Raw genomic sequence first — 112,384 nt, 5'->3', positions numbered from 1 at the left:
CGCGGCAGACGGCTGCCGACGTTCGTCGGTGTGCCGGCGGAGGGAGCCGGCGGTTCGCCGTGCATGCCGCTGCCGCGGCGGGTGACGTCACGGACCTCGTCACGTTCCCACGGGGGCGGTGTCAGGCTGTCGGCTGCCCCGAATCCGCCCCCGGGCGTACGTACCGATTCCCGCCCCCCGCGATGCCGCGCGCGGCGCGCGGCGCCTGGACCGCGCCGGCCCCGCGCCCCTGAGGGGAAAGAGGGGTCAGGCGCTCTGGTCGCCGGTGGCGGAGGTCGCCGCCTTGCCGAGGCCGGCCAGGGCGTCCTTGGCCGCGGTGAGCGCGCCGTCGCGCACCTCGGAGACGCCGGGCGCCTTCTTGGACTCGAAGTCGCTGCCGTTGTAGGTGACGGTGACCACGGCGTTCCCCTTGCGGAAGACCACGACGGCCTCGCGCGTCTGCTGTCCGTCCTCGGTGGTCACCTGGACCCCCACGGACGCCTCGTCGCCGATCCCCGCCGCGGTGTTCGTCTTCTTGGCCCGGTCGTACGAGGCCTGCGCCGCCTTCTCCGCGCTTTGCCCGTTGCCGCCCGCGGCGACCTCGAAGGTCACGTCCAGCCAGCGGTAGTCGAAGCCCTTGAGCGCGTTCCAGGAGCAGCCCGTGCGGTGCGAGGGGTCGGTGAGGGAGAGCGGCTTGCCCGCCGTCTTGGCCTCCGGCACCAGCTTCTTGATCGTGGCCGTCTTCATCGCCGTGCAGGGCGCGGGCGGTTTGGTGTACGTGACCGACGGGGCGTCCGAGCTGCCGGGCGCGTCCGGTTTGCTCGAGGAGCCGGAGCCGCCGGACGGCGCCGTTGCCCCCGCAGGAGAGCCGCCGGCCGACGGGGCCGCGGCGTCGTCGTGCTGGGACGAGGAGGCCATCGTCCAGCCGACGATGGCGAGTACGGCGGTGGGCAGCAGACGAGCCGCGAGAGTGAGGGGCAGGGGCGCCACAGCGGTCTTCTCTTCGTCGGTCCTGTGAAACAGCGGGAAACCAGCGGGGAGGGAACGGAGGGAGTGGGGCGGAAAGGGGCGTACGGGGCCCGTGCGGCCTGAGCGTACGACGTGTAGATGAGATTGCCATACGAAAGTAGTCCGGGAACAGAGCAAGTGCGTAGGGCTTGTGCCACCCGGCGTGACGGGTGTAGCCGCGCGCCCCCGTGGGTGGGCGCCTCCCGGCACGGTTCGGAACGGTTCCGCACGATTCCGCCGCGCCCGCGGGCACGCCACCTCAACTCCCCCGCGGGAAAGGCCTCGACGCCGCGCGCGCCCTACTCCGCCGCCTGCACCACGTGCCGCAGCAGGAGGGCGGTGGTGACCGGGCCGACGCCGCCGGGCACCGGCGTGAGGGCGCCGGCGTGCGGGGTGACCGAGGCGGCGTCCACGTCGCCGACGAGGCCGCCCTCGGGAGTCGGATTGGTGCCGACGTCGACCACGACGGCGCCGGGACGCACGTGTCCGGCCGCGATCAGCCCGGGACGGCCGGCCGCGGCGACGACGACGTCCGCGCCGGCGGTGACGGCGGGCAGGTCGGGGGTGCGCGAATGGCAGACGGTCACCGTGGCGTCGCGGTCGAGCAGCAGGAGCGCCGCCGGCTTGCCGACCACCGTGGAGCGGCCGACGACGGCGACGTGCCGGCCGGCGAGCTCGATCCCGTGGTGCTCCAGGAGCGCGACGACCGCCTCCGCCGTGGCCGGGGCGAACGCCGGCAGCCGCGCGGCGAGCCGGCCGAGGCTCACCGGGTTGGCGCCGTCGACGTCCTTGCCGGGCGCGATGGCCGACGCCAGGTCCTCCAGCGCGGCGCCCGCCGGCAGCGGGGTCTGCAGGATGACGCCGTGGACGGCCTCGTCCTCGCTGAGCCGCGCGAGTTCGGCGCGCAGGGCGGCGGCGGACGCGTCGGGGCCGAGGTCGCGGATGTCGCACGCGATGCCGGACTTGGCGGCGGCGCGCGCGATGGAGCGCACGTACCAGGCGCTGGACTCGTCGGCGGTCGCGACGACGACCGCGAGCCGGGGCGGCCGGCCCGCCTCCGTCAGCGCGGTGGCGCGCGCGGTGGTCTCCTCCCGGAGCGCGGCGGCGAGTTCCCTGCCGGACAGGACACGTGCGGGGCTCACTTGGCGATCTCCTGGCGTACGGCATCGGTGACGCGGTCGGCACGCTCCATCAGCGCGCCGACGGCGTCGGCGGTCGCGGAGAACCCGGCGCGGGCGGCCTCGTCCTTGATGCCGCCGAGGTTGATCTCGATGTTGACGCGCGCGGTGCCGGCCGCGGCGCGGGCCGCCTCGGTGGCGGCGGCGACGTCGGAGAGGACGTTGCGGTTGCCGATCGGCAGCAGTTCCCCGGCGAGCGCGATCACGCCCTCGGCGATGCCGACGACCTCGGCCGGCGGACGCGCCGCGCCTTGCAGGGCGGCGGCGATGGCGGCCGAACGCGCCGCCTTCTCCTCGTCGGTGTCCTTGGGCAGCCGGTAGGCGTCGGTGACGGCGGTGAAGGCGGCGGCGTCCTCGGCGGCCAGGCGCAGGGCGGTCTCGCGCAGTGCGTCGGCGGCCGCGGTGATCCGCTCGACGGCGGCGGCGTGTCCGGCGTACCGCTCACCCGTGGTGTAGCGGGCGACCATCGCCACGAGGGCGGCGCCCTGGGCCGCGTGCAGCGCCGCCGAGGCGCCTCCGCCCGGCGCCGGCACCCGCGCGGACAACTGCTCCAGGAATTCACCGATCGTCTGGTCGCGCATGCCCGCGATCCTTTCACGGTGCCGGACCCGGGACAGGTGTGGGAGCGCTCTCATACGATGCGGGTCATGCGGAGCCTCACCAAGCGCGCCCTGACCCCCGATCAGCTCTCCTCCCTGCTGCGCGCGTCGGCGGGGTTCGGCTGCCGCGTCGAGGCCGAGCTGACGGACGGCTGGTTCAACGCCGCGTACCGCGTGCTGCTCGATGACGGACGCCCCGCCGTGCTGAAGATCGCGCCACCGCCGGAGGCCGTCGTGCTGCGCTACGAGCGCGGCATCATGGCGACGGAGATCATGGTGCACCGCCGCGCCGCCGCCCTCGACGGCGTTCCGCTGCCGGAACTGCTCCACGCGGCACCGGAGTTCATGGCCCTGTCCGTCCTGCCCGGCACGCCGTGGGACAAGGCCGCCGACCGCCTCCCACCCGAACGGCAGGCCGCGCTGCGCCGCGAACTCGGCCGGATCGTGGCACGGCTGCACACCCTGACCTCGCAGGACGGCCGCTACGGCTACCCCGCCCCCGAGGCAGGGCTGTCGGCGGCGGACTGGCCGGCCGCCTTCGGCGCGATGGTCGAGGCGATGCTGGAGGAGGCCGAACGGTGGCACTCCCCCCTCGGGGTGTCACCGGAGGAGATACGGGAGTTGGTCGCGGCCGGCCGGTCCGTGCTCGCGCGGGTCGACCGGCCGCGCCTGGTCCACTTCGACCTGTGGCCCGGCAATGTCTTCGTCTCCGACGACGGCACCGCCGTCACCGGCCTCATCGACCACGAACGCGCCTTCTTCGGAGACCCGGCCGCCGAACTGGTCTCCCTCGGCTTCGGCGGCGACACCGGCCCGGACAGCGACCTGGTCACCGGCTACCGCGAGGCCGGAGGGCAGCTGGACTTCGGGCCCGCCATGCGGCACCGGCTGGCGCTCTACCGCCTCTACCTCGGCCTGATCCTCGTCGTCGAGTGCGGCCCGCGCGGCTACGGCGGCGACCACATCGAGACCTGCCGCGCTGCCCTCGGGCGCTGGACGGACGAGGCCAGGGCCGCCGCGTCCGGCGGCTGAGGCCGCCGCCCGTGCTCTCCGGTCAGCCGGCGGTGGTGCCCGGCTGCACGACCATGTTCCGGCCGCCCAGCGGGCCGACCCGTCCGGCGTGGTCCGTCTGGTGCGGCTGGTGCGGCTGGTGTGCCGCCGGCGCCGCGCCGGTGCTCGTTCCCGTGCCCGTGCCCGTCACGACGGGCGGCGCCGCGTGAGCCCCCGACGAGTGCTGCGCCGTGCCCGGGGTGATCGCCATCGGCGCCGCGCCGGACGGCACGGCGGCGGCCGGTGCCGCGACGGCGCGGGTGGCGTCGGCCTTGGGCTGCTCGTCCTTCTCCGGCGCGTGCGTCACCCCGAACCGGGTCCGCAGATGGTGCCCGGCCGCCTCGTCCAGACTCACCGGACGCTGCAGCCGCACCGCCAGCCGGCTCGCCTCGCGGCCCAGTGCCGCCAGGTCCTCCCAGCGGAGGTGGACGACCAGGGGCAGCTCCGCCTCGCCGTCGGGAAGCGCCTGAAGTGCCTGGAAGGAGACGTTGCTCTGACTGTTCATCGGCCGTTCCTCACCCTCGTGACGGTCTCGGGCAGCAGTTCGTGCGGCACCCGCTACGCGAGGGGATACGCAGACCGCGCCCGCGGCGTTCACCCGGCCCGCCCCCGCCGGTCGGGGCGGGGGCGGGCGCGAGGGGGGCGGCCGGGTCAGCCCGCGTTCATGAACTCGCGCGGCTCCAGGGCGCGTTCGTTGATGCGGACGTCGCCGATCCAGCCGTGCAGGAGCTGGTCGAGCTTGCCCCCGTACTCATAGCCGCCGAGCATCCAGGGCAGGCCCAGGGCGGTGAGGCCGGAGTTGCGGGTGGAGGGGTTGCGGGCGACGGGGCAGCCGTCGACGTACATGGTGGTGTGCCGTCCGTCGTTGACGACGGCGACGTGCCACCAGGTGTCCAGCGGCAGTTCGTGGCCCCAGTTGGTGACCGAGCCTTCCGTGTTCAGCGGGTAGACGCACCACTGGAGTTCGCGCCCGCCGGAGAGGCTGAGGGTCGCGATGGGCTCGTCGGGGTCGCCTGCGGTCTTGCCGGCCTCGCCGCTGAGGCCCCAGCGGCTGAGCAGGGCGGCCCAGCCGTTGCGGCCCTCGTCCCAGTTCGCGGGGAGCTTGAAGAACGCCTCGAAGGTGTAACCGGACTTGAAGGTCGCCGAGTTGAGCGGGGCGTGGTCGCCGGTGGTGAGGTGGGCGCCGCGCAGCGGGCTCTTGTCGCCGGCGAAGTACAGGCTGGCGTGGCCCGGCTGGTCGGGGTGGTGCTCGGCGGACCAGGTGAGCGCGGTCGCCGGGTCGGACCCGGGGGCGACGGCCTTGGTGAGGTCGTTGCCGCGGCCGGTCAGGTCGCGGACCCGGTCGGTGTCGTGGGAGGCGTCGAAGCGCCAGTACGCGACGGTGCCGGGGATCAGCATCCGGGCGGCCGGGCGGGACGGGCGCGCCGGGACCGGGGCGAAGCCCGCGAAGCGCTCGGCGAAGTCGATGTCGACGGCGAAGCGGTCCTGCGGGCCGGTCAGCTCGACCTCCTCGCGCTCCAGCGTGTTCAGGCCCTCGCCGGCGCGGCCGAGGATCCAGGGGGAGACCGTCTCGACGTCGATGGTGTTGCGGGCCAGGTCGAAGCGGTAGAGCCGGATCATCGCGGCGCCGCCGTAGTAGCGGTTCTGGTAGTTCGTGATGTGCAGGTGGGTGGCGTTTCCGGCCGCGTTGGTGCGGGTGGTGCGGGCGGGCGGCCAGTAGTGCCCGTTCAGGGTGAGGAAGATCTGGTCGTTGCCGTCGATCAGCTCGTCCCACAGCTCCTGGCCGTGGCCGGAGAGCTGGGCCTCGTCGCCGTAGGCGTTCGCGTACACGATCTCGTGGGTGGTGAGGATCACCGGTGTGCCGGGGTGCCGGGCGATGGTGTCCTTGGCCCAGGCGATGCCGCCCGGTGAGGGCCGCCAGTCCAGGGAGAGCACCATCCACTCGCGGCCGGCCGCGCGGAACAGGTGGTAGTGGTTGTAGCCGTCCGGGCTGGAGCCGCCGAAGGTGGGCGCGTGGCGATAGCGGTCCGGGCCGAAGACGTCCAGGTAGGGGGTGTCGCCCCGCTGGTCGTCGGTGGAGGAGTTGATGTCGTGGTTGCCCGCGACGACGCTGTAGGGCACGCCCTTGCGGTCCAGGATGCGGAACGCGTCGTCGACCGCGGCGAATTCCCCGGCCTGACCGTTCTGCGTGACGTCACCCAGATGCGCCATGAAGACGATGTTCTCGCCCTTGCCGTGGTCCAGTAGGTACCGGAACGACGCCTCGACGGGGGCCGGGTGGATGCTCGCGCCGTCGAAGAGGTACTGCGTGTCCGGCATCACGACCAGCGTGAACCGCGAGTCGTCGGTGTCGGGGCGCCAGGAGCCGCCGTGGCTCGCGGTCTCGGCGGCCGACGCCGCCGGTGCGGCCGCGGCCAGCCCCGCGACGGCGGCGCCCGCCAGCCCCGCGCCGACCAGCACGGAACGGCGGCTCGCGCCGAGCTGAGGTCCATCCGGTCTGTGGTGTGTGTCGCACATGGTGATCCCGCTTCTCGGCCGATAGGGCAGCGTCGGTCGGACGCTACGGGCGGCGTGCGGGCCCCGGCCCAACCGCCGGAGAAGGAAGGGTGAACGGCGTCAGGACCGTCGTGTCACCTGCGGAAAGGAGGCGTCGACGGCCTTCGGCCGCCCCGCCGGGCCCCCGCCCGGTGCGGGGGAACGGCTGTGAGACCAGCCACTCGGCCCCCTTTTCGGCGGGCCGCGTGGATGAACCACGGGTAAACTCCTTGTTCGCTCTTTGTGACGCCAGGTGAAAGGGCCCGTCGTCGTCCAGATCGGACGCCAGGTGAACGGGGATGTGCCGGGCGTACGTCGGCCGCGGGAAGAAGCCCGCGGCGCCGGGACAGTGTCGTCCCCGGCCGGCCGGGACGCCGATCACGGGTCCCCCGGCACCGCAGTGGCCTCAAGCTTTTGGAGGATTTGACATGCGTCCGTCTCTGGCCGTGAGCGACCGGCACCAGGTGTTCCGCGCGTCCGAAGGCGCGCCACCGTCGGCCGGGTCGCCCGAGCCGGGGAGCCCCGCGTGACGCTCGTCGACTCGCCGCTCCCCTTGCTGGACGCCGCCCTCGCCGGAGTCGCCACGGCTCCGGACGAACCCGTCCCGGCGCTCTTCCACGCCGGTGACGCCGCTCCGGAGCGCACCCTGCTCGACATCCTGGCCGCCACGGCCCGCGCGTACCCCGCCGCGGCCGCCGTCGACGACGGCACCACCGCGCTGAGCTACCGCGCGCTGGCCGCCGAGACCGAGCGGCTGCGCCGCCGCCTGGCCGACGCCGGGATCGGCGCCGGCGACCGGGTGGGCGTGCGCGTCCCCTCGGGCACCGTCGACCTGTACGTGTCGATCCTCGCCGTCCTGGCCGCCGGCGCCGCCTATGTGCCGGTCGACGCGGAGGACCCCGACGAGCGCGCCGAGCTGGTCTTCTCCGAGGCCGGCGTCTGCGCCGTGATCGGCGAGCACCGCGCGATCACCCCGCACGCCGCGCCCCGCGGCGAGCCGGGGCGCCGCCCCGGGCCGGGCGACGACGCGTGGATCATCTTCACCTCCGGTTCCACCGGCAAGCCCAAGGGCGTCGCCGTCACGCACCGCTCCGCCGCCGCCTTCGTCGACGCCGAGGCCCGGCTCTTCCTCACGGAGGAGCCCCTGGGGCCCGGCGACCGCGTGCTGGCCGGCCTGTCGGTGGCCTTCGACGCCTCTTGCGAGGAGATGTGGCTGGCCTGGCGGCACGGCGCCTGCCTGGTGCCCGCGCCGCGCTCCCTGGTCCGCACCGGGCTGGACCTCGGCCCGTGGCTGGTCGAGCAGGGCATCACCGTGGTCTCCACCGTCCCGACGCTGGCCGCCCTGTGGCCCATCGAGGCCCTGGACGACGTACGTCTGCTGATCTTCGGCGGCGAGGCCTGCCCGCCCGAGCTCGCCGAGCGCATGGCGGTCGAGGGCCGCGAGGTGTGGAACACGTACGGCCCCACCGAGGCCACCGTCGTCGCCTGCGCCGCCCAGCTCACCGGCGAGGGACCGGTCCGCATCGGGCTTCCCCTGGACGGCTGGGAACTGGCCGTCGTGGACACGGCCGGCGTGCCGCTGCCCATGGGCGCCACCGGCGAGCTGGTCATCGGCGGCGTCGGCCTGGCCCGTTACCTGGACGCGGCCAAGGACGCGGAGAAATACGCACCGCTGCCCTCGCTCGGCTGGGAGCGCGCCTACCGCAGCGGCGACCTGGTCCGTGCCGAGCCCGAGGGCCTGTTGTTCATGGGCCGCGCCGACGAGCAGATCAAGCTCGGCGGCCGCCGCATCGAGCTCGGCGAGATCGACGCCGCGCTGCAGGCGCTGCCCGAGGTCGCGGGCGCCGCGGCCGCCGTCCGCACCACCAGGGCCGGCAACCAGATCCTCGTCGGCTACGTCGCCGGCACCGACGCCTTCGACCAGGCCGACGCGCTCAGCCGGCTGCGCGAGGCGCTGCCCGCCGCCCTCGTCCCGCTGATCGCCGTCGTCGACACGCTGCCCACCCGCACCTCCGGCAAGGTCGACCGCGACGCGCTGCCCTGGCCGCTGCCCGCACTCGACGCCGCGGGGGCGCTGCCCGGCGACCTGACGGAGACCGAGACCTGGCTCGCCGAACAGTGGGGCGAGATCCTCGGCGCGCCCGCCACCTCCGCCGACGCCGACTTCTTCGCGCTCGGCGGCGGCAGTCTGACCGCCGCCCGCCTGGTCTCGCAGCTGCGCACCCGCTTCCCCAGCGCCTCGGTCAGCGAGATCTACCAGCACCCCACGCTCGCGGGCCTCGCCGCGCGGCTGGACGAGGCCGACGCCCGCCGCACCGCCGCCCGCACCATCGCGCCGGTCCCGCGGCGCGCGGCCGCCGCGCAGCTCGCGCTGATGCTGCCGCTGCTCACCCTGGCCGGGCTGCGCTGGGGCGTGGTGGCCGCCGCCCTCGGCAATGTGCTGGTCCTGCTCGGCGCCTCCACCGGCGCGCCCGCCGTGTCGTGGTGGTGGATCGCGGCCGGCTGGGCGCTGCTCATCAGCCCGGCGGGCCGCCTGGCGATCTCCGCGGGCGGCGCCCGGCTGCTGCTGCGCGGGGTGCGCCCGGGGACGTACCCCCGCGGCGGCGGTGTGCACCTGCGGCTGTGGGCCGCGGAACGCCTCGCCCACTTCAGCGGCGCCACCCAGCTCACCGGCGCCTGGCTGACCCACTACGCGCGGGCCCTGGGCGCGCGCGTCGGCGACGGCGCCGACCTGCACTCCCTGCCGCCGCTGACCGGCATGCTCAAGCTCGGCCGCGGCAGCGCCGTCGAGCCCGAGGTGGACCTCGCAGGCCACTGGCTGGACGGCGACCTGCTGCGCGTCGGCAAGATCCGGATCGGCGCCGGGGCCACCGTCGGCTCGCGCACCACGCTCTTCCCCGGGGCCCGCGTCGGCAAGCGCGCCGAGATCGCGCCGGGCTCCGGAGTGAAGGGCGCCGTTCCCGCCGGGGAGCGCTGGGCGGGCGTGCCCGCCGCCCGTACCGGCAAGGCGTCCCACCGCTGGCCCGACACCCGGCCGCCGCGCAAGCGGCGCTGGGCGCTCGCCTACGAGATGGCGTCCTTCGCGCTCGGCCTGCTGCCGACGGTGGCCTCGGTCCCCGCGGTGCTCGTCCTCGCCGCCTTCCTGCGCGGCGCCGGGCACGCCTCGCTGGGCGCCGCGCTCGCCGCCGTCCCGCTCGCCACGCTCGCCTGGCTGCTGACGTACGCGCTGCTGGTGCTGGCAGGCGTGCGGCTGCTCGGCCGCGGGCTGCGCGAGGGGCACCACCCCGTGCACGGCCGCGTCGCCTGGCAGGCATGGGCGACGGAACGCCTCATGGACATGGCCCGCGCACACCTGTTCCCGTTCTACGCGAGCCTGTTCACGCCCGTGTGGCTGCGGGCGCTCGGTATGAAGATCGGCCGACGCGTCGAGGCCTCGACCGTGCTCGCGCTGCCCTCGATGACCACGGTCGGCGACGGCGCCTTCCTTGCCGACGACACCATGGTCGGCGCTTACGAGCTGGGCGGCGGCTGGATGCGCATCGCCGGGGCCCGGATCGGCAAGCGGGCCTTCCTCGGCAACTCCGGCATGACCGCCCCCGGCCGCTCGGTGCCCAAGAACGGGCTGGTCGGCGTGCTCTCGTCGACCCCCAAGGGCTTCAAGGCGGGCAGCTCCTACCTCGGCATGCCGCCGATGAAGCTGCCGCGCACCCCCGAGGCCGCCGACCAGAGCCGCACCTTCGCGCCGCCCCGGCACCTGGTGCTGGCCCGCGGGGTCGTCGAGCTGTGCCGGATCGTCCCGATGATGTGCGCGGCCGCGCTGGCGGTGCTGCTGCTGGCCGGGTACGCGGCGCTGGCGAGCCGGTTCGGTGCCGTGGTGGCGCTGCTCTGCGGAGGGCTGCTGCTCGCCGCCGCCGGCGCCGTGGCCTGCGTGGTGGCCATCGAGGCGAAGTGGCTGCTGGTCGGGCGCTTCCGGGCGGTCGAGCGGCCGCTGTGGAGCTCCTTCGTCTGGCGCAACGAACTGGCCGACACCTTCGTCGAGGTGCTGGCCGTGCCGTGGGCGGTCGGCGCGCTCGGCGGCACCCCGCTGATGAGCCTGTGGCTGAGGACGATGGGGGCCAGGATCGGGCGGGGCGTATGGTGCGAGACGTACTGGCTGCCGGAAGCCGACCTGGTCAGGGTCGGGGACGGCGCCACCGTCAACCGCGGCTGTGTCGTGCAGACGCACCTGTTCCACGATCGGATCATGCGCATGGACGAGGTCGTCCTGGAGCCGGGCGCCACGCTCGGCCCGCACGGCATCGTGCTCCCCGGGGCGACCGTCGGCGCGCGGACCACGATCGGCCCGGCCTCGCTGGTCATGCGCGGGGAGAGCGTTCCCGAAGGCACCCGGTGGCTGGGCAACCCGATCTCCGCCTGGCACACAGAGGGGGCCCGCAGAGGGTGAGCACCGGCAAGCGCGTACGTGGCGGGGAGGGCATCCCCGCCACGCCGGGGGCGGACGTGTCCGCCGACTCCTACTTTCCCGAGCACGGCAACGGCGGTTACCAGGTCGCCCACTACGACCTGGAGCTCGACTACCGCCCGGCGGCCAACCGGCTGACGGGCCGCGCGCGCATCTCGGCGGTCGCCACCCGCGCGCTGTCCGGGCTGAGCCTCGACCTCGGCCCGTTCCGGCTTGACCGGGTCCTCGTCGACGGCCGCCCGTGCCGCTACACCCACCGCGCGGGCAAGCTGCGGATCAAGCCGCTCAAGACGCTGCCCGCCGGGCCGTTCGAGATCGAGGTCCGCTACGTCGGCAACCCCAAGCCGGTGCGCACCCGCGACTGGGGCGACCTCGGCTGGGAGCAGCTGGAGGACGGCGCCCTCGTCGCCAGCCAGCCGATCGGCGCGCCCTCCTGGTTCCCCTGCAACGACCATCTCGGCGACAAGGCCAGCTACCGGATCACCGTGGCGGCGCCGTCGGCGTACGCGGTCGTGGCCAACGGCAGCCTGGAGTCGTACCGGGTCGGCGCCTCGACCACGACCTGGGTGTACGAGCAGGCCGAGCCGATGCCGACGTACCTCGCGACCGTCCAGATCGGCGCGTACGAGCTGATCGACCACATCGGCGGCGACATACCCCAGCCCGCCGCCGTCCCCGCCGCGCTCGTGGCGGACTTCGGCCACGACTTCGGCCGGCAGCCGGAGATGATGAGGGCCTTCACCGGGCTGTTCGGCCCCTACCCGTTCGCCGAGTACGCGGTCGTGGTGGTCGACGAGGAACTCGACGTCCCCGTCGAGGCGCAGGCGCTGTCCATCTTCGGCCGCAACCACGTCGACGGCCGGCGCGGCTACGAGCGCCTGGTCGCCCACGAGCTCGCCCACCAGTGGTTCGGCAACAGCGTCAGCATCGCCGACTGGCGGCACATCTGGCTCAACGAGGGCTTCGCCGCCTATGCCGAATGGCTCTGGTCGGAGGTCTCCGGCGGCATGCCCGCCGGCCGCCACGCCGACCGCGCGCACGCCCGGCTGGCCTCCCTGGCACAGGATCTGCGGCTCTCCGACCCCGGCGTACGGCGCATGTTCGACGACCGCGTCTACAAGCGCGGCGCGCTCACCCTGCACGCGCTGCGCACCACCATGGGCGACGCCGCCTTCTTCGCGCTGGCACAGGCCTGGACCCGGACGCACCGTCATGGCAGCGTGACCACAGACCAGTTCATCGCACTGGCCCACCGGCACAGCGACCAGCCCCTGGACGCGCTGGTGTTCCAACCGTGGCTGCACGGTACGCGGCTGCCACGCCTGCCGAGCGGGGAAGCATGACCGAAGCGGAAGGGCACGACAACGGTGTCGTCCTCTACTGGCGGCCCGGCTGCCCCTACTGCATGAGGCTGCGGCTCTACTTGTTCGTGACGCGGCTGCGCCACACCAAGGTCAACATCTGGCGGGACCCGGACGGCGCGGCCTTCGTCCGCTCCGTCGCCGACGGCAACGAGACCGTGCCCACCGTGACCGTCGCCGGCCGTGCCATGGTCAATCCCTCCCGGCGCCAACTGCGCGACGCCGTACGGACGCACGCCCCGCACCTGCCGTGGAGCGGCTGACCCCGCGGCTGTGTCTGCGGGCGTCCGCGGCACGTGCGAACTCGCGGGCTGGGCGGCGCTGACGATGCCGGCCTTCCTGCCCGAGATCCTGCCCGCGTGGAGTTCGGCCGAAGTCTCGGACGGGCTCACTGGGGCCGCTGCTACGCGACCGAAGCCGCCCGCTCGGCAGTGGAGTTCGCCTTCACCGAGGCCGGGCTCGACCGGCTCGTGAGCATCTGCCACGTCGACCACCACGCCTCCGCCCGCGTGATGGCCAAGGGCGGCTGCGCATCGGCCGGGGAACTGCCATAGGGTTCGGCGCGGACCGGCTCGTTCGGTCAGTTGCCGTACAGCGCAGTTCAGTTCGGGTCAGTTCAGTTCATGTCATGTCAGATCAGGTCACAGTCAGGCAGCCGTCCGACAGGCACGTGCAGGGGAGCACAGCGTGAGTCTCATCAAGAAGGCATTCGAAGTCATCGAGAAGGGCTTTGACGCGGGCGGTGACGCCATCCACGACTTCACCGTCAACCGCCGCACGGCCGAGCTCTTCCTGAAGCTGGGCGTCGCGGTCTACGCCGAGCAGCGCCTTGGCGGCTCGCACGAGCCGGTGGAGCGGATGTTCGAGGCCCTGGAGGGCCACGTCGCCGAGAACGGAGAGGTGGAGCTCGACCACCTCAAGGAGGCCCACGAGGTCCTGGGCGACGCGTTCGTGGCCAAGCACACCGCGGAGATCGAGGCGGAGGAGGCCGCCGAGGCCAAGGCCGTCGAGGAGGCCGCGGCTGCTGCCGCTGCCGCCGCTGCCGCCGCTGCGGCCGCCGCCGCGCCCGTGGTGGCTCCCGCGGCCCCCGTCGCGGCCCCCGCGGTTCCGGCCGAGGCCCCCGCAGCCGTCGCCGCTCCTGCCGCCCCCGCGGCCCCCGTCGAGGAGCCCGCGCCGGTCGCCGCGGCCCCTGCCGCTCCCGCGGTTCCGGCCGAGGCGCCCGCTCCGGCCCCGGCCGCCCCGGCTGAGTCCACCCCCGCAGGCTGACCCACGCGCGAAGGCCCGGCGAACGTCGTAGTGACGCGCCGGGCCTTTCGCGTGTGCGGGCCGGATCAGGGCCAGACGAGGCAGTACAGCTGGTGCCCGCTCTCGTGGCAGCGCTGGGCGAAGTCCTGCCACTCGTGGAGCATCTTGTAGATCATGAAGGCGTCCCGCGGACCGCGCCGGTCGGGGACGGTGGACCAGATGAACGCGGCGGCGCCGAGCGCCTCCTCGTCGGCCTTGCGGAGCGGCTCGACGACGGAGATGGGCAGCTTGACGACGGCGTAGTCGGGGTGCAGGACGACCAGTTCCAGCGGCGGGACCTTGGCCGGGGGTATGCCCTCGATACCAGTGAGCACCATGGCGGCCATGGTCTCCGGCTTGACCTTGGTGTACATGCCCTGGCCCAGTTCGTCGCCGCCGAGCTCCTCCGGACGCATGGAGATGGGGACCCGCGCGGCCGTGGCACCGTCGGGTGCGCCGAAGTACTTGTAGGTCACCCCCACTCGGCCACCCCTGCTCCCGCGTTTCTCAACGGCCTTGTCGCGCTCTGTTGACGGCCGGCGTCGCCGGCCGGTGGTACGGGCGTGCTCGGGATCGGGGTCGTCGCCCCCGCCGTCCAGATCGCCACCGCGTTCGCCACCGCGCTGCATTCCACTACCCGACCATCCGCAGACCCAACCGCGCAACCCGATCATCGTGTCAGATGCACGGTCGATACCTCATCGCGCAACGCCCGGCATTTGAGAACATGTGCTTGTGAGCTATCCGTACGCCTACGACGCGCCAGTTTCTCAGACCTTGTTCGATCGAGCAGCCGCCGTGACCCCAGGTGGGGTGAACAGCCCGGTTCGCGCGTTTCGCGCCGTGGGCGGTACGCCCCGTTTCATGGTGTCCGGTACCGGTCCGTATCTCACGGACGCGGATGGCCGCGAATATGTGGACCTCGTGTGCTCGTGGGGACCGATGATTCTCGGCCACGCGCACCCCGAGGTGATCGCCGCCGTGCAGGCCGCGGTCGCCCGTGGCACCTCCTTCGGCACCCCCGGTGAGGGCGAGGTGGTGCTCGCAGAGGAGATCGTGGCGCGGGTGGCGCCCGTCGAGCAGGTGCGGCTGGTGTCGTCCGGCACCGAGGCCACCATGTCGGCGATCCGGCTGGCGCGCGGTTTCACCGGCCGGGCCAAGGTGATCAAGTTCGCGGGCTGTTACCACGGTCATGTGGACGCGCTGCTGGCCGCGGCGGGTTCCGGCGTTGCCACTTTCGGGTTGCCGGACACCCCGGGGGTGACGGGCGCCCAGGCCGGCGACACGCTGGTGCTGCCCTACAACGACCTCGGTCAGGTGCGGGCCGCGTTCGCCGCGCACCCCGGTGAGATCGCCTGCGTGATCACGGAGGCCTCGCCCGGCAACATGGGCGTCGTGCCCCCGGCGGAGGGCTTCAACCAGGGCCTCGCCGACCTGTGCCGGGAGAACGGCGCGCTCTACATCTCCGACGAGGTCATGACCGGATTCCGGGTCTCCAAGGCCGGCTGGTTCGGCATCGACGGCGTCCGTCCCGACCTGATGACCTTCGGCAAGGTCATGGGCGGCGGCTTCCCCGCCGCGGCCTTCGGCGGCCGCGCCGACGTCATGGCGCACCTGGCCCCGGCCGGCCCGGTGTACCAGGCGGGCACGCTGTCCGGGAACCCGGTGGCCACGGCCGCGGGCCTGGCGCAGCTGCGGCTGCTGGACGACGCCGCGTACGCGACGGTGGACCGGGTCGCCGGCGAGGTGTCCGGCCTGGTGAGCGAGGCGCTGGCCAAGGAGGGCGTGGCGCACAGCCTGCAGACCGCGGGAAACATGTTCTCCGTGTTCTTCACGGAGGAGCGCGTGACCGATTACGACGGCGCGAAGCGGCAGGAGTCGTTCCGCTTCACCGCCTTCTTCCACTCGATGCTGGCGCAGGGCGTCTATCTGCCGCCCTCGGCCTTCGAGTCCTGGTTTGTGTCGGCGGCGCACGACGCCGCCGCGATCGAGCGGATCGCCGCGGCCCTGCCGGCCGCCGCCCGCGCCGCCGCGGAGGCCGCAGCATGAGCGAGATCACGGTCGTCCACCTGATGCGGCACGGCGAGGTGGAGAACCCCAGCGGCGTCCTCTACGGGCGCCTGCCCGGCTACCACCTGTCCGACCTCGGCCGGAAGATGGCCGACCGGGTCGCGGAGCACCTGTCGGGTCGCGACATCACCTATGTGGTGGCCTCCCCGCTGGAGCGCGCCCAGGAGACGGCCGCGCCCATCGCCTCCGTGCTCGGCCTGGACGTCGCGCGTGACGAACGCCTCATCGAGGCGGACAACGTCTTCCAGGGCAAGACCTTCGGCGTCGGCGACGGCGCCCTGCGGCGCCCGGAGAACTGGAAGCACCTGGTGAACCCGTTCCGGCCGAGCTGGGGTGAGCCCTATGCCGACCAGGTCGTGCGGATGACGGGCGCGCTGGAGGCGGCCCGTGACGCGGCGCGCGGCCACGAGGCGGTCTGCGTCAGCCACCAGCTGCCGATCTGGACCGTGCGCAGTTTCGTGGAGCGGCGCCGGCTGTGGCACGACCCGCGCAAGCGGCAGTGCACCCTGGCCAGCCTGACCACGTTCACCTACGAGGACGACAAGATCGTCTCCGTGGGGTACAGCGAGCCCGCCCGCGATCTCGTCCCGGCCCATCTGCTGGCCGGCGCGAAGCCGGTCAAGGGCGGCAGCAAGGGCTTCGGGGCCTAGCCCCGTAGGCGGGCGGCCGGCGCCCCCCCCGGGGCCCCGGCCGCCCGCCCCCACCCCCCTTCGACGGGCCGCGCCGGCCCGTTCACCCTTCGCTCCGGTCCGCAACCGGAGCGCCGCCACCGTGGCCGAATCACTGCGCTTTCCCGGTGAATCCGTCGTGCGACGCAGGACGCCGCCCCTCCGCCATGGCACCCAGTGCGATGAGGCCGACGCACGCACGGGATTGGGGCCGGAATGCGGGAGATCAGCCGGCGCGGAGTGCTGGGTCTGGCGGCCGGGGCCGCCGTGGCGGGCCTGGCCGGATGTGGCAGAGATCACGCCGAGGGCGGTCGCCTGCCGGGCCCGCGGCCCACGGACGCCGCGCGCACGGCCCGCCCGATCGGGGACGGCTCGACCTCCGACACCGGCCCGCAGCCGCACCAGCCGGCCCCGGAGCGGCTGGAGCCGGGGCGGCGCCCCCCGCAGTTCGTGGTGTTCTCCTGGGACGGCGCCGGCGAACTCGACGACGGCCTCTTCTCCCGCTTCCGCAGGGTCGCCGCCGACCACGGCGCGAAGATGACCTTCTTCCTCTCCGGGATCTACCTGCTCCCCGAGTCCAAGAAGCACCTGTACCGGCCCCCGAACAACCCCGTCGGCGCCTCCGCCATCGGCTACCTCTCCGACGCCCATGTGCGCGCCACCCTGGAACAGGTGCGGCTGGCCTGGCTGGAGGGCCATGAGATCGGCACACACTTCAACGGCCACTTCTGCGCCGGCCCCGGCTCCGTGGGGCGCTGGACCCCGGCGGACTGGCGCAGCGAGATCGAGCAGGCGGTCTCGTTCGTGGAGACCTGGCGCACCAACACCGGCTTCGACGACCTGCCCGCCCTGCCCTTCGACTACCGCAGGGAGCTGACCGGCGGCCGCACCCCCTGCCTGCTCGGCCGGGACGGCCTGCTGCCCACCGCCGCGCGGCTCGGCTGGCGGTACGACGCGAGCGCGCCGGGCGGGCTGCAGATGTGGCCGGGCACCTTGCAGGGGATGTGGAACCTGCCGCTGCAGTCGGTGCCCTTCCCGGGGCACTCCTTCGAGGTCCTGTCGATGGACTACAACATGCTCGCCAACCAGTCGGCGAACTCCACCCGCGGCAACCCCGCCAACTACCCGGTGTGGGAGCGGCAGGCGCGGGACGCCTACCTCTCCGGCTTCCTGCGGGCGTACGAGACCAACCGGGCGCCGCTGTTCATCGGCAACCACTTCGAGCGGTGGAACGGCGGCATCTACATGGACGCCGTCGAGGACGCGCTTCGGCGGATCGCCGCGCACGACGACGTACGCCTGGTGTCCTTCCGGCAGTTCGTGGACTGGCTGGACGTCCAGGACCCGGCGGTGCTGGCGAAGCTGCGCACGCTCGGGCCGGGCCGGCCGCCGCCCGGCGGTTGGCGGCGGTTCCTGGCGCAGGAACGTTCCTCCGCACGGGACGGGGGGTCCGTTTCGTCCGATCCGGTCGGGGAAGGCGACCCGCGGGACGGGACGCAGCCGTCTCCGGGGGCCGCCCCGGCCCTCCCCTGAACCACCCGCGAACGGTTCCCGATTGACGACCGGACACCGAAGACCGAAAGGCATCCCATGAGCGCACCGCTGCAGGGCAGGAAGATCGCCTTCCTCGTCGCCGCCGAGGGCGTCGAGCAGATCGAACTGACCAGCCCGTGGCGGGCCGTGCGGGAGGCCGGCGGCACCCCGCGGCTCGTCTCCGGCGTGCACGGCACCGTCCAGGCCTTCGACCACCTGGACAAGGCCGGCACCTTCCCCGTGGACGACACGCTCGAAGAGGTGGCCTCGGTGGACTTCGACGGCCTCGTGCTCCCCGGCGGGGTCGCCAACCCCGACTCCCTGCGCCTGGACCCCGACGCCGTCCGCTTCGCCAAGGACTTCTTCGACGAGGGGCGTCCGGTCGCCGCGATCTGCCACGCGCCCTGGCTGCTGATCGAGGCGGGCGCGGTCCGCGGACGCACCCTCACCTCCTGGCCCAGCCTGTGCACCGACATCACCAACGCGGGCGGCACCTGGCTCGACCAGGAGGTCGTGGTGGACGCCGCCGGCTCCAACGTCCTGGTGACCAGCCGCAGGCCCGACGACCTCAAGGCCTTCGAGGCGGCGTTCGTCGCGGCGTTCGCCGAACACACGCCGGGCCGTGATTAGGCGCCGTTTATACGGGGCATTCGCCGCTTTCGGCAAAGGTGTCGGGGGTGCGTAAGATCGCTCGGGACCACATGCGAAACTTTTCACATGAGTCCTACGCGCGCCTCCCGTCGCCGCTTGCTCCGCGGCGCCGCGGCACTGGCCGGCGCGGCCGCGTTCGCGCTGGCCGCCACGGCCTGCTCGACCTCCACGGCCCCGCAGGGCGGTGGCGGCAAGAACTACGTCGGCGGCACCGGTGAGATCTCCACGATCGAGCAGGGCCACCGCACGGCCGCTCCCGAGCTGAGCGGCAAGACCGTCGACGGCGCGCAGCTCAGCCTCGCCGACTACAAGGGCAAGGTCGTCGTCGTCAACATCTGGGGCTCGTGGTGCCCGCCCTGCCGGGCGGAGGCGCCGCACCTGGCCGAGGTGGCGCGGCAGACGAAGTCGCAGGGCGTGGAGTTCGTCGGGATCAACACCCGTGATCTGCAGACCGCGCAGGCCAAGGCCTTCGAGAAGGAGTTCGACATCCCCTTCCCGAGCCTGTACGACCCGGCCGGCGACCTCCTGCTGCGGTTCCCCAAGGGCAGTGTCAACCCGCAGGCCATCCCCTCCACCCTGATCCTGGACCGGCAGGGGAAGATCGCGGTGCGCGCCCTGAAGGAGCTGAGCGCCGGGGAGTTGCACAAGGCGCTCGACCCGGTGGTCGCGGAGAAGTGACGTGAGCGCACTCGCCGCAGGCGACGTCAACCAGACCGTGCTCAACGGCGCCTTGCTCGCCGCCGTACCGGTCGCGCTGCTCGGGGGCCTGGTCTCCTTCTTCTCGCCCTGTGTGCTGCCGCTCGTCCCCGGCTACCTGTCGTACGTGACCGGTGTCACCGGCAGCGACCTCGCCGAAGCGCGGCGCGGGCGGATGCTCGCCGGGGCCTCGCTGTTCGTCATCGGCTTCACCGCCGTCTTCGTCTCCGGCGGCGCGCTGTTCGGCAACTTCGGCTGGACGCTGCAGGAGCACAAGGCCGTCATCACCAAGGTGCTCGGCGCGCTCACCATCGTCCTCGGACTGGCCTTCATGGGCCTGGTCGGCGGCATCACCCAGCGCGAGTTCCGCTTCCACCGCAGACCGACGATGGGGCTGGCGGGCGCGCCGCTGCTCGGCGTGCTCTTCGGTATCGGCTGGACCCCCTGCATCGGCCCGACGCTGGCCGCCGTCAACGCGCTCGCCTTCAACGAGGCCAGCGCCGGGCGCGGGGCCCTGCTCACCGCCGCCTACTGCGTCGGCCTCGGGCTGCCGTTCATAGTGGCGGCCGTCGCCTTCCGCCGCGCCCTCGGTGCCTTCGGCTGGGTCAAGCGCCACTATGTGTGGGTCATGCGGGCCGGCGGCGCGATGCTTGTCGCGGTCGGCGTCCTGCTCGTCACCGGCGTGTGGGACCACATCGTCTACCAGATGCAGATCTGGTCGACCGGCTTCACCCCAGGGATCTGATCCATGAGCTCCAAAGACACCACCGACGCGGGCACCGACCTCGCGGCCGCCGGCGCCCAGCTGTCCACCGCGCCCGTCGAGGAACTCGGCGAGATCGTGCCGGGCTCCTTCGGCGGCGTGCGCGGGCCGGGCTTCGCCGGCGGCCTGGGCTGGACCCTCCGCGAGGTGTGGGGCTGGCTGCGCTGGACGTGGCGGCAGCTGACCTCGATGCGGGTCGCGCTGGTGCTGCTCTTCCTGCTGTCGCTGGCCGCGATCCCCGGCTCCCTGGTCCCGCAGACCAGCGTCGACGAGGTCAAGGCCCAGGACTTCAAGGACGCGCACACCACGGTGACGCCGCTGTACGAGAAGCTCGGGCTGTTCCATGTCTACAGCTCGGTGTGGTTCTCGGCGATCTACATCCTGCTCTTCGTCTCGCTCGCCGGCTGCATCGTGCCGCGCAGCTGGCAGTTCGTCGGCCAGCTGCGGGCCAAGCCCCCGCTCGCGCCGCGCAACCTCACCCGGCTCCCGGCGTACGCGACCTGGCGCACCGAGACCGGGCCGGACGAGGTGCTCGCGGCAGCTCGGCGGGTCCTGCGCGGCCGGCGGTTCCGGACCCGGGTGACGGACTCCGCGGTCGCCTCGGAGAAGGGCTATCTGCGCGAGGCCGGCAACCTGCTCTTCCACATCGCCCTGTTCGGGCTGCTGATCGCCTTCGCGGTGGGCGGGCTGTTCAAGGCCGAGGGCGGCAAACTGATCGTCGAGGGTGACGGCTTCAACAACACCCTCACCCAGTACGACGACTTCAAGCCCGGCACCTTCTACAACGCCGACGACCTGGCGACCTTCGGCTTCAAGCTGGACGGCTTCGACGCCTCGTACGCCCGCACCGGCCCCGAGAAGGGCACCCCGCGCACCTTCCGCGCCAACATCCACTACTGGACGAGTGTGGACGGCAAGCGGACCCCGTCGGCGATCGAGGTCAACAAGCCGCTGGAGATCGGCGGTTCGAAGGTCTACCTGATCGGCCACGGCTACGCGCCCTCCGTCACCGTCAAGGACGGCAAGGGCAACGTGGTCTTCCAGGGCCCGGTGCCCTTCCTGCCGCAGGACGGCAACCTCACCTCGTCCGGCGTGATCAAGGTGATGGACGCCCGCAACCACGCGGACAAGCGGATCCAGTACGGCTTCAGCGGCCTGTTCACCCCGACCTTCGGGCTGAACGCCACCCAGGGCCCGCACTCCACGTTCCCCGCCCTGGACTACCCGGCGCTCGTCCTCACCGCCTACTACGGGGACCTGGGCGTGGACGCCGGCCTGCCGCAGAACGTGTACCAGCTCGACACGACCAACATGAAGCAGTTCAAGGACGGCAACGGGGAGATCGTCCGCAAGGCCATGAAGGCGGGCGAGACCCTGACCCTGCCGAACGGCGACGGCACGCTCACCTTCGACGGCGTCAAGACCTGGGCCAGCTTCCAGGTCTCCCATCAGGTCGGCAACGGCTGGGCGCTGGTCAGCGCCGTCTCCGCCATCCTCGGCCTGGCCGGATCGCTGTTCATCCAGCGCCGCCGCGTGTGGGTACGGGCGGTGCGCGGCGCGGACGGCGTGACCGTCGTCGAACTCGCCGGGCTCGGCCGCAGCGAGTCGGTGCGGATCGCCGACGAACTCGGCGACCTGGCCGCCGACCTCACGTCCACGGCACCGCTGCTGCCCGCGGCGGACCCGGAATCCTCAGAAGAACCCCTGCCCGATGACGAAGGAGCGCGCGCGTGACCATCGCTGCCGCGGTCAACGAGAACGTCGCCCATATCAGCAACTACCTGATCTACTCGGCGATGGCGGTCTACACGCTGGCCTTCCTCGCCTACATCGCGGAGTGGGTCTTCGGCAGCCGCAGCAAGGTCGCCAGGACCTCCGCCGCGCTCGCCGCCGAACCCGCCGCGGCCCGGCCCGCGGTCACCGTGACCGTCAAGGGCGGCGGCACCACCACCCTCCAGCGGCCCACGGTCGTCACCCGCGCCTCCACCAGCGACCGCGGCTTCGCCGACGGCCCCGGTGCCGCCGGCGGTGACCGGCAGGGGGACACCTACGGCCGGATGGCGATCTCCCTCACCGCCTTGGCCTGGGCGCTGCACGTGGGCGGTGTCGTCGCCCGCGCGGTGTCGGTGCAGCGCGCCCCCTGGGGCAACATGTACGAGTTCTCGACGACCTTCGGCGCCGTCGCGGTCACCGCGTACCTCGTGCTGCTCGCCCTGGGCAAGAAGGTCCGCTGGATCGGGCTCATCCTGACCACCTCGGTCCTCCTCGACCTGGGCCTCGCCGTCTCCGTCCTCTACACCGACAGCGACCAGCTGGTTCCCGCCCTGCACTCCTACTGGCTGTGGATCCACGTCTCCTGCGCGATCATCTCCGGAGCGGTGTTCTACCTGGGCGCGGTCGCCACGCTGCTCTACCTCTTCCGGGACCACTACGAGACCGCGCTCGCGGCCTCGGGCAAGGCCGAGGGCACCTGGGCGGGCATCATGTACCGCCTGCCCACCGCCGCGAGCCTGGACAAGTTCGCGTACCGGGTCAACGCCATGGTCTTCCCGCTGTGGACCTTCACGATCATCGCGGGCGCGATCTGGGCCGAGGCCGCCTGGGGCCGCTACTGGGGCTGGGACCCCAAGGAGACCTGGTCCTTCATCACCTGGGTCGTCTACGCGTGCTACCTGCACGCCCGCGCCACCGCGGGGTGGAAGGGCCGCAAGGCCGCCTACCTGGCGCTGCTCGCCTTCGCGTGCTTCCTGTTCAACTACTACGGCGTGAACATCTTCATCACCGGCAAGCACTCCTACGCCGGCGTCTGAGCCCCCTTCGGGGCTCACTCAGTCCAGGCCGATCGCGTCCAGCTTGGCCCTCAGGTACGTGTGCGAGTCCACCGGCTCGTACGCGACCCGGCCGACGGGCGCGGGCAGCGACGCGACCCGGGTGCCCGGGTCGCACTCGTAGAACCACACCAGCGACATCAGCTCCTCCGCCGGCGCGTCGGCCGGCGGAGGGAGCACGCGGTGCCGCCCGGAACGCCAGCGGTCGCCGGTCCAGCGGGCCATCAGATCGCCGATGTTGACGGTGAACGCGTCCGGGTGCCACGGGGCGTCCTGCCAGCCGCCGGCGTCGGTGTGGACCTGCAGACCGCCCCTGCCCTGCTGGCGGTCGAGCACGGTGACCGTGCCGAAGTCGGTGTGCGGGCCGATCCGGAACTGACCGGGCGCCGGCTCCCCGACGACCTCCCTGCCGGGGTACCAGTTGAGGTTCAGGCCCCAGGTGGGATGTCCGGTGTGCCGGGTGAAGAAGTCCGGCGACGCGTCCAGCGCGGCGGCCAGCAGTTCCAGCAGCCGGTCCGACAGCTCGCGCATCCGCGCCATGTACTCCGTCACCAGCGGCCGCAGCCCGGGGACCTGGGACGGCCAGACGTTGGGCAGGAACCATTCGGCGTCCACGGCCGGGTCTCCGGTGGGTTCCTCGGCCGCGAAGGACCACGACTCCTTGAGGTCCGGCGGGGTCGCGGTGCCCTCCGCGTAGCCGTTGGCCTCCGCGCCCGGTCCCAGCCAGCCGCGGCCGCCGACCCTCACCGCGTACGGCTGCTTGGCGGCGGCGGGCAGCACGAAGAAGCCGCGCGCCGACTCCCGGATGGCGGCGCGCAGCCCCGGATCCACGCCGTGCCCGGTGACCAGCAGGAAGCCCGCGGTGCACAGGGCCTCGTCGACGGTGTGGGCGACGCGGGCGCGGGCGGCGGCGTCGCCGGTGAGCCAGGGGCCGAGGTCGATGGTGGGGATCACGCGCCGATGTCCTCGTTCCACAGCTCGGGGCGGCCCGCGATGAACTCCGTCATCAGGGCGGCGCATTCGGGGTCGTCCAGCAGGACGATCTCCACACCGTGCCCGGCCAGCCAGTCGTGGCCGCCGTGGAAGGTGCGGGCCTCGCCGATGACCACCCGGGAGATCCCGAACTGCCGCACCAGGCCGCTGCAGTACCAGCAGGGCGACAGCGTGGTCACCATGGTCGTGCCGCGGTAGGTGCGCTGCCGCCCGGCCGCGCGGAAGGCCGCCGTCTCGCCGTGCGCCGACGGGTCGCCGTCCTGCACGCGGCGGTTGTGGCCGCGGCCCAGGACCGTGCGGCCGTCCGCCGCGTACAGGGCGGCGCCGATGGGGATGCCGCCCTCCGCGAGGCCGGCGCGGGCCTCGGCGACGGCCGTCGCGAGCATCGCCTGTGCGGTGTCCATGACGGCCAGTGTCCCGCAGGGATCAGCCGCGGGGCGGGGTTTCGTCCTGCGTGCCGCCGGAGCCGTTCTCACGGCGCCGCAGTTCCTCCTCGCGGCGGCGCAGGTCGGCCTCCCAGCTCTTCAGCAACTGCTCGTCCCGCTTGTTCTCCTCGCGGAGCGAGTGGAGGAACTGCGGGTTGTCGTCGGGGGCGACCCACTGCGTGCGGTGGTTGCGGTGCCACTCCGCGGGCGTGCTGCCGCCGTCCGGCGCGGTGCGGTGCTTGCCCGCGACCAGCCAGACGACCGGGCCGACCAGGATCTCGCCGAAGAGCAGGATGATGATGATCCACACGACCTTGGGGAGGCCGCGGACCTGCTCCTCGGGAGTGTTGAGGCAGTCGATGAAGGCGTAGATCATCAACGCCAGCACCAGCAGGAACGGGAGAAGCCGGATCATCGCGGGAATGCCCCCCAGGCAGCGACGGCGGGGCGTGACGGGGCCCCGGTGACGGGTCAAGAGTAGTGCGTACCGGATACTGGACCGCATGGCTTACGACGATCTTCGCTCGCTGCTGAGGGCCCTGGAGAAGGACGGCGACCTCAGACGCGTCACCGCCGAGGTCGACCCGTACCTGGAGGTCGGGGAGATCGTCGACCGGGTGAACAAGGCGGGCGGCCCGGCGCTGCTGTTCGAGAACGTCAAGGGCTCCTCGATGCCCCTGGCGATGAACGTGTACGGCACCGACCGCCGGCTGCTGAAGTCGCTCGGCCTGACGTCCTACGCGGACATCAGCGACCGCATCGGCGGGCTGCTCAAGCCGGAGCTGCCGCACGGCTTCGTCGGGGTGCGCGAGGCGTTCGGCAAGCTCGCCGGGATGACCCACGTCCCGCCGAAGAAGGTGAAGGACGCGCCCGTCCAGGAGGTCGTGCTCACCGGCGACGACGTCGACCTCGACGCGCTGCCCGCGCTGTTCACCTGGCCCGAGGACGGCGGCTCCTTCTTCAACCTCGGCCTGACGCACACCAAGGACCCCGAGAGCGGCGTCCGCAACCTCGGCCTGTACCGGCTGCAGCGGCACGACCGCCGCACCATCGGCATGCACTGGCAGATCCACAAGGACAGCCGCAACCACTACCAGGTGGCCCAGCGGCGCGGCGAGCGGCTGCCGGTCGCCATCGCCTTCGGCTGCCCGCCCGCCGTGACGTACGCCTCGACCGCCCCGCTCCCCGGCGACATCGACGAGTACCTTTTCGCGGGCTTCGTCGGGGGTAAGCGTGTCGAGATGGTCGACTGCAAGACGGTCCCGCTCCAGGTTCCCGCCCATGCCGAGGTGGTCCTGGAGGGCTGGCTGGAGCCCGGGAAGACGCTGCCCGAGGGGCCGTTCGGCGACCACACCGGCTTCTACACCCCGCAGGAGCCCTTCCCCGCGCTGACCATCGACTGCGTGACGATGCGCAAGCGGCCGCTGCTGCAGTCCATCGTGGTCGGCCGGCCGCCGACCGAGGACGGCCCGCTGGGCCGGGCCACCGAGCGCTTCTTCCTGCCGCTGCTGAAGATCATCGTGCCGGACATCGTGGACTACCACCTGCCCGAGGCGGGCGGCTTCCACAACTGCGCGATCATCTCCATCGACAAGAAGTACCCCAAGCACGCCCAGAAGGTGATGCACGCCGTCTGGGGCGCGCACATGATGTCGCTGACCAAGCTGATCGTCGTGGTCGACGCCGACTGCGATGTGCACGACCTGCACGAGGTCGCCTGGCGGGCGCTGGGCAACACCGACTACGCCCGCGACCTGTCGGTCGTCGAAGGTCCCGTGGACCATCTCGACCACGCCTCCTACCAGCAGTTCTGGGGCGGCAAGGCGGGCATCGACGCGACCCGGAAGCTGCCCGAGGAGGGCTACACCCGCGACGGCGGCTGGCCCGAGATGGTGCTCTCCGACCCGGAGACCGCCGCGAAGGTCGACCGCCGGTGGAAGGAGTACGGCCTGTGAGCGCGGAATCCGCGACCCCGGACCTTTTCGGCCCCTCGCCCCGGCCCGACGGCAAAGTCCGCGCGTTCCTGCGGCTGGTGATGATCGAGCACTCGGTCTTCGCGCTGCCCTTCGCCTACATCGCCGCGCTCAGCGCGATGTTCGCGCAGGACCGCACCGTGCACTGGTGGCAGCTCTTCCTGATCACGGTCGCCATGGTGGGTCTGCGCACCTTCGCGATGGCCTGCAACCGGATCATCGACCGCGAGATCGACGCCCGCAATCCGCGCACCGCGGGACGCGAACTGGTCACCGGCACCGTCTCCGTGCGCTCCGCGTGGACCGGCGCGCTGATCGCCGTGGTGTTCTTCCTCGGCGCGGCCGCGCTGCTCAACCCGCTCTGTCTGGCGCTCGCGCCGATCGCGGTGATCCCGATGGTGGTCTACCCGTACGGCAAGCGGTTCACGGACTACCCGCACGCGATCCTCGGACTCGCCCAGGCCATGGGCCCGGTGGGCGCCTGGCTCGCGGTCTCCGGCTCGTGGTCGTGGGACGCGGTCATCCTCGGCCTGGCGGTCGGCGTCTGGATCGGCGGCTTCGACCTGATCTTCGCCTGCCAGGACGTCGCCGCCGACCGCGCCCACGGAGTGCGCTCGGTGCCGGCCCGGTTCGGCATCGACGGCGCGCTGTACGGCGCGCGCGTCAGCCACGTGGTGACCACCGTGCTGCTGGTCTGGTACGGACTGGCCGTCGGCGCCGGCGCCTTCTGGTGGGTCGGCATGCTGATCGTCGGCGGCGCCTTCGTCTACGAGCACAGCATCGTCAAGCCCGGCGACCTCAGCCGGCTCAACCGGGCCTTCTTCACGGTCAACGGCTTCATCGGCATGGCGCTGTTCGTGTGCGCGCTGCTGGACCTGCTGGTCCGGGGGCTCGGCGTCTGAGCGCCGGACCCCCGGGACCCCGGGACTGTCAGACCTGCTCGCCCTGCTCAGACTTGAGGAAGGGCAGCGCGACGAATCGCGGATAGCGCCACCACTGGCCGCTGTTGGCCTTGCCGGCGCCGATGGCGCAGAAGATGATTCCTATCAGCATGTGGATCGCGCACAGCCCGAGCAGACCGAAGCCGGCGATGGGCACGGCGATCGGGCCGCCGTCCTCGCCGTGCCAGATCATCCCACCGATGCCGCCGGCGTAGCCGATGCCGCCCAGCAGGACGGTCACGGCGGCGGTGATGCCGAAGTTCATCGCCTGCGCGGCGTGGTGGCGGATGAACGGGTCGTACTTGTTCTGCTCGTTGCCGCGGATGATCAGCGGCGGGACCCAGCTCAGCGCCCAGCCGAGGCAGCAGACGCTGGAGCCCACGACGATCGTGATCAGGGCGCTCAGGTGCGTCCACATCGCCGGCCCGGTCGGCGGCCGCATCGGCGGCGGGAACGGGAACGGGGGCGGGTAGCCCGGGGCGCCCGCCCAGCCGGGCCCGGGGCCGGGGTGGCCGTACGGCGGGGGCGGCGGGGGGAACGGTCCCGCGCCGGGTCCGGGCGGGGGCGGGCCCTGCGGGGGCCCTTGAGGCGGCCCCTGAGGTGCCGCGTCCTGCGGCGGTATGCCTTCGTGCTTGCTGAAATCGGTCATGCGTGACCGCCCCCCAGTGATCGAGTTTCCCGGGATCCTACGGCCTCATCTGATCAAGCCGTCGGCAGGGCGGTCCCGGAACAGGAACGCGGCCGCCACCCCGCCCGCCAGGCCGAAGAGATGGCCCTGCCAGGACACGCCCTGCGCGGTGGGCAGCACGCCCCACAGGATCGAGCCGTAGACCACCGCGACGACCAGGCCGACCGCGATGTCGATCAGCCGCCGGTCCACGAAGCCGCGCACCAGCAGGTAGCCGAAGAGACCGAAGACCAGCCCGGACGCGCCCGCGGTGTTGGTGTGCGGCGGCGCGACCAGCCAGACGCCCAGGCCGCTGCTCAGGATGATGACGAAGGCCACGCTCAGGAAGCGGCGGGTGCCGCGCAGCGCCGCCAGGAACCCCAGCACCAGCAACGGGACGCTGTTGGCGGCGACATGGTCGAAGCCGAAGTGGATGAAGGCCGCCGGGACGATGTCCCGCAACTCCGCGGGCTCGCGCGGCACGATGCCGAAGGTGTCCAGCGCGTGGCCGGTCATGACGTCGACCGACTCGATCAGCCAGAGCAGCCCCACCCACGTGAGCATGATCGCCCCCGCGGTGCGGGCCCGGACACCCGGGCCCGGCACGGCGCCGCTGCGGGCGCCGTGCCGGGCGTCACCGGCGTCGTGGCCGGCGATGGGTTCGTACGCCACAGGATCCCCCCTCGTGGTTCTCCACCGTCCGTCTGTCCAGCCAGACTTCCCTCACGGTAGACAACGACTCCGGCGTCCGTGGCGGTTCCGCGCCTTACGCGTCCATTCCGCCCATCATGAGCTGCATCACGGCGCCCATGACGTCCTGCGGGTTGAGCGGGGTGGCCCCCGCCGGGGCGGCGACGGTTCCGGCGTCGGAGGCGAAGCCGACGGTCAGCGGCAGCGCGCCGTGGATCTCGTCACCCGTGTCGAACTGGTCGAGGTCGAGGGTGATCCCGGACAGCGCGCCGTCCTTGACGGCGACGTCCAAGGTGACGTCCTTGTCGGGCACCTTCTCCAGGTCGGCGGGCGAGAACCCGTCCGGCAGCTGGTCCGCCACGGGCTCCAGGGCCTTGGCGAGCGCGTCCGCCGTCTTCCCGGCGGGCACGGTGACCTTGACGTGGTCGGCGCCGTCCTTGCTCCCGGCGTCGGCGAACTTCGCGTTGTTCTCCAGCGCCTCGCGCAGTGCCTTGGTGATCCGCGCCTGCGTCTTGGCGTCCAGCGCCGAGGTGTCCGGGAGGGGCGAGCCCGCCGGGCTGTCCTTGGCCATGCTCTTGGAGAACTCCTCGAAGGCCTTGAGGTCCACGGAGACCCACTTGCCGCCGAGCGCGTCCTTCACCGACTTGTACGAGGAGGGCAGGCCGTCGGCCGCGTCGAGGAACTGCTGGAACTCCTTCATGTCGGACTTGTCCTGCTTGGTGCCGAGGTCTTCGGCGATCGACATGAACTGCCGCAGATCCACCCGCAGGTAGGTCTTCTTGCCGGCGAGGCTGCGGACCTCCACCAGGTCCTTGCCCTGGCCGAGCGAGACCCGCAGCGCCACCGAGGCGGCGTCGTTCCCCTTGATGTCCTTCAGCGGCTTGGTGGCGCTCATGGAGAGCGAGACGTCGAGGCCGGCGAGCAGCTTCGCGTCCTCCTGAGTGAAGCCGTCCTCGCCCTTCAGCGCGGACCAGATCTGCTGCTCGCCGCCGTCGAAGCCGACGGACAGCGCGGCGGCCTTCTGCTCGCCGAGCCGGTCCAGCGCCTGCTGGACCTTGGCACCGGCGCTCAGGTTCCCGGCGGTGCCGCACGCGGCGGCGGTGGTGGCGATGAAGGCGGCGCAGCCGGCGGCGGCGATGCCCTTGCGCATGGCGTTGATGGTGTTCTCCCCAACCCCTTGGTCGTTACATGAACACCTCACTGACGCGTGAGCCGGCCGGAAGGTTGTACGAGGGGCCGGATAGGCTCGCCGTATGGACGACAGCGGGCGCGGGACGCCCTGGGTGGTCGGGGTCTCCGGTGCCTCCGGGACGCCGTACGCGGCCGCTGTGATCCGCGCGCTGCTGCAGGCCGGCGAGGCCGTCGACCTGGTGGTCAGCCGGGCCGCGCGGCTCACGGTGCTGGACGAGACCGGGGCGCCGTTCCGCGACGGCCACTGGCGCGAGGACCTGTCGCGCTGGCTGGCCCGCGGCGCCGACGGCACCCCGGACCGCTTCGAGGCCGACCTCACCCGAGTGCGCCATTGGGCCGCCGGGGATCTGGCCGCCGGACCGAGCTCGGGTTCCTACCCCGTCAAGGGCATGCTGATCGTCCCGGCGAGCACCGCCTGCGTGGCCGGGGTGGCGCTGGGGCTCTCCAAGGACCTGCTGCAGCGTGCGGCGAGTGTCACCCTGAAGGAGCGGCGGCGGCTGGTCGTCGCCGTGCGGGAGACCCCGCTCGGCGGGCAGACCCTCCGGCACCTGGTCGCCCTCGACGAGGCGGGCGCCGTGGTGCTGCCCGCGTCACCGGCGTTCTACGCGGGCGCCCGCCACATCCAGGACCTGGTCGACTTCGTCGCCGGGCGGGTGCTGGACGCCGCCGGGGTGCCGCACAAGCTCTACCGCCGCTGGGAGGGGGAGCTGGGAGCCGCGCGGGCTGCCGGGATCGCCGGGACCCTGGAGGCGGATGACGGCGGATGAGGTTCCCGTGGATTGATGCGCAAGGCACATGCCCGCCGATGCCTTAGATTCTTGTCCTGACAGCGCAATCACGGCATGAATGAAGGGGTCCAGTCTGATGGACGCGGTGGACAGGCAGCTCATCCAGGCCCTCCGTGAGAACGGCCGGGCCTCGTACGCCGAGCTGGGCCGGCTGGTGGGCCTGTCAGGCCCCAGCGTCACCGACCGGATCAACCGCCTGGAGCAGGCCGGTGTGATCACCGGCTACCGGGCCACCATCCATCCCGCCGCTCTCGGCCTCGGCGTCACCGCCCTGGTCGGCCTGCAGCTGAGCGACGCCGCGGACCACGAGGACGTGGCCACCCGGCTGCGCGATCTCGACGAGATCGAGGACTGCTGGTTCATCGCCGGAGACGACTCCTACATGCTCAAGGTCCGCGTCCCCGACGTGGACGGCCTGGAGCACACCATCCGCCGTCTGTCCGGCACCAAGGGCGTCGCGCGCACCCGCACCACCATCGTGCTGTCCACGAAGTGGGAGAACCGGGTCGGGGAACTGCCCGAGACCATGTAGGCGTAAGGTCGAGCGGGTTGTCTGCCGGCCGAGGCCGGTCGAGGAAGTGTGGAGGCGAGGCGAGGCATGGACGCTGGGCTCAAGCGGGAGCTGGAGGAGAAGGTCCACGCGGGTGAGCGGCTGACCCGTGAGGACGGCATCGCCCTCTACGAGTCCGACGACCTCGCCTGGCTGGGCGGTCTCGCCCACCACGTGCGGACGCGGAAGAACGGCGACGTCGTCCACTTCAACGTCAACCGCCACCTCAACATGACCAACGTGTGCACGGCCTCCTGCGCCTACTGCTCCTTCCAGCGCAAGCCGGGGGAGAAGGACGCGTACACGATGCGCATCGAGGAGGCCGTGCGGCTCGCCAAGGAGATGGAGGGGGACAACCTCACCGAGCTCCACATCGTCAACGGCCTGCACCCCACCCTTCCGTGGCGCTACTACCCGCGCTCGCTGAAGGCGCTCAAGGAGGCGCTGCCGAACGTCTCCCTGAAGGCGTTCACCGCCACCGAGATCCACCACTTCGAGACGATCTCCGGGCTGAGCGCGAGCGAGATCCTGGACGAGCTGATCGAGGCCGGCCTGGAGTCGCTGACCGGCGGCGGCGCCGAGATCTTCGACTGGGAGGTCCGGCAGCACATCGTCGACCACCGCACCCACTGGGAGGACTGGTCGCGCATCCACCGCCTGGCGCACGAGAAGGGCCTCAAGACCCCGTGCACCATGCTGTACGGGCACATCGAGGAGCCCCGGCACCGGGTGGACCACGTGCTGCGCCTGCGCGAGCTCCAGGACGAGACCGGCGGCTTCCAGGTCTTCATCCCGCTGCGCTACCAGCACGACTTCGTCGACCTGAAGGACGGCAAGATCCGCAACACCCTTCAGGCGCGCACCACCATGGCCTCCGGCGCCGACGCGCTGAAGACCTTCGCGGTCTCCCGGCTGCTCTTCGACAACGTGCCGCACGTGAAGGTGTTCTGGGTCATGCACGGCGTGCAGACCGCGCAGCTGGCGCTGCAGCACGGCGCGGACGACATGGACGGCTCGGTCGTCGAGTACAAGATTACTCACGACGCCGACAACTACGGCACGCCGAACAAGCTCACCCGCGACGACCTGCTGGAGCTCATCACAGACGCGGGCTTCCGCCCGGTCGAGCGCAACACCCGCTACGAGATCATCCGCGAGTACCCGGGCCCGGACGCCGCGCGCCGGGAGTCGCCGCAGCCGATGCGCTTCTGACCCGTACGGCGCTCCGCCCTCCGCGCACCGCGTGGAGGGCAGCGGGTCCCGGGGAGACCGGGGCCCGCGCTTCATATGGATGTCGCCCGGAGTCCGGACCGCCTTCAGACCCCGTCAGTGCGGGTCCCTACAGTTTTCGCCATGGCACTGCGCTTCGCCCTCGACCCCGAGCTCACGACCGATCTGCGGAACCAGCTCGTCACCCTCTGGACGGACGTCACCAACGCCGGTGGCGCCGTCGGCTTCGTGGCCCCCGTCACCGCCGGTGACGTGGCCCCGCAGGCGCAGGCGCGCTGCGAGGCGATATCCGAGGGCCGGGCGCATCTGATCGCCGGATTCGAGGACGGACGCCTGGCCGCGACGGCCTTCCTGACCCTCAACACCCACCGTCTGATGCGGCATTGGGCCTGGCTCTACACCGTCATGGTCGACCCCGCCCAGCAGGGCCGGGGCCAGGGCGCGGAGTTGCTGCGCGAGGCCGAGCGCGCGGCGCGCGACCTCGGCCTGGAGGGGCTGCGGCTCACCTGCCGCAGCGGCATGGGCCTGGACCGCTTCTACGCCTCCGTCGGCTACAAGGAGGTCGGCCGGACGCCCGGGGCGATCCGCGTCGCCGCAGGTGACGACAGGGACGAGCTGACGATGTGGCTCCCGCTGCTCTGAGCGCGGAAGGCGCGTGCTTCACTGGTGGGCGAGTACGTCCGGTACGTCCCGAGGGCCGGACCGCCGAACACACCGAAGGAAGTGGCATCGCCGTGAGCTGGAAGCCGAGTCCCATGCTGCGCTACACCCTGATGCGCCTCGGCCTCTTCGCGGCCTGTTTCCTCGCCATCTGGGGCCTGGTCTACGTCCACGTCCTGCCGGCCGGCCTCGGTGACTCCAACCTGCTGTGGGTCATGCTGCTGGCGCTCGTGATCAGCGCGCCGCTCAGCTTCGTCGTGCTGCGCGGACTGCGCGAGCAGGCCTCCGTGCAGGTCTCCGCCCGGGTGGAGCGCACGCGGGCCAATCTCGCCGCCAGCGCCGCCGTGGAGGACGAGGCGGACGACGCCTCGCGCGCGGCGACCCGCGGCTGACACCGCGGCCGCCGGCCCGGCTCCGCGGAGCGCTTCTCGCGCACGCCTGACCCCTGCCCGCATTCTGTCGGGCGGCGGGCACCGCCGGAAAAGGCAGGAGCCCCGCACACCGCGCGGGGCTCCTTGGGTACTGCTAATCGGGTACTACACGTCTCTCCGCAATTAGGCGGGGACGACGTTCTCCGCCTGCGGGCCCTTCGGGCCCTGGGTGACGTCGAAGGTCACCGCCTGGTTCTCCTCCAGCGAGCGGAAGCCGCTGGCGTTGATCGCGGAGTAGTGGACGAAGACATCGGGGCCGCCGCCGTCCTGGGCGATGAAGCCGAAGCCCTTCTCGGCGTTGAACCACTTGACGGTTCCGGTAGCCATAAGCCCTCCTTGGGCCAAAGGGTTGCCCTGCTCCAGAACCTGCCCTGCTAACCGCAAGAAGTCTGAAAACTACAAAAGCCCGCGGTCACATGCTCCGCAGGCTTTGTACTGCAAGGGAAACCAAACTGCAACTTGCGACGACAGTAGCACGGGGGATCCTCGGCGGGGAAGAGCAACAAGATCCCCATTCACCCGGACCGCCTAAAGATCGAACGCGGGGTGAACCCGTGGCCCCCGGGCGGTGTCCGCGGCGACACCCCGGTGGGCCCCGGCGAAAGATCGCCGGGGCGGGGGTCTAGCCTCCTGATGTGGATAAATCTGCGCCTCTTCCCTCCGCCGGTGGTGAGCGCCGGACCCGGCCTCGCGTCGGGCACATCCAGTTCCTGAATTGCGTACCTCTTTACTGGGGGTTGGCCCGAACGGGTGCCCTGCTGGACCTGGAGCTCACCAAGGACACCCCCGAGAAGCTGAGCGCCCAGCTCGTGTCCGGCGATCTCGACGTCGGCCCGATCACGCTCATGGAGTACCTGCGCCACAGCGACGAGCTCGTCGCCCTCCCGGACATCGCCGTCGGCTGCGACGGCCCCGTCATGTCCTGCGTCATCGTGAGCCAGGTCCCGCTCGGCAGCCTCGACGGCGCCCGGGTCGCCCTGGGTTCCACCAGCCGCACGTCCGTGCGACTCGCGGAGCTGCTGCTCGCCGAGCAGTACAAGGTCGAGCCCGACTACTACACCTGCCCGCCGGACCTGTCGCTGATGATGCAGGAGGCGCAGGCCGCCGTCCTGATCGGGGACGCCGCGCTGCGCGCCTCCCTGCACGACGCGCCGCGGCTCGGCCTGGAGGTCCACGACCTCGGCCTGATGTGGAAGGAGTGGACCGGGCTGCCCTTCGTCTTCGCCGTCTGGGCCGCACGCCGGGACTACCTGGCCGCGCACCCCGAAGCGGTGAGCGAGGTGCACCGGGCCTTCCTCGCCTCCCGCGACCTGAGCATGGAGGAGGTGGCCAAGGTCGCCGAACAGGCCGCCCGCTGGGAGTCCTTCGACGCGGACACGCTGCAGCGCTACTTCACCACGCTGGACTTCTCCCTCGGCCCGGACCAGCTGACCGGGATCGCCGAGTTCGCCCGCCGCGTGGGGTTCCCGCCCCGGGCACGGGTACACCTTCTCTGATTTCACCGGCTTCCCGTAGGTTGCCCGGCGTATCCGGGGAACTCCCGTTGTTCTTCGACCTTCCGCACCGCGAGAGGCGCGCAGATGCAACCCCTGCAGGCGAACGACCCCACGGCGATCGGTCCCTACCGGCTGCTCGGCCGGCTCGGGGCCGGCGGCATGGGCCGGGTCTACCTCGGGCGCAGCCCGGGCGGCCGCACGGTGGCCGTGAAGGTGGTCCGCTCGGAACTCGCGGACGACCTGGAGTTCCGCACCCGCTTCCAGCGCGAGGTGGAGGCGGCGCGCCGGGTCGGCGGCGCCTGGAGCGCCCCGGTGCTCGACGCGGACACCGACTCCCCGGTGCCGTGGGTGGCCACCCGCTATGTCGCGGGACCCGCGCTGTCCGACGCGGTGCGGACCTTCGGGCCGCTGCCGGAGGACGGCGTACGCGCGCTGGGCGCGGGGCTCGCCGAGGCGCTGGAGGAGGTGCACGGGCGGGGCCTGGTGCACCGCGACATCAAGCCGTCCAACGTGCTGCTGTCACTGGACGGCCCGGTGCTCATCGACTTCGGCATCGCCCGCGCCATGGACGCCACCGCCGCGCTCACCAGCAAGGGCGTGGTCGTCGGCTCGCCCGGCTACATGGCGCCCGAGCAGGTCACCGGCCGCCCGACCGGCCCGGCCGCCGACATCTTCGCCCTCGGCGCGGTGATCGTCTTCGCCGCGACCGGACAGGGCCCCTTCCCCGGTGACAGCGCGGCCGTGCTGCTGTACAAGGTCGCCCACGAGGAGCCCGAGCTCGACGGCATGCCCGCCGGGCTGCGCGGTGTCGCCGAGTCCTGTCTGGCCAAGGACCCCGCGGCGCGTCCCACGCCCCGTCAGCTCGGCGCCCTGCTCGCGCCGGAGGGCGGGGCCGCCTCTCTGGTGCGCGGCGGATGGCTGCCCGCGGCGCTGACGGAGCGCCTCGGCCGCCAGGCGGTGGAGCTGCTGGACCTGGAGCCGACGCCACCGCCCGGCGCGCTGGGCAGCGGCAACGGCAATGGCACGGGCAGCAGCACGGGCGGTACGGGCTCCTCGTACGGCTCCCACCCCTCGTACGGCACCTTCGGCCCGCCGCCGCGGCTGACCGAGCCGCACGACGCGGTGCCGTCCTCGTTCGCCGCCACGCCGCCGCCGGTCACCACCCCGGCCGTGTCCCGGCGCGGTGCGGGACGGGCGGCGTCGCTGGCGGGCGCCGGCATCGTGCTGGTCGCGGCGGCGGTGACGCTGGCGCTCGTGCTCCACGACCGCGGCGCGGACGACGACCAGGGCAAGGGCGGCGGGAGTCCGACGCCCTCGCGGTCCGCCACCTCGTCGGGGCCGGAGTCGCCGTCGCACGGCTCGGCGACCCCCTCGGCGCCGCGGCTGGCGGCGCTGCCCGCGGCCTTCGCGGGCACATGGAAGGGCGACACCGTCACCGCCCACGGTGTCCCCGGCTCCTTCGAGATCACGATCACCGAGGGCAAGGTCGGCGCGGTGGTCGGCCGTGACAAGAGCGTGCTGTCGCTGCTGGGGGAGACCTACGACTGCGGCGGGCAGTGGAAGCTCGCCACGTCCACCGAGCGGTGGATCGTCCTGGACACCAGCGGCGGCACCAACCCGCACCCCGGGGTGTGTTCGGACGGCTCCGCCGACGAGCGCTTCACCCTCAACGAGGACGGCTCGCTGCACTACCAGTCGGGCGACTCCCTGGCCGGGAACCCTGAAGGCGACCTCACCAAGCAGGGCGGCTGAACCCCTGGCGTAGGCTGAGCGCGTCCGTCACAACCCCTCGGAAGGGATGCCCGGTGAGCGAGAACGCCGACCTGCAGTCCGTCCTCGACCGTGCCGCCGACGGTGGCCGCATCACCCCCGAGGAGGCGCTCGACCTCTACCGCTCCGCACCCCTGCACGCACTCGGCGCCGCCGCGGACGCGGTGCGCCGCCGTCGCTACGCGGGCGTCGAGCACATCGCGACGTACATCATCGAGCGCAACATCAACTACACCAACGTCTGCGTGACGGCCTGCAAGTTCTGCGCCTTCTACGCCGCGCCCAAGGACACCGCCAAGGGCTGGACCCGCGACCTGGACGACATCCTGCGCCGCTGCGCGGAGACCGTCGAACTCGGCGGCACCCAGATCATGTTCCAGGGCGGCCACCACCCGGACTACGGCGTCGAGTACTACGAGAAGCACTTCAGCGCCATCAAGCAGGCCTTCCCCCAGTTGGTCATCCACTCGCTCGGAGCCTCCGAGGTCGAGCACATGGCCCGGATCTCCAAGGTGTCGGTGGACGAGGCCATCACCCGCATCCACGCGGCCGGCCTGGACTCCTTCGCGGGCGCCGGCGCCGAACTGCTGCCCGCGCGGCCGCGCAAGGTGATCGCCCCTCTCAAGGAGAGCGGCGAGCGCTGGCTGGAGATCATGGAGACCGCGCACAACCTGGGCGTGGAGTCCACCTCCACGATGCTCATGGGCACCGGCGAGACCAACGCCGAGCGCATCGAGCACCTGCGGATGATCCGCGACGTCCAGGACCGTACGGGCGGCTTCCGCGCCTTCATCCCGTACACCTACCAGCCGGAGAACAACCACTTGAAGGGCCGCACGCAGGCCACGCTCTTCGAGTACCTGCGGATCATCGCGATCGCCCGGCTCTTCCTGGACAACGTCGCCCACATCCAGGGCTCCTGGCTCACCACCGGCAAGGAGGTCGGCCAGCTGTCGCTGCACTACGGCGCCGACGACCTCGGCTCGGTGATGCTGGAGGAGAACGTCGTCTCCTCGGCCGGTGCCAAGCACCGCTCGAACCGCATGGAGCTGATCCACCTGATCCGCGCCGCCGGCCGGGTCCCGGCCCAGCGCGCCACCACGTACGAGCACCTGGTGGTCCACGACGACCCGGCGAACGACCCGGTCGACGACCACGTCGTCTCGCACCTGTCGTCGACCGCCATCGAGGGCGGCACGGCGCACCCCGAGCTCAAGCTGATCAGCACCTCCTGACCGGCGCCCGCGGTCCGCGATGCTGACGATCCATGCGGGCGCGGACGGCGCGGCCCTGGTGGTCGACGGCGGCACCATCGCCGCCGTCGGCCCGCTCACCGCGCTGCGCGCGAGCCATCCGGCGGCCCGGGTCAGATCCTGGCCAGGCACGCTGCGGCCCGGCCTGACCCACCAGGGTGCGCTGCCCGAGGCGCCGAGCCCGCGGGAGCGGGTGCACGCGCTGCTGCGCTGCGGTGTGACGGCCGTGGCGGCCGTTCCCGACGACCCCGCGCTGCGCTCCGCGCTGGACCGCAGCGGGCTGCTGCCCGCGCGCCGGGCACCGGAGCCGGCCCCGGGTGCGCGGGCGGACTTCGCCGTCGTCGACGGGAGCGGCGCCTGCCTCGCCACGGTCGTCGGGGGACGGCTGCTGTACCGCAGGGCGTGAGGCGGTCACCCGGCCGCCGTACACCGGTGGCCGGCTGACAGGCCGTCGCTTAGGTTCCGGTCATGCCGGACATATCACTATCCCGCGTCATATCCGGCCGCCTCGCGGCCCCGGTGGTCGCCGTGCTCGCGGCGATCGCCCTCGTGGCCCTTCCCGCGGCCGCCGTCGGCGAGGCGCCCTCAGCGGGGGCGGCGTTGTGCTTCGGCCGCGTGCCGACGATCACCGGCTCCGGCGGCATCCTGGGCACTCCGGGCGACGACGTCATCGTCGGCTCCGCCGGGGCCGACCGCATCGACGGCGGGGGCGGCGACGACCGCATCTGCGCCCTCGCCGGGAACGACCGGGTCAGCGGCGGCCCCGGGAACGACAGCATCGCCACCGGCGCGGGCGACGACCTGGCGGCCGGCGACCTGTTCACCGACAGCGGCGACGCCGTCGGCCAAGGCGACGACCTGCTGATCCTGGGGGAGGGCGACGACCGCGCGGCGGGCGACAACAGCGCCACCGCGGGCGACGCCTTCGGCGGCGGCGCCGACCGCATGGACGGCGGTCCCGGCGACGACCTGATGACCGGCGACTCCGCCGCCGACACCGGCAACGCCTTCGGAGCGGGCGACGACGTCCTGAAGGGCGGGCCCGGCGCGGACCGCCTCGTCGGCGACAGCTTCGCCCTGTTCAACGCCGTCGGCAGTGGCGGGGACGACCTGCTCGACCTCGGCGCCGACGGCGGATTCGCGGTCGTCGGCGACAACTACTCCGTCAGCCAGGGCCGTACCGCGGCGGGTTCCGGCGACGACCGGATCATCGGCGGCGCCGCCGACGAGACCCTGATCGGGGACAACTCCGGCGATCACGTCACCTCGGCGGGCGACGATGTGATCACCGGGCACAGCGGCCGTGACACGGTCTTCGGGGACAACACCAATGTCGCCAGGAACGCAAGCAACGGCACGGCCGGGGGCCGCGACCTGCTCGTGGCCGGTCCCGGTGACGACGTCGTCCGGGCCGGCCCCGGCGAGGACCGGATCGACGGCGGAGCCGACCGCGACGTCTGCGACGGCGAGGCAGGCACCCGCGACCGCGCCGACGACTGCGAGACGTCGCTCGGCATCCCGTGACGGTTCCCCCGGGCCCCTGCGCGGGGCCCGGGGCCGCCGGGTGAACAATGGGGGCGTGACCCGAGCCTCCCTGGACAAGCAGCCGCACGAAGTCGCCGCGATGTTCGACGACGTCGCCGCCAACTACGACCTGACCAACGACGTGCTCTCGCTCGGGCAGGACCGGCGCTGGCGCAAGACCGTCGCGCAGGCCCTGGACGTGCGCCCCGGCGAGCGGGTGCTGGACCTCGGCGCCGGCACGGGCACCTCCTCGCTGCCCTTCGTGCAGGCCGGGGCGAGCGTCGTGCCCTGCGACTTCTCGCTCGGCATGCTGCGCGAGGGCAAGCGCCGGCACCCCTCGCTGCCGCTCACCGCGGGCGACGCGACGCGACTGCCCTTCGCCGACGGGGTCTTCGACGCCGTCACCATCTCCTTCGCGCTGCGCAACGTCCATGACACCGACGCGGCGCTGCGCGAGATGCTGCGCGTCACCCGGCCCGGCGGCCGCGTCGTCATCTGCGAGTTCAGCCACCCCACCTGGGCGCCGTTCCGCACCGTCTACACCGAGTACCTGATGCGGGCACTGCCGCCGGTGGCCCGCGCGGTCAGCAGCAACCCCGACGCGTACGTCTACCTCGCCGAGTCGATCCGCTCCTGGCCCGACCAGCCCGCGCTGGCCGGACGGCTGCAGAAGGCGGGCTGGCGCCAGGTCGCGTGGCGCAACCTGTCGGCCGGGATCGTGGCGCTGCACCGGGCGGTGCACTGACCCGGGGCACCGCCTCATAGACTCTCAACGCCGATGACCCATACCGACGGGAGATCCCGACCGTGACTGACACGACCGTCGCCTCCGAGCGCAGTGCCGATGTGATCGTCGTCGGGGCCGGTCCCGCCGGTTCGACGACCGCGTACTACCTGGCGAAGGCCGGTCTGGACGTCCTGCTGCTGGAGAAGACCGCGTTCCCCCGCGAGAAGGTGTGCGGCGACGGCCTCACCCCGCGGGCGACCAAGCAGCTCGTCGCGATGGGCATCGACATCTCCGAAGAGGCGGGCTGGCTGCGCAACAAGGGCCTGCGCATCATCGGCGGCGGTGTCCGGCTCCAGCTCGACTGGCCGGACCTGGCCTCCTTCCCCGACTACGGACTCGTCCGCAAGCGCGAGGACTTCGACGAACTGCTGGCCCGCCAGGCCGAGAAGGCCGGCGCGCGGCTGTACGAGCGCTGCAACGTCTCCGGTCCGATCCGCGACGAGCGCACCGGCCGCATCACCGGGGTCGAGGCGAAGCTCGGCGAGGAGAAGACCCCGGTCACCTTCCACGCCCCGCTGGTCGTGGCCGCCGACGGCAACTCCACCCGGCTCTCGCTGGGGATGGGCCTGCACCGCCGTGAGGACCGCCCGATGGGCGTCGCGGTGCGCACGTACTTCACCTCGCCCCGCCACGACGACGACTACCTGGAGTCCTGGCTGGAGCTGTGGGACCGGCGCGCCCCCGGCGACCCCCGGCTGCTGCCCGGCTACGGCTGGATCTTCGGCATGGGCGACGGGACGTCCAACGTCGGCCTCGGCGTGCTCAACACCTCCGCCTCCTTCAAGGACCTGGACTGGCGCGAGATCCTCAAGGCCTGGTGCGCGTCCATGCCCGAGGACTGGGGCTACACCCCCGAGAACATGACCGGCCCCATCCGCGGCGCCGCGCTCCCCATGGCCTTCAACCGCCAGCCCCACTACACCCGCGGCCTGCTGCTCGTCGGCGACGCGGGCGGCCTGGTCAACCCGTTCAACGGCGAGGGCATCGCCTACGCGATGGAATCCGGCCGGATCGCCGCCGACGTCATCGTCCAGGCGCACGCGCGCGGCACCGCGGCGCAGCGCGAACTCGCGCTGCACAACTACCCGCGCATCCTGAAGGACACCTACGGCGGCTACTACACGCTCGGCCGGGCCTTCGTGAAGCTGATCGGCAACCCGAAGGTCATGAAGGTGGCGGCGCAGCGCGGACTCAGCCACCCGCTGCTCATGCGCTTCACCCTCAAGCTGCTGGCGAACCTCACCGACCCGTCCGGCGGCGACGCGATGGACCGCGTCATCAACGGCCTGTCGAAGGTGGCCCCGCGGTCGTGACGACGCCGGGCTTCATTGCCCGATGCACATACCATTTCCTTACGTAACCTTCCCTGTCCTCACACTTGATGGGTAGGATGCGTAAGCATGGAGCAGGATTGGTACTCGGTGGAGCAGGTCGCCGAGCGGCTCGGACTGCACGTACGCACCGTGCGCGGCTACATCCGCGACGGGCGGCTGAAGGCCGTGCGCATCGGCAAGCAATACCGCGTCGCGCCGGCCGACCTCGATGTGCTCACCGGGCGGCCGGCCCCCGCGCCGCCGCCACGGCGGGCCGAGGTCTCCGCCATCGTCGAACTCGACGGCATCGGGGCGGCGGCCGCCGACCGCCTGACGACCCTGCTTGCCGCCGGTGCCCGGATGCCGCGCGACAGCGCGGAACCGGTGCGCATCCAGACGGTGTACGACCGGCCGCGGGCCCGGCTCAAGGTCGTCGTCCTGGGCGGGCTCGCGCCCGCGGCGGACATCCTGAGCACCATCGACGGCGTTCTCGGGGCGGAGAACGGCATGTTCCCCGAGACCCCGCTCGACGACCCCGAAGGCGGACCCCGTGACTGACCTGGTGACCGAACGCGCCGGTGTGCCCGTCCTGGTCGCCGGGGAGGACGGCCCGAAGATCGCGGGCCCGCAGGACGCGCTCGACGTGATCGGTGCGGCGTTCTCGCGCGCGGACGTGGTGGCCGTTCCCGTGTCCCGGTTCGACGAGCGTTTCTTCGCGCTGCGTACCGGGGTGGCCGGCGAGATCCTGCAGAAGTTCGTCAACTACCGGCTGCGGCTGGTGGTCGTCGGCGACATCTCCGCCTGGACCGGGGTCAGTACGGCGCTGCGCGACCTGGTGCGCGAGTCCAACCGCGGCGACCAGGTGTGGTTCGTGACCGATCTCGGCGAACTCGACGCCCGGCTGGCTTCGTGACGTTCCGTCAGTAGCGCAGTCGCGGGGGCGGGAGCGGCCCGGCGCCCCCGGTCGCGCGTAACCCGGCGGGGAACGCGGTGTCGAACATGCGAACGCCATTCGGGGCCGGGCGGGGCCGGGTCAGGCCGGGACGGACGCCGCATCTGACATCGATGTCACCTGCTGCGATGGGTCGTTGGGGACGAAAGCCCGAAATGCGTGGTTCGTGATGATGTGCTCATACTTTTGCTCACCCCACCGGGGACACCGTCAACGGGAGGAAGGCACACCATGAACACCTTCACGAAGTCCCTTGCCACTGCTGCCGCTGCCGTTCTGCTTGCTGCGGGCGGAATGACCGCCTCCGCCTCCGCCGCCCCGTCCGGACACGGCTCCGGGCACGGCAAGAAGCTCCACTGCAGCTGGCACAAGGGTTACTGGACGTACCGCCACACCTCCGGACGCGGCGACCACGACGGCCGTGGCGACCGCGACCGCCGCGGCGGGCACGCCGGGTCGTCCCACGGCTCCCTGCGCTGGGAGAAGGTCTGGCACCCCGCCTACAAGGTCTGCGTCCGCCGCTGATCCCCGTCCCCTCCCCGTCCCGGGCCCGGCCTCCGCCATCACGGCGGGGCCGGGCCCGGCCCCGTACGGGCGTGTGCACGCCTTCACGAGCGGAGGTGCCGCGGGGCATGGCGGCACCGTGGACCTGCCGGCCGGTGCGGCGGCGGTCCTCCCGTGGGGACGGGGGTCGCGGACGTCGCGGAATCAGGCCACGCGGACGGCGGAGGTGGGCATGTAATAGGCCATCTTCTGGATCACGACGCCCTTGCTCGGGTTCGCCGCGTCCAGGTACTGGCCGTCGCCGATGTAGACGGCGACGTGGTAAGCGGAACCGACGCCGCCCCAGAACAGCAGGTCGCCCGGCTGGACCTGGCTCACGGGGACCTGGGTGCCGAAGGTCGACTGCGCCTGGGAGGTACGCGGCAGCTCGACACCGATGGTCCGGAACGCGGCCTGGGTGAGGCCGGAGCAGTCGTACGCGCTGGGGCCCGTGGCGCCGTACACGTATGGCTTGCCGACCTGGGCCTTCAGGAAGCCGAGCACGGAGGCGACGCTGCCGCTCGCGGCCGACCTCGACGTCGACGCGACCGAGGGGGCGGAGGCGGGCGTGGCCAGCGCGGTGCGCCCGGCCGAGCGGGACGCGGTGGCGGACTCCCGGGCCTCGGCGGCCTTGGCTGCCGCGGACCTGCGGGCGTCGGCGGCGGCCTTCTTCTTGGCGGCGGCCTTCATCGCCTGGTCACGGGCCTCGTCGCGGGCCGCGTCCAGCTGCTGCTCGACGACGGTCTCGTCGATGGCGGCGGCGGCCTGCGCGGCGCTCGCCTGGGTGGAGAGGGCGGGGATGACCGGGATGCTCCCGGTGGTCGCCGGGTCGGCGGCCGTGGGTTCCGCGTTCGCGGGGGCGGACATTCCGGTGAGTGCGAGCGTTCCGATGACGCCGCCGGCGACTCCAGCGCGGCGCACCCAGTTGGTGCTCTGCGTGGCGCGTCGCCGGCGGCGTATATGCGAGATCTGAAGGGGCATGTGGTCTTGGGTATCAGGCGGAATCGGGTCCGTTCAACAAAAGTGTGATGCGCCACAGTTGGCCTCAACCCAGTGCTATTGTCCCTTTTTCGATCTTCCTTATTCGGGATGAATGGGATATCCAAGTCGATTTCCTCGTGCGTGCGTTCACGTGCCTTCTGTCGCCGTCAGCACGGACTTTCCCGCCTCACCCGGACGGGCGGCGGCGCGCTATCACGCCGCACAGGGGAGCTCCAATTTGCTTTGAGCCGCGATGGCCTGATAGTGGGACACCCCCTCTGGCCAGCGATAACGCGAGCAAATATGACTTCTGGTGATCATTTGAGATACCTGCGTGAGAAGATCACCGCTCATCCGGCCCGACGTTCCTTCGGTGGGTGGCGTAGATCACAAAGTCCGGTGGGAACCCCGTGTCGCAGATCACAGACCGGGAGGCATAGGATGCGGGCAGTTCGGGCTTGTGAACTGCCTCACATAGAGAGGATCTAGGTGGCGTGGCGCACATACCCGGGCACGGTCCGTCATCAGTCACCGTCGACTGGAAGGAGCGGGGACGTGAATGCCTACGCGCCCATCCTCGTGCTGGGCGGCCTCGCGGCCGGCTTCGCGATCTTCTCCGTGGTCATGGCCTCAATTATCGGCCCAAAACGGTATAACAGGGCTAAATTGGAGGCGTATGAGTGCGGCATCGAGCCGACTCCGCATCCGGCCGGTGGTGGCCGTTTCCCGATCAAGTACTACCTGACGGCGATGCTCTTCATCGTCTTCGACATCGAGATCGTCTTCCTCTACCCCTGGGCGGTCTCTTTCGACTCCCTGGGGATCTTCGGGCTCGTCGAGATGCTCCTCTTCGTGCTCACCGTCTTCGTCGCGTACGCCTATGTCTGGCGCCGCGGCGGTCTGGAATGGGACTAGGGGCGGAGAAAAGCCATGGGTATTGAAGAGAAGCTGCCGAGCGGATTCCTGCTGACGTCCGTCGAGACCGCCGCGGGCTGGGTGCGGAAGGCGTCGGTCTTCCCGGCGACCTTCGGTCTGGCCTGCTGCGCCATCGAGATGATGACCACCGGGGCCGGCCGGTACGACCTCGCCCGTTTCGGGATGGAGGTCTTCCGCGGTTCCCCGCGCCAGGCGGACCTGATGATCGTGGCCGGCCGGGTGAGCCAGAAGATGGCCCCCGTCCTGCGGCAGGTCTACGACCAGATGCCGAACCCCAAGTGGGTCATCTCGATGGGCGTCTGCGCATCAAGCGGCGGAATGTTCAACAACTACGCAATTGTGCAGGGTGTCGACCATGTGGTCCCCGTTGACATTTATCTCCCCGGATGTCCGCCCCGTCCCGAAATGCTGATGGACGCCATTCTCAAGCTCCACCACAAGATCCAGCACAGCAAGCTCGGCGTGAACCAGGAACAGGCCGCGCGCGAGGCGGAGGAGGCGGCGCTGAAGGCGCTGCCGACGATTGAGATGAAGGGGCTTCTCCGATGACGGATTCCCCGGACACCCCGAATCCGGACAAGGACGTGCAGGCGAACGGCCTGCCCGGTCAGCGTGGGGACCACGGCGAGGCGATCCGCGTCCAGCACGGCATGTTCGGCGCCAACAACGGCGGCGACACCTCCGGATACGGCCGGCTGGTGCGCACCGTGCGCCTGCCGGGAGCCACGAACCGCCCCTACGGCGGCTGGTTCGACGAGGTCGCCGACGAGCTGGAGGGCGCCCTGGAGGAGCAGGGCCTCGTCCCGGACAACGCGATCGAGAAGGTCGTCGTCGACCGCGGCGAGGTCACCTTCCACGTCGCGCGCGAGCACCTGCCCCGCATCGCCCGGACCCTGCGCGACGACCCCGCGCTGCGCTTCGAGCTCTGCACCGGGGTGAGCGGCGTCCACTTCCCCGAGGACAAGGGCCGCGAGCTGCACGCCGTCTACCACCTGCGCTCGATCACCCACAACCGGCTGATCCGGCTGGAGGTGAGCGTCTCCGACGCCGACCGGCACGTCCCGTCGCTCGTCGAGGTCTACCCGACCAACGACTGGCACGAGCGCGAGACGTACGACTTCTTCGGGATCGTCTTCGACGGCCACCCCGCCCTGACGCGGATCATGATGCCGGACGACTGGCAGGGGCATCCGCAGCGCAAGGACTACCCCCTCGGCGGCATCCCCGTCGAGTACAAGGGCGCCCAGATCCCGGCTCCGGACCAGCGGAGGTCGTACTCGTGAGTACTCATCACGCACCCCAGCAGGCCACGGAGCGGGAGACCACCGAGGGCCGGGTCTTCACGGTCACCGGCGGCGACTGGGACGAACTGGCCGAGACCGTCGGCAAGGCCGACGACGAGCGCATCGTCGTCAACATGGGCCCGCAGCACCCGTCCACCCACGGTGTGCTCCGGCTGATCCTGGAGATCGACGGCGAGACGGTCACCGAGGCCCGCTGCGGCATCGGCTACCTGCACACCGGCATCGAGAAGAACATGGAGTTCCGGACCTGGACCCAGGGGTCCACGTTCGTGACGCGCATGGACTACCTGACGCCGTTCTTCAACGAGACGGCGTACTGCCTGGCGGTGGAGAAGCTGCTCGGCGTCACCGAGGAGGTGCCCGACCGGGCCTCCGTCATCCGCGTGATGCTGATGGAGCTGAACCGCATCTCCTCGCACCTGGTGGCCATCGCCACCGGCGGCATGGAGCTCGGCGCCACCACGATCATGATCTACGGGTTCCGCGACCGCGAGATGATCCTGGACATCTACGAGCTGATCACCGGCCTGCGGATGAACCACGCGTACATCCGCCCCGGCGGCCTCGCCCAGGACCTGCCGCCCGGCGCCGTGGACCAGATCCGCGAGTTCGTGAAGAAGTTCCGCAAGAACCTTCCCGAGTACGACAAGCTCGCCACCGGCAACCCGATCTTCAAGGCCCGCATGCAGGACGTGGGCTACCTGGACCTGGCCGGCTGCATGGCGCTCGGCGCCACCGGCCCGATCCTGCGCTCCACGGGCCTGCCGCACGACCTGCGCAAGACGCAGCCGTACTGCGGTTACGAGAACTACGAGTTCGAGGTGCCGACGGTCGACACCTGCGACTCCTACGGCCGCTTCCTCATCCGCCTGGACGAGATGCGGGAGTCGCTGAAGATCGTCGAGCAGTGCCTGGACCGGCTGCAGCCCGGCCCGGTCATGGTCGCCGACAAGAAGATCGCCTGGCCCGCGCAGCTGGCGCTCGGCCCGGACGGGCTCGGCAACTCGCTGGACCACATCAAGAAGATCATGGGCACCTCCATGGAGGCCCTGATCCACCACTTCAAGCTGGTGACCGAGGGCTTCCGGGTGCCGCCCGGCCAGGCGTACGTCGCCGTCGAGTCGTCCAAGGGCGAACTCGGGGTCCACGTGGTCAGCGACGGGGGCACCCGCCCCTTCCGGGTCCACTTCCGGGACCCGTCCTTCACCAATCTGCAGACCATGGCGGCGATGTGCGAGGGCGGCCAGGTCGCCGACGTCATCGTCGCGGTGGCGTCCATCGACCCCGTGATGGGAGGCGTCGACCGGTGACTGAGGTATCACTCGGCATCCCCGCGATGCCCGCGCCGGACTTCCCGGCCGACGTACGGCAGCGCCTGGAGACGGACGCGCGCGAGATCATCGCGCGCTACCCCGGCAGCCGCAGCGCCCTGCTCCCGCTGCTGCACCTGGTGCAGGCGGAGGAGGGCTATGTCTCCCGCACCGGGGTCCGGTTCTGCGCCGAGACGCTCGGGCTGACCACGGCCGAGGTGACGGCGGTGTCGACCTTCTACACCATGTACCGCCGGGCGCCGTCCGGCGAGTACCAGGTCGGGGTCTGCACCAACACCCTGTGCGCGGTGCTCGGCGGGGACGCGATCTTCGACGAACTCAAGGAGCACCTCGGCGTCGAGAACGGCGGCACCACCGAGGACGGCAAGGTCACGCTGGAGCACATCGAGTGCAACGCGGCCTGCGACTTCGCCCCCGTGGTGATGGTCAACTGGGAGTTCTTCGACAACCAGGACCCGCAGTCGGCCAAGCGGATCGTCGACGACCTGCGGGCCGGCCGGACCGTCGAGCCCACCCGGGGCGCTCCCTTGTGCACATACAAGGAGACGTCCCGGATCCTCGCCGGGTTCCCCGACGAGCGCCCCGGCGCCGTCGAGGCGACCGGCGGCGCGGGACCGGCCTCACTCGCGGGCCTGCGGCTCTCCCGCGGCGAGGCCCTGCCGGGCTCCGGCGGCGGTGTACCGCGGCAGACCTCCGCCCCGCCCGGGGACGAGACGCCGCCGGCGCACGCCAGCTCCCACGACGCCCCGCAGGAGTCCGCGGTCTCCGACCCGGACCACCCCGCCGGGCCCGTCACCGAGCAGCGCACGAATGAAGGCGAGGGGGAGCAGTGACGATGGTTGACTCGGCGGAGAAGGTGCTCGCACCCGTTCTGTCGGCCTTCTGGGACGACCCGCAGTCCTGGACGCTCAACACGTACCGCCGGCATGAGGGGTACGAGGGCCTGCGCAAGGCGCTCGCCATGCCCCCGGACGACGTGATCGCGTTCGTCAAGGACGCGGGTCTGCGCGGCCGCGGCGGCGCCGGCTTCCCCACCGGGATGAAGTGGCAGTTCATCCCGCAGGGCGACGGCAAGCCGCACTACCTCGTCGTCAACGCCGACGAGTCGGAGCCGGGCACCTGCAAGGACATCCCCCTGCTGTTCGCCAACCCGCACTCGCTTATCGAGGGCATGGTGATCGCCTGCCACGCGATCCGCTCCCAGCACGCCTTCATCTACCTGCGCGGCGAGGTCGTCCCCGTGCTGCGGCGGCTGCACCACGCGGTCGCCGAGGCGTACGAGGCGGGCTTCCTCGGCGAGAACATCCTGGGCAGCGGATTCGACCTGGAGCTGACCGTGCACGCCGGCGCCGGCGCGTACATCTGCGGCGAGGAGACGGCGCTCCTGGACTCCCTGGAGGGCCGGCGCGGCCAGCCCCGGCTGCGGCCGCCCTTCCCGGCGGTCGAGGGTTTGTACGCGTGCCCGACGGTGGTCAACAACGTCGAGTCGATCGCCTCGGTGCCCGCGATCCTGAACAAGGGCAAGGAGTGGTTCCGCTCCATGGGCAGCGAGAAGTCCCCGGGCTTCACGCTGTACTCGCTCAGCGGCCACGTCGCCAACCCCGGCCAGTACGAGGCCCCGCTCGGTGTGACCCTGCGTCAGCTGCTCAGCCTGAGCGGCGGGATGCGCCCCGGCCACAAGCTCAAGTTCTGGACCCCGGGCGGTTCCTCGACCCCGATGTTCACCGATGAGCACCTCGACGTCCCGCTGGACTACGAGGGCGTCGGCGCCGCCGGATCGATGCTCGGCACGAAGGCGCTCCAGTGCTTCGACGAGACCACCTGCGTGGTGCGCGCCGTCACCCGCTGGACCGAGTTCTACGCCCACGAGTCCTGCGGCAAGTGCACGCCCTGCCGCGAGGGCACGTACTGGCTGGTCCAGTTGCTGCGCGACATCGAGGCCGGCAAGGGGACCCTCGCCGACCTCGACAAGCTCGCGGACATCGCCGACAACATCAACGGCAAGTCCTTCTGCGCCCTCGGCGACGGAGCGGCCAGCCCGATCTTCTCCTCCCTGAAGTACTTCCGCGACGAGTACGTGGAGCACCTGGAAGGCCGCGGCTGCCCCTTCGACCCCGCCAAGTCCACGGTCTGGGCCGACAAGTCTCACCTGGAGGTGAACGCGTGACCGTCACCACGAACGCCGCTTCCGGAGAGGCTGCGGTGCCGCCCGAGGACCTGGTGTCCGTCACCATCGACGGCATCGAACTGTCCGTGCCCAAGGGCACGCTGGTGATCCGGGCCGCCGAGATGATCGGGATCGAGATCCCGCGCTTCTGCGACCACCCGCTGCTGGACCCGGTGGGCGCCTGCCGGCAGTGCATCGTCGAGGTCGAGGGCCAGCGCAAGCCCATGGCGTCGTGCACGATCACCTGCACGGACGGAATGGTCGTCAGGACCCAGCTCACCTCCGGCGTCGCGGACAAGGCCCAGCGCGGTGTGATGGAGCTGCTGCTCATCAACCATCCGCTGGACTGCCCCGTCTGCGACAAGGGCGGCGAGTGCCCGCTGCAGAACCAGGCGATGTCCGCCGGCCAGGCCGACACCCGCTTCGAGGGACGCAAGCGGACCTACGCCAAGCCCATGCCGATCTCCACCCAGATCCTGCTGGACCGCGAGCGGTGCGTGCTGTGCGCGCGCTGCACCCGCTTCTCCCAGCAGGTCGCGGGCGACCCGATGATCGAGCTGCTGGAGCGCGGCGCGCTGGAGCAGGTCGGCACCGGGGACGGCGATCCCTTCCAGTCGTACTTCTCCGGCAACACCATCCAGATCTGCCCGGTCGGCGCGCTGACCTCTGCGGCCTACCGCTTCCGCTCCCGCCCCTTCGACCTGGTCTCCTCGCCGAGCGTGTGCGAGCACTGCGCGGGCGGCTGCGCCACCCGTACCGACCACCGCCGCGGCAAGGTCATGCGGCGGCTCGCGCAGGACGACCCCGAGGTCAACGAGGAGTGGATCTGCGACAAGGGCCGCTTCGGCTTCCGCTACGCGCAGCGGCCCGAGCGGCTCACCACCCCGCTGGTGCGCAACGCCGACAGCGGTGAGCTGGAGCCGGCGAGCTGGCCGGAGGCGCTGGAGGCGGCGGCCCGCGGGCTCGCCGCGGCCGGCGGCCGCACCGGTGTGCTGCCCGGTGGCCGGCTCACGGTCGAGGACGCGTACGCGTACGCCAAGTTCGCCCGCGTCGCCCTGGACACCAACGACGTCGACTTCCGGGCCCGCGCGCACTCCGCCGAGGAGGCCGACTTCCTGGCCTCCGCCGTGGCGGGTCGCGGGCGGGATCTGACCGGCGACGGCGTGACCTACACGCTGCTGGAGAACGCCCCCGCGGTGCTGCTGGCCGGACTGGAGGCCGAGGAGGAGGCGCCCGGCGTCTTCCTGCGGCTGCGCAAGGCCTGGCGCAAGCACAAGCAGCGGACCTTCGCGCTGGCCCCCTTCGCCACCCGAGGGCTGGAGAAGGCGGGCGGCATCCTGCTGCCCGCCGCGCCCGGCACCGAGACCGAGTGGCTGGACGCGCTCGCGGGCGGTGTGGGCCTGGACACGAGCGGCCGTGCGGCGCACGAGGCGCTGCGTACCGAGGGTGCCGTCGTGCTGGTCGGCGAGCGGCTGGCCGCCGTTCCCGGCGCGCTGACCGCGGTGCTCCGGCTGGCCGAGGCCAGCGGCGCCCGGCTGGCGTGGATCCCGCGCCGGGCCGGTGAGCGCGGCGCCGTCGAGGCGGGCGCCCTGCCGGGGCTGCTGCCCGGCGGCCGTCCGGTCGCCGATCCGCGCGCCCGCGACGAGGTCGCCGCGGTCTGGGGCGTGGCCACGCTCCCGTCCCGCTTCGGCCGCGACACCGCCGCGATCATCGAGGCGGCGGCGGCCGGGGAACTCGGCGCGCTGCTCGTGGGCGGCGTGGAGGTCGCCGACCTGCCCGACCCGGCCAAGGCCCGCGAGGCGCTGGACGCGGTCGGCTTCGTGGTCAGCCTGGAGCAGCGGCCGAGCGAGGTCACCGAGCGGGCGGACGTCGTCCTGCCGGTGGCCGCGGTCGCCGAGAAGGCCGGCACCTTCCTCAACTGGGAGGGCCGGGTACGGCTCTTCGAGACCGCGATCAAGCCGGCCCAGCAGGTCCAGCGCCACCAGTTCCCGGACGCCCGGGTGCTGACGATGCTGGCCGACGCGCTCGACGTCTCCCTCGGCCTCGCCGATGTGAAGGCGGCGCGCGCCGAGCTGACCCGGCTCGCCCCGGTGGACGGCCCGCGCGCCGCCGCACCGCGGGAGACCGGCCGCCCGATCCCCAAGCCGGGCGTCGGCGAGGCCGTCCTCGCCGGTCACCGGCTGCTGCTCGACCAGGGCCTGCTCCAGCAGGGCGACGACGCCCTCGCCGGCACCCGCCACCCGGCGGTCGCCCGCCTGTCGGCGGCCACGGCGGAGGAGATCGGCCTCACCGACGGCGCCGAGGCCGAGATCGCCGGCCCCGCCGGCGCCGTACGGCTCCCGCTGAAGGTGACCGAGATGCCCGACCGCGTCGTGTGGCTGCCGCTGAACTCCGCGGGCGGCGGCCTCGTCTCGGACACCGGTGCCCTGCCCGGCCAGGTCGTCAAGGTGGCCGCGCCCACGAAGGAGGTGGCCCGATGATGACGATGTCCGTCGAGGACCTGTCCATGTTCGGGCGGGACCCGTGGTGGCTGGTCGCCATCAAGGCGGTCTTCTGCTTCGCGTTCCTGATGCTGACCGTGCTGTTCTCCATCGTGTGGGAGCGCAAGGTCGTCGCCTGGATGCAGCTGCGCATCGGCCCCAACCGGCACGGCCCCTGGGGCATGCTCCAGTCGCTCGCCGACGGCGTGAAGCTGATGCTCAAGGAAGACCTGATCGTCAAGAAGGCCGACGCGGTCGTCTACGTGCTGGCCCCGATCGTCGCGGCCATCCCGGCGTTCATGGCGATCGCGGTGATCCCCTTCGGCCCGGCCGACAACGAGGTCTCGATCTTCGGCCACCGTACGCCGATGCAGCTCACCGACCTGCCGATCGGCATCCTGTTCATCCTGGCCACCGCGTCCGTCGGCATCTACGGCATCGTCCTGGCCGGCTGGTCGTCCGGCTCGACGTACCCGCTGCTCGGCGGCCTGCGCTCGTGCGCGCAGATGATCTCGTACGAGATCGCGATGGGCGTCGCCTTTGCGTCGGTGTTCCTCTACTCCGGCTCGATGTCGACCTCGCAGATCGTGGCCCAGCAGCACGACCGCTGGTACATCGTGCTGCTGCCGGTGTCCTTCATCATCTACATCGGCACGATGATCGGCGAGACCAACCGCGCGCCCTTCGACATGCCCGAGTCCGAGGGCGACCTGGTCGGCGGCTTCAACACCGAGTACTCCTCGATCAAGTTCGCGCTCTTCATGCTCGCCGAGTACGTGAACATGGTGACCGTCTCGGCGGTGGCGACCACCCTCTTCCTGGGCGGCTGGCGGGCCCCGTGGCCCATCAGCACCTTCTGGGAGGGCGCCAACCACGGCTGGTGGCCGCTGCTGTGGTTCGTGGTCAAGGTCCAGTTGCTGCTCTTCCTCTTCATCTGGCTGCGCGGCACGCTGCCCCGCGTGCGCTACGACCAGCTGATGAAGCTGGGCTGGAAGGTGCTCATCCCGGTCTCGATGGTGTGGCTGATGCTGGTGGCCACCGTCCGGGCGCTGCGCAACGAGAACTACGACTTCCAGTCGATCGTGCTCTACGTCGGCGGCGCCGTCGTCCTGCTGCTCCTGGTCTCGCTGGCCTTCGACGTCCTGCGGGATCGCGGCGAGAAGGAGAAGGAGGCGGCCGCCGCTGCGGGGCCGCCGGAGCAGTTCGACCCCATGGCGGGCGGGTACCCCGTGCCGCCGCTGCCCGGCCAGGAGCTGCCGCCCGTCCCGCGGCGGCCGTCCCGTGCGGAGCGTCAACTCGTAGGCAAGGAGGCCGACGATGCCTGAGTTCCTGGGCCCGGTCGCGGGCTTCGGCGTGACCTTCAAGGCCATGTTCAAGAAGCGGCTGACCGAGCAGTACCCCGAGGAGAAGAAGCCGACCGCGCCGCGGTTCCACGGCCGCCACCAGCTCAACCGTCACCCGGACGGGCTGGAGAAGTGCGTCGGCTGCGAGCTGTGCGCGTGGGCCTGCCCCGCCGACGCGATCTACGTCGAGGGCGCCGACAACACCGACGAGGAGCGCTACTCGCCTGGTGAGCGCTACGGCCGCGTCTACCAGATCAACTACGCCCGCTGCATCCTGTGCGGGCTGTGCATCGAGGCCTGCCCGACGCGGGCGCTGACGATGACCAACGAGTACGAACTCGCCGACACCAGCCGGGAGTCGCTGATCTTCACCAAGGAGCAGCTGCTCGCGGGCCTGGACGAGGGCATGGTCGAGGCCCCGCACTCGATCTTCCCCGGCATGGACGAGGGCGACTACTACCGCGGCGCGGTGACGCACGCGGCCCCCGGGACCGAGCGCCAGGTCGCGGTCTCCAAGGGCGAGAAGCCCGACGAGAGCGTGCAGGACGAGCCGGAGGGCAACGGAACGGCCGGTGTGCAGGTCCCCACGACGGGCGGCGCCGCTCCGGCCGGGACGGGAGGCGAGGCATGAACGAGCTGACCACGCTGGCGGCCGGGTACACCACCTCCACCGGGGAGGCGGTCCAGTTCTGGGTGCTGGGCACCGTCGCGGTGCTGGGCGCACTCGCGACCGTGCTGATGAAGAAGGCCGTGCACAGCGCACTGTCGCTCGCCGGGACGATGATCGTCCTGGCGGTCTTCTATCTGGCCCAGGGCGCGTACTTCCTCGGTGTCGTGCAGATCGTCGTCTACACCGGCGCGATCATGATGCTCTTCCTCTTCGTCGTCATGCTGGTCGGCATCACCGCCGCCGACTCGCTCAAGGAGACGCTGAAGGGGCAGCGCTGGCTCGCCGCCGCGGCCGGGATCGGCTTCGGCGTCCTGCTGATCGCGGGCATCGCGAGCGCCTCGCTCAAGCAGTTCACCGGGCTCGGCCAGGCCAACGCCGGCGGCAACGTCGAAGGACTGGCCTCGCTGATCTTCACCAAGTACGTGTGGGCCTTCGAGATCACCGGCGCGCTGCTGATCACCGCGGCCGTCGGCGCGATGGTCCTCACCCACCGCGAGCGCACCGAGGCCCGCGCCACCCAGCGCGAACTGGCCGAGCGGCGGGTGCGCGAGGGCAAGCAGCTCCCCCCGCTCCCCGCGCCGGGCGTCTACGCCCGCAACAACGCGGTCGACGTGCCCGGCCTGCTGCCGGACGGCACGGTCTCCGAGCTCAGCGTCAGCCCGACGCTGCGCGGCCGCGGCCAGTACCGCGACGTCTCCGCCGAGGCGGTCGCCAAGGTCGCCGAGCTGGAGCAGCGCACTGAGGAGGCGTCGAAGTGAATCCGGTCAACTACCTGTACCTGGCGGCGCTGCTGTTCACCATCGGCGCGGCCGGGGTGCTGATCCGGCGCAACGCGATCATCGTCTTCATGTGCATCGAGCTGATGCTGAACGCCTCCAACCTCGCGTTCGTCACCTTCTCCCGGATGCACGGCAACCTCGACGGCCAGATCATCGCCTTCTTCACGATGGTCGTCGCCGCTGCGGAGGTGGTCGTGGGCCTCGCGATCATCGTGACGATCTTCCGCTCACGCCACTCGGCCTCGGTCGACGACGCCAGCCTGATGAAGCTCTAAGGGGTAGCGACAGTGGACTACTTGATCGGATGGCTCGTCCTCCTGCCGCTGCTGGGCGCCGGCGTGCTGCTCACCGGCGGCCGGAGGCTGGACCGTACGGGCCACTGGATCGGCACCGTGCTCGCGGCGGCGTCCTTCGCCGTCGCGGCCGTGCTCTTCTTCGACATGCTCGGCCGCAGCGGCGAGCAGCGCGCGCTGCACTCGACCGCCTTCACCTGGATCTCGGTCGGCGGCTTCCACGCCGACGTCGCCTTCCAGCTCGACCAGCTGTCGATGACCTTCGCGCTGCTGATCACCGGTGTGGGCACGCTGATCCACATCTACTCGATCGGCTACATGGAGCACGACGAGCGGCGCCGCCGCTTCTTCGGCTACCTCAACCTCTTCCTCGCGGCGATGCTCCTGCTGGTGCTCGCCGACAACTACCTGCTGCTGTACGTCGGCTGGGAGGGCGTGGGTCTCGCCTCGTACCTGCTGATCGGCTTCTGGCAGCACAAGCCCAGCGCGGCGACGGCGGCCAAGAAGGCGTTCATCGTCAACCGCGTCGGCGACGTCGGCCTGTCGATCGCGATCATGCTGATGTTCACCACCTTCGGCACCTTCACCTTCGAGCCGCTCTTCGGCCAGGTGGACAAGGCGGGCGAGGGGATCCTGACCGGCATCGGCCTGATGCTGCTGCTCGCCGCCTGCGGCAAGTCGGCCCAGGTCCCGCTGCAGTCCTGGCTCGGCGACGCGATGGAGGGCCCGACCCCGGTCTCGGCCCTGATCCACGCGGCGACGATGGTGACCGCGGGCGTCTACCTGATCACCCGCTCCGGCGTGATCTTCAACGCCGCGCCCACCGCCCAGGTGGCCGTGGTCACGGTCGGCGCGGTCACGCTGCTCTTCGGTGCGATCGTCGGTTGCGCGAAGGACGACATCAAGAAGGCGCTGGCCGGCTCCACGATGTCGCAGATCGGCTACATGGTGCTGGCCGCGGGCCTCGGCCCGATCGGCTACGTCTTCGCGATCATGCACCTGGTCACCCACGGCTTCTTCAAGGCGGGGCTCTTCCTCGGCGCCGGATCGGTCATGCACGGCATGAACGACGAGGTGGACATGCGCAAGTACGGCGCCCTGCGGAAGTACATGCCGATCACCTTCGTCACCTTCGGGCTCGGCTACCTGGCCATCATCGGCTTCCCGGGCCTGTCCGGCTTCTTCTCCAAGGACAAGATCATCGAGGCCGCCTTCGCCAAGGGCGGCACCGAGGGCTGGATCCTCGGCGGCGCGGCCCTGCTGGGCGCGGCGATCACCGCGTTCTACATGACCCGCGTGATGCTGATGACCTTCTTCGGCGAGAAGCGCTGGCAGCCGGACGCCGACGGCCATGAGCCGCACCCGCACGAGTCGCCGAAGTCGATGACGATCCCCATGATCGTCCTGGCCTTCGGCTCGGTCTTCGCGGGCTTCCTGTTCAGCTTCAACGAGTCCTTCGTGAAGTGGCTGGAACCCGTCACCGGCCACGCGGAGGGTCACCCGCCGATCGGCGCCGGTGCCATCACCGCCGCCACCCTCGTCGTGATGCTCCTCGGTGTGGCCCTCGCCTGGGCCGTGTACGGGCGCCGCCCGGTCCCGGCCGTCGCCCCGCGCGGCAACCTGCTGACCCGCGCCGCCCGGCGCGACCTGCTCCAGGACGACTTCAACCACGTCGCCCTGGTGCTGCCCGGCGAGTACCTCACCCGCGGCCTGGTCTACGTGGACCACAAGGGTGTGGACGGCGTCGTGAACGGCACCGCGGCCGCCGTCGGCGGCCTCTCCGGCCGGATGCGCCGCCTCCAGAACGGCTATGTGCGCAGCTACGCCGTGTCGATGCTGGCCGGCACCGCGGTGCTGGTGGCGGCGACGCTGCTGATGCGGGGGGTGGCGTGATGCGGCTCCACCGGCCCGGCACGGCAGCCGTACCCGTCCTCCCGGCCGCCCCGCGGCTCCCGCTCATGAGGGGTGTTGTCTGATGTCCTTCCCCCTGCTCACCGTGACCGCCGGGCTCCCGGCGCTCGGGGCGATCGCCACGGCCGCCGTCCCGGCGGCCCGGCGAGGGGCCGCGAAGTGGCTCGCGCTGGGCGTGTCCCTGGCCACGTTCGTGCTCGCCGCGCTCGTGGTCGCCCGCTTCGAGCCGGGCGGCGCGCGCTACCAGCTGACCGAATCACACCCCTGGATCGCCAGCTTCGGCGTCCGCTACGAGCTGGGCGTCGACGGCATCGCGGTCGCGCTCATCGGGCTCACCGCGCTGCTCATCCCCTTCGTCATCGCGGCCGGCTGGCACGACGCCGACCCGCTGGAGGAGAAGAACCCCAACCGCCGCTGGCGGCCGACGCAGGGCTTCTTCGCGCTGATCCTGCTGGTCGAGGCGATGGTGATCATCTCCTTCGAGGCCACCGACGTCTTCCTCTTCTACATCTTCTTCGAGGCCATGCTCATCCCGATGTACTTCCTCATCGGCGGCTTCGGGGACCGTGCACACGAGCACGGCGAGGAGGAGGCGGCCCGTCAGCGCTCGTACGCGGCCGTGAAGTTCCTGCTCTACAACCTGGTCGGCGGGCTCATCATGCTGGCCGCCGTCATCGGGCTGTACGCGGTCACCGCCGACCAGCTCGGCCAGGGCACCTTCTCCCTCCAGGAGATCCTGAACGCGCGGGCGGCGGGCAAGCTGGACATGTCCGCCACCGCCGAACGCGCCCTGTTCCTCGGCTTCTTCTTCGCCTTCGCCGTCAAGGCCCCGCTGTGGCCGCTGCACACCTGGCTGCCCAACGCGATGGGGGAGTCCACGGCGCCGGTCGCCGTGCTCATCACCGCGGTCGTCGACAAGGTCGGCACCTTCGCGATGCTCCGCTTCTGCCTCCAGCTCTTCCCGGAGGCCAGCAAGTGGGCGACGCCGGTCATCCTCGTGCTGGCGGTGATCAGCATCATCTACGGCGCCCTGCTCGCCATCGGCCAGCGGGACATCAAGCGGCTGGTCGCCTACGCGTCGATCTCGCACTTCGGCTTCATCGTCCTCGGCATCTTCGCGATGACCACCCAGGGGCAGAGCGGGTCGACGCTCTACATGGTCAACCACGGCATCTCCACGGCCGCGTTGATGCTGGTCGCGGGCTTCCTGATCTCCCGGCGCGGCTCCCGGCTCATCTCCGCCTACGGCGGGGTGCAGAAGGTCGCCCCGGTGCTGGCCGGCACCTTCCTGATCGGCGGCCTGGCCACCCTCTCGCTGCCAGGGCTCGCGCCCTTCGTCAGCGAATTCCTCGTCCTGGTCGGCACGTTCAGCCGCTACCCGGCGCTCGGCATCATCGCCACCGTCGGCATCGTGCTCGCCGCGCTGTACGTCCTCGTCCTCTACCAGCGGACGATGACCGGCCCGGTGAAGGCCGGGGTCGAGGGCATGCCCGACCTCAAGGTCCGCGAGATCGCCGTGGTGGCCCCGCTGATCCTGCTGCTGGTGTTCCTGGGCGTCTACCCCAAGCCGGTGACCGACATCGTCAACCCGGCGGTCCAGCAGACGCTGTCCGACGTGCACAAGACCGACCCCAAGCCGGCGCTGGAGGCCTCCAAGTGAGCAGCACAGTTGCTGTCCACAGCCTGTGGACAACGGCGGCCCCGCTCGCCGCCGACAAGATCACCGCGCCGAAGATCGAGTACGCCCAGCTGGCGCCGGTCCTGATCGTGTTCGGCGTCGCCGTCCTCGGCATCCTCGTCGAGGCGTTCCTGCCGCGCCGGGCGCGCTACACCGCCCAGGTGGGCCTCGCCGTCGTCGGCATGGCCGCCGCCTTCGCCGCGGTCGTGGCGCTCGCGGCGGGCGGTTACGCGACCACCAAGGCGCACATCGCGGCCATGGGGGCCGTCGCCGTCGACGGCCCCGCGCTCTTCCTGCAGGGCACCATCCTGCTGGTGGGCCTGGTCGGGGTGTTCACCTTCGCCGAGCGCCGCCTCGACCCCAAGGCGCACGGCCGGCACGTGGACTCCTTCGCCGCGCAGGGCTCCGCCGTGCCCGGCAGCGACCAGGAGAAGGACGCCGTCCGGGCGGGCTTCACCACCACCGAGGTCTTCCCGCTGCTGCTGTTCGCCGTCGGCGGCATGCTGGTCTTCCCGGCCGCCAACGACCTGCTGACGCTCTTCGTGGCGCTGGAGGTCTTCTCCCTGCCGCTGTACCTGCTCTGCGCCCTGGCGCGGCGTCGGCGCGTGATGTCGCAGGAGGCCGCGGTCAAGTACTTCCTGCTGGGCGCCTTCTCCTCCGCCTTCCTGCTGTTCGGCATCGCCCTGCTGTACGGCTACGCGGGCACGGTCTCGTACTCCGGCATCGCCTCGGTCGTGGACGGCACCGCCAAGCTCACCCCGGCGCTCGCCGGCTCCTCGGGCAACGACGCGCTGCTGCTGATCGGCTCCGCGCTCGTCGGCATGGGCCTGCTGTTCAAGGTCGGCGCCGTGCCCTTCCACATGTGGACGCCGGACGTCTACGAGGGCGCCCCGACCCCGGTGACCGGCTTCATGGCCGCGGCCACCAAGGTCGCCGCCTTCGGCGCGCTGCTGCGCCTGCTCTACGTCGTCCTGCCCGAACTGCGGTGGGACTGGCGGCCGGTGCTGTGGGGCGTCGCGATCCTCACGATGCTGGTCGGCGCGATCGTGGCCGTCACCCAGACGGACGTGAAGCGCCTGCTGGCGTACTCCTCCATCGCCCACGCGGGGTTCATCCTGGCCGGTGTCATCTCGACCTCGAAGGAGGGCGTCTCGTCGGTGCTCTTCTACCTGGCGGCCTACTCCTTCGTCACGCTGGGCGCCTTCGCCGTCGTCACGCTGGTGCGCGACGCGGGCGGCGAGGCCACCCACCTGTCGCGCTGGGCGGGCCTGGGACGGCGGTCGCCGCTGGTCGCGGCCGTCTTCGCGGTCTTCCTGCTGGCGTTCGCGGGCATCCCGCTCACGTCCGGCTTCGCGGGTAAGTTCGCGGTCTTCAAGGCCGCCGCGCAGGGCGGCGCGATGCCGCTGGTCATCGTGGGTGTCCTGTCGTCGGCGATCGCGGCGTTCTTCTACATCCGCGTCATCGTGCTGATGTTCTTCAGCGAGCCCAAGGCGGACGGCCCCTCGGTCGCGGTGCCGTCGCCGCTCACGTCGACCGCGATCGCCATCGGCGTCGCCGTCACGGTGGTGCTGGGTGTGGCGCCCCAGTACTTCCTGGATCTGGCCAACCAGGCGGGCACGTTCATCCGCTGACCCCGTACCGCCCCAGCGCGCCCCGGAGCCCCGCAGGCTCCGGGGCGCGTCGGCGTGTGCGGGGTCAGCGGTGGTCACGGGGGTCTCCGCGGCCTCGGCGCGCCCTCCGGGCCGGTCCGCGCCGCACCGCCGTGACCTGGGGCGCGGCGGCGAGCGGCGGCGTTTCGGGCGTTGTCTAAAGAGTTCGCAATGTCCGGAAAAGTCTTGCCGACGCGGTCAATTCGGGCTTAGCTTCCTTTCAGGTCATGGTCGGGGTGGGCCGATGGAACCGTGACCATTGGGGGGATTACGTGGTGAGGTCCGCGTTAGCGATCAATCCTGCCGTGCCGGGGCTGATCGTGAAGATCGGCAACTATCCGCTGCACCACGGCGGGGTGGGGGCGATACGGAGTCTGGGGAGACTCGGCGTCCCCATGTACGCCATCACCGAGGACCGGCGGACGCCTGCCGCCGCCTCGCGGTATCTGCGCGACCGTTTCGTCTGGCCGACCACCGGACTGGAGCCCGCGGAGCGGCTGGTCGAGGGGTTGCGCCGGATCGGCCGCCGGATCGGGCGCCCGACGGTGCTCATCCCGACCGACGAGGAGGCGGCCGTACTCATCGCCGAGCACGGCGACGAGCTCTCGGAATTCTTCCTGTTCCCGCGCACCGAGGACCCGGGGCTGTCCCGGCGGCTGGCGAGCAAGCAGGGGCTGCACGAGCTGTGCGTGCAGTACGGCGTGCCGTCGCCGCAGGCGGCTTTCCCGGACTCCTACGAGGACGTGGAGAAGTTCGCGGCCACCGCCCGCTTCCCCGTCGTCGCCAAGAACCGGGAGGCCTTCGTACGGCGGCGAGCACCCGCCGTACCGGGCACGACCCGGATCGAGGGGCCGCGGGAACTGCTGGAACTGGCCCGCGGCTGGGGCCCGAAGCCCGGCGTCATCCTGCAGGAGTACCTGCCGCGCGAGGAGGCCGAGGACTGGATCGTGCACGCCTACTTCGGGGCGGGCGCGGCCGAGCCGGTGCTGTTCACCGGGGTCAAGGTCCGTTCCTGGCCGCCGCACGCCGGGATGACCGCCTGCGCGTACGTCGTCGCCAACCCCGAACTCGCGGCTCTCGCCGCCCAGTTCTGCAAGAGCGTCGGCTTCCAGGGGATCGCCGACCTGGACTGGCGCTACGACCGCCGCGACGGGCGCTACAAACTGCTGGACTTCAACCCGCGCATGGGCGCCCAGTTCCGGCTCTTCGAGTCGGCGGCCGGGATCGACGTCGTCCGGGCCCAGCACCTGGACCTCACCGGCCGGGAGATCCCGCGTGCCGGCCAACTGGAGGGCCGCCGCTTCGTCGTGGAGAACATCGACCTGCCCGCGCTGCTCGCCTACCGGCGCAGCGGCTACACCACACCCCACGCACCCGCCCGCGCCAGCGGCACGGAGCTGGCGTGGCTGGCCGCCGACGACATGAAGCCCTTCGTCACGATGCTGGCCCGCTTCGTCCGCCCGGGCGCGCGCCACCTGATGCAGATGTACCGGTCACGACGTCGAACCGCGATGCGAGAGGACCCCTCATGACGACGCCCGTAGCCGTGATCGGAGCCGGGCCGTACGGCCTGTCCATCGCCTCCCACCTGCGTGAACGCGGTGTGGCCGTACGCACCTTCGGTGATCCGATGGTCAGCTGGCGGGAGAACATGCCGGCCGGCATGGTCCTGAAGTCCACGCCGGCCGCCTCCGACATCTCCACCACGCGGGAGGGGCACACGCTGCCCGACTTCTGCCGGGAGATGGGGGAGCGGCCACTGGTCACCGACTGGGACCTGATCCCCTCGGAGACCTTCGTCCGCTACGGGCAGTGGTTCCAGCAGCAGCTGGTGCCGGACCTGGAGCAGGTGCGCGTCGTGTCCGTCGACCGGCGGCCGGGCGGCGGCTTCGACCTCAAGCTGGACTCCGGCGAGCAGTTCCAGGCGCGGGCCGTCGTCGTCGCCAGCGGTCTGCTCGGCTTCGCGCACACCCCCGACCTGCTGCGAGGCCTGGCCCCGGACGGGCCCTCGGCCGGCGGGCCGGTCTCGCACAGCTCCCAGCACACCGACCTCGGCCGGTTCGCCGGGCGGGAGGTGACCGTCGTCGGCGCGGGCCAGTCCGCCCTGGAGAGTGCCGCGCTGCTCGCCGAGGCGGGCGCGACCGTGCGCCTGCTGGCCCGCGGGCGGAACGCGGTCGGCTTCGGCGATCCGCCTAACCGCCAGCCGCGGCTGCGGCCCGAGTCGCCCTTCGGGCGGGCCTGGTCGCTGTACGCCTTCTCCTACCACGCCCAGTACTTCCGCCCGCTGCCCACGTCGCTGCGGCTGTACCTCGTGCGGCGCGTCCTGGGGCCGCTGGGGGCGTGGTGGCTGCGGGAGCGCTTCGAGGGGAAGGTCACGGTCAGCCAGGGGCACGCGCTGCGCAGCGGCCGCCTCGACGGGGAGGGCAAGGTCGTGCTGTCCACCGCGGCACCCGGCGGGCGTGCCGCCGAGTTCGCGGCCGACCACGTCATCGCCGCCACCGGCTACCGCGTGGACCTGGACGCCCTGGACTTCCTCGGTCCGGAGCTGCGCGCCGCGCTGGCCCGCACGGGAGGCTCCCCGCGCCTGGGTGCCGACTTCTCCTCCTCGGTGCCGGGGCTGTACTTCACGGGGCTGCCGGCGGCGGCCACCTTCGGGCCGGTGCTGCGCTTCGTGTGCGGTACGGAGTGGGCCTCGCCGCGACTGGCCCGGGCGGTGACGGCGGCGTACGGGCGCCCGTAGTCCGTGTGACGGCTCCGGGCCGGGGCGGAGGCCGCGACGCCCCGACCCCGGCCCGGAGCCGTCCCGAGGCGTGACAGGGCCCGTTTCACGCCATGTCCGGGTCAATGTCACGGGCCCTCTCAACCGTTCGGCCGGGCACCCGGCGTTCCGGGGTACCCCTTCGGTCGCGCGGCGCGCCGTCTTCGTCGCCCTGAACACCGGGGCCCCGCACCGCTGGTGCCGGTGCGGCCGGCCGGCGTCCCGGCCCTCGTGGGCGCGGCCTCGAGGAGCGTCCCTCATCCAGGTGGCCCAGCGCGCCGGGCCGTTCACCGCGAGCGTCCGCGGATGACGCGGCTGCGCAGGCCCACGGCTTGAACGCGGCCCGGACCGCCGCTTCGTGCCCTCTCACGTGCACCGAGGAGCATTGCTCCGGCCGGCGCCGCATCAGGCATGCCCGCCGCCTCGCCGGGGAAGGCGCCACAGGAGCGACGGCACCGGCGGGAGCCCGTCGGCCGTGGCTTCGCGGCGGGTACCGCGCTGGGCCCGGCGACCCGAACAGCCGGGCAAAACCGGCCGTAGTGGCCCGAGGGGGCCATGCCCTCGCAGTGATCGAGAGGCGACCGGTTACGCTGCCGGTGTAGTACAGCGCCACGCCACACGCCGCAGAAGCGATCTCAGCGACAGGAGAATCCCAGGTGACGACCGTCGTCGGGCCCTTCGGGCTGAGTGTCATGGACGAGGGACTCGAGGCCGATGTCCGGGCCGGGCTGTCGGCCGTGGAGGCAGGCATCCTCGAGGCGACCAAGAGCGATGTGCCCTTCATCACAGAGGCGGCGCGGCATTTGGTGCACGCCGGCGGAAAGCGGTTCCGGCCACTGCTGGCGATGCTGGCCGCGCAGTTCGGCGACCCGCACGCGCCGAAGATCGTTCCGGCGGCGGTGGTGGTCGAGCTCACCCACCTGGCGACGCTCTACCACGACGACGTCATGGACGAGGCCGCGGTGCGGCGCGGTGTGCCGAGCGCCAACGCCCGCTGGGACAACTCGGTTGCCGTACTCACCGGCGACTTTCTGTTCGCCAAGGCCTCGCACATACTGGCCGACCTCGGGCCGGAGGCCGTACGCATCCAGGCCGAGGCCTTCGAGCGGCTGGTCACCGGACAGATCCTGGAGACCGTCGGCCCGCGCGACGGGCGTGACCCCATCGAGCACTACATGGAAGTCATCGCGGGCAAGACCAGCTCCCTGATCGCCGTCTCGTGCCGCTTCGGCGCGATGATGTCGGGCGCGGGCGAGGCAGTGGTCGACATCCTCAGCCAGTACGGGGAGCGCGTCGGCACCGCCTTCCAGCTCGCCGACGACGTTCTGGACATCGCCAGCGACTCGCACGAGTCCGGCAAGACCCCGGGCACGGACCTGCGCGAGGGCGTGGCGACCCTGCCGGTGCTGCATCTGCGTGCGGCCGTGGCCAAGGCCGACGGTTTCGCTTCGGCTGACGACCGCCGGCTGTGCGAACTGCTTGACGGGGACCTGACGGACGACCTCCGGCACGCCGAGGCGCTCACCCTGATGCGCGCCCACCCCGCACTCCAGCAGGCCCGCCGGGACACCGTCCGGTACGCGGACGAGGCGCGGGCGCTGCTGGCCCCGCTGCCGGACTGCGCCGCCAAGCGGGCCCTGGAGGGGCTCTGCGACGCGGTCGTGCACCGCGCGGGCTGATCCGCGCCGGTTCCCGTTCGGACGCGGTGGGCCGCGCCACGCCCTGAGCCCTTGTCAGGGGCCTCATCCCTGAGGTGTACGCCGAGTTGATCCCGGCGGGCGATGTGCTCGACCGGCCGGATTGATGGGATAAGAGGCACCACCACACGGCGGATCGGGTGACAATGGCCCAAGAGGTGGACGAGTGCGACGCTGACGGGAACCCGCCGTGGACAACGGAGGTAGGGACGTAATGGCACCGATCCAGCCCTTGGACGACGACCGGGAACGCCGGCGCCGGACCAAGGCGATACGTTACGCGGTACCGGTCCTGGCGGCCGGCGCCGCCGCGGCCACCATCGGCCTCGTACCGGCGCTCGCGAGTGCGGGCAGCCCGGAGCTGCCGAAGATCACCGCCGAGGAGCTGATCGCCAAGATCGCGGCCTCGGACACCCAGACGGTCTCCGGCTCGGTCCGGATCACCACCGACTTCGGGCTCCCGTCCTTCCTGGCCGGGGGCAGCGGCTCCGCCGGTCCCTTCGGCGGCGGCGGACGCGGCGAGAGCCCCGGCGGGGACGACGGCTCCTCCGCCGCTCCACAGGAGAAGCTGACGCAGCTCCTGGCCGGCTCCCACACGCTGCACATCGCGGCCGACGGCCCCGGCAGGCAGAAGGTCTCCATCGTGGAGGACGCCGCCGAGTACAGCCTGATCCACAACGGTGACGAGGTCTGGGCCTACGACAGCGCCACCAACTCGGCCTACCACCTCACCGATGTGCCGCAGGAGCAGGGCGCCGGCAAGGACAAGGGCGAGCGCAAGCTGCCCGAGGGCTGGCCCACCAGCCCGCAGGGGGCGGCCAAGCAGCTCCTCGACGCGGTGGACGACACCACCTCGGTCTCGGTGGACGGCACGGCGCGGGTCGCGGGCCGCAGCGCCTACCAGCTGGTCGTCACGCCCAAGGCCGCGGACTCGACGGTCGGCTCCGTCCGGATCGCGGTCGACTCCGCCACCGGCGTGCCCCTGAAGTTCACGCTGGCGCCCAAGGGCGGCGGCAAGGCCATCGTCGATGTCGCCTTCACCAAGGTGGACTTCGCCAAGCCCTCGGCCGCCACCTTCGACTTCACCCCGCCCAAGGGCGCCAAGGTGACGACGGAGAAGGCGGGCGAGCACGCCACGGACGGCGCGCGCGGCACCCACCCGGCGCCCGGCGAGTTCTCCGGGCTCGACGAGCTCGGCGGCGTGGGCGTCCTCGGCAAGGGCTGGGACTCGATCGCGGAGCTCCAGCTGCCGAAGGACGCGCTGAACCAGGGGACCCCGGAGGCCAAGGGCCAGGGCTTCGACGGTCCGTCGCTGCTCAGCTCCTTCGGCAAGGACGTCAAGGGCGACTTCGGCACCGGCACGGTCGTCGGCACCCGCCTGGTCAATGCCCTGATCACCGACAGCGGCAAGGTCTACGTGGGCACCGTGAACCAGGACGCCCTGATCAAGGCCGCCAACGCCGGGGCCAGGTAGGTCCCTTCCGGCGAGCAGAGGAACGAGCGAGGGAGCGCCGATGGGGGAGTTGTCCGCCGACGCCCGTGAGGACGCGATCTCCACGAGCGGACTCACCAAGCGGTACCGCGGTGGACAACTCGCCGTCGACGGGCTCGACCTGACCGTTCCGCGTGGCAGCGTGTTCGGCTTCCTGGGGCCCAACGGCTCCGGGAAGACGACCACGATCCGCATGCTGATGGGCCTCATCGAGCCGACCTCCGGCACGGCGCGGGTCCTGGGCGAGCCCATGCCCCGCGCCGTGCGGGGCGTGCTGCCCCGGGTCGGCGCGCTGATCGAGGGCCCCGCCCTGTACGGCTTCCTGTCCGGCCGGGACAACCTGCTGCGTTTCGACTCCGCCGATCCGACCGCCGACCCCCGCACACGCGGGGCCCGGGTGGGTGAGGCTTTGGAGCGCGTCGGGCTGTCCGCGGCGGCGGGCAAGAAGGCGCGCGCGTACTCACTCGGGATGAAGCAGCGGCTCGGACTGGCCGCGGCCCTGCTGCGGCCGCGCGAGCTGCTGGTGCTGGACGAGCCGACCAACGGCCTGGACCCGCAGGGCATGCGGGAGATCAGGTCCCTGGTCCGCGAACTGGCGGCGGACGGCACCACGGTATTTCTCTCCTCTCATCTCCTCGACGAGATCGAACAGGTCTGCACGCACGCCGCCGTAATGTCCCGCGGCCGGCTGCTCACCCAGGGCCCGGTCGAGGCACTGTCCTCGGGCGGCCGGCTGGTGGTCACCACGCCCGACCCCGCCGACGCCGTACGCGTCCTCAAGGAGCAGGGCGTGACCGGCCTCGCCGCCGACGGCGACCGGGTCACCGGCGAGCTGCCGGGCGAGCCGGGGGCGCTGCCGGATCTCGCCGACCTCAACGCGGCGCTGGTCGGGGCCGGTGTACGGGTGCGCGGCTTCGGCCTCGAACGCGCCTCACTGGAGGACGCGTTCGTCGCCCTGACGGGAGAGGGATTCGATGTCGCAGGCTGACACCGCCGCCGGGACCGCGACGGAGGGGACCCCACGTCGGCCGCTGTGGTCGCTCGGACTGCTCCGCAACGAACTGGTCACCGTGCTGCGCCGCTGGCGCACCCTCGCCCTGCTGGCGGTCCTGGCCGGGGTGCCGGTCCTCATCGGCATCGCCGTGAAGATCGAGACCGGCGACGGCGGGAGCGCGGGAGGCGGTGGCGGCGGTCCCGCCTTCATCGCGCTGATCACCAACAACGGCCTGTTCCTGGTCTTCACCTCGCTCGCGGCGACGCTGCCGTTCTTCCTCCCGATGGCGATCGGGGTCATCGCGGGCGACGCCATCGCAAGCGAGGCCAACGCCGGCACCCTGCGCTACCTGCTGGTCGCCCCGGCCGGGCGCACCCGGCTCCTGGTCTCCAAATACGCCTCCGTTCTCGCCTTCTGCGTGCTGGCGACCCTGGTCGTGGCGGCCTCGGCCCTGATCACCGGCGCGCTGCTGTTCCCGCTCGGGGACGTGACGCTGCTGTCCGGCACGAGCATCTCCTTCTCCGAGGGACTGCTGCGTGCGCTGCTGGTCGCCCTGGCCGTCGCCGCGTCCCTCACCGGGATCGCGGCGCTCGGCCTGTTCATCTCCACGCTCACCAACAGCGGCATCGCCGCCATGGCGACCACCGTCGGCCTGCTGATCACCGTGCAGATCGTGGACACGATCCCCCAGCTGCACGCGATCCAGCCCTACCTCTTCCCCCACTACTGGCTGAGCTTCGCCGACCTCGTCCGCGACCCGGTCTACTGGGACGACCTGCGCCGCAACTTCGAGCTCCAGGCCCTGTACGTCGCCGTGTTCGGCTCCGCGGCCTGGGCCCGCTTCGCCGCCCGCGACGTCACGGCCTGACGCGGCGGACGGCCTCGGCCCGGCGCGGTCAGGCGAAGAAGGTCTTCGCCCGGCCCAGCGCCGCGGTGTCCCCCAGCACGTCCGCCGGCCGCGTCCCGTGGCCGAGCAGCGCCCCGCCCCACCGCATCCCCGCGTACGCCGCCGTGTGGCGCAGCGTGCCCACCAGGGGCGCCGCCGTCGCAGGATCCTGGCCGCCGAGCACGGTCACCGACCACAGGGTCTTGCCGCGCATCCGCTCCAGGAAGTCCAGCCCCGGCACGCGCATCCAGCCCGACCAGTGGTCGAGGTAGAGCTTGGTGCCGGTCGAGACGGTGTACCAGTGCAGCGGTGACACGATCACCAGGTCGGTCGCCCGCAACGTGGCGTCGAGCAGCGTCGCGGCGTGCCCGGTCGGTGCCGGATAGCTCCCGTCCCCGTCGTGCCGGTGGTCCTCGAAGAGCGGCAGCGGCAGATCCCTCAGCCGCAGCCACCGCTGGTCCACCGAGGAAGGCAGCTGCTCGGCGGCGCGCCTTGCCAGCGTCTCGGTGTTCCCGTCGGCGCGAGTGCTCCCCACCAGGAACAGGAACGTGCGCTCTGTCTCCGACAACCCGTCATCTCCTTGCGTATGCATAAGTTGCGTACGCATGGAGACTTTTTCACCGCGGCCGTCCCGCCGTCAAGGCGGGTCGCCTCGCCGGACTACTCGACGTCGAACTCATTGCCCTCCGGGTCGGCCATCGTCACCCACTCCCCGGAGGGCTCGCTTATCCGCCGCAGCGCCGTCGCGCCCAGCCCCTCCAGTCGCGCGACCTCCGCCTCCAGCAGCCCCGGTCCCGGATGGAGGTCGAGATGCAGCCGGTTCTTCACCGTCTTGGCCTCGGGCACGCGCTGGAAGAGGATGCGCCGCCCCAGCCCCATGCCGCTCTCCTTGTCGTACGGATCCTCGGGGTGGCGCACCGCCGCGAGATCCCGCCAGGCCCTTCGGTCGCCGGATTCCGTGAGCAGATCCGGGGTCACCGCGCCGGCCCCCAGTAGTCGCTCGATCAGCCCGCTGTGGTCCTCGGCCTCGTAGTCGAGTGCCGCCGCCCAGAAGGCGGCCTGTGCGTGCGGATCGGCCGCGTCGATCACGAGTTTCCAGTGAACCGCCATGATTCGCTCCCCTGTTCGATCTGGAACCAGTTTTATGGGTTCCCCGGCGGGGTGCGCAATGGGGCAGGTCCTTCATTCACCCGAAGGAGTTGACTTGCCCGGAGCCGCGACTCGCTGACGGCGCAGGCGGCGCGGGCCGTGCAAGCGGCGAAGGCCGTGCGGGCCCGTGCCTGCGGCACCGCTCAGCCTGTGACGGCCCCGCGCGGAGCGGGCCCGTCGGCCGGCGCGGCGGCGTCGCGCAGCGTGATCCGTCCCCGGTGTGCCGCGCGCAGCGCGTCCCAGGTGAGCAGGGCGAGAGCCAGCCACACGAGGCCGAAGCCCGCCCAGCGCTCGGCCGGCATCTCCTCGTGGAACCAGAACAGGCCGAGCAGGAACTGGAAGACCGGTGCGAGGTACTGCAGCAGCCCGAGCATGCTCAGCGGGATGCGGATCGCGGAGGCGCCGAAGAAGATCAGCGGCACGGCGGTCACGATCCCGCAGAGCGCCAGCAGGGCGGCGTGGCCCGCCCCGTGCGAGCCGAAGGTGGCGTCGCCCCGGCCGCCCAGCCACAGCAGGAAGCCCATCGCGGGCAGGAACTGCATGGCGGTCTCCGCGGCCAGCGACTCCAGCCCGCCCATGCCGACCTTCTTCTTCACGAAGCCGTACGTGGCGAAGGAGCAGGCCAGTGTCAGGGCGATCCACGGCAGCCGGCCGTAGCCGAGGGTCAGCACCAGCACGGCCGCGGCGCCGATGCCGACCGCCGCCCACTGCGCCGGCCGCAGCCGCTCGTGCAGCACGAGGACGCCGAGCCCGATGGTGACCAGGGGGTTGATGAAGTAGCCGAGCGAGGTCTCGACGACGTGGCCGCTGTTGACGCCCCAGATGTACAGGCCCCAGTTAACCGAGATGACCGCCGCCGCCACGGCCAGCAGGGCTAGCTTGCGCGGCTGCCGCAGCAGCTCGGGTATCCACGCCCAGCGGCGCGTCACGAGCAGGATCAGCGATACGACGGCCAGTGACCAGACCATCCGGTGGGCGAGGATCTCGCCCGCGCCCGCGGGCTCCAGGAGCGGCCAGTAGAGGGGGAAGAGCCCCCACAGGCCGTAGGCGGCGAATCCGTACAGCAGTCCCGCGCGCTGTTCGCTCACTCGATTCCTCCCCGGGGCGCCGTCCGACTGCTGCGAAGGTAGCGCGGGGGGAGTTCATTCGTCATCTGCGTATCGCATGACGGTCATGACAGGCGGATGGCGGCGGTGGCGGTCCGGTGAAGCGCGGGCCCCGCGGCCGGAGGGGAATCCGCCGCGGGGCCCGCGCGCTCTCGGGACGGGCCCCGGCGGGGCCCGCCACCCTCTACCCGTCAGCCCTTGAGCGCCTCCGCGATCGTGTCCGCGAGCGGCGTGGTCGGGCGGCCGATGAGCCGGCTCAGGTCGCCACTGCCGCCCTCCAGCAGGCCGGGGGCGATGCCGTGGGCGTCGCAGTCGGCGAAGATCGCGGCGACCGGCGCGGGCAGGCCGGCGCCGACGAGGACCTCAGCGAACGCCGCCTCGGGCAGGTCGGTGTAGGTGACCGTGCGGCCGGACTGCCGGGACAGTTCCGCCGCGTACTCGGCCAGCGTCCAGGCGTGGTCGCCGCTGAGCTCGTAGGTCTTGTTCTCGTGGCCCTCGCCGGTCAGGACGGCGGCAGCCGCGGCGGCGAAGTCGCGGCGGGGCGCGGTGCCCACCCGGCCCTCGCCCGCGCTGCCGACGACGCCGTGCTCCAGCTGGACGGGGATCTGGGCGGTGTAGTTCTCGGTGTACCAGCCGTTGCGCAGCAGGGTGTAGGTCAGTCCGGAGTCGAGCAGCGCCTGCTCGGTGGCCTTGTGCTCGTCGCCGAGCGTGAAGTCGGCGGCCGGGCCGCCCAGGATGCCGGTGTAGACCAGGCGCGCGACGCCCGCCTTCTTGGCGGCGTCGATCACGGCCGCGTGCTGCGCGACGCGCTGCCCGACCTCGCTGCCGGAGATCAGCAGGACGACGTCGCCCTCCTGGAAGGCGCCCTTGAGGGTGTCGGGAGCGCTGTAGTCGGCGACCCGCAGCTCCACACCGCGCGCGGCGATGTCCGACGCCTTCTCCGCGTCGCGCACGACGGCCACGACCCGGTCGGCCGGGACCCCGGCTCCGGCCAGCAGCTCGTCGATGACGAGGCGGCCCAGATGTCCGGTGGCTCCGGTGACGACGATGCTCATGAGGGGTTCACTCCAGTCGGGCGAGTCCAATTAAGTGCGGATGCGGGACTAACCCTAGGTGGGGTACTAACTCTGGGAAAGTACCCACTTCTGGGTAAGGTAGTGGCATGGACGTAAGGGAAGAGCTCGCCGCCGTGCTGGGGACGCCGGATGTGAACGCCCGCAACTGCCCCTCGCGCGTGATCCTCGAACACGTCACCAGCCGGTGGGGTGTTCTCGTGCTGGCCGCGCTGATCGACGGCACCCGTCGCTTCAGCGAGCTGCGGCGCACCGTCGGGGGCGTCAGCGAGAAGATGCTCGCGCAGACCCTGCAGACCCTGGAGCGGGACGGCTTCGTGCGCCGCCAGGCGTACCCGGTGATCCCGCCGCGCGTCGAGTACTCCCTCACCCCGCTCGGCAAGGAGGCCGCCGACCAGGTCTGGGGCCTGGCCCGATGGGCGGAGAGCCGCACCGAGCAGGTCGCGGAGGCCCGCGAGGCGTACGACGGGGCCCGCGAGGCATACGAAGGGGCCCGGGCCTGATCGACAGGCCCGGGCCCCGGAAGAGGGCGGGAACGGCGCGTCAGCCGACGACCGTCCAGGTGTCGCCGCCGGCGAGCAGCGAGGACAGGTCGCCCTTGCCGTGCTGCTCGACGGAGCGCTCCAGCTGCTCCGACATCAGGTCGTCGTAGACCGGTCTGACGACGCTGCGCAGCACCCCGATCGGCGTGTGGTGCAGCGTGTCGGGGTCGGCGAGGCGGGACAGGGCGAAGGCGGTGGTGGGCGACGCCGCGTGCGCGTCGTGCACCAGGATCTCGTCCTGGTTGGCCTCGGTGACCTCCACGACCTTCAGGTCCCCCGTGGCCCGGTCGCGCACGACGCCCTTGGCGCCGTCGGCGCCGAACCGCACGGGCTGACCGTGTTCCAGGCGGATCACCGCTTCCTCGGCCGTGGCGCGGTCCTTGAGCGCATCGAAGGCGCCGTCGTTGAAGATGTTGCAGTTCTGGTAGATCTCCACGATCGCGGTGCCCGGGTGCGCCGCCGCCGCGCGCAGCACGCTCGTGAGGTGCTTGCGGTCGGAGTCGATGGTGCGGGCGACGAAGGAGGCCTCCGCGCCGAGCGCCAGCGACACCGGGTTGAACGGCGCGTCCAGCGAGCCCATGGGCGTGGACTTGGTGATCTTCCCCAGCTCGGACGTCGGGCTGTACTGCCCCTTGGTGAGCCCGTAGATCCGGTTGTTGAAGAGCAGGATCTTCAGGTTCACATTGCGCCGCAACGCGTGGATCAGGTGGTTGCCGCCGATCGACAGCCCGTCGCCGTCACCGGTGACCACCCACACCGACAGGTCGCGCCGCGAGGCGGCGAGCCCGGTCGCGATGGCCGGGGCGCGGCCGTGGATGGAGTGCATCCCGTAGGTGTTCATGTAGTACGGGAAGCGGGAGGAGCAGCCGATCCCGGAGACGAAGACGATGTTCTCCCTGGCCAGGCCCAGTTCGGGCATGAAGCCCTGTACGGCGGCGAGGATGGCGTAGTCGCCGCATCCGGGGCACCAGCGCACTTCCTGGTCCGACTTGAAGTCCCGCATGGACTGCTTGGCGTCGGCCTTGGGGACCAGGGACAGCGCCGGGAGCCCCGGGGCCGGATGGTCGACGGCAGGAGCCTCAGACATCTGCGCTCTCCTCCTGGATGGCGGCAGCGAGTTGCTCGGCCTTGAAGGGCAGGCCGGTGACCTGGGTGTGGGAGCGGGCGTCGACCAGGTACTTCGCCCGCAACAGGTGGGCGAGCTGGCCGAGGTTCATCTCCGGCACCACCACCTTGTCGTAACGCTTCAGGACCTCACCGAGATTCCCCGGGAAGGGGTTCAGATGGCGCAGATGGACCTGTGCGACCGCGCCCCCTGCGCTCCTGATGCGCCGTACGGCCGCCGTGATCGGCCCGTACGTCGAGCCCCAGCCGATGACCAGGGTGCGCGCGGCGCCGCCGGGGTCGTCCACGGTCACGTCCGGCACCTTGATGCCGTCGATCTTGGCCTGCCGGGTGCGCACCATGTGGTCGTGGTTGGCCGGGTCGTACGAGATGTGGCCCGTGCCGTCCTGCTTCTCGATGCCGCCGATCCGGTGCTCCAGCCCGGGTGTGCCCGGCACCGCCCAGGGACGGGCCAGAGTCTCGGGATCGCGCTGGTAGGGCCAGAACTCCTCGGTGCCGTCCTCGGCCACGTGGTTGCGCGTGGTGGCGAACTGCACCCGCAGGTCCGGAAGTTCGTCCAGCTCAGGGACGCGCCAGGGCTCGGAGCCGTTGGCCAGGTAGCCGTCGGAGAGCAGCAGGACCGGCGTCCGGTACGTCAGCGCGATCCGGGCCGCCTCCAGCGCGGCGTCGAAGCAGTCGCCCGGGGTGCGGGGCGCCACGATGGGCACCGGCGCCTCGCCGTTGCGGCCGTACATCGCCTGCAGCAGATCGGCCTGCTCGGTCTTGGTCGGCAGACCGGTCGACGGCCCGCCGCGCTGGATGTCGATCACCAGCAGCGGCAGTTCCAGCGACACCGCCAGGCCGATCGTCTCCGACTTCAGCGCCACACCGGGGCCGGAGGTCGTGGTGACGGCCAGCGAGCCGCCGAAGGCCGCGCCGAGCGCCGCGCCGATGCCGGCGATCTCGTCCTCGGCCTGGAAGGTGCGCACGCCGAAGTTCTTGTGCTTGCTCAGCTCGTGCAGGATGTCCGAGGCCGGGGTGATCGGGTACGAGCCCAGGAAGAGCGGCAGGTCGGCTTGGCGGCTCGCGGCGACCAGGCCGTAGGACAGGGCCAGGTTCCCGGAGATGTTGCGGTAGGTGCCGGCCGGGAAGGCCTGTTCCGCGGGGGCCACCTCGTAGCTGACGGCGAAGTCCTCGGTGGTCTCGCCGAAGTTCCAGCCGGCGCGGAAGGCGGCGACGTTCGCCTCGGCGAGGTCGGGCTTCTTCGCGAACTTCTTGCGCAGGAAGTCCTCGGTGCCCTCGGTGGGCCGGTGGTACATCCAGGAGAGCAGTCCGAGCGCGAACATGTTCTTGCTGCGCTCGGCCTCCTTGCGGCTCAGCGGGAAGTCCTTGAGGGCTTCCACCGTCAAGGTGGTCAGCGGCACCGGGTGCACCGCGTAGGCCGACAGGGAGTCGTCCTCCAGGGGCGAGACGGCGTAGCCGACCTTCGTCATCGCGCGGGTGGTGAATTCGTCGGTGTTGACGATGATCTCGGCGCCGCGCGGCAGGTCGCCGATGTTCGCCTTCAGCGCCGCCGGGTTCATCGCGACCAGCACGTTCGGGGCGTCGCCCGGGGTGAGGATGTCGTGGTCGGCGAAGTGCAGCTGGAAGCTCGAGACGCCCGGCAGGGTGCCTGCGGGTGCCCGGATCTCGGCGGGGAAGTTCGGCAGCGTCGAAAGATCGTTGCCGAACGACGCCGTTTCCGAGGTGAACCGATCTCCCGTGAGCTGCATGCCGTCGCCGGAGTCCCCTGCGAAACGGATGACGACCCGGTCGAGTTTCCTGGTTTCCTTGGCCGGTTTCCGCTGCTCACCCAGAACGGGATGGTCGGTGCCTGACGCGCTGCTGACCTGGCTGGTCACTGAATCGGACCTCCTTCGAGGCGGCGGCACACGGCCGGAGCCGTGACCTTTTGTCCCACGCGCCATCGTACGTGGGTAAGGGTCGCCTTCCCGGGTGTTCCCACAGGGTGGGACCGCGCGGGACACGAAGGCCCCACGCGCGGGGACGCCTGCCGTCCTCCCCGCAGTTCCGTGTGCCCGCGACCGAATCTGACAATATGTCAGAAGGCTACGATTTCAGGTACGTCAGCACGGCCAGCACACGCCGGTGGTCCCCGACGCTGGGTGCCAGCCCCAGCTTCAGGAAGATGTTGCTCACGTGCTTCTCCACCGCGCCGTCGCTGACCACGAGCTGCTTGGCGATCGCGGAGTTCGTCCGCCCCTCGGCCATCAGTCCCAGCACCTCGCGCTCCCGCGGCGTCAGCCCCGTCAGCACGTCCTGCTTGCGGCTGCGGCCCAGCAGCTGGGCCACCACCTCCGGGTCCAGCGCGGTCCCGCCCGCGGCCACCCGGACCACGGCGTCGACAAACTCCCGCACGTCGGCCACCCGGTCCTTGAGCAGGTAGCCGACCCCGCGGCTGCTGCCCGCCAGCAGCTCGGTGGCGTACTGCTCCTCCACGTACTGCGACAGCACGAGCACACCCAGCCCCGGGTGGTCGCGGCGCAGCCGGACCGCCGCGCGCACGCCCTCGTCGGTGTGGGTGGGCGGCATGCGCACGTCGGCGACGACGACATCGGGCACGGCGTCCTCGGCCGCGAGCTCCGTGATCACCTTCAGCAGCGCCTCGGCGTCCCCCACCCCCGCCACGACCTCGTGCCCCCGGTCGGTCAGCAGCCGGGTCAGCCCCTCCCGCAGCAGCACCGAATCCTCGGCGATGACCACGCGCACCCTGTCCTCCACGCTTCCGGCCCCCAGGTCGACGTCGACGTGTCCCTCCCCAGCATTCCAGCTTCCGGCGGAAGGCACACGGCCTTGCCGCGCCGGGGAGGGCGGGGGACCGGCTCGTCGGTCAGGTGCGCCAGGGCAGTTCCGCCGCGATGGTCGTCGGACCGCCGGCCGGGGAGTCCACGGCCAGCACGCCGTCCACCGCGCCCAGCCGCTCGGCGAGCCCGGCCAGGCCCGAGCCGGCGGCGGTGCTCGCGCCGCCGCGGCCGTTGTCGACGACGTGGATCATCAGCCGGTCGCCGGAGCGCCACAGGTCGAGGGTCGCCCGCGAGGCCCCGCTGTGCTTGCTGATGTTCTGGAGCAGTTCGGAGACGGTGAAGTACGCGATGCCCTCGATCGCGGGCACCGGGCGGGCCGGCAGGTCGACGCTCACCTGGACCGGCACGGTGCAGCGTGCGGCCAGTGAGGACAGGGCCGCGTCCAGGCCGCGGTCGGTCAGGACCGCCGGGTGGATGCCGCGGGCCAGGTCGCGCAGCTCCTGGAGGGCGAGCTTCACCTCGCCGTGCGCCTCCTCGACCATGGTCGCGGCGGCCTCCGGGTCCTCGTGGAGCTTCTCCTTGGCCAGGCCCAGGTCCATGGCCAGGGCCACCAGCCGGGCCTGCGCGCCGTCGTGCAGATCCCGTTCGATGCGCCGCAGGTCGGCGGCGGCGGTGTCCACCACGGTGCCCCGGTCGGACTCCAGCTCGGTGACCCGGCTGGCCAGCCGGGACGGGCCGAGCAGCCCGGTGACCAGCCCGCGGTCGACGTACGCCATGCCGCGGATCAGCCACGGCGTGGCCAGCACCAGCAGCAGCCCCACCGCGGAGGTGGCCGCCAGCTCGAAGGGGGAGTCCAGGTACCAGCCGCGGCCGTGCCCGTCCCCGTACAGCTGCAGACCCGGCTGGTCGGTGTACGCCGGGAAGACCCACCGCCACAGCGGGTAGGTGAGCATGCCCCACCCGTAGGTGAAGAAGGAGATCGCCACGGTGAAGGTGAAGACGCCCCACGGGAAGTGCACGAAGCAGTAGAGGACGTGCCGCCAGGACGTGCCGTTGGTGAGCTGGCCGCCCAGCCACGCCATGAAGCCCTGCCCCGGCTTCCGGCGCAGGGGCGCCGGCTCGGCCACGTCCAGGTGCAGGCACTTGCGGGCCCGCTCGCGCTCCACCATGCCGAGGCCGCGGCAGCCGGCCAGCGCCAGCGCCAGGACCGGCAGGCCGAGGAAGGTCACCAGCAGACCGGCGCCCAGGGACAGCATCGTCACCGCGAAGGTGAAGCCGATGATGCCCATCGGCAGGTTGAGCACCAGGTAGAGGAGTTCGCGCCAGGTGCGGGCCTCGATCGGCGCTCGCAACGCCGCGGGCAACCGGTGCTCTCGCGGCTCCGGGAAACCGTATGCCATGGTCACGTCCGTCCCTTTCTCCCTGTGCCTGTGGTGCCCTCGTGCCACTGTTCCGTGCACGCTTCCAGCCTCGCCGCCGCGGGCGCTCCGGCCCATGGTGCGGATCGGCCTCTTCGGCCTGGGGAAAACCCCACCCCGGCCCCCGGACCGCCGGCCGGGCCCGCGGTCAGTCGCGGTCGCGCCACGGCAGCTCGGCCGTCACCGTCGTGGGTCCGCCCTGGGGGGAGTCGATGACCAGCAGGCCGTCCACGGAGCCCAGCCGCTCGGTGAGCCCGGCCAGGCCGCTGCCCCTCGCGGTGCTCGCGCCGCCCCGGCCGTCGTCCCGCACTTGGATCATCAGGCGCCCGTCGGACCGCCACAGCTCCACCGCGGCATGGTCCGCCCCGCTGTGCTTGCTGATGTTCTGGAGCAGTTCGGAGACGGTGAAGTACGCGATGCCCTCGATGGCGGGCGCCGGCCGGGCCGGCAGGTCGACGCTCACCTGGACCGGCACGGTGCAGCGTGCGGCCACGGAGGACAGGGCCGCGTCCAGGCCGCGGTCGGTCAGGACCGCCGGGTGGATGCCGCGGGCCAGGTCGCGCAGCTCCTGGAGGGCGAGCTTCACCTCGCCGTGGGCGTCGCCGACCATCCTGGCCGCCGCCTCCGGGTCCTCCTGCAGCTTCTCCTTGGCCAGACCGAGGTCCATGGCCAGGGCCACCAGCCGGGCCTGCGCCCCGTCGTGCAGATCCCGTTCGATGCGCCGCAGGTCGGCGGCGGCGGTGTCCACCACGGTGCCCCGGTCGGACTCCAGCTCGGCGATCCGCCGCTCCAGCTCGTCCGAGGGCGACAGCAGGGCGCGCACCATCGCCCGGTCCGCGTTCGCCAGCCCCCGGGCGATGAACGGCAGCACCGGCCACGCCACGAACAGCGACGTCAGGACGATGGTGAAGGTGGCGATGCCCCACGGCAGCCGGGCGAGGAAGTACAGCGCGTGCCGCCATGCCACCGGGTCCTTCAACGACGTCCACAGCCAGGGGAAGAAGCCCATCCGCCCAGGCCGCAGCGGACGCGGCTCGTCCACCGCCACCCCGAGCATCCCGCGCGCCCGCTTCCGTTCCAGCCACCCCAGCAGCCGGCACCCGGCCAGCCCCAGCGCCAGCAGCGGCAGGCCGACCACCGTGACCGACAGGCCGATGCCGAGGGACAGCACGACGACGACATAGACGAAGCCCACGAGATCGACCGCCAGGTTCGTCAGGAGATACGCGATCTCCTTCCACGTCACCGGGTCGAAGGCGAGCCGCGCCGGTGGGAGCGGGGCGTCCCCGCGCTGGGAGTTGGTGGTCATGGGGCCAAGCCTGCCGGTGGGCGGGGGGCTGCCGCCATGGGGTGCGCCTGCCGGGACAAGGTGGGGTTATCCGTACCCCGCCCAGGCGGGGTGGCTGCGACGCCTGGAGCAGGGCCTAGACTCCGTTCGTACAGATCGCTTAAAGATCCGCCGGGATCACTGGACAACGCGCGAACGACGAGAGAACGAGGGGCGGACGGACGTGGACTACTTCCACGGCTACTCGGTCGTCGGCCTGGTCGCGGTGCTCGGGGTGCTCTTCGTGGCCGTGGCCTTCGGGGCCGGCCGTCTGCTGCGGCCGGTCGTGCCCACGCAGGAGAAGATGCTCACGTACGAGTGCGGCGTCGACCCGGTCGGCGAGGGCTGGGCGCACACCCAGATCCGCTACTACGTCTACTCCTTCCTCTATGTGATCTTCGCGGTCGACGCGGTCTTCCTCTTCCCGTGGGCGACGGTCTACGCGGCCCCGGGATACGGCGGCGCGACGCTGGTGGAGATGTTCGTCTTCCTCGGCTTCCTCGCCGTCGGCCTGCTCTACGCATGGAAGAAGGGGGTCCTGGAATGGACGTGACCGCCCCCGAGCCCCAGTACCTGCCTGAGCCGCGCAGGCTCGGCACGCTGGCCCGCCTCGCACCCGAACCCATGAAGGTGGTCCTCAACTGGGGCCGCCGCTACAGCCTGTGGGTCTTCAACTTCGGGCTCGCCTGCTGCGCCATCGAGTTCATCGCCGCCTCCATGGCCCGGCACGACTTCATCCGGCTCGGCGTGATCCCCTTCGCGCCCGGTCCGCGCCAGGCCGACCTCATGATCGTCTCGGGCACGGTGACCGACAAGATGGCGCCCGCCGTCAAGCGCCTGTACGAGCAGATGCCCGAGCCCAAGTACGTGATCTCCTTCGGCGCCTGCTCCAACTGCGGCGGGCCCTACTGGGACTCGTACGCCGTCACCAAGGGCGTCGACCAGATCATCCCCGTCGACGTCTATGTGCCCGGCTGCCCGCCGCGCCCCGAAGCGCTGCTGCAGGGCATCCTCAAGCTCCAGGAGAAGATCGCCCGCGAGTCGCTGAGTGAGCGGTACGGCGAGGGCGGCGCCCCGCAGGTGTCCGCCGGCGCGCTGCGCAGCGGCCTGGTGCAGGCACCGCCGCCGCCAGGGGAGGCCGCGAAGTGACCACCCCCTTCGACCGGCTGTCCGACCCGGCGGCCGTCACCGAGGTCTTCGGCCCGGAGGCCACGGCGGAGGAGGCGTACGGCCTGCTCACCGTGGACGTGCCCGCCGGCGCGTGGACCGGCGCCCTCCAGGCCGCCCGCGACGTGCTCGGCTGCACCTTCTTCGACTGGCTCAGCGCCGTCGACGAGCCCGGCACCGGCTTCCAGGTCTGCGCCCACGTCGTGGCCCCGGCCGTCGGTTCCGTGCGGCGGCTGCTGATCCGCACGACCGTCCCGCACGACGCGCCGGCGCTGCCGACCGCCACCGGGGTCTACGCCGGCGCCGCCTGGCACGAGCGCGAGACCCACGAGATGTTCGGCATCGGCTTCACCGGCCACCCGCACCTGGCGCCGCTGCTGCTGCCCGACGGCTTCGAGGGGCACCCGCTGCGCAAGGACTTCGTCCTGGCGGCGCGGGTCGCGAAGGCGTGGCCGGGGGCGAAGGAGCCGGGAGAGCCAGAGCATGGGGGGCCCAAGCGGCGCCAGATGCTGCCTCCGGGCGTGCCCGACCCCAACGACTGGGGCCCGCTGAAGGGCCAGCTCCCGCCTGCCCCGGCGCGTCCCGCCCGTACCTCGCGCGCGGCCGGTGCCGGAGCCGCCGCCGCGGGGGAGCGCCCCGCCCGGCGCGCCCGCAGCGTCACGGAGGGCTCCGCCAGCCAGGCCGCGACCACGGACGCCGCCGCCCCGCCCGGCCCCGCCAGCCAGGCCGCGACCACGGACGCCGCCGCCCCGCCCGGCCCCGCCCGGCGTTCCCGCAGCGTCTCGGAGGGCTCGGTCAGTCAGACGGCCGCCGACGCCCCCGCCGCGCCGCGCAAGCGCACCCCGGACGCCCCCTGGGAGGTCCCCCAGGACACCCCGGCACCCGCGCCCGCCGCGCCGGCGCCCCCGCCCGCGGAACCGGAGGGCAGCGGCGACAACGGCAATGGCAACGACGGCGAGAACGGCAACGACGGCGACAAGGCAGAAGGAGGCGGCACCCCATGAGCGACGTACTCGACGTCATCCTGCGGCTGCTCGCCGTCCTCGTCGTCTTCCTCGTGCTGCCTCTCGTCGTCGGTCAGACCGAGCACAAGGTGATGGCCCACATGCAGGGCCGCCTCGGCCCGATGTATGCGGGCGGGTTCCACGGCTGGGCGCAACTCGTCGCCGACGGCGTGAAGTTCGCGCAGAAGGAGGACGTGGTCCCGGCCGACGCCGACCGCAAGGTCTTCCAACTGGCTCCGGCCGTCGCGCTGCTGCCCTACCTCCTCGTCCTCGCCGCGATCCCGCTCGGCCCGAACGGCCTCGTCGGCCAGACCATCGACGCCGGCCTGTTCTTCGTGCTGGCCGTGATGGGCGTCGGCGTCCTCGGCTCGCTCATGGCGGGCTGGGCCTCGGCCAACAAGTTCTCCCTGCTCGGCGGCCTGCGGACCGCCGCGCAGCTGATGTCGTACGAACTGCCAATGCTGCTGGCCGCCGCGTCCGTCGCGATGGCCGCCGGGACGCTCTCGCTGCCCGGCATCGTGGAGGCGTACCAGTGGTGGTGGACGCCGTGGCAGCTGATCGGCGCCGTCGTCTTCTTCACCGCGGGCCTGGCGGAGCTGCAGCGGCCGCCGTTCGACATGCCGGTGGCCGACTCGGAGATCATCTTCGGCGCCTACACCGAGTACACGGGTCTGCGCTTCGCGCTGTTCCTGCTCGCCGAGTACGCGGGCATCGTCGTGCTGTGCGGGCTGACCGCCGTCCTGTTCCTTGGCGGCTGGCACGGCCCGTGGTCCGACAGCCTCGGCTGGCTGTGGACGCTGGTCAAGACCGGCCTGCTGGCCTTCGTCGTCATCTGGCTCCGGGTCACCTACCCCCGCATGCGCGAGGACCAGCTGCAGCGCTTCGCCTGGACCTTCCTCATCCCGCTCGCCCTCGCCCAGATCGCGCTCACCGGCGTGGTGAAGGTGGTGACCTCCTGATGGGCATCCCCGGTTCCGGCCTCGCCAAGGGCCTGGCCGTCACCCTCCGCACGATGACGCGGCGCTCGCACACCGCGCAGTACCCCGAGGCACAGCCCGAACTCCCGCCGCGCAGCCGCGGCGTGATCGCGCTGTTCGAGGAGAACTGCACGGTCTGCATGCTCTGCGCGCGCGAGTGCCCCGACTGGTGCATCTACATCGACTCCCACAAGGAGACGATGCCGGCCGCCGCGCCCGGCGGCCGCGAGCGCAGCCGCAATGTGCTGGACCGTTTCGCCATCGACTTCTCGCTCTGCATGTACTGCGGCATCTGCATCGAGGTGTGCCCCTTCGACGCGCTGTTCTGGTCGCCGGAGTTCGAGTACGCGGAGACCGACATCCTCGACCTCACCCACGAGCGCGACAAGCTGCGCGAGTGGATGTGGACGGTGCCCGCCCCGCCGCCGCTCGACCCCGCCGCCGAGGAGCCCAAGGAGCTCGGCGCGGCGCGCAAGGCCGCCGAGAAGGCCGCGGCCGCCGCCGCGCAGCAGGCGGAGGGCGACGCGTGAACCTCGTCGCAGCGGCCCACCCGGGCTTCCTGTCCCCGACGGGCGTGGAGATCGTCTTCGTCCTCGTCGGCGTCGCGACCCTCGCCGCGGCCGTGGTCAGCGTCACCACCAAGCACCTGGTGCACGCCGCCCTGTGGCTGGTGGTCGCGCTCGGCGGGGTCGCCGTCGAATACCTCCTGCTCACCGCGGAGTTCATCGCCTGGGTGCAGGTGCTGATCTACGTCGGCTCCGTCGTCGTCCTCGTCCTGTTCGGCCTGATGCTCACCAAGGCGCCCATCGGCCCCTCCCCGGACGCCGATTCGGGCAACCGGATCGCCGCCCTGGCCGTCGGGATCGCGTCCGCGGGCACGCTGGTGTGGCTGGTCGTCGACGCCTTCCGGGCCACCTGGATCGACGTGGACCACGGAGTGCAGGGCTCCACCAAGATCACCGGGCAGATCCTCTTCCGGCACTGGGTGCTGCCGTTCGAGGCGCTGTCCGTGCTCCTGCTGGCCGCGTTGGTCGGTGCCATCGTCCTGTCCCGCAAGCAGTCCCGTCAGCAGCCCGGGGAGCGCTGATGCATCTCGCCTATCCGGCCGTCCTGGCCGTCCTCCTCTTCTGCGTCGGCCTGTACGGGGTCCTCGCCCGGCGCAACGCGATCCTCGTCCTGATGTCGGTCGAGCTGATGCTGAACGCGGTCAACCTCAATCTGGTCGCCTTCGACGTGTGGCTGCGCGACACCCTGCACGCGGGGCAGGCGCTGACGCTCTTCGTCATCGTCATCGCCGCCGCCGAGATCGGCATCGGGCTCGCCATCGTCCTGCTCGTGTACCGCAACCGGGGCACCTCGGACATCGACCGGCTCACCGAACTCGCCTCCGGCGACGGCGAGGACGATGGAGGCGTGTCCACTGCAGCTTCCGAGAATCCCGAGAGCCCCGAGAAGCCCGAGCAGAACGCCGAGGCCGCCGCGTGACCCTGACGACCCTCGCCGTCCTCGTCCCCCTTCTCCCCTTCCTCGGCGCCGCCGGCGCCCTGCTGCTCGGCCGCACCGCGCCCGGCTTCGTCCGGCCGCTGGCCGTCCTGCCGACCGCGACCGCCTTCGTGCTCGCCGTGATCGTCGCCGTCCGCCAGGGCAGCGGCGCGGCCACCGACGCGGCCACCCGGCTGACGCCGACCGGCTCGGTGCCCATCGACCTCGCCCTGCACCTCGACGGCTTCGCCGTGCTCATCGCCGTGCTCGTCGGCCTTGTCGCGACCTGCGTGCAGCTGTACTCCACCGCGTACCTGCGCGACGACCCGCGCTACGCCTCCTACTCCGCGCTGGTCTCCCTCTTCACCGCCGCCATGTTCCTGGTCGTCTACACCGGCGACCTGATGGTGCTGCTGGTGGGCTGGGAGATCATGGGCATCTGCTCCTACTTCCTGGTCGGCCACTACTGGGAGACCGAGGTGGCCCGTGCCGCCTCCCTCAAGGCGTTCCTGGTCACCAAGCTCGGCGACGTCCCCTTCCTGATCGGCGTCTTCGCGCTGGCCGCCGACGCCGGCACGTTCCGGATCAACGGCATCCTCACGGCGGCCACCCACGGCGGCCTCGCCCACCCGACCGTGATCGGCCTGCTGCTGCTCGCCGGTGTGGCGGGCAAGTCCGCGCAGTTCCCGCTGCACACCTGGCTGCCGGACGCCATGGCCGGCCCCACGCCGGTGTCGGCGCTGATCCACGCGGCCACGATGGTCGCCGCCGGCATCTACCTCGTCGCCCGGCTGCTGCCGGTCTTCGAGGCGTCCGCCGCGGTGCTCGCGGTGCTCGCGGTGATGGCCGCCGTGACCATGGTCGGCTCGGGACTCGCGGCGTTCGCCCAGGACGACATCAAGCGCGTCCTGGCGTACTCCACGATCGGCCAGCTGGGCTACATGGCCGGTGCCCTCGCCGTCGGCGACCGCAGCGCCGCCGTCTTCCACCTCCTGTCGCACGGCGCCTTCAAGGCCCTGCTCTTCCTCGCCGCGGGCGTGGTCATCCACGCGGCGGGCACCAACTCGCTCGCCGCGATGTCCCGCATGGGCGACGTCGGCAAGCGCGCGCCGGACGCCATGTGGACGATGGGCATCGCCCTGGCGGCCCTGGCCGCGATCCCCCCCTTCTCCGGCTTCTTCTCCAAGGAGTCCGTGCTGCGTGCCGCCGAGCACGCCTCCTCCGGCCACGCCGAGCACGTCCCGGCGGCGGTCGGCTGGCTGGTCCTGATCGCCGCCCTGGTCACCGCCGTACTGACCGCTGGCTACGCCACCCGGCTCTTCCTCCTGGCCTTCCGCGGCCATGGCGCGGCCGCCCCCGAGGCCCACGGCAAGGAACCGGCCGTCATGAACGCCGTGCTGTGGGTGCTGGCCGTCCCCACCCTGGCCTTCGGCGCGGTCTCCCTGGTGCCCTCCCTCCTCGACCTCCCCGCCTGGTTCGACGGCAACGCACTCGCCCCGACCCTGGTGACCTCGATCCTCGGCGTCGGCCTCGCCCTCGTCGGCGTGCTCGCCACCTACGGCGCCTGGCAGGCCGTGTCCGCCCGCCGCCGTGCGCCGCTCGGCGCGGTCGTGACCGCCGAGGCCGCCGAGGAGGAGCCCGCCCTCACCGAGGCCGCCGCGCTCCAGACGCACGAACAGGTCTACGGGGACGTCGCCGCCGCGCACGACCCCGCCGACCCCGGACGCCTCCTGCTCGGCCCGCTCTTCGGCCCCGCCTCGCACGGCTTCCGCCTCGACGCCGTCTACTCGGCGCTGTTCGTCCGCCCCGTGCTCGCCGCGTCGGGCCTCGTGCGCTTCCTCGACCGGGAGGTCGTGGAGACGTACGTGCGCGGCGCGGGCGGCCTGCCCCGGCTGCTCGGCGCGGTCGTGCGCCGCACCCAGACGGGCAATGTGCAGACCTATGTCAGCGTGCTGCTGGCCGGCTCCGTGATCCTCGCCGTCCTCGTCGCCGTCGGAGCGTGAGCCGTGAACGACACCGTCCTCCAGTACGTCCTCGCGGCCGTCGTCGTCCTGCCGCTGCTCGGCGCGGTCGGCGCCCTGCTGCCGCCCCCGCCCGGCCTCAAGGGCAAGGACCCCGACCAGGCCCTGCTGCGCCACGGTGTGACCGTCACCGGTGCGGTGTTCGCCCTCACCGTCGTCCTGGCCGCCGGTTTCGACCACGGCCGGCCCGCGACGATGCAGGCCACCACCGACATCAACTGGATCCCGGCGCTCGGCATCCACCTCCACCTCGGTGTCGACGGCATCAGCCTCCCCCTTCTCGTCCTGACCGCGCTGCTGACCTTCCTCTGCGCGCTCTACAGCTACTTCAAGATGCCCGCGGGCCCGTCCCCGAAGGCCTTCGTCGCGCTCCTGCTGGTCCTGGAGTCGGGCACGCTGGCGACGTTCGCCGTGCTCGACCTGGTGCTCTTCTTCCTGGCCTTCGAGACGGTCCTCATCCCGATGTACTTCCTCATCGCCCGCTGGGGCGGCGAGAACCGGGAGAAGTCCGCCCTCCGCTTCATCCTCTACACACTGCTCGGCTCCGTGGTCATGCTGCTCGGCCTGCTCCTCATCGGGGTGAAGGCCGGCACTTTCGACATGGTGGCACTCGCCACTGACAGTGGCCCCGGAGCTGCGCTCAGTCACTCCACGCAGCTGATCGCCGTCCTCGCCATCGGCATCGGCCTCGCCGTGAAGGCCCCGATGTGGCCGCTGCACAGCTGGCTCCCCGACGCCCACACCGCGGCCCCCACGGTCGGCTCGGTGCTGCTCGCGGGCGTCCTGCTGAAGATGGGCACGTACGGCTTCGTGCGGATCCTCCTGCCGATCGCCCCCGACGGCATGCGGACCTTCGCGCCCTACCTGGCCGCCTTCGCCGTCGTCGGGATCATCTACGGATCGCTGGCCTGCCTGGCCCTGGCCCGCAGCGGCGCCGGCGGCGACCTCAAGCGCCTGATCGCCTACAGCTCCGTCGGCCACATGGGCTTCGTGCTGCTGGGCATCGCCACGCTGACCCCGACCGGCGTCAACGGCGCGCTCTTCGCCAACATCGCCCACGGCCTGATCACGGGCCTGCTCTTCTTCCTGGTCGGCGCGCTGAAGGACCGCTACGGCACCACCGACCTGGACGGCCTGGCCGGCCGGACCGGCGCGGCGCTCTACGGCCGCGCCCCCCGCATGGGCGGCCTGCTCGCCTTCGCCGCCGTCGCCTCCCTCGGCCTGCCGGGACTGGCCGGCTTCTGGGGCGAGATGCTCGCCATGTTCGGCGCCTTCAAGCCCGCCGCGGGCCTGGACCGGGGCGCGTACCTGACGTTCACCGCGATCGCCGCGTTCGGGACCCTGCTGACCGCCGCCTACCTCCTGGTCGTCGTGCGGCGCGTCTGCATGGGCGACCGCGACACCTACACCGGCGCCCCGGCCCTCGCCGACGTCCGGGGCTACGAGTTCGCGGCCTGGACCCCGCTGGTCGCCCTCACCGTCCTGGCCGGCCTGTGGCCCGCCGTCCTGCTCGGCCTGACCGACCCGGCCGTGCGCTCCCTGCTCGGAGGCAGCTGATGAGCCCCCTCGCCACCTCCGTCATCCAGTCCGTCGACTGGGCGGCGATCGCGCCGCCCGCCATCGCCGCGGCGGCCGCGCTGGTCGTGCTCGTGGCCGATCTGTTCCTGCCCGAGGGCCGCAAGCGGGTGCTCGCCTGGATCACCGTCGGCGGCCTCGTCCTGGCCGGGCTCAGCCTGCTGCCGCTGCTGGACGGCGACCGCACCACCTTCTGCCTCGTCGGCAGCCCGCGCGAGTGCTCCTACGTCGCCGACCACTTCACCCTGGTGGTCCAGCTGCTGGTGCTGGCCGGGGCGCTGGTCGCCGCCCTGCTCTCCGTCCACTTGATGGACCGGATGCCGGCCGGCGAGTTCTGGTTCCTGCTGCTGTCCTCGGCCTCCGGCGCCGCGCTGCTGCCCGCCTCCCGCGACCTGGCGACCCTCGTCATCGCGCTGGAGGTCACCACGCTGCCGTCCTTCGCGCTCGTGGGCCTGCGCCGCGGCGACCGGCTGTCGGGCGAGGCGGCCCTGAAGTTCTTCCTCACCTCCGTCGCCGCGACCGCGGTCACCCTCCTGGGCGTCAGCTTCGTCTACGCCGCGACCGGCACCCTCCACCTGAGCGCCATCGCCCGGGGCCTGGACGCGGTCGACCCGCGCCTGGACACCCTCGCCGCCGCGGGCGCCGCCCTCACCGTCGTCGGCTTCGCCTTCAAGCTCGCGGTGGCCCCCTTCCACTTCTGGGTGCCCGACACCTACACCGGCGCCCCCCTGCCCGTCGCCGGCTATCTGTCCGTCGTCGGCAAGGCGGCCGGTTTCTCCGGCCTCATCCTGGTGACGGTCGTCGCCTTCGAGCCGTACGCGCACGTGTGGGGCCCGGTCGTCGCGGTCCTGGCCGCGCTCACCATGACCGTCGGCAATGTCGCCGCCCTGCGCCAGCCCCCCGGCCAGTCGCGCAGCGCGGTGCGCCTGCTGGCCTGGTCCTCGATCGGCCAGGCTGGCTATCTCCTGGTGCCGATCGCCGCCGCCGCGTACGCAGACCCGCAGCGCCAGGTCGGCATCACCCTGGCGTACGCCCTGATGTACGGCGCCGTGAACCTCGGCGCCTTCGGGGTCGCCGCCCTCGTCGGCCGCACCGCGCCCGGCAACCGGCTCACCGACTATCGCGGCCTGTACGCCCGCCACCCGTTCGCGGCGCTCGCCATGGCCTTCTTCCTGCTCTGCCTGGCCGGCCTGCCGCCGGGCGTCATCGGCCTCTTCGCCAAGGTCGCCGTCTTCTCCTCGGCGGTCGACGCGGGCCTGGGCTGGCTGGCCGCCGTCATGGCCGTCAACGTCGTCATCGCCCTGGTGTACTACCTGCGCTGGACGGCCCTGCTCTTCACCCGCGCCGAGGCTCCTGCCGCCGGCGGGGCGGCCGCCGAGCGCATCCGGACTCCCGCGCCCCTGATGACCGCCATCGCGCTCACCGCCGTCGTCGGGATCGCCCTGTCGGGCGCGCCGCAGCTCGTCTTGCGCTTCGCGTCCGGCGCGCTGCTTTGAGCACCCTGTGAAAAGCGCACAAGGGAACTAACGTCCCCCCGGTGGCGTTGGCCCTTACAGGAGGTTCTCCTAGGAAAACGGAGAAAACGTCTTCCTGTTGCACATCTTGGAGGGTGACCGTGCACCGCCGGCACAACGGGCTGAAGACCGCCGCGCTCCTCGGCGGACTGTCGGCACTCATCCTGATCATCGGCAGTTTCTTCGGCCGCACCGGACTGATCGTCGCGCTCGTCATCGCGCTCGGCACCAATGCGTACGCCTACTGGAACAGTGACAAGCTCGCCCTGCGGGCGATGCGCGCGCGACCGGTGAGCGAGTTCGAGGCCCCGGCCCTGTACCGGATGGTCCGCGAGCTCTCCACCGCCGCCCGGCAGCCGATGCCCCGGCTCTACATCTCCCCGACCGAGGCGCCCAACGCCTTCGCCACCGGCCGCAACCCGCGCAACGCCGCGGTGTGCTGCACCGAGGGCATCCTGCGCATCCTGGACGAGCGCGAACTGCGCGGCGTCATCGGCCACGAGCTCAGCCACGTCTACAACCGCGACATCCTCATCTCCTCGGTCGCCGGCGCCCTGGCCTCCGTCGTGATGTTCCTTGTCAACTTCGCCTGGCTGATCCCCATCGGCCGCTCCGACGACGACGAGGGCCCCGGCCTGCTCGGCATGCTGCTGATGATGATCCTGGGCCCGCTCGCCGCGTCCCTCATCCAGCTCGCCGTCAGCCGCTCCCGCGAGTACGAGGCCGACGCTTCCGGCGCCCGCCTCACCGGCGACCCGCTCGCCCTGGCCTCCGCCCTGCGCAAACTGGACGCGGGCACCAAGCGCCTGCCGCTGCCGCCCGAGCCGCGGCTGGAGACCACCAGCCACCTGATGATCGCCAATCCGTTCCGCCCCGGTGACGCGTCCAAGCTCTTCTCGACCCACCCCCCGATGGCCGAGCGCATCGCCCGGCTGGAGGAGATGGCCGGCCACCGCCGCTGAGGGCCGGTCACCGATCCCTCGCGGGCATCGCCCGCGCTCCCGTGGGAGGCTGACAGCATGAAGCCGATCAACCTCGTCCTCAACGTCGTGTGGCTGATCATCTGGGGGCTGTGGATGGCCATCGGCTACGCCCTGCTCGGCCTGCTGATGTTCATCTTCATCATCACCATTCCGTGGGGCATCGCCTCGCTGCGCATCGCCAACTACGTGCTGTGGCCCTTCGGCCGCACCACGGTGGAGCGCCGGGACGCGGGTGTCGCCTCGACCGTCGGCAACATCATCTGGCTGATCTTCGCGGGCATCTGGCTCGCCATCGGCCATGTCGTCGCCGGGGTCGGCTTCTGCCTGACGATCATCGGCATCCCCTTCGGCATCGCCAACTTCAAGATGGTGCCGATCTCCCTGGTGCCGCTCGGCCGCGAGATCGTCCCCGTCGAGCAGTAAGACGCAGTAAGGCGCACAGGTCCGGGCCGGGCCGGGGCAGGGCTCAGCCGGGCTCGATGTTGTGGTTGAGCCGGAAGACGTTGTCCGGGTCGTACTCGGTCTTCACCCGGGCGAGGCGGCTCAGATGGTGCGTGCCGAAACCGGCGATGACCCGCCCAGCGCCCTCGTCGCCGATGAAGTTGAGGTAGACGGCGCCGATGGACCACGGCTTCACGTCCTCGCGCACGTCGCGGGCCCACTGCCGCGCCCGCCCGTCGTCCGCGGGACTCTCCCACAGGCCGAAGGGGTGGGCGACCCAGGCCGCACTGCGCCAGGGCAGCGGGTAGTCGTCCGGGCCGTGCGCCATGGCGCCGCCGCAGGGAAAGAGGACCTGCTGCGAGGGGGAGGGGACGACCATCGCGCGGGCCCGGGCACAGAAGCGCTCCACGGCCTCGTCCGGCAGCCCTTCCAGGTATTCCGCCGACCAGTGGTTGCGGTAGCCCGGCGGGTCGTCGAACATGCTCTGCAGTTCCGCGTACGGCAGCTCCGCGATCATCGTGGCCTCGGGGGAGAGCGCCAGCAGCGGCGCGATCAGCTCCCGCGCCGGCTCCTCCTGGCCGATGTACGTCACCAGGACGGCGGCCACCATGGTGCCCACCAGGTGCGGCGGGACGAAGTCCTCCGGCGGCGCCGTCACATAGAGCATGCCGCCGCCGACCTCCTGCGGCGCCGACTCCATGAAGTCCCGGTACGTACGCAGCACTTCCGGCCCCGCGTCCGGCGGCCACAGCAGCAGGGCCGCGGTCATCCGCGGCACCGGGTGCAGCCGCAGCGTCAGCGAGGTGGCGACGCCGAAGTTGCCGCCGCCACCATGCAGAGCCCAGAACAGCTCGGGGTTCTCGTCCGCGGCGGCGCGCACCATGGTGCCGTCCGCGGTGACGAGTTCGGCCTCCTCCAGGTTGTCGCAGGCGAGCCCGAACCTGCGCTCCAGCCACCCCGAACCGCCGCCCAGGGTGAAGCCGCCCACCCCTGTCGTCGACACCCGGCCGCCGGTGGTGGCCAGGTCGTACGGCTGGGTCGCGCGGTCCAGATGGCTCATGAGGGAGCCGCCGCCGACCCGTGCCGTACGCGCCCGGGGATCGACCACCACCGCGTGCATCCGCCGCAGGTCGACCACCAGGCCGCCGTCGGTCAGGGACGTGCCGGCGACACTGTGCCCGCCACCGCGCACGGCGATCTCCAGTTCACGCTCCCGCGCGAGGCGGATCGCCGACGCCACGTCCCCGGCCGACGCGCAGAGCGCGATGACCGCCGGACGCCGGTCGATCATCGCGTTGAAGACGGTGCGGTGCTCGTCGTACGCCGGATCGTCAGGAGTGACGATCTCGCCGTCGAAGCCGGAGCGCAGAGCCTCCAGTGCCGTGAGGTCGAGGACCCGGAGTGCCATGCGTGCCCCTCTCTCCTCCTCCACGGTAGGACGGGGGTGCGGCCGCGGCACGTCGGGCAGGAAAGGCCCCGGAGGCCGCCGGAAGCCCTAGGCGGAGAGCCCGGCCGCCAGCGTGGCCCCCAGCTCCCAGCACGCCTCCAGATCGGCCTTGGAGGGCTCGCCGGTGACGGTGACCTCGGCCGCCGCCTGTTCCCACCCCAGGCCCGTGGTGATCGACCGGATCCCGCGCACGGTCCCCGTGACGTCGCTCCCGCCGTGCACCCAGTAACCGAAGGGGCGGCCGCGCGTGGCGTCCAGGCACGGGTAGTAGACCTGGTCGAAGAAGTGCTTGAGCGCCCCCGACATGTAGCCGAGGTTCGCCGTCGTGCCGAGCAGATAGCCGTCCGCCTCCAGCACGTCGGAGGCGGACGCGGACAGCGCCGGCCGCCGTACGACGTCCACTCCCTCGACCTCGTCCGTCGTCGCGCCCGAGACGACCGCCTCGAACATCGCCTGCAGGTTGGGCGAGGGCGTGTGATGGACGATCAGGAGCGTGGCCACCTCAGCCGACCACGGCCGGGGCGGCGGGGATGCTGTCCATGAAGGAGCTGACGGAGAACACGGCGTTGCCGGGGCCGGCCGGACCGTACCCGGGAGGCGAGGAAAGGCCGAACTCCTCAAGCGTCGCGCGGTACACGTCCAGCAGCCGGATGTGGTACTCCAGCGGCGCACCCTCGGGGTTGGCCTTGCCGAGCGGCGTCGTCGGCTCGGGGCACCAGGTGGTGAAGCGCGGCGTGATGCCCCGCGACATGAAGAAGCGCAGGCCCTCGGCGGTGGAGTCGATCGCCTCGCCGACACTGGTGAAGCCGAACGGTTCCGCCATCTCCACGCCCGCCACGAAGTTCGGGATCACATTGCGCGGGCCGAAGATCTCGGCGGAGTCCAGGATGCGGCGGTGCCACTCGTCGCGGCCGACGTGCTGCTCCTTGCCGGGGCAGTACAGCTCGAACAGCCGGCGGTCCCACACCTCGTAGTTGGGGTGGTAGATCTGCACGCCGTAGTCCTTGAAGCGCTGCACGTCCTCCTTGGGCAGCGCCTGGGCGACGACCTTGCCGATCCAGCGACCGGGGAAGCGCTCCTCGATGGCCTTGGCGTAGTGGCCGTAGAAGTCGGCCTCGTCGCGGCCCGCCACCTTGCCGGTGATCGCGCCGCCGGTGAGGGTGTACGCCGTGGAGGTCTTCGCCGTGTCGTACTTGTCGATGATCTCCAGCGCCTCCAGCACCTCCTCGACCGGCTTCACGCCCGTATAGGGACGGCCGGCCGCCTTGTGCTGGCGCCAGTTGTGGTTGATGTCGCAGTACTGGCACTCCGCCTTGGCGCCGAAGTACTGGCAGACGCGGAAGACCGTCAGGTAGACGAGATAGCCCCACTGGATCGTCGGCGCGACCTCCATCACCGACTTCCCGTTCTCCAGGGTGTGCCGGTAGTAGTCCGGCATCGGCGGCAGGCCCACGTCCGCGATGCGCACCCCGTCCAGGTACAGCCCGAGCACCCCGCGGCCACCGGCCTGCACGCGGTACGGCGAGGCCGGGTTGACGCGGACCGACACCACGGTGCGGCGCAGGTCGTACGGGCCGCCGGTGAGCACGATCTCCTCCGGCGGGCGGTTGAGGGCGGCGGCGCCCAGCTCCGGCAGCGTGCGGTGGTCGAAGGAGAAGATGAAGTACGACTTCGGTTTCACGTCGCCGTCGTCGCCACCGCTGAGCGCGGAATCGTCGAACGCGATCCCGCCGCGCAACAGGTCCTCCTTGATGACCGCTTCGCGTGGCACGTGCGGGAAGCGGCTCATCAGGTCTTCCACCACAGCGGTGCGGTTCTGCATTGCCCGGCTCCATCCTCGAGACGACTGCCCGGGTCCCACATGGGGGGTGGGCCCGAGGAGACCTTCAACGAACGACCCTACGCATGCCGGGGCGGTTTCCGATGTCGGCCCTCCCCTTCGCCTTGTGCCGCATCGGCGGTGAAACCCATCCGAACCCACCCGCGTCGGCCCGCCCGGCGCCCCCGCGGACCTGTGGGCCTACGACAAAGGTCCCGGCCGCCTCCTCCGGCCGGGACCTCGGCGTGCCCGCGGTCAGCGGTAGTTCACGAACTGCAGCGCGAAGTCCAGGTCCTTGCCCTTGAGCAGCGCGATGACCTCCTGCAGGTCGTCCCGGCTCTTGGAGCTCACCCGCAGCTCGTCGCCCTGCACCTGCGCCTTGACGCCCTTCGGCCCCTCATCACGGATGATCTTGGCGACCTTCTTCGCGTTGTCCTGCGAGATGCCCTCCTCGATCGACGCGAAGATCTTGTACTCCTTGCCGGACAGCTGGGGCTCGCCCGTGTCCAGCGCCTTCAGCGAGATCCCCCGCTTGACCAGCTTCGTCTCGAAGACGTCGAGGATCGCCTTGACCCTCTCCTCCGAGTTGGCCTGCATCACGATCTTGTCCCCGGACCACGCGATCGAAGCGCCGACGTTCTTGAAGTCGTAGCGCTGCGAGATCTCCTTCGCGGCCTGGTTGAGGGCGTTGTCGACCTCCTGCCGCTCGACCTTCGAGACGATGTCGAAACTGGAGTCGGCCATCTTCTGTTGGCTCCTTGGCTCTGATCCGTCAGGTCCGCGACCCACCACCGGGCCGCTCCCGCAAGCCTAGCCATCCGACCCGCCGGAGGCGCTGATCAATAGGGTGGCGGAGCACCCCCGCGCATCGGGTATTGTTTACGACGTCGCCACGGGGACCACGCAAAACGGCCCCTGGAGACACTTCCCAGGCGGTGTGCCCGAGTGGCCAATGGGAGCGGACTGTAAATCCGTCGGCTTAGCCTACCCAGGTTCGAATCCTGGCGCCGCCACAGTGGAAACACAGCCTCTGAGCTGCGGAAACGCAGAGCGGGGGCTGTTCTTTTTATTTCGCGGGCGCGGGCCGCTGTCTCGCTCCGTCCTGTTCTCACGCGTTCTGGGCCGAACCGCTGGATCAGCCACGGCCGACGCGGTGCCGCGCGCGGGCCGGCGGTGTGTGCGCTGGCCTGGGAGCCGTCGCCGTTGGCTTCCGTGCGCTGCAACCCGTTTCGCTGACGGCGCCGCGGCCTCAACGCTATGCATGTCGCGTGCAGTCGGGCTGTCGCGGACGGATGGGGCTGAGGAGTTGACCGGGATGACATCGACATCACTGGCCGAGCTGATCGTGGACAGTGTCGCGCCGCGGCATCCGGTGGTCTCGCCGGACGGCCGCGCGGTCGCTTACGCGGCGAGCACGATCGGCATCCGGGAGCGTCCGGTCGGCACCCTGTGGGTGGCGGCCGTCGACGGGGGCTCGGCGCCCGTGCGGTTGACGGACGGCACGGCCTGGTGCGGCGCACCCCGGTGGGCGCCGGATTCGGCGTCGCTGTTCTTCACCTCGCGCGGGCAGCTGCACCGCATACCCGTCGAGGGCGGGGAGGCGGAGGCCCTGACGTCATGGCGGGGCGGCATCGCCGGCCAGTTGCCGCTGGCCGACGGACGTACGGTCGCCGTGATCGCGGAGGACGAGCCGGACGCGGAGGACGAACGCAAGGAGGCCGAGGGGGATGACGCCGTGGTGTGGGGCGAGCGGATGCCCTGCGCGCGCCTGCGGCTGCTCGATCTCGGCAGTGGCGAACTGCGCGTGGTGGACGGACTGGGCGGCCGGCATGTCGTGCAGATGGCGCAGAGGCCGGACGGCGGCCCGCTGGCGGTGGTCAGCTGGTCGAGCCCGGACATCGACCCCGGGGTGCTCACCGTCGAGCTGCACGTGGTGGACCCCACGACGGGGGCGGTGCACGACCTCGGCCCTGCCGGGCTGGATGCGCGGGCGCCGGCCTGGTGGACCGCCGACGACGGCTGGCACCTGGCCTACGTGACGATCACCCCTCCCGGCACCGTGGGCGGCCGCGCGGTCATGGACGTCGCCGTTCCCGAGTCCGGCCCCGCCGCGGAGCACCGCAATCTGACGGCGGACATGGCCGTCTGCCCGACCGAACTGGTGCAGGGCGTCGACGGCCCGCCCTGGGCGCTGTTCGCCGACGGCCTGGACACCGCGCTGTTCCGGCTGGATCCCCGCGACCGGCGGTTCCGGCGGCTGTTCACCAGGCAGGGCATGGTCCACGCGCTCAGCGTGAGCGCATCAGGTGGGACGATCGCCGTGCTGGCGGGCACGGCGCGCGAGCCGAAGGACGTTCACGCCGGGCCTCCCGGGGGGCCGTTGGCCCGGATCAGCGACACCAGGCCGCAGCTGCGCGACGTCGCGTGGGCGAGTCAGGAACGGCTGTCCTACAAGGCGTCCGACGGCCTGAACCTGGACGACTGCTGCTCCTGCCGCCCGGCCGGGGCCGCGAGGACGGGCCGTTCCCGCTCGTCACGCTCGTGCACGGCGGCCCGTACGCGCGCTACGCCGACGAGTTCCAGTTCCACATCGACCTGCCTCCGGGGCAGTGGCTCGCGACCGCCGGGTACGCCGTCTTCCTGCCCAACCCGCGCGGCGGCGAGGGCCACGGGCACGCCTTCGCGGCGATGGTGGCGGGGGCGGCCGGCGGCGCGGAGTGGACGGACATCACCGAGGGGATCGACCTGCTGATCACGGAGGGCGTAGCCGACCCGGACCGGCTCGGGATCGGTGGCTGGAGCCACGGCGGATACATGGCGGCGTGGGCGGTGGCGCAGACCGACCGCTTCAAGGCCGCGGTGATGGGTGCCGGGGTCAGCGACTGGGGCATGCTGGCCGCGACCGGCGAATGGGGACCCGCCAACGAGTCCGGCGTCAGCGGCAGCGTCGGCTGGGAAGGGCCCGGTCCGCACCCGCATGACCGGGTCAGCCCGGTCTCGTACGCCTCGGGAATCCGCACCCCGGTGCTGATCCTGCACGGGGAGGACGACACCAACGTGCCCGTCGGCCAGGCCGTCCTCTTCCATCGCGCACTGCGCCACTTCGGTGTCGAGCACGAGTTCGTCACCTACCCGCGCGAAGGCCACGTGATCGGCGAACGCGCCCACCAGCTCGACCTGCTACGGCGCACCGTGCGTGGTTCGACCGCTTGCTCGGCGGTCTTGGTGCTCCCGGCGGACCCGGCGGACCGGCCTGACGCTGCCCCCTCAGTGCCAGTAGGTGTCGTGGCTGAGCCGGCGGTCGTGGGCGTCGTACTGGTCGACCGCCGCGATCGTCTGTCCGTCCCGGATGGGGGCCGCCCAAGCGCGGTAACCGGTGCCGGGGACGGTGACCACGGGGGCCTTGGCCTGGCTGCCGTCGGAGAGACGGAGCAGGCCGTAGGCGACCTCGGGGCCGGGGTTGGAGACCATCAGGCGGGTGCCGGTGGTGCCCTTGTCGTGCAGGCCCCACAGGCCGGTACTTCCGCTGCCGTCGGGGTCGTGGGTGCCGGTGACGGGCTGGCAGTCGCTCCAGGGGCCGCCTTGGCGGTCGATGCGCACGCCGGCGATGTACATGCGCTGGCAGAGCAGGGCGTTGCCGGACGCGGTGGTGCCGCCGGGGGAGGCGGGCAGGGTGTAGCCCTTGGGCAGGGCGCGGTGGAACTCCAGTGCCACGGACCAGGATTGACCGTCCGTCGTGCCGTCGGCGACGCGGACGGTGACCGTGTCGGGCGTGCCGGTTGTCGCGGTGGCGGTGGGGCTCGCCGAAGGGGAGGCCGTGTGCGCCGGGCCGACGGAGGGGCGCTGACCGAGGAACGGGAGCGTCAAGGCGGCGGTGAGTACGCACACGGCTCCGGCGACCGCGCCGGCGGCCGCGGCGCGGCGGCGCCTCCGGTGGGTGCGCGCGACGGTCAGGATCCGCTCGACGGGTGGCAGGGACGAGGGGTAGGCGTCGCGTGACCGGGCGAAGGCGGCGCGCAGCCGGTCTTCCTGCTCGGGGTCGGGAGTCATCGTGCCTCTAGGGGACGGCCGGACGGGCGGGTGTGGGCGAGCCTCGCGTCAGTGCGCAGTTTGGCCAGGGCCCTGGACGCCTGGCTCTTCACGGTGCCGACCGAGCAGCCGAGGACGTCGGCCACTTCCTCGGCGGACAGGTCCTCGCAGTAGCGCAGCACCACGACCGCCCGCTGTCGTTCGGGCAGTGCGGACAGCAGCCGGGCCAGGGCGTCGTTCCCTTCCACGCCGCCGACACCCGCCCCGTCGTCCGGGACGGGGCGGGTGTCGGGCACGGAGGCGAAAAGGAGATGGGCGATCCTGCGGCGGCGGTGCCGGCTGCGGTTGGTGTTGACCAGCGCCCGCCGCACGTACTGCTCGGCCGACTCGGGCCGCAGCCGGCGCCAGTGCGGGTACACCCGTGCCAACGTCGTCTGCACCAGGTCCTCCGCCTCGTGGAAGTCGCCGGTGAGCAGATACGCGGTGTGGGTCAGGGATCGCCAGCGGGCGGCGACGAAGCGGGAGAACTCCGCGTCCGGTCCGCTGCCCGCGGCGGCCCTGCTGTCTGGCTGCACGGCAGGAGATGCCCGTCCTTTTCCTCGGTGATCAGTGCCAGAAGGTGTCGTGGCTGAGCCGGTGGCCGTGGGCGTCGTACTGGTCGACCGCGTCGATCGTCTGCCCGTCGGCTATGGGCGCGGCCCATGCGCGGTAGTCGGTGCCGGGCACGGTGACGGTGTTCGCCCGCACCCGTGTGCCGTCGGAGAGGAAGAGCACGCCGTAGGCGACCTCGGGGCCGGGGTTGGAGACCATCAGCCGGGTGCCGGTGGTGCCCTTGTCCTGCAGGCCCCACAAACCCATGCCCCCGCTGCCCTGGGGGTCGTGGGCCCCGGTGACGGGCTGGCAGTCGCTCCACGGGCCGCCCTGGTGGTCCATGCGCACCTTGCCGATGTACATGCGCTGGCAGAGCAGGGCGTCGCCGGACGCGGTGGTGCCGTTGGGGGAGGTGGGCAGGGTGTAGCCCTTGGGCAGGGTGCGATAGAACTCCAGTGACACGGACCAGCGGTGACCGTCCACCCGGCCCTTGCCGATCAGCTGGGTGACGACCCGCGGCGCCTGCTTGTGGGCGGCGGCGGTGGACGCGGGCGCGGCGGCCCGGTGGACGGCCGGGCTTGAGGCGGCCGGGCCCGACGCGGCCGGGCCCGGCGGGGCCGCGATCGCGGAGGCGCCGAACGAGACCGCGCCGATCGCGGCCGCCGCGGCCGCCACGACAGCGGTCACGCCCGTCTTCCGTGAAAAACCAAGAGCCATGGGGAGTTTCTCCTTGCAGCCGGAGCCCGGCACCGCGCCGGGCGGTCCTCGACGGCCGGCGCGCTGGGCCCGCGCGCCGGCCTGCGGCACCCACCGGATGCGGTGGGCGCCGTAGGGACGTCCGTACGTAGGTACTCCCGAATGTGCGTGGAGGGTTGCACGCCCCGCACGACAAAAGATAAGTCCGCCGGTTCCGCGTGGAGTCGAGGCCGAGGACTCATCCGCGAGGCGCGAGCCTGACGGACCGTCCCCCGGGGGAACGTCCGTCCGCGGCGCGCGCCTACGCCCGCAGCGAGGGGTCGCCGGTCGGGTCGGCGTAGAGGAGGCCGAGCAGGCCCTCGCGGTGGAGGTCGGCGATGGGGCCAAGGAGATCGGGGTGGCGGAGCAGAGGGGCCGCACTGTGGTCGCGGGGGCTGGGGACCGTCAGGCGGCGGGCGTCGCCCACGTCGCCGGAGCCGCCCGCGCCGTGATGGGTCGCCGCCAGGCAGGCCGCCGCGGTCGCGGCGAGCTCCACGTCGGCCAGCAGGCAGGCGGCCCAGCTGACGACGGTCTCGTCCACCCAGGTGCGCCAGACGTGGTCGTCGTCCGCCGGCGGCTGGACGTCTGCGCCGGTGACGGCGTCCAGCCGGCCGGAACCGCCGGGGCCGAGCATAGTGAGCAGTTCGGCGTCGAGCGTGGTGGGGTAGCGGAGGGCGGCGGCGATGGTGGCCGCCTGCCATGCCTGGGCCTCGGCCAAGGCGTGGTTGAGCGGGCCGGCCGCCGGCGGGAACGCCGAGAGCAGCCAGCGCGTGGCGGCGGTGATGAATGGCGAGAGATCAGTGGGCATCGTGAACCGTCCTTCACCGGGAACTTCCGAGGATGCCCCGGCCTTCAGGCCGGGGAGGAATCGGACCCCTGCGGAGCAGGGAAGGGAACGGGGCTTCGCCGTCAGGGCGAAAGACCGCCCACACGGTCGGGTAAGCTGATCGCTGTGCGTTGCGAGAACCAAGCAGCGCGTACACCGTGCTGATCGAGAGCCAAGACAGCACATGCACCTCCTGGATGTGCTTCATCAAACCGGGCTGGTCTCCACCCGGCTGGTGCTGATCGTGTAAGAGCTGACGGACCGCAAGTCTCCAGCCCACGTGAGCCAGGAATCTCCCTGCTTCAGCTGGGGGAGGAGTCAAAGGTGCCCGCCGTGGTCCTCTGCCGGCGCGTCATCGCGGTCGCGAGCACTGGCACGCCCTCGAGGGGCGCGCCTGGCAGGCCAGAGTAGGTCGGTATCCGGGGTGCCGACAGGACGTGGCTCACAGCCGGCCGTCGCCTCCTCCGGCCGGCCGGAGGCCCGTATCCCTCCTTGGCGCGGCATTTCGGGCACTTCGCCCGTACGGGAGCCGCCTCCGGCGCACCAGCGGCGTGGCGAAGGTCACCGCGTCGGTGCCGCCGCGCGGGCCACCGGAGTACGTCGAGGCCCCGCCGGGCGGCGCGGAAAAGGCCCTCCATGCGCACACCCGGGAAATCGCGCTCTTGAGCAGGAAGGCATGCGCCAGGTGGCGAACAGGCCCGGCGCGTTCCCCTCCGCTGAGGCCCGGGAGATCACGCCGCCGGGTAGCGGCGGCGGCGCCAGGTCCAGAAGACCGCCGCGGCCAGCGCGGCCCAGCCGGTGAGCACCAGGAACGGGAAGGCGTACTGGTGGCCGTAGAAGTAGATGGCGTTGTGCTGGGCGTTGACCGACGCCCCGGGCGGGAGCCAGCGCCCGACGGCCCCCAGCGGCTGGGGCAGGAGCGGCCACGACACCGCGCCGCCGGAGGAGGGGTTGCCCAGCAGGACCATCAGCGCCCAGGTCGGCAGGATCGCCCAGCGGCCGCAGAGGATGTGGAACATCGTGAAGACCAGGGCCGAGGTCACCATCGTCATGGACAGGATGCCCCAGGACTCCCAGAACGGCAGGCGCAGCACGTGCAGGCCCCAGTCCACGACGGCGCAGATCGCGAAGCCGCCGAGCACCGAGTAGGCCAGGATCGCCGCCAACCGCTCCAGCGGCCTCAGATCCGGCGCGTGGACGGTGAGTTGCCCGGCCCCGACGAAGCCGATGATGACGGCGGCCAGGGAGATGTAGAAGATCGCCAGCCCCTGCGGGTCGCCGGGTTGCAGCGGCTTGAGGCTGGTGAGGGTGAGCGGTACGCGGGCCTGCGCGGCGGCCGCGGGCGCGGCGGCGGCCAGGACCCGGGCCACCGAGGCTCCGGCGGCCGGCACGAGTTCGAGGGCGACGCCCTTGCCGCCGGGTCCGGCCTGCAGCACGGCGAAGACGTGCTGCTGTTCCACCGCCTCGACGGCCGCGGCGCGCGTGGCGAAAGGCCGCTCCTCCAGCTGTGTGCTCAGCCCGGCGTCCAGGCCCGAGGCGAAGGTCCGCACCGCGGGCGACTCGTTCACGACCGCGATCGGCACGCGGTGCGGCGTGGGATGCGCCATGGCGAAGCTGTACGAGCCGGCGAACAGCCCGGCCATGGCGGCCAGGATCGGGACGAGGACGAGGGCCGGCCGGAACCGCGAATGGGCGAACTCGCTCAGCTTGTTCATTCGCGCATCGCATCCTCCGCGAATCCGGCCGCTCCTTGTCGCACCCCGGATGCCAGGTGTACGCCACGCCGGCCCGGCGGGAATTCCTCTCCCGCGAAGGGATGCGAAAGGCTGTCGTGAGTCAAATTACGTCCCGGATTCCCCGGTCGCCACTGCGGCCACAGGCGCCACGAGGCGCCGGGACCCGTACGCCCTAGCGTCGGGGCCCGCCCTGCGCGGCCCGGTCCCCGGCGCGCCCGGACCACTGGAGGAGGAAGCGCAGTGCCTCGTACGACGGTGAGTCCGGCCGGGCGGTGTACGCCACCAGGAGCTGGTCGGGCGCGGTCGCGACGGACAGCTGCTGGACGTCCAGGGTGAGCCGGCCCACCACCGGGTGGTGGTAGGTCTTGGTGAGCTGCCGGGGCCCGCGTACCCGGTGGGTGTCCCACCAGGTGCGGAAGTCCGGGTCGCGTGCGGTGAGTTCGCCCACCAGCGCGGCCAGGGCCGGGTCGTCGGGGTGCCGGCCGGCCTCCATGCGCAGGACCGCGACGCAGTCCCGGGCCGCGCGCGGCCAGTCCGTGTACAGGGCGCGGTAGGCCTCGTCGAGGAAGGTCATCCGGATCAGGTTGCGTTCGTCCGGCGGCACCGCGGCGAAGTCGGTCAGCAGGGCGGTCGCGGCGGCGTTCCAGGCCAGTACGTCCTGGCGGCGCCCGAGGACCAGCGCGGGCACGTCGCGCATGCCGTCGAGCACCTGGAGCAGCTGCGGGTCGACCGCCTGCCCGGCGGGCGGCCGCGCCGGGGCCGCCGGCGCGACGTCGGCGACCTCGAAGAGGTACGCGCGCTCGTCCGGGGCGAGCCGGAGGGCGTCCGCGAGCGCGTCGAGGACGGAACGGGACACCCGCCGGGTGCGGCCCTGCTCCAGCCGTACGACGTAGTCGATGCTCACGTGCGCGAGGTGGGCCAGCTCCTCCCGCCGCAGGCCCGGCACACGGCGCAGCCTGCCGTCGTCCGGCAGGCCCGCGCGCCGCGGGTCCAGGGCGGCGCGCCGGGCGCGCAGGAAATCGCCGAGCTCGTTCCCGCCGGACGTGTCACCACGGTGCTCCATGACTCCAGTGTCCGGCCGGGACCCGCCACGTGCCTGGTACCGGTCTGCACAGGCACGGCCCTCCCTGGCACCGCGCCCCCGGCGGCACGACGGTGGGGTCCCGGAGGCGCCCACGACCGGCGTGGGCGTCCCGGCGGAAGGCGGACACCATGAGCACCACGGCGGAACGAACGACGATCACACTCGGCGGCGACCTGCCCGTCGGCCGCATCGGCTACGGCGCGATGCGGCTCACCGGCCCGGGCCTGTGGGGGCCGTACCCCGACCACGACGGCGGGGTCGCGCTGCTGCGGCAGGTGGTCGAGGCCGGCGTGACCCTGATCGACACGGCCGACGTCTACGGACCCCACACCAACGAGGAGCTGATCCGCGAGGCCCTGCACCCCTACCGTGACGGGCTCGCGATCGCGACCAAGGGCGGCTTCGTCCGCGGCGGCCGCGACCTGTCGACGATCAGTGCCGTCGGCAACGCCGACTACCTGCGGCAGTGCGTGCACACCAGCGCCCGGCGGCTCGGGGTGGAGCGGATCGACCTGTACTACCTGCACAGCGGGTGGGCGCGGGACACGTCCTTCGAGGAGCAGGTCGGCACCCTCGCCGCGCTCCGCCGTGAGGGCCTGATCCGGCACATCGGGCTCTCGAACGTGACTCCCGCCCAGCTGGCCGCGGCGCGCGAGATCGCCCCGATCGCCGCCGTCACGGCCCACTTCAACGTGGCCGCCCGCGGCGAGGCAGCCCTGCTGGAGGCGACCGAGGCGGCCGGCGCGGTCTTCGTCCCGTGGCAGCCGGTCTCGCTCACGCCGCCGGGGGCGGCGACGGACACCGGCGCCCCGGCGGCGCTGCGCGCGGTGCTCGGCCCCGTCGCCGCCCGTCACGGGGCGACCGTCCCGCAGGTCGCCCTCGCCTGGCTGCTCGCCCGCTCGTCCGCGGTGCTGCCGATCCCCGCCACCACGAGCATCGGCCACCTGCGGGAGAACCTGGCCGCGCGGGATCTCGTGCTGACGCCGGAGGAGATCGGGGCGATCACCGCCCTCGTCCCGGAGCGCGCGGACGAGGGAGCCTAGAGCTCGTCGTGCAGCTCGCGGGCCCGGTCGGTGATCAGGGAGAGCGTGCGCTGGGTGACGGCCAGGTCGGCGGGGTCGAGGTGGCCGTGGATGCGGTCGGTGACCTCGGCCAGGGCGTCGGTGATCTCCGCGTGGAGGGCGGCGCCCCGGGGGGTGGGGGAGAGGCCGCCGGAGGCGTTCGCGGTGGCGAGCCCGGCGTCGGTGAGGCGGTCGGCGAGGGTGCTCAGGGTCTCGGGGGTCTCGGGGGTCTCAGGGGCGAAGGCGCGGCTCTCGGTCAGGACCCGCTCGAAGTCGGAGCGGCCGAGTGCCTCGCCGCGGGTGGCCAGGGTGCGCAGCCCGGCCCACTGGCCGAAGTCGAGTCCGTGCTTCTGGAGGAGCACGTCGAGCACGGCGCGGGTGGAGTAGTGGGCGCTGCCGATGTCCTGGCCGGTGAGCGGGGAGGGAGTACGGATCACGGGGGTGCTCCTGATCCTTTCGCCGGTGCCGAGAAGGGTGTGCAGGGCGTTCGTGAGTTCGGCGGTGGGCGCCGCGCCGAGTCCGCCGAGGGGCGCGGTCAGTTCCTCGTGGAGCTCGCGTACGACGGCGACGGCGTGAGCTGGACCGCGCGCGAGTCGTACGGGTGGGCGTCGCGGCGTACGAGGCCGGCGGCCTCCAGGGTGCGGGCGAGCTTGGACACGAAGATCGCCTCCAGGCCCGTGTGGTCGGCGAGCTCGCGCTGGCTGGGCCGGCGGCCGCCGCGGGTCATGCCGTACAGCGACGCCAGCAGCGAGTACTGCGCGCGGGTGAGGCCGAGCGGACCGACCGCGCGGTCGACCGCGGCGCGCCGCGGCGCGGCTCACTGGGTCGTCAGCCCGAAGATCGTGATGAGCAGTGCCCAGCACAGCAGCACGGCGCCCACGCCGATCAGCTGCACGCGCATCGTCCGGGAGCGGCTCGGCGTCAGCCAGAAGGCCAGGGCGCGGTTGACCAGCGGCATGAGGAACCAGGTCAGGATCGCGACGCTCAGGCAGTTGCTGAGGAACAGGCCGACATAGCCGGGCAGCTTCACGTCGTCGAAGGCGTGACCGACAGTCAGGTTCAGCACCGTGACGGTCGGATAGAGCGCGAGGACCACCGACATGGCCTGCTTCCAATTGGGCGGGACCTCCTCGCCGGCCCGTTCCCCGAACCGGAACCATCCGCTGAAGGCGGAGGGAACCTTGCGCACATCGTACGCGGTGAAGTAATTCCCGCCCTCTTTCAGGAGCTTTGCCCGCTCGTCCGAATCCAGCCACTCGTCGAGATGCCCGCGTGTGTCGAACCGGAACATGGCCACCCAGCGGTCCTGTACGCCCTCGACCGGCTGGAAGAGTTCCGAACCCCGAAATCCGGGGAATTTCTCCTGGGCTTTCAGGACCCGGCTCTGCCAATGGAGGAAATCCTTCTCGCGGCCACGCCTGACCTCGTGCGAGACGACCGCGGTGACCGTGTCCTGCCGCACGGAGGCGCCGCCCCTCAGCACCTCCTGGGCCTGCGGTCCTTCGAAGAAGGGCGCCCCCTCCGTCAGCAGTGACCTGCGGCGTTCGCTGTCGAGCCACGAGGTCAACTGGTCGAGGCTGCCGAAGCGGAACACCACGACCCACTCGTTGGAGGCTTCGGTTCCCGGCGGATAAACCTCCGTTCCCTCGAAACCGTCGAAGGTCTCGGCCGCCCGGGTCATTTTTTCCTGCCAGCGCTGGTAATCGTGGTCGCAGCCGGCCCGCACTTTCTGGGAGACCACGACCGTCGCACTGCCGCCCGAGGCGTCGCGGCTTGCAGGAGGACCCATAGGGAGTAGTCTAGTTCACAAGGGACTTAAGGGAAAACGGTGCGAAAAAGCCGTGCAGTACGACGGCGGAATTCCGTGGAGCTTGACGGGCCCGGAGGTGTACGACATGGGAGACAAGGAATTTCTCGCCGAAGCCGTGCGCCTGGCGACGGAGTCGGTGGAGAACGGCTGGGGCGGCCCCTTCGGAGCCGTCATCACCCGCGACGGGCAGGTCGTGGCCCGTGGACAGAACCGGGTGCTCCTGACCGGTGACCCCACGGCCCACGCCGAAGTGGAGAGCATCCGCAAGGCGGTGGCCACGCTCAACCCGAAAGCGCCCTCCATCACGGAGGAGCACGCCAACGAGAGCACGCTGGCGTACGTGAAGCGCCCCGAGGGATCGCCCGATCCGGTCCCCGAACGCGCCCGCATGCTGCAGGGACACTCCATCTACATCAGCGGCGCGCCCTGCCCGATGTGCATGAGCGCGATCTACTGGTCGCGGATCGACGCCGTCTACTACAGCTGCGACCTCAAGGCCACCCGCGAGATCGGCTTCGACGACGCCTATCAGTACGAGGACTTCACCAAGCCGCTCGAAGACCGGCGCATCGAGATCCGCCAGATCCACCCCGAGATGGGCGCCACCGCCTACCAGGCATGGATGGACAAGGCGGACCGGCACGCCTATTGACGGTGAGTCACCTTCGCGGCCTCGGGCCGGCACCTTGAGGGGGTGCCGGCCCGAAGGCCGTTCTGCGCGGTGTCAGCCCTGCGGGGGTGCGGAACGGGCGGTGTCGAAGTCGTCGAGATCGTCCAGGCCCGTGTCGGCCCGGCCGTTGTCCGGGGGCCTCTCGTCGCGGGCGTTCTGCTCGCCGCCCTGCCGCTGGGGACCGTTGTCGTTCCAGCCGATGTCCGGGCGGCCGCCTTGCTCGCGGCCGCCTTGCTCGTTCCGGCCGTTCTGTTCGCGCCCGCCCGGCGCGGCGTCGTTCCTGCCGCCACCGCCACCGCCACCGCCACCGCCACCGCCGTACGGGCGCTCGCCCAGGGTCGGGCGGGCCGGCGGGAGTTCGTACTTGATGGCCAGTGTCTCCGTCGTGCCCGTCGCGCCGGCGCCGATCCCCCCGAGGGGGTAGAGGCAGATGCCCTGCGACGTCTTGGGGCACGCCGCGGAAGCGACCGCCAGGAGGGAGCGGGCGGTCCGCAGCGGGGGCAGGGTCGACCAGGTGCCGGCCACCGGGCTGTAAGCCTGGACGGTGTCCAGGAGGCGACGCGTCATGCCCACCCTCTCGGAGCCGCCGAAGAGGTACAGACACCGGCCGCGCAGCCCGTCGGAGCAGGGCGCCGGTGCGACGGCGAAACTGTCGCGGGCTGTGGGCAGCGACGTCAGTTCGATCCAGGCGTTGGTGACGGGGCTGTAGACCTCCACCGTCCGCAGGCTCGTCCCGGCGTCGTCCATCCCGCCGAGCGCGTACACACACAGTCCCCGCAGCCCCGGCGCCTCAGGGCACGGCGCGGAGGCAACGGCGAGCCTGGTGCGCGGCGTGGGCAACTCGGGCAGCTTGGCCCAGGTGTTGGTCGCCGGGCTGTAGGCCTCCACCGTGTTCACCGCACGGTCCGTGCTTGTCCAGCCGCCGACGGTGTACAGGCAGGCGCCGCGCAGGCCGTACCCCTCGGGGCAGGGCGCCGGGGCCGCGCCCAGGTCCCTGCGGGGGGTGGGCAGGTCGGGGATGTCGAACCACGCGTTGGCGGCAGGGTTGTAGGCCTCCACGGCGCCCACGACACCACCCCTGTCGAAGCCGCCGATGGCGTACACGCAGGTCTTCTTCTTCACGGCCTCCGGGCATGGAGCCGCCTTGCCCGCCAGTCCCGCGCGCGGCGTGGGCAGCGGGGCCAGGGTGACCCAGGCGTTGGTGGCGGGGCTGTACGCCTCGTGCGTGCGCGTCAGCGCGCCCGCGCCGACGCCTCCGAAGGCGTACACGCAGGTCTGCCGCAGCCCCGGAGGGCAGGGCGCGGGTGCGGCGGCGAGGCCTACGCGCAGGGTCTGCGGCGAGGGGATGGTCAGCCACACGCCTTCCGCCGTCGCGCCGGTGGGCACCAGCGCGAGGAGCGGAGCCAGGACCAGCCCGGCGAGCCCGGCCAGCCGCCGGCGGTGCCTGAGGGGGCCGGCCGGGGCGGCCGCGGACCCGGGCCCTGACCCGGGCCCGGACCGTCGGATGCGCCTCATGGATTACCTCTTCCATGGCGGGGCGCGGCTGTTGCCGCGCCCCCAAAGGGAGTTGTGGGGTACGTGCTCAAGCAGAGGGAACAGAAGGACGTGCCAAAGTGCGCTGGGATGTGGGCAGTCGGCCCGCTCATCCGCGAGGTCCTGCGGAGCCGTTGGGACCGCCGGAGAAGTTCCCCCCGTCCTGGTCGCGGGGCCCGCCGGGACGCTCCGGGCCGCGCTCGACCGCGAAGGCCTCTGTCGCTCCGCCCGCCGCGGTGGGGGAGTCGGGCGACCCGGCGACGACGTACACGCACGGGCTCGTGGACTCCTTGGGGCAGGGCGCCACCGTGCCGGCCGTCCGCCGGTGCGGGGTGGGTGTCTCCGGCAGGGTGATCCAGGCGCCGGTGACGGGGCTGTACGCGTGGACGAGGCGTAGTGCGCCCGAGCCGCCGGCGACGTACACGCAACCACCCGGCAGTCCGTTCGGGCAGGGCGCCGCGACCACGGCGGGGCGGTCGCCGTGCGAGACCGGGAGCGGGCGGAGCGTCACCCATGCGTTCGTGACCGGGCTGTAGACCTCCACCGAGCCGTCGCCGGTGCCGTCGATCGCGTACACGCAGCCGCCACGCAGGCCCAGTCCGGGAGGACAGGGGGCGCCCACGGCGCCGAGGTCGGCGCGGGCAACGGTCAGGTGCTGGAGAGTCACCCAGGTATCGGTGGCGGGGCTGTACGCCTCCACTGTGTGGAGGGCGGCGCCGACCGAGTCCCGGCCACCGATCGCGTACACGCACGTGCCGCGCAGGCCGAACCCGGGAGGGCAGGGCGCCTTCGCCGCGGCGAGGTTCCTACGGGCGGTGGGCAGGTTCTGCAGGGTGGCCCAGGCGCCGGTGGCGGGGCTGTACGCCTCCACGGTCGGCACCGACGTGGGGGTGGCGACCGTGCCGATGGCCCCGCCGATCGCGTACACGCACCCGTCCTGGAGTCCGCCGGGACAGGGCGCTCCGCGACCCGCGAGGCCGTCGCGCGGCGTGGGCAGCGGGGGGAGGGTGGCCCAGGCGTTGGTGGCCGGGCTGTAGGCCTCGAACTCGTTCCGGAGGGCGCCGTCGGAGGCGCGCCCACCGAACACGTACACGCACGCCTGCTTCAGTCCGCCCGGGCACGGCGCGGTCGCCGCCGCGTGGCCCAAACGGGCGGTGGGAAGAGAAGGGAGCGTCAGCCATACGCCCTGGGCGGTCGCCCCCGTGGCGCTCAGCGCCAGCAGGGGCGCGAGCGCCATGACGGCCAGCCGCCTCCAGCGGTGGCGGCGGCCCGTGCGGGATATGCCGGGCGGAGTGTCGTCCTGACCCGATCGTTCAATACGCCTCATCGGACACCTCTTTCGTGGCATGCCGCAGCGTTTCGCTACGACCGAAATGAGACTGATGAGGCCATTCAAGAGGCCGTCACAGGTGGTCGCTCACTGTGACGGCCAAATGAATGAAGTGACGTTCAGTTGCCGGCGACGTCCTTGACCGCGACCGGCACCGGGGTGTGACCCCCGATCAGTTCCAGCGTGAGACCGGCCGTCGACGGGGTGTCCAGGAGTTCGGCCAGGACCGCGGCGACGTCGTCGCGGGTCACCGAGGCGTGACCGGTCGACGCGGCGAGCCGTACCCGGCCGGTGCCGGGGTCGGTGGTGAGCAGGCCGGGGCGCAGGACGGTCCAGTCGAGGGCGGTGCGGTGCCGCAGATCCGCGTCGGCGGCGCCCTTGGCCTTCAGGTAGGCGGCGAAGGTGTCGTCGGTGCCCGGCCGCGGATCGGAGTCGACCCCCATGGACGACACCATCAGATACCGGCGCACGCCCGCGCGTTCGGCCGCGTCCGCGAAGAGCACCGCGGCGTCCCGGTCGACGGTCGCCTTGCGGGCGAGGCCGCTGCCCGGTCCCGCGCCCGCGGCGAAGACGGCCGCGTCGGCGCCCTGCAGGACGCCCGCGACCTCGTCGACGGAGGCCGACTCCAGGTCCAGGACGACCGGCTCCGCGCCGGCCTCTCTCAGGGCCGCGGCCTGTTCGGGCTTGCGGATGATGCCCGCCACCTCGTCACCGCGCCCGGCGAGCAGCCGCTCCAGCCGCAGCGCGATCTGTCCATGTCCACCAGCGATCACAGTGCGCATGCAACCGACCGTACGCCCGCCGGACGGCTCATGCCGGATCACGGCGGCTCCTCGACTGACGTGGCAGGTCGAGGGCGAGCGTGTCGGTGAACTCGCGGACGGCACTGGTGCGCGAGACCACCCTGCCCCGGTGGATCACGACCCGGCTGTACGCCAGCGACAGCGCGCTCTCCAGCCGGTCGGCGCGTACCGCCATCAGCTCCGCGGGGAAGCCGGCCTCGACCCGCACCTCGGGCAGGCCCATGACGGCGCGGGCCTCACGGCTGATCGCGTCGTAGGCCTCCGCGGGGGAGCACTCGCCGTGCGACGCCAGCAGGAACGCGGCCTCCAGGGGGTCGCCGCGGCCCACCGGATTGGCGAGATCGCGCAGTGCCCCGCTGCCCGCGGCGACGCGCACCCCGGCCGCGCGCAGCGCGCGCACCGGGGCGGTGGTGCCCCGGCGCACGGACTCCATGGCGCCGCAGCCGCCCTGCGGCAGGGCGGTCAGCGAGACCCCGGCGGCGGCGAGTTGCCCGGCGAGCCGGGCGACGGTGTCGGCGGGTTGCAGGGACAGGCCCCCGCACGGCCCGAGGGTGACCCCGGGACGCAGGCCGCCGGCCATGGCGGCGAGCCGGGAGAGCCGGGCGGGGTCGGCGGCGTCGGTGTGCAGGTCGACCGGGAGGCCGAACTCCGCGGCGACGCCGAGCACCGCCTCCGCGAAGCCGGAGGGGTCGGGGTCCAGGTCCGGGCAGCCGCCCACCACGCCCGCCCCCATCTTCAGCGCGTCGTGGAGCATCGCGAGGCTGTCCGCGCCCGCGGCGCCGGTGAGCACCCGGGGCACGGCGACGGCCTGCACCTCGACCAGCCCGCGCAGGGCGCGCCGGGCCTGGAGGACGGCCTCTACCGCGCGCAGCCCCTGCACGTCGCCGATCCGCGCGTGCGCCCGCACCGCGGTCACACCGTGGCCGAGCTGGAGGAGGGCCGCCTCGGTCACGCGGCGCTGGACCTCCTCGCCGTCGTACGAGGGCGGCCCGGCGCAGTCGGCGGTCAGGGCCGTGTCGAGGTGGGCGTGCGGCTCGGCGGGAGCGGGCAGCAGCAGGTAGCCGGCGAGGTCGACACGGGGTGTCTGCCCGTCGCCGGTGAGGCTGCCCGCGGTGCCGACGGCCTCGATCCGCGGCCCGGCCAGGCGCACGTCGACCGTCCGGCCGTCGGCGAGGCGGCCCCCGCAGAGCAGGAGTGCGGGCGCCGGGGCGGACTCTCCGCGGAGCGGGTCGGCGGGCGGTTGCGGCTGGCTGTCGGTCATCGCGCTCCTCGGGGCCGGAGGCAAGATCACGCGGATCCGAGCCTAGGGGGCGGTGCCCGATCCGTCCGGGAAGAGCGAATAGTCGTACTGGTGCCGTCAAGTGACGTACGGGACCGGGCGGGTGGCGCGCGGCCGCCGCCCGAGGGACGTGGCCCGTGCCCACTAGATACGGATTTCACCTTCGGCGGCTGACCGTGTAATGTCTTCCTCGCTCGCCCCAATAGCTCAGTCGGCAGAGCGTCTCCATGGTAAGGAGAAGGTCTACGGTTCGATTCCGTATTGGGGCTCTGATGATCAGGTGACCCGCCTCCGGGCGGGTGATCTCCTCATCGAAGCGGCGTAGCTCAGTCGGTAGAGCAAGCGGCTCATAATCGCTGTGTCACCGGTTCAAGTCCGGTCGCCGCTACTTTGCGTAGCCGATTGTGGGATCGGTCCCTTAATCGGCTACTCTTTCCGTGTTCGAAACCTTATTACCGTTCGTCAAGGAGCACTCACGTGGCCGCCACCGACGTCCGCCCGAAGATCACGCTGGCCTGCGTGGAGTGCAAGGAGCGGAACTACATCACCAAGAAGAACCGGCGCAACGACCCGGACCGTCTTGAGATGAAGAAGCACTGCCCGCGCTGCAACGCGCACACCGCGCACCGCGAGACGCGCTGACACAGGCCGTAGTAAGACCGACGAGGCCGTCCCTGTACTTCAGGGGCGGCCTCGCGGCGTTGTTGGACCGAGAACCACCACAGCTCCAGGAGGTGCCGATGGCGCTGGACCAGTCCTTCGTGGGGCGGACCTATCCCCCCACCGCCCCGTACGAGGTCGGCCGGGAGAAGATCCGCGAGTTCGCCGAGGCGATCGGCGACCCGAACCCGGTCTACCTCGATCCCGAGGCGGCCAAGGCGCTCGGGCATTCCGATGTGATCGCTCCGCCGACCTTCGCCTTCGTGATGACGTTCAAGGCCTCGATGCAGGTCATCCTCGACCCGGAGCTGGGGCTGGACTACGGGCGGGTCGTCCACGGTGACCAGCGCTTCGAGTACACCCGCCCGGTGCGGGCCGGTGACCGGCTCTCGGTGACGGTCGCGATCGACGCGATCAAGTCGCTGGCGGGCAACGATGTCATCGACGTCCGTGGCGAGGCTCACGACGAGAGCGGCGAGCACGTGGTGACGGCGCTGACGAAACTGGTGGCGCGCGCACCGGAGGGTGAGTGAACTGATGACGGCGAAGATCTCCTACGACGAGGTCGAGGTCGGCACCGAACTGCCGGCGCGGTCGTTCCCCGTGAACCGCGACACACTCGTGCGGTACGCGGGCGCTTCGGGCGACTTCAACCCGATCCACTGGAACGAGCGGTTCGCCAAAGAGGTGGGCCTGCCGGACGTCATCGCGCACGGCATGTTCACCATGGCCTCGGCGATCCGCGTGGTGACCGACTGGGCGGGCGACCCGGGCGCGGTCGTCGACTACGGGGTGCGCTTCACCAAGCCGGTCGTGGTGCCGGACGGTGACGAGGGTGCGCTCATCGAGGTCAGCGCGAAGGTCGCGGCCAAGCTGGACGACGGGGAGCGCACGGTGCGTGTCGACCTGACGGCCGTCAGCGCCGGGCAGAAGGTGCTGGGCATGTCACGCGCGGTGGTCCGGCTGGCATAGCCGGGCGCGGCACCCGTGCAAGGGGGGGGGGGGGGGCGCGGGCATCCGCCACCCCCCCCAGGAAACGCTGGTGGTGTTATAGGTATAATAACAACAGTCCCCCGGCCCGAATGTGCTGGTG

General features: G+C 71.9%; 108 protein-coding genes, 3 tRNA genes and 2 pseudogenes. 73 read left to right on the top strand and 40 right to left on the bottom strand.

Features of this window, described 5'->3' with window-relative positions; translation table 11 throughout:
- Positions 1-246: 246 nt before the first annotated feature.
- From ACFWVC_RS14750 to ACFWVC_RS14740, 3 genes are all read right to left on the bottom strand, one after another.
- Positions 247-969: a hypothetical protein gene (locus ACFWVC_RS14750; RefSeq protein WP_384284335.1), complete on the bottom strand. Its 723-nt coding sequence runs from the start codon at positions 967-969 to the stop codon at positions 247-249.
- Positions 970-1,286: 317 nt separating this feature from the next.
- Entirely contained in the window at positions 1,287-2,129 is an 843-nt protein-coding gene (locus tag ACFWVC_RS14745; protein WP_384284331.1) for a bifunctional 5,10-methylenetetrahydrofolate dehydrogenase/5,10-methenyltetrahydrofolate cyclohydrolase, read from the bottom strand.
- On the bottom strand, positions 2,126-2,746 hold the full coding sequence (locus tag ACFWVC_RS14740; RefSeq protein ID WP_384284329.1) for a cyclodeaminase/cyclohydrolase family protein: 621 nt from the start codon (positions 2,744-2,746) through the stop codon (positions 2,126-2,128). The genes ACFWVC_RS14745 and ACFWVC_RS14740 overlap by 4 nt, the downstream gene beginning before the upstream one ends.
- A 66-nt stretch (positions 2,747-2,812) precedes the next feature.
- On the opposite strand from ACFWVC_RS14740, the gene ACFWVC_RS14735 reads away from it, so the two are divergent.
- Positions 2,813-3,796, top strand: coding sequence for a phosphotransferase family protein (locus ACFWVC_RS14735; RefSeq protein WP_384284326.1), 984 nt, complete (start codon positions 2,813-2,815; stop codon positions 3,794-3,796).
- Between the two features lie 22 nt (positions 3,797-3,818).
- Here the strand turns inward: ACFWVC_RS14735 and ACFWVC_RS14730 are convergent, their stop codons facing one another.
- Both ACFWVC_RS14730 and ACFWVC_RS14725 read right to left on the bottom strand, forming a co-directional pair.
- Positions 3,819-4,319: a hypothetical protein gene (locus tag ACFWVC_RS14730; protein WP_384284323.1), complete on the bottom strand. Its 501-nt coding sequence runs from the start codon at positions 4,317-4,319 to the stop codon at positions 3,819-3,821.
- A gap of 146 nt (positions 4,320-4,465) precedes the next feature.
- Complete coding sequence (locus ACFWVC_RS14725) at positions 4,466-6,331, bottom strand: LamG-like jellyroll fold domain-containing protein (protein ID WP_384284320.1); 1,866 nt, start codon at positions 6,329-6,331, stop codon at positions 4,466-4,468.
- A 544-nt stretch (positions 6,332-6,875) separates the two neighbouring features.
- Here ACFWVC_RS14725 and ACFWVC_RS14720 point away from each other — a divergent pair.
- The 5 genes from ACFWVC_RS14720 to ACFWVC_RS14700 all read left to right on the top strand — a co-directional run bounded on the left by ACFWVC_RS14720 (position 6,876) and on the right by ACFWVC_RS14700 (position 13,438).
- Positions 6,876-10,793, top strand: coding sequence for a Pls/PosA family non-ribosomal peptide synthetase (locus ACFWVC_RS14720; RefSeq protein WP_384284317.1), 3,918 nt, complete (start codon positions 6,876-6,878; stop codon positions 10,791-10,793).
- Positions 10,790-12,154, top strand: coding sequence for a M1 family metallopeptidase (locus ACFWVC_RS14715; RefSeq protein ID WP_384284315.1), 1,365 nt, complete (start codon positions 10,790-10,792; stop codon positions 12,152-12,154). The genes ACFWVC_RS14720 and ACFWVC_RS14715 overlap by 4 nt, the downstream gene beginning before the upstream one ends.
- On the top strand, positions 12,151-12,435 hold the full coding sequence (locus ACFWVC_RS14710; protein ID WP_384284313.1) for a glutaredoxin domain-containing protein: 285 nt from the start codon (positions 12,151-12,153) through the stop codon (positions 12,433-12,435). The genes ACFWVC_RS14715 and ACFWVC_RS14710 overlap by 4 nt, the downstream gene beginning before the upstream one ends.
- A gap of 96 nt (positions 12,436-12,531) precedes the next feature.
- Positions 12,532-12,726, top strand: coding sequence for a GNAT family N-acetyltransferase (locus ACFWVC_RS14705; RefSeq protein ID WP_384284311.1), 195 nt, complete (start codon positions 12,532-12,534; stop codon positions 12,724-12,726).
- Between the two features lie 133 nt (positions 12,727-12,859).
- The gene (locus tag ACFWVC_RS14700) at positions 12,860-13,438 is read left to right on the top strand and encodes a hypothetical protein (RefSeq protein WP_384284309.1); all 579 of its coding nucleotides are present in this window, start codon (positions 12,860-12,862) and stop codon (positions 13,436-13,438) included.
- A gap of 65 nt (positions 13,439-13,503) precedes the next feature.
- On the opposite strand, the gene ACFWVC_RS14695 is transcribed toward ACFWVC_RS14700, so the two are convergent.
- Positions 13,504-14,085 (bottom strand): hypothetical protein, encoded by a 582-nt coding sequence (locus tag ACFWVC_RS14695; RefSeq protein WP_384284307.1) that lies wholly within the window; start codon positions 14,083-14,085, stop codon positions 13,504-13,506.
- A 106-nt stretch (positions 14,086-14,191) separates the two neighbouring features.
- Between ACFWVC_RS14695 and hemL the strand changes: the two genes are divergently transcribed.
- The 8 genes from hemL to ccsB all read left to right on the top strand — a co-directional run bounded on the left by hemL (position 14,192) and on the right by ccsB (position 22,647).
- Positions 14,192-15,505 (top strand): glutamate-1-semialdehyde 2,1-aminomutase, encoded by a 1,314-nt coding sequence (gene hemL, locus ACFWVC_RS14690; RefSeq protein ID WP_384284305.1) that lies wholly within the window; start codon positions 14,192-14,194, stop codon positions 15,503-15,505.
- Entirely contained in the window at positions 15,502-16,176 is a 675-nt protein-coding gene (locus tag ACFWVC_RS14685) for a histidine phosphatase family protein (RefSeq protein WP_384284303.1), read from the top strand. The genes hemL and ACFWVC_RS14685 overlap by 4 nt, the downstream gene beginning before the upstream one ends.
- Positions 16,177-16,410: 234 nt before the next feature.
- On the top strand, positions 16,411-17,727 hold the full coding sequence (locus tag ACFWVC_RS14680) for a hypothetical protein (protein WP_384284301.1): 1,317 nt from the start codon (positions 16,411-16,413) through the stop codon (positions 17,725-17,727).
- 57 nt (positions 17,728-17,784) lie between these two features.
- Positions 17,785-18,357 carry a type 1 glutamine amidotransferase domain-containing protein gene (locus ACFWVC_RS14675; RefSeq protein WP_384284297.1) on the top strand — a complete coding sequence of 191 codons (573 nt, stop codon included), beginning with the start codon at positions 17,785-17,787 and terminating at the stop codon, positions 18,355-18,357.
- Between the two features lie 87 nt (positions 18,358-18,444).
- Positions 18,445-19,056 carry a TlpA family protein disulfide reductase gene (locus ACFWVC_RS14670; RefSeq protein WP_384284294.1) on the top strand — a complete coding sequence of 204 codons (612 nt, stop codon included), beginning with the start codon at positions 18,445-18,447 and terminating at the stop codon, positions 19,054-19,056.
- A gap of 1 nt (position 19,057) precedes the next feature.
- Complete coding sequence (locus ACFWVC_RS14665; protein WP_384284292.1) at positions 19,058-19,819, top strand: cytochrome c biogenesis CcdA family protein; 762 nt, start codon at positions 19,058-19,060, stop codon at positions 19,817-19,819.
- 3 nt (positions 19,820-19,822) lie between these two features.
- A complete protein-coding gene (locus ACFWVC_RS14660; protein WP_384284289.1) occupies positions 19,823-21,571 on the top strand; it encodes a cytochrome c biogenesis protein ResB in 1,749 nt (582 codons plus the stop codon).
- The gene (gene ccsB / locus ACFWVC_RS14655) at positions 21,568-22,647 is read left to right on the top strand and encodes a c-type cytochrome biogenesis protein CcsB (RefSeq protein WP_384284285.1); all 1,080 of its coding nucleotides are present in this window, start codon (positions 21,568-21,570) and stop codon (positions 22,645-22,647) included. The genes ACFWVC_RS14660 and ccsB overlap by 4 nt, the downstream gene beginning before the upstream one ends.
- 18 nt (positions 22,648-22,665) lie before the next feature.
- Here ccsB and ACFWVC_RS14650 read toward each other — a convergent pair whose 3' ends face one another.
- The 3 genes from ACFWVC_RS14650 to ACFWVC_RS14640 are packed head-to-tail and all read right to left on the bottom strand — an operon-like array spanning position 22,666 to position 24,498.
- Entirely contained in the window at positions 22,666-23,619 is a 954-nt protein-coding gene (locus ACFWVC_RS14650) for an isopenicillin N synthase family dioxygenase (RefSeq protein ID WP_384284281.1), read from the bottom strand.
- Positions 23,616-24,062: a nucleoside deaminase gene (locus ACFWVC_RS14645; RefSeq protein ID WP_384284277.1), complete on the bottom strand. Its 447-nt coding sequence runs from the start codon at positions 24,060-24,062 to the stop codon at positions 23,616-23,618. Before ACFWVC_RS14645 ends, ACFWVC_RS14650 begins: the two co-directional genes overlap by 4 nt.
- Before the next feature lie 22 nt (positions 24,063-24,084).
- On the bottom strand, positions 24,085-24,498 hold the full coding sequence (locus ACFWVC_RS14640) for a PLDc N-terminal domain-containing protein (protein WP_384284275.1): 414 nt from the start codon (positions 24,496-24,498) through the stop codon (positions 24,085-24,087).
- 88 nt (positions 24,499-24,586) lie between these two features.
- Here ACFWVC_RS14640 and ACFWVC_RS14635 point away from each other — a divergent pair, with 88 nt between their 5' ends.
- Together ACFWVC_RS14635 and mqnP are read left to right on the top strand one after the other, a co-directional pair.
- Positions 24,587-26,038, top strand: coding sequence for a menaquinone biosynthesis decarboxylase (locus tag ACFWVC_RS14635; RefSeq protein WP_384284273.1), 1,452 nt, complete (start codon positions 24,587-24,589; stop codon positions 26,036-26,038).
- Positions 26,035-26,958, top strand: coding sequence for a menaquinone biosynthesis prenyltransferase MqnP (mqnP, locus tag ACFWVC_RS14630; RefSeq protein WP_384284270.1), 924 nt, complete (start codon positions 26,035-26,037; stop codon positions 26,956-26,958). The genes ACFWVC_RS14635 and mqnP overlap by 4 nt, the downstream gene beginning before the upstream one ends.
- A gap of 28 nt (positions 26,959-26,986) precedes the next feature.
- Here the strand turns inward: mqnP and ACFWVC_RS14625 are convergent, their stop codons facing one another.
- From ACFWVC_RS14625 to ACFWVC_RS14615, 3 genes are all read right to left on the bottom strand, one after another.
- Positions 26,987-27,415 carry a DUF4870 domain-containing protein gene (locus ACFWVC_RS14625; RefSeq protein WP_384284268.1) on the bottom strand — a complete coding sequence of 143 codons (429 nt, stop codon included), beginning with the start codon at positions 27,413-27,415 and terminating at the stop codon, positions 26,987-26,989.
- 276 nt (positions 27,416-27,691) lie between these two features.
- Positions 27,692-28,228 (bottom strand): rhomboid family intramembrane serine protease, encoded by a 537-nt coding sequence (locus ACFWVC_RS14620; RefSeq protein WP_384284406.1) that lies wholly within the window; start codon positions 28,226-28,228, stop codon positions 27,692-27,694.
- 202 nt (positions 28,229-28,430) lie between these two features.
- Entirely contained in the window at positions 28,431-29,504 is a 1,074-nt protein-coding gene (locus ACFWVC_RS14615; RefSeq protein ID WP_384284265.1) for a hypothetical protein, read from the bottom strand.
- A gap of 103 nt (positions 29,505-29,607) precedes the next feature.
- Between ACFWVC_RS14615 and ACFWVC_RS14610 the strand changes: the two genes are divergently transcribed.
- The 5 genes from ACFWVC_RS14610 to ACFWVC_RS14590 all read left to right on the top strand — a co-directional run bounded on the left by ACFWVC_RS14610 (position 29,608) and on the right by ACFWVC_RS14590 (position 33,165).
- A complete protein-coding gene (locus ACFWVC_RS14610; RefSeq protein WP_384284260.1) occupies positions 29,608-30,312 on the top strand; it encodes a UbiX family flavin prenyltransferase in 705 nt (234 codons plus the stop codon).
- A gap of 97 nt (positions 30,313-30,409) precedes the next feature.
- The gene (locus ACFWVC_RS14605; protein WP_319658381.1) at positions 30,410-30,865 is read left to right on the top strand and encodes an Lrp/AsnC family transcriptional regulator; all 456 of its coding nucleotides are present in this window, start codon (positions 30,410-30,412) and stop codon (positions 30,863-30,865) included.
- A gap of 66 nt (positions 30,866-30,931) precedes the next feature.
- The gene (gene mqnE / locus ACFWVC_RS14600; protein ID WP_384284253.1) at positions 30,932-32,095 is read left to right on the top strand and encodes an aminofutalosine synthase MqnE; all 1,164 of its coding nucleotides are present in this window, start codon (positions 30,932-30,934) and stop codon (positions 32,093-32,095) included.
- Between the two features lie 141 nt (positions 32,096-32,236).
- Positions 32,237-32,755: a GNAT family N-acetyltransferase gene (locus ACFWVC_RS14595; RefSeq protein WP_384284249.1), complete on the top strand. Its 519-nt coding sequence runs from the start codon at positions 32,237-32,239 to the stop codon at positions 32,753-32,755.
- 113 nt (positions 32,756-32,868) lie between these two features.
- On the top strand, positions 32,869-33,165 hold the full coding sequence (locus ACFWVC_RS14590) for a DUF4229 domain-containing protein (protein WP_384284404.1): 297 nt from the start codon (positions 32,869-32,871) through the stop codon (positions 33,163-33,165).
- 162 nt (positions 33,166-33,327) lie between these two features.
- On the opposite strand, the gene ACFWVC_RS14585 is transcribed toward ACFWVC_RS14590, so the two are convergent.
- Positions 33,328-33,531, bottom strand: coding sequence for a cold-shock protein (locus ACFWVC_RS14585; protein ID WP_018558781.1), 204 nt, complete (start codon positions 33,529-33,531; stop codon positions 33,328-33,330).
- A gap of 308 nt (positions 33,532-33,839) precedes the next feature.
- On the opposite strand from ACFWVC_RS14585, the gene ACFWVC_RS14580 reads away from it, so the two are divergent.
- From ACFWVC_RS14580 to ACFWVC_RS14535, 10 genes are all read left to right on the top strand, one after another.
- Positions 33,840-34,700 carry a menaquinone biosynthetic enzyme MqnA/MqnD family protein gene (locus ACFWVC_RS14580; protein WP_384284245.1) on the top strand — a complete coding sequence of 287 codons (861 nt, stop codon included), beginning with the start codon at positions 33,840-33,842 and terminating at the stop codon, positions 34,698-34,700.
- A gap of 84 nt (positions 34,701-34,784) precedes the next feature.
- Positions 34,785-36,452, top strand: coding sequence for a protein kinase (locus ACFWVC_RS14575; protein ID WP_384284243.1), 1,668 nt, complete (start codon positions 34,785-34,787; stop codon positions 36,450-36,452).
- Positions 36,453-36,505: 53 nt separating this feature from the next.
- Positions 36,506-37,705: a cyclic dehypoxanthinyl futalosine synthase gene (gene mqnC / locus ACFWVC_RS14570; RefSeq protein WP_384284240.1), complete on the top strand. Its 1,200-nt coding sequence runs from the start codon at positions 36,506-36,508 to the stop codon at positions 37,703-37,705.
- Positions 37,706-37,724: 19 nt separating this feature from the next.
- Positions 37,725-38,129 carry a hypothetical protein gene (locus ACFWVC_RS14565; RefSeq protein ID WP_384284238.1) on the top strand — a complete coding sequence of 135 codons (405 nt, stop codon included), beginning with the start codon at positions 37,725-37,727 and terminating at the stop codon, positions 38,127-38,129.
- Between the two features lie 62 nt (positions 38,130-38,191).
- The gene (locus ACFWVC_RS14560; RefSeq protein WP_384284236.1) at positions 38,192-39,247 is read left to right on the top strand and encodes a calcium-binding protein; all 1,056 of its coding nucleotides are present in this window, start codon (positions 38,192-38,194) and stop codon (positions 39,245-39,247) included.
- 55 nt (positions 39,248-39,302) lie between these two features.
- A complete protein-coding gene (locus ACFWVC_RS14555) occupies positions 39,303-39,992 on the top strand; it encodes a demethylmenaquinone methyltransferase (protein ID WP_384284234.1) in 690 nt (229 codons plus the stop codon).
- A gap of 62 nt (positions 39,993-40,054) precedes the next feature.
- Positions 40,055-41,347, top strand: a complete 1,293-nt coding sequence (locus ACFWVC_RS14550) for a geranylgeranyl reductase family protein (protein ID WP_384284232.1) — start codon at positions 40,055-40,057, stop codon at positions 41,345-41,347.
- Positions 41,348-41,434: 87 nt separating this feature from the next.
- Positions 41,435-41,905: a helix-turn-helix domain-containing protein gene (locus ACFWVC_RS14545; protein WP_384284230.1), complete on the top strand. Its 471-nt coding sequence runs from the start codon at positions 41,435-41,437 to the stop codon at positions 41,903-41,905.
- Complete coding sequence (locus ACFWVC_RS14540) at positions 41,898-42,260, top strand: DUF4180 domain-containing protein (protein WP_384284228.1); 363 nt, start codon at positions 41,898-41,900, stop codon at positions 42,258-42,260. The genes ACFWVC_RS14545 and ACFWVC_RS14540 overlap by 8 nt, the downstream gene beginning before the upstream one ends.
- A gap of 270 nt (positions 42,261-42,530) precedes the next feature.
- Positions 42,531-42,824, top strand: coding sequence for a hypothetical protein (locus ACFWVC_RS14535; protein ID WP_384284225.1), 294 nt, complete (start codon positions 42,531-42,533; stop codon positions 42,822-42,824).
- 183 nt (positions 42,825-43,007) lie between these two features.
- Here the strand turns inward: ACFWVC_RS14535 and ACFWVC_RS14530 are convergent, their stop codons facing one another.
- Positions 43,008-43,823, bottom strand: a complete 816-nt coding sequence (locus ACFWVC_RS14530) for a C40 family peptidase (protein ID WP_384284223.1) — start codon at positions 43,821-43,823, stop codon at positions 43,008-43,010.
- Positions 43,824-44,378: 555 nt separating this feature from the next.
- Between ACFWVC_RS14530 and ACFWVC_RS14525 the strand changes: the two genes are divergently transcribed.
- The 20 genes from ACFWVC_RS14525 to ACFWVC_RS14430 all read left to right on the top strand — a co-directional run bounded on the left by ACFWVC_RS14525 (position 44,379) and on the right by ACFWVC_RS14430 (position 68,173).
- Entirely contained in the window at positions 44,379-44,738 is a 360-nt protein-coding gene (locus ACFWVC_RS14525; protein WP_360902808.1) for an NADH-quinone oxidoreductase subunit A, read from the top strand.
- Between the two features lie 15 nt (positions 44,739-44,753).
- Positions 44,754-45,308, top strand: coding sequence for an NADH-quinone oxidoreductase subunit B family protein (locus tag ACFWVC_RS14520; protein ID WP_319658399.1), 555 nt, complete (start codon positions 44,754-44,756; stop codon positions 45,306-45,308).
- Positions 45,305-46,042, top strand: coding sequence for an NADH-quinone oxidoreductase subunit C (locus ACFWVC_RS14515; protein ID WP_384284219.1), 738 nt, complete (start codon positions 45,305-45,307; stop codon positions 46,040-46,042). The genes ACFWVC_RS14520 and ACFWVC_RS14515 overlap by 4 nt, the downstream gene beginning before the upstream one ends.
- On the top strand, positions 46,039-47,373 hold the full coding sequence (locus ACFWVC_RS14510; RefSeq protein WP_384284217.1) for an NADH-quinone oxidoreductase subunit D: 1,335 nt from the start codon (positions 46,039-46,041) through the stop codon (positions 47,371-47,373). The genes ACFWVC_RS14515 and ACFWVC_RS14510 overlap by 4 nt, the downstream gene beginning before the upstream one ends.
- 26 nt (positions 47,374-47,399) lie before the next feature.
- Complete coding sequence (gene nuoE, locus ACFWVC_RS14505) at positions 47,400-48,227, top strand: NADH-quinone oxidoreductase subunit NuoE (protein WP_384284402.1); 828 nt, start codon at positions 47,400-47,402, stop codon at positions 48,225-48,227.
- A 2-nt stretch (positions 48,228-48,229) separates the two neighbouring features.
- Positions 48,230-49,561, top strand: a complete 1,332-nt coding sequence (gene nuoF / locus ACFWVC_RS14500) for an NADH-quinone oxidoreductase subunit NuoF (protein WP_384284400.1) — start codon at positions 48,230-48,232, stop codon at positions 49,559-49,561.
- Positions 49,558-52,041 (top strand): NADH-quinone oxidoreductase subunit G, encoded by a 2,484-nt coding sequence (locus tag ACFWVC_RS14495; RefSeq protein WP_384284213.1) that lies wholly within the window; start codon positions 49,558-49,560, stop codon positions 52,039-52,041. Before nuoF ends, ACFWVC_RS14495 begins: the two co-directional genes overlap by 4 nt.
- Positions 52,038-53,366 carry an NADH-quinone oxidoreductase subunit NuoH gene (nuoH, locus tag ACFWVC_RS14490; protein ID WP_384284210.1) on the top strand — a complete coding sequence of 443 codons (1,329 nt, stop codon included), beginning with the start codon at positions 52,038-52,040 and terminating at the stop codon, positions 53,364-53,366. Before ACFWVC_RS14495 ends, nuoH (ACFWVC_RS14490) begins: the two co-directional genes overlap by 4 nt.
- Positions 53,359-54,015, top strand: a complete 657-nt coding sequence (gene nuoI, locus ACFWVC_RS14485; protein WP_384284207.1) for an NADH-quinone oxidoreductase subunit NuoI — start codon at positions 53,359-53,361, stop codon at positions 54,013-54,015. The genes nuoH (ACFWVC_RS14490) and nuoI overlap by 8 nt, the downstream gene beginning before the upstream one ends.
- Positions 54,012-54,812, top strand: a complete 801-nt coding sequence (locus ACFWVC_RS14480) for an NADH-quinone oxidoreductase subunit J (RefSeq protein ID WP_384284204.1) — start codon at positions 54,012-54,014, stop codon at positions 54,810-54,812. Before nuoI ends, ACFWVC_RS14480 begins: the two co-directional genes overlap by 4 nt.
- Positions 54,809-55,108 (top strand): NADH-quinone oxidoreductase subunit NuoK, encoded by a 300-nt coding sequence (gene nuoK / locus ACFWVC_RS14475; protein ID WP_319658407.1) that lies wholly within the window; start codon positions 54,809-54,811, stop codon positions 55,106-55,108. The genes ACFWVC_RS14480 and nuoK (ACFWVC_RS14475) overlap by 4 nt, the downstream gene beginning before the upstream one ends.
- A 12-nt stretch (positions 55,109-55,120) precedes the next feature.
- Positions 55,121-57,019 carry an NADH-quinone oxidoreductase subunit L gene (nuoL, locus tag ACFWVC_RS14470; protein WP_384284200.1) on the top strand — a complete coding sequence of 633 codons (1,899 nt, stop codon included), beginning with the start codon at positions 55,121-55,123 and terminating at the stop codon, positions 57,017-57,019.
- An 82-nt stretch (positions 57,020-57,101) separates the two neighbouring features.
- Complete coding sequence (locus ACFWVC_RS14465; RefSeq protein ID WP_384284197.1) at positions 57,102-58,697, top strand: NADH-quinone oxidoreductase subunit M; 1,596 nt, start codon at positions 57,102-57,104, stop codon at positions 58,695-58,697.
- A complete protein-coding gene (gene nuoN / locus ACFWVC_RS14460) occupies positions 58,694-60,346 on the top strand; it encodes an NADH-quinone oxidoreductase subunit NuoN (protein WP_384284194.1) in 1,653 nt (550 codons plus the stop codon). The genes ACFWVC_RS14465 and nuoN overlap by 4 nt, the downstream gene beginning before the upstream one ends.
- A gap of 293 nt (positions 60,347-60,639) precedes the next feature.
- On the top strand, positions 60,640-61,896 hold the full coding sequence (locus tag ACFWVC_RS14455) for an ATP-grasp domain-containing protein (protein WP_384284191.1): 1,257 nt from the start codon (positions 60,640-60,642) through the stop codon (positions 61,894-61,896).
- Positions 61,893-63,104, top strand: a complete 1,212-nt coding sequence (locus tag ACFWVC_RS14450; RefSeq protein ID WP_384284189.1) for an NAD(P)-binding domain-containing protein — start codon at positions 61,893-61,895, stop codon at positions 63,102-63,104. Before ACFWVC_RS14455 ends, ACFWVC_RS14450 begins: the two co-directional genes overlap by 4 nt.
- Before the next feature lie 710 nt (positions 63,105-63,814).
- Complete coding sequence (locus ACFWVC_RS14445; RefSeq protein ID WP_384284398.1) at positions 63,815-64,801, top strand: polyprenyl synthetase family protein; 987 nt, start codon at positions 63,815-63,817, stop codon at positions 64,799-64,801.
- A gap of 232 nt (positions 64,802-65,033) precedes the next feature.
- Positions 65,034-66,293 (top strand): outer membrane lipoprotein carrier protein LolA, encoded by a 1,260-nt coding sequence (locus tag ACFWVC_RS14440; RefSeq protein ID WP_384284184.1) that lies wholly within the window; start codon positions 65,034-65,036, stop codon positions 66,291-66,293.
- 40 nt (positions 66,294-66,333) lie between these two features.
- Positions 66,334-67,299 (top strand): ABC transporter ATP-binding protein, encoded by a 966-nt coding sequence (locus tag ACFWVC_RS14435; RefSeq protein ID WP_384284180.1) that lies wholly within the window; start codon positions 66,334-66,336, stop codon positions 67,297-67,299.
- Complete coding sequence (locus ACFWVC_RS14430; protein ID WP_384284176.1) at positions 67,286-68,173, top strand: ABC transporter permease; 888 nt, start codon at positions 67,286-67,288, stop codon at positions 68,171-68,173. Before ACFWVC_RS14435 ends, ACFWVC_RS14430 begins: the two co-directional genes overlap by 14 nt.
- 28 nt (positions 68,174-68,201) lie before the next feature.
- Here ACFWVC_RS14430 and ACFWVC_RS14425 read toward each other — a convergent pair whose 3' ends face one another.
- From ACFWVC_RS14425 to ACFWVC_RS14410, 4 genes are all read right to left on the bottom strand, one after another.
- Positions 68,202-68,783 carry a flavodoxin family protein gene (locus ACFWVC_RS14425; RefSeq protein ID WP_384284396.1) on the bottom strand — a complete coding sequence of 194 codons (582 nt, stop codon included), beginning with the start codon at positions 68,781-68,783 and terminating at the stop codon, positions 68,202-68,204.
- A 68-nt stretch (positions 68,784-68,851) separates the two neighbouring features.
- Complete coding sequence (locus ACFWVC_RS14420; RefSeq protein ID WP_384284174.1) at positions 68,852-69,301, bottom strand: VOC family protein; 450 nt, start codon at positions 69,299-69,301, stop codon at positions 68,852-68,854.
- 182 nt (positions 69,302-69,483) lie between these two features.
- Entirely contained in the window at positions 69,484-70,428 is a 945-nt protein-coding gene (gene rarD, locus ACFWVC_RS14415; protein WP_384284169.1) for an EamA family transporter RarD, read from the bottom strand.
- A gap of 209 nt (positions 70,429-70,637) precedes the next feature.
- Entirely contained in the window at positions 70,638-71,501 is an 864-nt protein-coding gene (locus ACFWVC_RS14410; protein ID WP_384284167.1) for an SDR family oxidoreductase, read from the bottom strand.
- Between the two features lie 107 nt (positions 71,502-71,608).
- On the opposite strand from ACFWVC_RS14410, the gene ACFWVC_RS14405 reads away from it, so the two are divergent.
- Entirely contained in the window at positions 71,609-72,022 is a 414-nt protein-coding gene (locus ACFWVC_RS14405) for a winged helix-turn-helix transcriptional regulator (RefSeq protein WP_384284165.1), read from the top strand.
- A gap of 40 nt (positions 72,023-72,062) precedes the next feature.
- Here the strand turns inward: ACFWVC_RS14405 and ACFWVC_RS14400 are convergent, their stop codons facing one another.
- The 5 genes from ACFWVC_RS14400 to ACFWVC_RS14380 all read right to left on the bottom strand — a co-directional run bounded on the left by ACFWVC_RS14400 (position 72,063) and on the right by ACFWVC_RS14380 (position 78,696).
- On the bottom strand, positions 72,063-73,148 hold the full coding sequence (locus ACFWVC_RS14400) for a 2-oxoacid:ferredoxin oxidoreductase subunit beta (RefSeq protein WP_384284162.1): 1,086 nt from the start codon (positions 73,146-73,148) through the stop codon (positions 72,063-72,065).
- Positions 73,141-75,066 (bottom strand): 2-oxoacid:acceptor oxidoreductase subunit alpha, encoded by a 1,926-nt coding sequence (locus ACFWVC_RS14395; RefSeq protein WP_384284159.1) that lies wholly within the window; start codon positions 75,064-75,066, stop codon positions 73,141-73,143. The genes ACFWVC_RS14400 and ACFWVC_RS14395 overlap by 8 nt, the downstream gene beginning before the upstream one ends.
- Before the next feature lie 208 nt (positions 75,067-75,274).
- A complete protein-coding gene (locus ACFWVC_RS14390) occupies positions 75,275-75,946 on the bottom strand; it encodes a LuxR C-terminal-related transcriptional regulator (protein WP_384284156.1) in 672 nt (223 codons plus the stop codon).
- Between the two features lie 109 nt (positions 75,947-76,055).
- Positions 76,056-77,369 carry a sensor histidine kinase gene (locus tag ACFWVC_RS14385; RefSeq protein WP_384284394.1) on the bottom strand — a complete coding sequence of 438 codons (1,314 nt, stop codon included), beginning with the start codon at positions 77,367-77,369 and terminating at the stop codon, positions 76,056-76,058.
- A 166-nt stretch (positions 77,370-77,535) separates the two neighbouring features.
- Positions 77,536-78,696 carry a sensor histidine kinase gene (locus ACFWVC_RS14380; RefSeq protein ID WP_384284153.1) on the bottom strand — a complete coding sequence of 387 codons (1,161 nt, stop codon included), beginning with the start codon at positions 78,694-78,696 and terminating at the stop codon, positions 77,536-77,538.
- Positions 78,697-78,898: 202 nt separating this feature from the next.
- Here ACFWVC_RS14380 and ACFWVC_RS14375 point away from each other — a divergent pair, with 202 nt between their 5' ends.
- The 12 genes from ACFWVC_RS14375 to ACFWVC_RS14320 all read left to right on the top strand — a co-directional run bounded on the left by ACFWVC_RS14375 (position 78,899) and on the right by ACFWVC_RS14320 (position 89,860).
- On the top strand, positions 78,899-79,267 hold the full coding sequence (locus ACFWVC_RS14375; protein WP_384284151.1) for an NADH-quinone oxidoreductase subunit A: 369 nt from the start codon (positions 78,899-78,901) through the stop codon (positions 79,265-79,267).
- Complete coding sequence (locus ACFWVC_RS14370; RefSeq protein ID WP_384284147.1) at positions 79,258-79,863, top strand: NADH-quinone oxidoreductase subunit B; 606 nt, start codon at positions 79,258-79,260, stop codon at positions 79,861-79,863. The genes ACFWVC_RS14375 and ACFWVC_RS14370 overlap by 10 nt, the downstream gene beginning before the upstream one ends.
- Positions 79,860-80,885, top strand: a complete 1,026-nt coding sequence (locus ACFWVC_RS14365; RefSeq protein ID WP_384284144.1) for an NADH-quinone oxidoreductase subunit C — start codon at positions 79,860-79,862, stop codon at positions 80,883-80,885. Before ACFWVC_RS14370 ends, ACFWVC_RS14365 begins: the two co-directional genes overlap by 4 nt.
- Positions 80,882-81,844: an NADH-quinone oxidoreductase subunit NuoH gene (nuoH, locus tag ACFWVC_RS14360; RefSeq protein WP_384284142.1), complete on the top strand. Its 963-nt coding sequence runs from the start codon at positions 80,882-80,884 to the stop codon at positions 81,842-81,844. The genes ACFWVC_RS14365 and nuoH (ACFWVC_RS14360) overlap by 4 nt, the downstream gene beginning before the upstream one ends.
- On the top strand, positions 81,841-82,392 hold the full coding sequence (locus tag ACFWVC_RS14355; protein ID WP_384284392.1) for a NuoI/complex I 23 kDa subunit family protein: 552 nt from the start codon (positions 81,841-81,843) through the stop codon (positions 82,390-82,392). Before nuoH (ACFWVC_RS14360) ends, ACFWVC_RS14355 begins: the two co-directional genes overlap by 4 nt.
- Positions 82,389-82,949: an NADH-quinone oxidoreductase subunit J gene (locus ACFWVC_RS14350; protein WP_384284139.1), complete on the top strand. Its 561-nt coding sequence runs from the start codon at positions 82,389-82,391 to the stop codon at positions 82,947-82,949. Before ACFWVC_RS14355 ends, ACFWVC_RS14350 begins: the two co-directional genes overlap by 4 nt.
- The gene (gene nuoK, locus ACFWVC_RS14345) at positions 82,949-83,347 is read left to right on the top strand and encodes an NADH-quinone oxidoreductase subunit NuoK (RefSeq protein WP_384284135.1); all 399 of its coding nucleotides are present in this window, start codon (positions 82,949-82,951) and stop codon (positions 83,345-83,347) included. Before ACFWVC_RS14350 ends, nuoK (ACFWVC_RS14345) begins: the two co-directional genes overlap by 1 nt.
- The gene (locus ACFWVC_RS14340; RefSeq protein ID WP_384284132.1) at positions 83,344-85,347 is read left to right on the top strand and encodes an NADH-quinone oxidoreductase subunit L; all 2,004 of its coding nucleotides are present in this window, start codon (positions 83,344-83,346) and stop codon (positions 85,345-85,347) included. The genes nuoK (ACFWVC_RS14345) and ACFWVC_RS14340 overlap by 4 nt, the downstream gene beginning before the upstream one ends.
- A 3-nt stretch (positions 85,348-85,350) precedes the next feature.
- Complete coding sequence (locus tag ACFWVC_RS14335) at positions 85,351-86,922, top strand: NuoM family protein (protein ID WP_384284129.1); 1,572 nt, start codon at positions 85,351-85,353, stop codon at positions 86,920-86,922.
- The gene (locus tag ACFWVC_RS14330) at positions 86,922-88,436 is read left to right on the top strand and encodes an NADH-quinone oxidoreductase subunit N (RefSeq protein WP_384284127.1); all 1,515 of its coding nucleotides are present in this window, start codon (positions 86,922-86,924) and stop codon (positions 88,434-88,436) included. Before ACFWVC_RS14335 ends, ACFWVC_RS14330 begins: the two co-directional genes overlap by 1 nt.
- Before the next feature lie 119 nt (positions 88,437-88,555).
- Positions 88,556-89,416, top strand: coding sequence for a zinc metalloprotease HtpX (htpX, locus tag ACFWVC_RS14325; protein WP_384284123.1), 861 nt, complete (start codon positions 88,556-88,558; stop codon positions 89,414-89,416).
- Between the two features lie 57 nt (positions 89,417-89,473).
- Entirely contained in the window at positions 89,474-89,860 is a 387-nt protein-coding gene (locus ACFWVC_RS14320; RefSeq protein WP_384284121.1) for a YccF domain-containing protein, read from the top strand.
- Between the two features lie 43 nt (positions 89,861-89,903).
- On the opposite strand, the gene ACFWVC_RS14315 is transcribed toward ACFWVC_RS14320, so the two are convergent.
- The 4 genes from ACFWVC_RS14315 to ACFWVC_RS14300 form a co-directional block, all read right to left on the bottom strand.
- Positions 89,904-91,286, bottom strand: a complete 1,383-nt coding sequence (locus ACFWVC_RS14315; RefSeq protein WP_384284119.1) for an FAD-binding oxidoreductase — start codon at positions 91,284-91,286, stop codon at positions 89,904-89,906.
- An 87-nt stretch (positions 91,287-91,373) separates the two neighbouring features.
- Positions 91,374-91,826: a flavodoxin family protein gene (locus ACFWVC_RS14310; RefSeq protein ID WP_384284117.1), complete on the bottom strand. Its 453-nt coding sequence runs from the start codon at positions 91,824-91,826 to the stop codon at positions 91,374-91,376.
- 1 nt (position 91,827) lies between these two features.
- On the bottom strand, positions 91,828-93,147 hold the full coding sequence (locus tag ACFWVC_RS14305) for a radical SAM protein (protein WP_384284115.1): 1,320 nt from the start codon (positions 93,145-93,147) through the stop codon (positions 91,828-91,830).
- 252 nt (positions 93,148-93,399) lie between these two features.
- Positions 93,400-93,888, bottom strand: coding sequence for a YajQ family cyclic di-GMP-binding protein (locus ACFWVC_RS14300; protein ID WP_384284113.1), 489 nt, complete (start codon positions 93,886-93,888; stop codon positions 93,400-93,402).
- 187 nt (positions 93,889-94,075) lie between these two features.
- Here ACFWVC_RS14300 and ACFWVC_RS14295 point away from each other — a divergent pair.
- Together ACFWVC_RS14295 and ACFWVC_RS14290 are read left to right on the top strand one after the other, a co-directional pair.
- Positions 94,076-94,157, top strand: a tRNA-Tyr gene (locus ACFWVC_RS14295).
- A 727-nt stretch (positions 94,158-94,884) separates the two neighbouring features.
- A pseudogene (locus tag ACFWVC_RS14290) lies at positions 94,885-96,273 on the top strand (alpha/beta hydrolase family protein); the annotation flags it as partial.
- Between the two features lie 138 nt (positions 96,274-96,411).
- Here ACFWVC_RS14290 and ACFWVC_RS14285 read toward each other — a convergent pair.
- The 6 genes from ACFWVC_RS14285 to ACFWVC_RS14260 all read right to left on the bottom strand — a co-directional run bounded on the left by ACFWVC_RS14285 (position 96,412) and on the right by ACFWVC_RS14260 (position 102,124).
- Positions 96,412-97,194, bottom strand: coding sequence for a hypothetical protein (locus ACFWVC_RS14285; RefSeq protein WP_384284111.1), 783 nt, complete (start codon positions 97,192-97,194; stop codon positions 96,412-96,414).
- Positions 97,191-97,748, bottom strand: coding sequence for a SigE family RNA polymerase sigma factor (locus ACFWVC_RS14280; RefSeq protein ID WP_384284109.1), 558 nt, complete (start codon positions 97,746-97,748; stop codon positions 97,191-97,193). Before ACFWVC_RS14280 ends, ACFWVC_RS14285 begins: the two co-directional genes overlap by 4 nt.
- Positions 97,749-97,779: 31 nt before the next feature.
- On the bottom strand, positions 97,780-98,451 hold the full coding sequence (locus tag ACFWVC_RS14275; RefSeq protein ID WP_384284107.1) for a hypothetical protein: 672 nt from the start codon (positions 98,449-98,451) through the stop codon (positions 97,780-97,782).
- A 310-nt stretch (positions 98,452-98,761) separates the two neighbouring features.
- Positions 98,762-99,307, bottom strand: a complete 546-nt coding sequence (locus tag ACFWVC_RS14270; protein ID WP_384284105.1) for a hypothetical protein — start codon at positions 99,305-99,307, stop codon at positions 98,762-98,764.
- A 749-nt stretch (positions 99,308-100,056) separates the two neighbouring features.
- Complete coding sequence (locus tag ACFWVC_RS14265) at positions 100,057-101,040, bottom strand: ABC transporter permease (RefSeq protein WP_384284103.1); 984 nt, start codon at positions 101,038-101,040, stop codon at positions 100,057-100,059.
- Between the two features lie 193 nt (positions 101,041-101,233).
- Positions 101,234-102,124, bottom strand: coding sequence for a helix-turn-helix transcriptional regulator (locus ACFWVC_RS14260; protein ID WP_384284102.1), 891 nt, complete (start codon positions 102,122-102,124; stop codon positions 101,234-101,236).
- Positions 102,125-102,273: 149 nt separating this feature from the next.
- Between ACFWVC_RS14260 and ACFWVC_RS14255 the strand changes: the two genes are divergently transcribed.
- Positions 102,274-103,188, top strand: a complete 915-nt coding sequence (locus tag ACFWVC_RS14255; RefSeq protein WP_384284100.1) for an aldo/keto reductase — start codon at positions 102,274-102,276, stop codon at positions 103,186-103,188.
- Here the strand turns inward: ACFWVC_RS14255 and ACFWVC_RS14250 are convergent.
- The 3 genes and pseudogenes from ACFWVC_RS14250 to ACFWVC_RS14240 form a co-directional block, all read right to left on the bottom strand.
- Positions 103,185-103,643 carry a hypothetical protein gene (locus ACFWVC_RS14250; protein ID WP_384284410.1) on the bottom strand — a complete coding sequence of 153 codons (459 nt, stop codon included), beginning with the start codon at positions 103,641-103,643 and terminating at the stop codon, positions 103,185-103,187. The two genes, ACFWVC_RS14255 and ACFWVC_RS14250, sit on opposite strands and share 4 nt — an antisense overlap.
- 30 nt (positions 103,644-103,673) lie before the next feature.
- Positions 103,674-104,011, bottom strand: a pseudogene (locus tag ACFWVC_RS14245) (MarR family transcriptional regulator); the annotation flags it as partial.
- 12 nt (positions 104,012-104,023) lie between these two features.
- The gene (locus ACFWVC_RS14240; RefSeq protein ID WP_384284098.1) at positions 104,024-104,995 is read right to left on the bottom strand and encodes an antibiotic biosynthesis monooxygenase; all 972 of its coding nucleotides are present in this window, start codon (positions 104,993-104,995) and stop codon (positions 104,024-104,026) included.
- Positions 104,996-105,101: 106 nt separating this feature from the next.
- Here ACFWVC_RS14240 and ACFWVC_RS14235 point away from each other — a divergent pair, with 106 nt between their 5' ends.
- Positions 105,102-105,668 carry a nucleoside deaminase gene (locus ACFWVC_RS14235; protein WP_384284096.1) on the top strand — a complete coding sequence of 189 codons (567 nt, stop codon included), beginning with the start codon at positions 105,102-105,104 and terminating at the stop codon, positions 105,666-105,668.
- 72 nt (positions 105,669-105,740) lie between these two features.
- On the opposite strand, the gene ACFWVC_RS14230 is transcribed toward ACFWVC_RS14235, so the two are convergent.
- From ACFWVC_RS14230 to ACFWVC_RS14215, 4 genes are all read right to left on the bottom strand, one after another.
- Positions 105,741-107,201: a Kelch repeat-containing protein gene (locus ACFWVC_RS14230; RefSeq protein WP_384284094.1), complete on the bottom strand. Its 1,461-nt coding sequence runs from the start codon at positions 107,199-107,201 to the stop codon at positions 105,741-105,743.
- Positions 107,202-107,328: 127 nt separating this feature from the next.
- Positions 107,329-108,546 carry a Kelch repeat-containing protein gene (locus ACFWVC_RS14225; protein WP_384284092.1) on the bottom strand — a complete coding sequence of 406 codons (1,218 nt, stop codon included), beginning with the start codon at positions 108,544-108,546 and terminating at the stop codon, positions 107,329-107,331.
- Positions 108,547-108,668: 122 nt separating this feature from the next.
- The gene (locus ACFWVC_RS14220; RefSeq protein ID WP_384284090.1) at positions 108,669-109,331 is read right to left on the bottom strand and encodes an SDR family oxidoreductase; all 663 of its coding nucleotides are present in this window, start codon (positions 109,329-109,331) and stop codon (positions 108,669-108,671) included.
- 28 nt (positions 109,332-109,359) lie between these two features.
- Complete coding sequence (locus ACFWVC_RS14215; RefSeq protein WP_384284088.1) at positions 109,360-110,613, bottom strand: amidohydrolase family protein; 1,254 nt, start codon at positions 110,611-110,613, stop codon at positions 109,360-109,362.
- Positions 110,614-110,827: 214 nt separating this feature from the next.
- Between ACFWVC_RS14215 and ACFWVC_RS14210 the strand changes: the two genes are divergently transcribed.
- The 5 genes from ACFWVC_RS14210 (at position 110,828) to ACFWVC_RS14190 (ending at position 112,263) form a co-directional block, all read left to right on the top strand.
- Positions 110,828-110,900 (top strand) — tRNA-Thr (locus ACFWVC_RS14210).
- A gap of 46 nt (positions 110,901-110,946) precedes the next feature.
- Positions 110,947-111,019, top strand: a tRNA-Met gene (locus ACFWVC_RS14205).
- 89 nt (positions 111,020-111,108) lie between these two features.
- Complete coding sequence (gene rpmG / locus ACFWVC_RS14200) at positions 111,109-111,273, top strand: 50S ribosomal protein L33 (RefSeq protein ID WP_004571794.1); 165 nt, start codon at positions 111,109-111,111, stop codon at positions 111,271-111,273.
- A 98-nt stretch (positions 111,274-111,371) separates the two neighbouring features.
- Positions 111,372-111,824, top strand: coding sequence for a MaoC family dehydratase N-terminal domain-containing protein (locus ACFWVC_RS14195; RefSeq protein WP_384284086.1), 453 nt, complete (start codon positions 111,372-111,374; stop codon positions 111,822-111,824).
- A gap of 4 nt (positions 111,825-111,828) precedes the next feature.
- The gene (locus ACFWVC_RS14190; protein WP_384284084.1) at positions 111,829-112,263 is read left to right on the top strand and encodes a MaoC family dehydratase; all 435 of its coding nucleotides are present in this window, start codon (positions 111,829-111,831) and stop codon (positions 112,261-112,263) included.
- Positions 112,264-112,384: the final 121 nt, after the last annotated feature.

The organism is Streptomyces sp. NPDC058691 (assembly GCF_042714775.1).
Classification (GTDB): domain Bacteria; phylum Actinomycetota; class Actinomycetes; order Streptomycetales; family Streptomycetaceae; genus Actinacidiphila.
Note: the sequence above shows the minus strand (reverse complement) of the source record. Positions and strands in the feature narration are given on the sequence as shown.

Bases quoted from the DNA above. Each gene is read 5' to 3' on its own strand.
- ACFWVC_RS14645 (WP_384284277.1), bottom strand. From the start codon at position 24,062: ATGGACACCGCACAGGCGATGCTCGCGACGGCCGTCGCCGAGGCCCGC.
- ACFWVC_RS14430 (WP_384284176.1), top strand. From the start codon at position 67,286: ATGTCGCAGGCTGACACCGCCGCCGGGACCGCGACGGAGGGGACCCCA.
- ACFWVC_RS14385 (WP_384284394.1), bottom strand. From the start codon at position 77,369: ATGGCATACGGTTTCCCGGAGCCGCGAGAGCACCGGTTGCCCGCGGCG.
- ACFWVC_RS14480 (WP_384284204.1), top strand. From the start codon at position 54,012: ATGAACGAGCTGACCACGCTGGCGGCCGGGTACACCACCTCCACCGGG.
- ACFWVC_RS14610 (WP_384284260.1), top strand. From the start codon at position 29,608: ATGGACGACAGCGGGCGCGGGACGCCCTGGGTGGTCGGGGTCTCCGGT.
- ACFWVC_RS14285 (WP_384284111.1), bottom strand. From the start codon at position 97,194: ATGACTCCCGACCCCGAGCAGGAAGACCGGCTGCGCGCCGCCTTCGCC.
- ACFWVC_RS14625 (WP_384284268.1), bottom strand. From the start codon at position 27,415: ATGTGGACGCACCTGAGCGCCCTGATCACGATCGTCGTGGGCTCCAGC.
- nuoI (WP_384284207.1), top strand. From the start codon at position 53,359: ATGCCTGAGTTCCTGGGCCCGGTCGCGGGCTTCGGCGTGACCTTCAAG.
- nuoF (WP_384284400.1), top strand. From the start codon at position 48,230: ATGGTTGACTCGGCGGAGAAGGTGCTCGCACCCGTTCTGTCGGCCTTC.
- ACFWVC_RS14710 (WP_384284313.1), top strand. From the start codon at position 12,151: ATGACCGAAGCGGAAGGGCACGACAACGGTGTCGTCCTCTACTGGCGG.
- ACFWVC_RS14530 (WP_384284223.1), bottom strand. From the start codon at position 43,823: ATGCCCCTTCAGATCTCGCATATACGCCGCCGGCGACGCGCCACGCAG.
- ACFWVC_RS14535 (WP_384284225.1), top strand. From the start codon at position 42,531: ATGAACACCTTCACGAAGTCCCTTGCCACTGCTGCCGCTGCCGTTCTG.
- ACFWVC_RS14740 (WP_384284329.1), bottom strand. From the start codon at position 2,746: ATGCGCGACCAGACGATCGGTGAATTCCTGGAGCAGTTGTCCGCGCGG.
- ACFWVC_RS14435 (WP_384284180.1), top strand. From the start codon at position 66,334: ATGGGGGAGTTGTCCGCCGACGCCCGTGAGGACGCGATCTCCACGAGC.
- ACFWVC_RS14445 (WP_384284398.1), top strand. From the start codon at position 63,815: ATGGACGAGGGACTCGAGGCCGATGTCCGGGCCGGGCTGTCGGCCGTG.
- ACFWVC_RS14195 (WP_384284086.1), top strand. From the start codon at position 111,372: ATGGCGCTGGACCAGTCCTTCGTGGGGCGGACCTATCCCCCCACCGCC.
- ACFWVC_RS14575 (WP_384284243.1), top strand. From the start codon at position 34,785: ATGCAACCCCTGCAGGCGAACGACCCCACGGCGATCGGTCCCTACCGG.
- ACFWVC_RS14615 (WP_384284265.1), bottom strand. From the start codon at position 29,504: ATGCGCAAGGGCATCGCCGCCGCCGGCTGCGCCGCCTTCATCGCCACC.
- nuoH (WP_384284142.1), top strand. From the start codon at position 80,882: ATGAGCGACGTACTCGACGTCATCCTGCGGCTGCTCGCCGTCCTCGTC.
- nuoH (WP_384284210.1), top strand. From the start codon at position 52,038: ATGATGACGATGTCCGTCGAGGACCTGTCCATGTTCGGGCGGGACCCG.
- ACFWVC_RS14640 (WP_384284275.1), bottom strand. From the start codon at position 24,498: ATGATCCGGCTTCTCCCGTTCCTGCTGGTGCTGGCGTTGATGATCTAC.
- ACFWVC_RS14215 (WP_384284088.1), bottom strand. From the start codon at position 110,613: ATGACCGACAGCCAGCCGCAACCGCCCGCCGACCCGCTCCGCGGAGAG.
- ACFWVC_RS14265 (WP_384284103.1), bottom strand. From the start codon at position 101,040: ATGAACAAGCTGAGCGAGTTCGCCCATTCGCGGTTCCGGCCGGCCCTC.
- ACFWVC_RS14545 (WP_384284230.1), top strand. From the start codon at position 41,435: ATGGAGCAGGATTGGTACTCGGTGGAGCAGGTCGCCGAGCGGCTCGGA.
- ACFWVC_RS14565 (WP_384284238.1), top strand. From the start codon at position 37,725: ATGCTGACGATCCATGCGGGCGCGGACGGCGCGGCCCTGGTGGTCGAC.
- ACFWVC_RS14300 (WP_384284113.1), bottom strand. From the start codon at position 93,888: ATGGCCGACTCCAGTTTCGACATCGTCTCGAAGGTCGAGCGGCAGGAG.
- ACFWVC_RS14225 (WP_384284092.1), bottom strand. From the start codon at position 108,546: ATGAGGCGTATTGAACGATCGGGTCAGGACGACACTCCGCCCGGCATA.
- nuoE (WP_384284402.1), top strand. From the start codon at position 47,400: ATGCCCGCGCCGGACTTCCCGGCCGACGTACGGCAGCGCCTGGAGACG.
- ACFWVC_RS14730 (WP_384284323.1), bottom strand. From the start codon at position 4,319: ATGAACAGTCAGAGCAACGTCTCCTTCCAGGCACTTCAGGCGCTTCCC.
- ACFWVC_RS14465 (WP_384284197.1), top strand. From the start codon at position 57,102: ATGTCCTTCCCCCTGCTCACCGTGACCGCCGGGCTCCCGGCGCTCGGG.
- ACFWVC_RS14330 (WP_384284127.1), top strand. From the start codon at position 86,922: ATGAGCCCCCTCGCCACCTCCGTCATCCAGTCCGTCGACTGGGCGGCG.
- ACFWVC_RS14190 (WP_384284084.1), top strand. From the start codon at position 111,829: ATGACGGCGAAGATCTCCTACGACGAGGTCGAGGTCGGCACCGAACTG.
- ACFWVC_RS14240 (WP_384284098.1), bottom strand. From the start codon at position 104,995: ATGGGTCCTCCTGCAAGCCGCGACGCCTCGGGCGGCAGTGCGACGGTC.
- ACFWVC_RS14585 (WP_018558781.1), bottom strand. From the start codon at position 33,531: ATGGCTACCGGAACCGTCAAGTGGTTCAACGCCGAGAAGGGCTTCGGC.
- mqnE (WP_384284253.1), top strand. From the start codon at position 30,932: ATGGACGCTGGGCTCAAGCGGGAGCTGGAGGAGAAGGTCCACGCGGGT.
- ACFWVC_RS14695 (WP_384284307.1), bottom strand. From the start codon at position 14,085: ATGCAGCGCGGTGGCGAACGCGGTGGCGATCTGGACGGCGGGGGCGAC.
- ACFWVC_RS14405 (WP_384284165.1), top strand. From the start codon at position 71,609: ATGGACGTAAGGGAAGAGCTCGCCGCCGTGCTGGGGACGCCGGATGTG.
- ACFWVC_RS14685 (WP_384284303.1), top strand. From the start codon at position 15,502: ATGAGCGAGATCACGGTCGTCCACCTGATGCGGCACGGCGAGGTGGAG.
- ACFWVC_RS14520 (WP_319658399.1), top strand. From the start codon at position 44,754: ATGGGTATTGAAGAGAAGCTGCCGAGCGGATTCCTGCTGACGTCCGTC.
- ACFWVC_RS14400 (WP_384284162.1), bottom strand. From the start codon at position 73,148: ATGTCTGAGGCTCCTGCCGTCGACCATCCGGCCCCGGGGCTCCCGGCG.
- ACFWVC_RS14725 (WP_384284320.1), bottom strand. From the start codon at position 6,331: ATGTGCGACACACACCACAGACCGGATGGACCTCAGCTCGGCGCGAGC.
- ACFWVC_RS14515 (WP_384284219.1), top strand. From the start codon at position 45,305: ATGACGGATTCCCCGGACACCCCGAATCCGGACAAGGACGTGCAGGCG.
- ACFWVC_RS14230 (WP_384284094.1), bottom strand. From the start codon at position 107,201: ATGAGGCGCATCCGACGGTCCGGGCCCGGGTCAGGGCCCGGGTCCGCG.
- ACFWVC_RS14595 (WP_384284249.1), top strand. From the start codon at position 32,237: ATGGCACTGCGCTTCGCCCTCGACCCCGAGCTCACGACCGATCTGCGG.
- ACFWVC_RS14635 (WP_384284273.1), top strand. From the start codon at position 24,587: ATGGCTTACGACGATCTTCGCTCGCTGCTGAGGGCCCTGGAGAAGGAC.
- ACFWVC_RS14735 (WP_384284326.1), top strand. From the start codon at position 2,813: ATGCGGAGCCTCACCAAGCGCGCCCTGACCCCCGATCAGCTCTCCTCC.
- ACFWVC_RS14670 (WP_384284294.1), top strand. From the start codon at position 18,445: ATGAGTCCTACGCGCGCCTCCCGTCGCCGCTTGCTCCGCGGCGCCGCG.
- ACFWVC_RS14450 (WP_384284189.1), top strand. From the start codon at position 61,893: ATGACGACGCCCGTAGCCGTGATCGGAGCCGGGCCGTACGGCCTGTCC.
- ACFWVC_RS14560 (WP_384284236.1), top strand. From the start codon at position 38,192: ATGCCGGACATATCACTATCCCGCGTCATATCCGGCCGCCTCGCGGCC.
- ACFWVC_RS14410 (WP_384284167.1), bottom strand. From the start codon at position 71,501: ATGAGCATCGTCGTCACCGGAGCCACCGGACATCTGGGCCGCCTCGTC.
- ACFWVC_RS14660 (WP_384284289.1), top strand. From the start codon at position 19,823: ATGAGCTCCAAAGACACCACCGACGCGGGCACCGACCTCGCGGCCGCC.
- ACFWVC_RS14220 (WP_384284090.1), bottom strand. From the start codon at position 109,331: ATGCGCACTGTGATCGCTGGTGGACATGGACAGATCGCGCTGCGGCTG.
- ACFWVC_RS14370 (WP_384284147.1), top strand. From the start codon at position 79,258: ATGGACGTGACCGCCCCCGAGCCCCAGTACCTGCCTGAGCCGCGCAGG.
- nuoK (WP_384284135.1), top strand. From the start codon at position 82,949: ATGCATCTCGCCTATCCGGCCGTCCTGGCCGTCCTCCTCTTCTGCGTC.
- ACFWVC_RS14255 (WP_384284100.1), top strand. From the start codon at position 102,274: ATGAGCACCACGGCGGAACGAACGACGATCACACTCGGCGGCGACCTG.
- ACFWVC_RS14305 (WP_384284115.1), bottom strand. From the start codon at position 93,147: ATGCAGAACCGCACCGCTGTGGTGGAAGACCTGATGAGCCGCTTCCCG.
- ACFWVC_RS14440 (WP_384284184.1), top strand. From the start codon at position 65,034: ATGGCACCGATCCAGCCCTTGGACGACGACCGGGAACGCCGGCGCCGG.
- ACFWVC_RS14680 (WP_384284301.1), top strand. From the start codon at position 16,411: ATGCGGGAGATCAGCCGGCGCGGAGTGCTGGGTCTGGCGGCCGGGGCC.
- ACFWVC_RS14270 (WP_384284105.1), bottom strand. From the start codon at position 99,307: ATGCCCACTGATCTCTCGCCATTCATCACCGCCGCCACGCGCTGGCTG.
- ACFWVC_RS14235 (WP_384284096.1), top strand. From the start codon at position 105,102: ATGGGAGACAAGGAATTTCTCGCCGAAGCCGTGCGCCTGGCGACGGAG.
- ACFWVC_RS14620 (WP_384284406.1), bottom strand. From the start codon at position 28,228: ATGCTCACGTGGGTGGGGCTGCTCTGGCTGATCGAGTCGGTCGACGTC.
- ACFWVC_RS14675 (WP_384284297.1), top strand. From the start codon at position 17,785: ATGAGCGCACCGCTGCAGGGCAGGAAGATCGCCTTCCTCGTCGCCGCC.
- ACFWVC_RS14320 (WP_384284121.1), top strand. From the start codon at position 89,474: ATGAAGCCGATCAACCTCGTCCTCAACGTCGTGTGGCTGATCATCTGG.
- ACFWVC_RS14260 (WP_384284102.1), bottom strand. From the start codon at position 102,124: ATGGAGCACCGTGGTGACACGTCCGGCGGGAACGAGCTCGGCGATTTC.
- ACFWVC_RS14315 (WP_384284119.1), bottom strand. From the start codon at position 91,286: ATGGCACTCCGGGTCCTCGACCTCACGGCACTGGAGGCTCTGCGCTCC.
- ACFWVC_RS14380 (WP_384284153.1), bottom strand. From the start codon at position 78,696: ATGACCACCAACTCCCAGCGCGGGGACGCCCCGCTCCCACCGGCGCGG.
- ACFWVC_RS14425 (WP_384284396.1), bottom strand. From the start codon at position 68,783: ATGCATACGCAAGGAGATGACGGGTTGTCGGAGACAGAGCGCACGTTC.
- ACFWVC_RS14590 (WP_384284404.1), top strand. From the start codon at position 32,869: ATGCTGCGCTACACCCTGATGCGCCTCGGCCTCTTCGCGGCCTGTTTC.
- ACFWVC_RS14605 (WP_319658381.1), top strand. From the start codon at position 30,410: ATGGACGCGGTGGACAGGCAGCTCATCCAGGCCCTCCGTGAGAACGGC.
- ACFWVC_RS14420 (WP_384284174.1), bottom strand. From the start codon at position 69,301: ATGGCGGTTCACTGGAAACTCGTGATCGACGCGGCCGATCCGCACGCA.